General features: G+C 38.3%; 81 protein-coding genes, 2 tRNA genes and 1 pseudogene (1 of these 84 running past the window's edge). 26 read left to right on the plus strand and 58 right to left on the minus strand.

Annotated elements, in window-relative coordinates; genetic code table 11:
• Positions 1-321: IS3 family transposase (locus BMY21_RS08205; RefSeq protein WP_177177731.1), on the plus strand; the 321-nt coding region annotated here is incomplete at its 5' end.
• 233 nt (positions 322-554) lie between these two features.
• On the opposite strand, the gene gap is transcribed toward BMY21_RS08205, so the two are convergent.
• The 13 genes from gap to BMY21_RS08270 all read right to left on the minus strand — a co-directional run bounded on the left by gap (position 555) and on the right by BMY21_RS08270 (position 18343).
• Positions 555-1589 (minus strand): type I glyceraldehyde-3-phosphate dehydrogenase, encoded by a 1035-nt coding sequence (gene gap / locus BMY21_RS08210; RefSeq protein WP_074642738.1) that lies wholly within the window; start codon positions 1587-1589, stop codon positions 555-557.
• Positions 1590-1751: 162 nt separating this feature from the next.
• Positions 1752-2813: a hypothetical protein gene (locus tag BMY21_RS08215; RefSeq protein WP_074642740.1), complete on the minus strand. Its 1062-nt coding sequence runs from the start codon at positions 2811-2813 to the stop codon at positions 1752-1754.
• On the minus strand, positions 2810-3415 hold the full coding sequence (locus BMY21_RS08220; protein ID WP_074642742.1) for a 4'-phosphopantetheinyl transferase family protein: 606 nt from the start codon (positions 3413-3415) through the stop codon (positions 2810-2812). The genes BMY21_RS08215 and BMY21_RS08220 overlap by 4 nt, the downstream gene beginning before the upstream one ends.
• Positions 3416-3433: 18 nt before the next feature.
• Positions 3434-7159, minus strand: coding sequence for a non-ribosomal peptide synthetase (locus BMY21_RS08225; RefSeq protein ID WP_074642744.1), 3726 nt, complete (start codon positions 7157-7159; stop codon positions 3434-3436).
• Between the two features lie 76 nt (positions 7160-7235).
• Complete coding sequence (locus BMY21_RS08230; RefSeq protein ID WP_177177741.1) at positions 7236-7856, minus strand: hypothetical protein; 621 nt, start codon at positions 7854-7856, stop codon at positions 7236-7238.
• Between the two features lie 77 nt (positions 7857-7933).
• Positions 7934-8425 carry a hypothetical protein gene (locus BMY21_RS08235; protein WP_143064195.1) on the minus strand — a complete coding sequence of 164 codons (492 nt, stop codon included), beginning with the start codon at positions 8423-8425 and terminating at the stop codon, positions 7934-7936.
• A gap of 96 nt (positions 8426-8521) precedes the next feature.
• Positions 8522-11257 (minus strand): valine--tRNA ligase, encoded by a 2736-nt coding sequence (locus BMY21_RS08240; RefSeq protein WP_074642749.1) that lies wholly within the window; start codon positions 11255-11257, stop codon positions 8522-8524.
• Between the two features lie 112 nt (positions 11258-11369).
• A complete protein-coding gene (locus tag BMY21_RS08245; protein ID WP_074642751.1) occupies positions 11370-12290 on the minus strand; it encodes a hypothetical protein in 921 nt (306 codons plus the stop codon).
• 62 nt (positions 12291-12352) lie between these two features.
• Entirely contained in the window at positions 12353-13186 is an 834-nt protein-coding gene (locus BMY21_RS08250) for a hypothetical protein (protein ID WP_074642754.1), read from the minus strand.
• Between the two features lie 147 nt (positions 13187-13333).
• Complete coding sequence (locus BMY21_RS08255) at positions 13334-13705, minus strand: hypothetical protein (RefSeq protein ID WP_074642756.1); 372 nt, start codon at positions 13703-13705, stop codon at positions 13334-13336.
• A 176-nt stretch (positions 13706-13881) separates the two neighbouring features.
• Positions 13882-15816 carry an ABC transporter ATP-binding protein gene (locus BMY21_RS08260; RefSeq protein WP_074642759.1) on the minus strand — a complete coding sequence of 645 codons (1935 nt, stop codon included), beginning with the start codon at positions 15814-15816 and terminating at the stop codon, positions 13882-13884.
• Positions 15816-17576, minus strand: a complete 1761-nt coding sequence (locus BMY21_RS08265; RefSeq protein WP_074642761.1) for an ABC transporter ATP-binding protein — start codon at positions 17574-17576, stop codon at positions 15816-15818. Before BMY21_RS08265 ends, BMY21_RS08260 begins: the two co-directional genes overlap by 1 nt.
• Before the next feature lie 170 nt (positions 17577-17746).
• Positions 17747-18343, minus strand: coding sequence for a DUF4230 domain-containing protein (locus BMY21_RS08270; RefSeq protein WP_074642764.1), 597 nt, complete (start codon positions 18341-18343; stop codon positions 17747-17749).
• 115 nt (positions 18344-18458) lie between these two features.
• Here BMY21_RS08270 and hflK point away from each other — a divergent pair, with 115 nt between their 5' ends.
• Genes hflK through BMY21_RS08290 form a run of 4 tightly spaced genes read left to right on the plus strand, consistent with a single transcriptional unit; the run spans position 18459 to position 23655 of the window.
• Positions 18459-19421: an FtsH protease activity modulator HflK gene (hflK, locus tag BMY21_RS08275; protein ID WP_083379794.1), complete on the plus strand. Its 963-nt coding sequence runs from the start codon at positions 18459-18461 to the stop codon at positions 19419-19421.
• A 15-nt stretch (positions 19422-19436) separates the two neighbouring features.
• A complete protein-coding gene (gene hflC, locus BMY21_RS08280) occupies positions 19437-20423 on the plus strand; it encodes a protease modulator HflC (protein WP_256210337.1) in 987 nt (328 codons plus the stop codon).
• A complete protein-coding gene (locus BMY21_RS08285; RefSeq protein WP_074642767.1) occupies positions 20423-22114 on the plus strand; it encodes a hypothetical protein in 1692 nt (563 codons plus the stop codon). The genes hflC and BMY21_RS08285 overlap by 1 nt, the downstream gene beginning before the upstream one ends.
• A gap of 50 nt (positions 22115-22164) precedes the next feature.
• Positions 22165-23655, plus strand: a complete 1491-nt coding sequence (locus tag BMY21_RS08290; protein ID WP_074642768.1) for an acyl-CoA carboxylase subunit beta — start codon at positions 22165-22167, stop codon at positions 23653-23655.
• A 211-nt stretch (positions 23656-23866) separates the two neighbouring features.
• On the opposite strand, the gene BMY21_RS08295 is transcribed toward BMY21_RS08290, so the two are convergent.
• Both BMY21_RS08295 and BMY21_RS08300 read right to left on the minus strand, forming a co-directional pair.
• Positions 23867-24670: a purine nucleoside phosphorylase YfiH/LACC1 family protein gene (locus BMY21_RS08295; protein WP_074642770.1), complete on the minus strand. Its 804-nt coding sequence runs from the start codon at positions 24668-24670 to the stop codon at positions 23867-23869.
• Positions 24651-26363: a DUF5312 family protein gene (locus tag BMY21_RS08300; RefSeq protein ID WP_143064196.1), complete on the minus strand. Its 1713-nt coding sequence runs from the start codon at positions 26361-26363 to the stop codon at positions 24651-24653. Before BMY21_RS08300 ends, BMY21_RS08295 begins: the two co-directional genes overlap by 20 nt.
• Before the next feature lie 137 nt (positions 26364-26500).
• Here BMY21_RS08300 and BMY21_RS08305 point away from each other — a divergent pair, with 137 nt between their 5' ends.
• Both BMY21_RS08305 and BMY21_RS08310 read left to right on the plus strand, forming a co-directional pair.
• Complete coding sequence (locus tag BMY21_RS08305; RefSeq protein ID WP_074642774.1) at positions 26501-26917, plus strand: FecR family protein; 417 nt, start codon at positions 26501-26503, stop codon at positions 26915-26917.
• 74 nt (positions 26918-26991) lie between these two features.
• Positions 26992-29760: a CHASE2 domain-containing protein gene (locus BMY21_RS08310; RefSeq protein ID WP_074642777.1), complete on the plus strand. Its 2769-nt coding sequence runs from the start codon at positions 26992-26994 to the stop codon at positions 29758-29760.
• Positions 29761-29833: 73 nt separating this feature from the next.
• On the opposite strand, the gene BMY21_RS08315 is transcribed toward BMY21_RS08310, so the two are convergent.
• From BMY21_RS08315 to BMY21_RS08325, 3 genes are read right to left on the minus strand one after another with little or no spacing between them, the layout of a single operon-like run.
• The gene (locus tag BMY21_RS08315; protein WP_074642778.1) at positions 29834-42829 is read right to left on the minus strand and encodes an Ig-like domain-containing domain; all 12996 of its coding nucleotides are present in this window, start codon (positions 42827-42829) and stop codon (positions 29834-29836) included.
• The gene (locus BMY21_RS08320; RefSeq protein WP_074642781.1) at positions 42826-46359 is read right to left on the minus strand and encodes a DUF481 domain-containing protein; all 3534 of its coding nucleotides are present in this window, start codon (positions 46357-46359) and stop codon (positions 42826-42828) included. The genes BMY21_RS08315 and BMY21_RS08320 overlap by 4 nt, the downstream gene beginning before the upstream one ends.
• A 15-nt stretch (positions 46360-46374) precedes the next feature.
• Complete coding sequence (locus BMY21_RS08325) at positions 46375-48312, minus strand: tetratricopeptide repeat protein (protein ID WP_143064197.1); 1938 nt, start codon at positions 48310-48312, stop codon at positions 46375-46377.
• 221 nt (positions 48313-48533) lie between these two features.
• Between BMY21_RS08325 and BMY21_RS08330 the strand changes: the two genes are divergently transcribed.
• Positions 48534-49340, plus strand: coding sequence for a hypothetical protein (locus tag BMY21_RS08330; RefSeq protein WP_074642786.1), 807 nt, complete (start codon positions 48534-48536; stop codon positions 49338-49340).
• Positions 49341-49395: 55 nt separating this feature from the next.
• On the opposite strand, the gene BMY21_RS08335 is transcribed toward BMY21_RS08330, so the two are convergent.
• From BMY21_RS08335 to aroC, 5 genes are all read right to left on the minus strand, one after another.
• Positions 49396-49468 (minus strand) — tRNA-Glu (locus BMY21_RS08335).
• A gap of 75 nt (positions 49469-49543) precedes the next feature.
• Positions 49544-49614 (minus strand) — tRNA-Gln (locus BMY21_RS08340).
• Positions 49615-49680: 66 nt separating this feature from the next.
• Complete coding sequence (locus tag BMY21_RS08345; RefSeq protein WP_083379795.1) at positions 49681-50103, minus strand: isoamylase early set domain-containing protein; 423 nt, start codon at positions 50101-50103, stop codon at positions 49681-49683.
• A gap of 36 nt (positions 50104-50139) precedes the next feature.
• Positions 50140-51582 carry a D-alanyl-D-alanine carboxypeptidase family protein gene (locus BMY21_RS08350; RefSeq protein WP_074642789.1) on the minus strand — a complete coding sequence of 481 codons (1443 nt, stop codon included), beginning with the start codon at positions 51580-51582 and terminating at the stop codon, positions 50140-50142.
• A 9-nt stretch (positions 51583-51591) separates the two neighbouring features.
• Complete coding sequence (aroC, locus tag BMY21_RS08355; RefSeq protein ID WP_074642791.1) at positions 51592-52707, minus strand: chorismate synthase; 1116 nt, start codon at positions 52705-52707, stop codon at positions 51592-51594.
• Between the two features lie 60 nt (positions 52708-52767).
• Between aroC and BMY21_RS08360 the strand changes: the two genes are divergently transcribed.
• From BMY21_RS08360 to BMY21_RS08375, 4 genes are all read left to right on the plus strand, one after another.
• Positions 52768-53859 carry a GGDEF domain-containing protein gene (locus BMY21_RS08360; protein ID WP_074642793.1) on the plus strand — a complete coding sequence of 364 codons (1092 nt, stop codon included), beginning with the start codon at positions 52768-52770 and terminating at the stop codon, positions 53857-53859.
• A 272-nt stretch (positions 53860-54131) separates the two neighbouring features.
• A complete protein-coding gene (gene dapA / locus BMY21_RS08365; RefSeq protein ID WP_074642796.1) occupies positions 54132-55046 on the plus strand; it encodes a 4-hydroxy-tetrahydrodipicolinate synthase in 915 nt (304 codons plus the stop codon).
• Between the two features lie 168 nt (positions 55047-55214).
• The gene (gene asd, locus BMY21_RS08370) at positions 55215-56312 is read left to right on the plus strand and encodes an aspartate-semialdehyde dehydrogenase (protein WP_074642799.1); all 1098 of its coding nucleotides are present in this window, start codon (positions 55215-55217) and stop codon (positions 56310-56312) included.
• A 95-nt stretch (positions 56313-56407) separates the two neighbouring features.
• Positions 56408-57493: a GGDEF domain-containing protein gene (locus tag BMY21_RS08375; protein WP_083379796.1), complete on the plus strand. Its 1086-nt coding sequence runs from the start codon at positions 56408-56410 to the stop codon at positions 57491-57493.
• Here the strand turns inward: BMY21_RS08375 and BMY21_RS08380 are convergent.
• The 9 genes from BMY21_RS08380 to BMY21_RS08420 are packed head-to-tail and all read right to left on the minus strand — an operon-like array spanning position 57483 to position 68465.
• Positions 57483-58253 (minus strand): class I SAM-dependent methyltransferase, encoded by a 771-nt coding sequence (locus tag BMY21_RS08380; RefSeq protein WP_074642803.1) that lies wholly within the window; start codon positions 58251-58253, stop codon positions 57483-57485. The genes BMY21_RS08375 and BMY21_RS08380 overlap by 11 nt on opposite strands.
• 32 nt (positions 58254-58285) lie before the next feature.
• Positions 58286-60835 (minus strand): endonuclease MutS2, encoded by a 2550-nt coding sequence (locus tag BMY21_RS08385; RefSeq protein ID WP_074642806.1) that lies wholly within the window; start codon positions 60833-60835, stop codon positions 58286-58288.
• 35 nt (positions 60836-60870) lie between these two features.
• Positions 60871-61857, minus strand: a complete 987-nt coding sequence (rsgA, locus tag BMY21_RS08390) for a ribosome small subunit-dependent GTPase A (RefSeq protein WP_074642809.1) — start codon at positions 61855-61857, stop codon at positions 60871-60873.
• A 1-nt stretch (position 61858) separates the two neighbouring features.
• Positions 61859-62374, minus strand: a complete 516-nt coding sequence (locus tag BMY21_RS08395; protein WP_074642810.1) for a cyclic nucleotide-binding domain-containing protein — start codon at positions 62372-62374, stop codon at positions 61859-61861.
• Positions 62375-62383: 9 nt separating this feature from the next.
• Positions 62384-63559: a TrkA-related ion transporter gene (locus BMY21_RS08400; RefSeq protein WP_074642813.1), complete on the minus strand. Its 1176-nt coding sequence runs from the start codon at positions 63557-63559 to the stop codon at positions 62384-62386.
• A 57-nt stretch (positions 63560-63616) separates the two neighbouring features.
• Positions 63617-64075, minus strand: a complete 459-nt coding sequence (locus BMY21_RS08405) for a chemotaxis protein CheX (RefSeq protein ID WP_074643529.1) — start codon at positions 64073-64075, stop codon at positions 63617-63619.
• 53 nt (positions 64076-64128) lie between these two features.
• Entirely contained in the window at positions 64129-65292 is a 1164-nt protein-coding gene (locus BMY21_RS08410) for a DUF1302 family protein (protein ID WP_074642816.1), read from the minus strand.
• Between the two features lie 14 nt (positions 65293-65306).
• Complete coding sequence (locus tag BMY21_RS08415) at positions 65307-66086, minus strand: outer membrane lipoprotein-sorting protein (protein WP_074642818.1); 780 nt, start codon at positions 66084-66086, stop codon at positions 65307-65309.
• Positions 66087-66101: 15 nt separating this feature from the next.
• Positions 66102-68465, minus strand: a complete 2364-nt coding sequence (locus BMY21_RS08420; protein ID WP_074642821.1) for an efflux RND transporter permease subunit — start codon at positions 68463-68465, stop codon at positions 66102-66104.
• A gap of 195 nt (positions 68466-68660) precedes the next feature.
• Between BMY21_RS08420 and BMY21_RS08425 the strand changes: the two genes are divergently transcribed.
• On the plus strand, positions 68661-69287 hold the full coding sequence (locus BMY21_RS08425) for a TetR/AcrR family transcriptional regulator (protein WP_074642823.1): 627 nt from the start codon (positions 68661-68663) through the stop codon (positions 69285-69287).
• Positions 69288-69364: 77 nt separating this feature from the next.
• The gene (locus BMY21_RS08430) at positions 69365-70786 is read left to right on the plus strand and encodes an adenylate/guanylate cyclase domain-containing protein (RefSeq protein WP_083379797.1); all 1422 of its coding nucleotides are present in this window, start codon (positions 69365-69367) and stop codon (positions 70784-70786) included.
• 7 nt (positions 70787-70793) lie between these two features.
• On the opposite strand, the gene BMY21_RS08435 is transcribed toward BMY21_RS08430, so the two are convergent.
• From BMY21_RS08435 to BMY21_RS08485, 11 genes are all read right to left on the minus strand, one after another.
• The gene (locus tag BMY21_RS08435; protein WP_074642828.1) at positions 70794-71786 is read right to left on the minus strand and encodes a 2-hydroxyacid dehydrogenase; all 993 of its coding nucleotides are present in this window, start codon (positions 71784-71786) and stop codon (positions 70794-70796) included.
• A 15-nt stretch (positions 71787-71801) separates the two neighbouring features.
• On the minus strand, positions 71802-72581 hold the full coding sequence (locus tag BMY21_RS08440; protein ID WP_074642830.1) for a ZIP family metal transporter: 780 nt from the start codon (positions 72579-72581) through the stop codon (positions 71802-71804).
• Positions 72582-72598: 17 nt separating this feature from the next.
• Positions 72599-73213 (minus strand): HAD-IA family hydrolase, encoded by a 615-nt coding sequence (locus BMY21_RS08445; RefSeq protein WP_074642833.1) that lies wholly within the window; start codon positions 73211-73213, stop codon positions 72599-72601.
• Between the two features lie 146 nt (positions 73214-73359).
• Complete coding sequence (gene argS / locus BMY21_RS08450; RefSeq protein ID WP_074642835.1) at positions 73360-75183, minus strand: arginine--tRNA ligase; 1824 nt, start codon at positions 75181-75183, stop codon at positions 73360-73362.
• Positions 75184-75323: 140 nt separating this feature from the next.
• Complete coding sequence (locus tag BMY21_RS08455; protein ID WP_074642838.1) at positions 75324-77147, minus strand: ABC transporter ATP-binding protein; 1824 nt, start codon at positions 77145-77147, stop codon at positions 75324-75326.
• Positions 77148-77158: 11 nt separating this feature from the next.
• Positions 77159-78934 carry an ABC transporter ATP-binding protein gene (locus BMY21_RS08460; RefSeq protein ID WP_074642841.1) on the minus strand — a complete coding sequence of 592 codons (1776 nt, stop codon included), beginning with the start codon at positions 78932-78934 and terminating at the stop codon, positions 77159-77161.
• Positions 78935-79141: 207 nt separating this feature from the next.
• Positions 79142-80143, minus strand: coding sequence for a hypothetical protein (locus BMY21_RS08465; protein WP_074642843.1), 1002 nt, complete (start codon positions 80141-80143; stop codon positions 79142-79144).
• Positions 80144-80248: 105 nt separating this feature from the next.
• Positions 80249-82018 carry an ABC transporter ATP-binding protein gene (locus BMY21_RS08470; protein ID WP_256210340.1) on the minus strand — a complete coding sequence of 590 codons (1770 nt, stop codon included), beginning with the start codon at positions 82016-82018 and terminating at the stop codon, positions 80249-80251.
• A gap of 99 nt (positions 82019-82117) precedes the next feature.
• Positions 82118-83842, minus strand: coding sequence for an ABC transporter ATP-binding protein (locus BMY21_RS08475; protein WP_074642846.1), 1725 nt, complete (start codon positions 83840-83842; stop codon positions 82118-82120).
• Positions 83843-83939: 97 nt separating this feature from the next.
• Positions 83940-84932: a helix-turn-helix domain-containing protein gene (locus tag BMY21_RS08480; RefSeq protein ID WP_074642849.1), complete on the minus strand. Its 993-nt coding sequence runs from the start codon at positions 84930-84932 to the stop codon at positions 83940-83942.
• Between the two features lie 12 nt (positions 84933-84944).
• Positions 84945-85586, minus strand: a complete 642-nt coding sequence (locus BMY21_RS08485) for an exonuclease domain-containing protein (protein WP_083379798.1) — start codon at positions 85584-85586, stop codon at positions 84945-84947.
• A gap of 116 nt (positions 85587-85702) precedes the next feature.
• On the opposite strand from BMY21_RS08485, the gene BMY21_RS08490 reads away from it, so the two are divergent.
• The 4 genes from BMY21_RS08490 to BMY21_RS08505 are packed head-to-tail and all read left to right on the plus strand — an operon-like array spanning position 85703 to position 91979.
• On the plus strand, positions 85703-86308 hold the full coding sequence (locus BMY21_RS08490; RefSeq protein WP_074642851.1) for an MptD family putative ECF transporter S component: 606 nt from the start codon (positions 85703-85705) through the stop codon (positions 86306-86308).
• Positions 86309-86320: 12 nt separating this feature from the next.
• Positions 86321-87037, plus strand: coding sequence for an energy-coupling factor transporter transmembrane component T family protein (locus BMY21_RS08495; RefSeq protein WP_074642854.1), 717 nt, complete (start codon positions 86321-86323; stop codon positions 87035-87037).
• Between the two features lie 9 nt (positions 87038-87046).
• Complete coding sequence (locus tag BMY21_RS08500; RefSeq protein WP_074642856.1) at positions 87047-90322, plus strand: energy-coupling factor transporter ATPase; 3276 nt, start codon at positions 87047-87049, stop codon at positions 90320-90322.
• Complete coding sequence (locus BMY21_RS08505) at positions 90315-91979, plus strand: ABC transporter ATP-binding protein (RefSeq protein ID WP_074642859.1); 1665 nt, start codon at positions 90315-90317, stop codon at positions 91977-91979. The genes BMY21_RS08500 and BMY21_RS08505 overlap by 8 nt, the downstream gene beginning before the upstream one ends.
• Here BMY21_RS08505 and BMY21_RS08510 read toward each other — a convergent pair.
• From BMY21_RS08510 to BMY21_RS08535, 6 genes are all read right to left on the minus strand, one after another.
• A complete protein-coding gene (locus BMY21_RS08510; RefSeq protein WP_074642861.1) occupies positions 91962-92600 on the minus strand; it encodes a TetR/AcrR family transcriptional regulator in 639 nt (212 codons plus the stop codon). The two genes, BMY21_RS08505 and BMY21_RS08510, sit on opposite strands and share 18 nt — an antisense overlap.
• A 98-nt stretch (positions 92601-92698) precedes the next feature.
• A complete protein-coding gene (locus BMY21_RS08515; RefSeq protein WP_074642864.1) occupies positions 92699-94417 on the minus strand; it encodes an ABC transporter ATP-binding protein in 1719 nt (572 codons plus the stop codon).
• Positions 94410-96287 (minus strand): ABC transporter ATP-binding protein, encoded by a 1878-nt coding sequence (locus BMY21_RS08520; protein ID WP_074642867.1) that lies wholly within the window; start codon positions 96285-96287, stop codon positions 94410-94412. The genes BMY21_RS08515 and BMY21_RS08520 overlap by 8 nt, the downstream gene beginning before the upstream one ends.
• Positions 96288-96427: 140 nt before the next feature.
• The gene (locus BMY21_RS08525) at positions 96428-97021 is read right to left on the minus strand and encodes an MptD family putative ECF transporter S component (protein ID WP_218141044.1); all 594 of its coding nucleotides are present in this window, start codon (positions 97019-97021) and stop codon (positions 96428-96430) included.
• Position 97022: 1 nt separating this feature from the next.
• Positions 97023-98492, minus strand: a complete 1470-nt coding sequence (locus BMY21_RS08530; protein WP_074642869.1) for an ABC transporter ATP-binding protein — start codon at positions 98490-98492, stop codon at positions 97023-97025.
• The gene (locus BMY21_RS08535) at positions 98477-99154 is read right to left on the minus strand and encodes an energy-coupling factor transporter transmembrane component T family protein (RefSeq protein WP_074642872.1); all 678 of its coding nucleotides are present in this window, start codon (positions 99152-99154) and stop codon (positions 98477-98479) included. Before BMY21_RS08535 ends, BMY21_RS08530 begins: the two co-directional genes overlap by 16 nt.
• Positions 99155-99349: 195 nt before the next feature.
• Here BMY21_RS08535 and BMY21_RS08540 point away from each other — a divergent pair, with 195 nt between their 5' ends.
• Both BMY21_RS08540 and BMY21_RS08545 read left to right on the plus strand, forming a co-directional pair.
• Positions 99350-99769: a flavodoxin gene (locus BMY21_RS08540; RefSeq protein WP_074642874.1), complete on the plus strand. Its 420-nt coding sequence runs from the start codon at positions 99350-99352 to the stop codon at positions 99767-99769.
• A gap of 79 nt (positions 99770-99848) precedes the next feature.
• The gene (locus BMY21_RS08545) at positions 99849-100418 is read left to right on the plus strand and encodes a DUF3793 family protein (protein ID WP_074642877.1); all 570 of its coding nucleotides are present in this window, start codon (positions 99849-99851) and stop codon (positions 100416-100418) included.
• Positions 100419-100482: 64 nt separating this feature from the next.
• Here BMY21_RS08545 and eno (BMY21_RS08550) read toward each other — a convergent pair.
• Positions 100483-100632, minus strand: a pseudogene (eno, locus tag BMY21_RS08550) (phosphopyruvate hydratase); the annotation flags it as partial.
• A gap of 106 nt (positions 100633-100738) precedes the next feature.
• Here eno (BMY21_RS08550) and BMY21_RS08555 point away from each other — a divergent pair.
• The gene (locus BMY21_RS08555) at positions 100739-101251 is read left to right on the plus strand and encodes an HXXEE domain-containing protein (protein WP_074642879.1); all 513 of its coding nucleotides are present in this window, start codon (positions 100739-100741) and stop codon (positions 101249-101251) included.
• Between the two features lie 82 nt (positions 101252-101333).
• On the opposite strand, the gene BMY21_RS08560 is transcribed toward BMY21_RS08555, so the two are convergent.
• On the minus strand, positions 101334-103316 hold the full coding sequence (locus tag BMY21_RS08560) for an endo-1,4-beta-xylanase (RefSeq protein WP_074642882.1): 1983 nt from the start codon (positions 103314-103316) through the stop codon (positions 101334-101336).
• A gap of 141 nt (positions 103317-103457) precedes the next feature.
• Positions 103458-104054: a manganese efflux pump MntP gene (locus BMY21_RS08565; protein ID WP_074642884.1), complete on the minus strand. Its 597-nt coding sequence runs from the start codon at positions 104052-104054 to the stop codon at positions 103458-103460.
• Positions 104055-104369: 315 nt separating this feature from the next.
• On the opposite strand from BMY21_RS08565, the gene BMY21_RS08570 reads away from it, so the two are divergent.
• The 5 genes from BMY21_RS08570 (at position 104370) to BMY21_RS08590 (ending at position 110264) form a co-directional block, all read left to right on the plus strand.
• Positions 104370-105725: an MATE family efflux transporter gene (locus tag BMY21_RS08570; RefSeq protein WP_074642887.1), complete on the plus strand. Its 1356-nt coding sequence runs from the start codon at positions 104370-104372 to the stop codon at positions 105723-105725.
• 50 nt (positions 105726-105775) lie between these two features.
• Entirely contained in the window at positions 105776-106714 is a 939-nt protein-coding gene (locus tag BMY21_RS08575; protein WP_074642889.1) for a helix-turn-helix domain-containing protein, read from the plus strand.
• 24 nt (positions 106715-106738) lie between these two features.
• Positions 106739-109090 (plus strand): efflux RND transporter permease subunit, encoded by a 2352-nt coding sequence (locus BMY21_RS08580; protein WP_074642892.1) that lies wholly within the window; start codon positions 106739-106741, stop codon positions 109088-109090.
• A gap of 186 nt (positions 109091-109276) precedes the next feature.
• Positions 109277-109819 carry a helix-turn-helix transcriptional regulator gene (locus tag BMY21_RS08585; protein WP_074642895.1) on the plus strand — a complete coding sequence of 181 codons (543 nt, stop codon included), beginning with the start codon at positions 109277-109279 and terminating at the stop codon, positions 109817-109819.
• The gene (locus tag BMY21_RS08590) at positions 109809-110264 is read left to right on the plus strand and encodes a PIN domain-containing protein (protein ID WP_074642897.1); all 456 of its coding nucleotides are present in this window, start codon (positions 109809-109811) and stop codon (positions 110262-110264) included. Before BMY21_RS08585 ends, BMY21_RS08590 begins: the two co-directional genes overlap by 11 nt.
• On the opposite strand, the gene BMY21_RS08595 is transcribed toward BMY21_RS08590, so the two are convergent.
• From BMY21_RS08595 to eno (BMY21_RS08620), 6 genes are all read right to left on the minus strand, one after another.
• Positions 110261-110869, minus strand: coding sequence for an L-2-amino-thiazoline-4-carboxylic acid hydrolase (locus tag BMY21_RS08595; RefSeq protein WP_074642900.1), 609 nt, complete (start codon positions 110867-110869; stop codon positions 110261-110263). The genes BMY21_RS08590 and BMY21_RS08595 overlap by 4 nt on opposite strands.
• Before the next feature lie 233 nt (positions 110870-111102).
• A complete protein-coding gene (locus BMY21_RS16065) occupies positions 111103-111489 on the minus strand; it encodes a beta/alpha barrel domain-containing protein (protein WP_074642903.1) in 387 nt (128 codons plus the stop codon).
• 56 nt (positions 111490-111545) lie between these two features.
• Positions 111546-111941 (minus strand): ferredoxin reductase domain-containing protein, encoded by a 396-nt coding sequence (locus BMY21_RS16070; protein ID WP_074642905.1) that lies wholly within the window; start codon positions 111939-111941, stop codon positions 111546-111548.
• A 38-nt stretch (positions 111942-111979) separates the two neighbouring features.
• A complete protein-coding gene (gene xylA / locus BMY21_RS08610) occupies positions 111980-113302 on the minus strand; it encodes a xylose isomerase (RefSeq protein WP_074642908.1) in 1323 nt (440 codons plus the stop codon).
• 98 nt (positions 113303-113400) lie between these two features.
• A complete protein-coding gene (locus BMY21_RS08615; protein WP_074642911.1) occupies positions 113401-113997 on the minus strand; it encodes a class I SAM-dependent methyltransferase in 597 nt (198 codons plus the stop codon).
• A gap of 88 nt (positions 113998-114085) precedes the next feature.
• Positions 114086-115343 carry the 3' portion of a phosphopyruvate hydratase gene (gene eno, locus BMY21_RS08620; RefSeq protein WP_074642914.1) on the minus strand. The gene runs 62 nt beyond the window's last position, so 1258 of the gene's 1320 nt are visible here — the last part of the coding sequence; its start codon lies off the right edge, out of view — the gene reads right to left on this strand; its stop codon occupies positions 114086-114088.

A 115343-nucleotide genomic window follows, 5' to 3' on the forward strand; every position in this document is an offset into this window, starting at 1 on the left:
ATTCCGGATGGAACAAATCTGATTCTTCATTCTGATCAAGGCTGGCAGTATCAGATGTATGATTATCAGAGGCGACTGAAAGAAAAAGGAATCAGGCAAAGCATGTCGCGAAAAGGCAACTGTCTTGATAATTCGGTAATGGAGAATTTCTTTGGATTGCTTAAATCTGAGCTTTTTTATTTACAGGAATTTGAATCTGTTGAACATTTCAAAAAAGAATTAGTTGAATATTTGTCTTGGTACAACGAAAAGAGAATTAAGGTTAAATTAAAAGGACTGACCCCTTTACAATTTAGGAATCAGTCCTTAAAATCAGCCTAGTTAAAGTGTCCAATAATTGGGGTGCACTTCAGTGAAGTGCGTCTTTTTTTTACTTACTCAGTAAAACTTAGCAGTTCTCTGAGAAGTATTTGATTGTTCTTACCTGTCCAAAGGATTGCGAGCAGTGGCGCAGCAATCCGACTGGACTAATCGAAAGAACAATTACGTACTTCAATAAAAAAGACCTCCGGAATTATCCAGAGGTCTTTCATTCATTCAGATTTTAATAACAATTAGCAGTTCTCTGAGAAGTACTTAATTGTTCTAACCATCTGAGATGTGTATGAGTTCTCGTTATCGTACCAAGATACTACTTCTACCTGGTATGTATCGTCGTCGATCTTTGATACCATTGTCTGAGTAGCATCGAAGAGTGAACCATAGCGCATACCGATGATATCGCTAGATACGATTTCGTCTTCGTTGTATCCGAAAGATTCTGTAGCAGCAGCTTTCATAGCAGCGTTGATAGATTCCTTAGTGATGTCCTTACCCTTAACTACAGCGAAAAGAAGTGTTGTAGATCCTGTAGGTGTTGGAACACGCTGAGCAGAACCGATCAATTTTCCGTTCAATTCAGGAATTACAAGACCGATAGCCTTTGCAGCACCTGTTGAGTTTGGAACGATGTTCTGAGCACCAGCACGTGAACGGCGGAGGTCACCCTTGCGCTGTGGACCATCAAGAATCATCTGATCTCCAGTGTAAGCGTGGATTGTTGACATGATACCAGACTGGATTGGGTATGCATCATTAAGAGCCTTAGCCATTGGAGCGAGACAGTTAGTTGTACAAGAAGCTGCAGAAATGATGTTGTCGTTCTTTGTCAAAGTTTTGTGGTTTACATTGTAAACGATTGTTGGGAGGTCGTTTCCAGCAGGAGCAGAAATTACTACCTTGCGAGCACCAGCTGTGATGTGAGCCTGTGCCTTGTCTTTAGATGTGTAGAAACCTGTACACTCGAGTACTACGTCTACTTTGTTAGCTGCCCATGGACAGTTAGCTGCATCTTTTTCAGCATAAATTTTGATTTCTTTTCCGTCTACGATGATTGAGTCATCAGTAGCAGAAACAGTGTGCTTTCCTTCACCAATCTTTCCACAGAATCCACCCTGTGCTGTATCATACTTCAAAAGGTGAGCAAGCATTTTTGGGCTTGTCAAATCGTTGATTGCAACTACTTCATAACCTTTTGCGTCAAACATCTGACGGAAAGCCAAACGACCAATACGGCCGAAACCATTAATAGCAACTCTTACATCTGCCATTTTATATCTCCTAAAAAATTAGATTAAGATTTTATATCATATAAAATAATGAATTTGTGAGAAATAGTCTATATATCGGAATTATAAGTTTCCTTCAGGCTCCATAAATCCGGATATCCCACAAATATATACCAGCTATAAAGTAAATTTCATATAATTTACTTACTCATCAGTTACATCTCCGACAGTTTCGAATACATCCTCAAGATCACTTGGCATAATAAAACTAGACTGGAACTCTATAAGCTGCTTTGCAAGTTCTTCTTTATTATCTTTAAGCTCAATTCCGAACATCTTCATAAGAGTAATCAAAAGAGATTTTACAGAAGGCAGTAACTTTGAGAAACTATCTGAATCAGCTTTTAGTTTTGAATATAATACAGGAGGTTCATTGAGATTCATAACCCCTGCAAAAGTATTCAGAGCATCTTCACCAAGGATATCACAAAGCGAATAAATAACTTCAGGACTATAAAGGTCTATTTTAGTTTCATCCAGTGTATTTGCAGGTAGTTCTGCAGGAATTGATGCTATGTCATTTTTAATAAGATAATCGATAAGTGTATCACCTATTTTGCTATTTACAGGTGTTTTTACTCTATACCGCTCATCATGAAGGTGCAAAGCTGTCATATTATAACAATAGGCCGCAAGTTGAGAACAAAAGAACGGCTTTTTCTTATCATCATATGTAGGAAATAAAGGCTCAATCCATTGAGCCAGAGCATAACCAATAAATTTTAAGAAAATCATAAGTTTTTTGGCTTTTTCATGATTATCTGCAACTCTAGTTCTAAAAAGACAAATCAAGGCTGCCACTGTAGCCTGTGCCATTGCATAGCTGTTATTTTGTTTATCTTCTTCTACAAAATCTGGAAGTTCGTTCAGAACAACCGAACCATCAATACCTTGTGGTAATCTATGCACTTTTACAATATAAGCATCTCCCGGATAAGCTGGGGTTCTCAAACGACAATATGGAAGAGTTGCTTCAGCAACGACACATTTTAATACATCATTTTTATCTTTTTTAAAATCATAAGCTAATCCCACATGAGTAGTTTGTGACTTTTCAGCCCAGATAATAAGTTTATCAATCAAAACTTCAAAATTTTCAAAAAGAAAGTCTTTTATTGACTGGTTTGGTTTTAAAGGTTTAAAATCAGGACCTTTTTTAAAGCTGTACAATAAAATATCACCTTTTTTTAATTCTGATTCCTTCATAAATTTTTTCCTCCTAAATTATACATAATTGTATTTACAAGCCCTTGTTTATAATACAATTCATCAAAATCAATTAACTCTACACTATATTTTTCTTCTGTGTAAAGTTTGAAAATATAATCTTTTGAAAGATTTATAGTTTTTATACAGGAATACTCAATATTACCATGTAATCCAGTTACTATTGAATCAACGGGAATATCAAAAGCTTTGGAATAACTCTCTAATGTGGTCCATTCATCAATATTAATTTCTGATTGTCTGTCCAAAAATTCTACATCACACCCTACTCTTTTTGAGGAAAGTGCACACATTACCATTTCATTTGAATGAGAAAGACTAAAAAACAAATTACTTCGATTTTCAAAAAAAGGTTTTCCATTTAATGTATATCTGATTAATAGATTAGATTCATCTTCATTTTGATTTTTTAATGCATAGGACAATAGCACACCGGCACCAAGAGAAAGATATTTATCTTTATTCTGGAGAAAAAAATCTATCTTTTTTTGCCGATATTCAGGAACTAATTCATAAAAATATTCAAATAATGAAACTTTCTTTAGAGGCTCTGTATTTGCAACATAAAGTTTAGTACTCATAATTTTTTATGTTATAGTTTATTGTATATTTTGAATCTGTTTTCTTAACAATTCCCCGTAAAAGAAGGTTAAATCTTTATCAAGATATAGACCAAAATGATTTTTATCTTCAAAAGGTATTATTTCCAGATTTGGAATATATTTTTTTGCAATTTTAATCTTTCTATTATGTTCTGTAGCAGAAGAATATTTTAATGCATCCAGCAATATGACACGTCCATTATATGGTTTCATAGTTTTTCTGGATGTTATCTTGAAAACCCTGTTATACGCATCAGATACAAAATCAAGATATTCATCTTTAATATCCTGATTACGTATTTCCAAATAGTATTTCTTTACCATTTCTTGAGTAACTACTAAAATTTCCTTATCGGAAAGATTTTGTGTATCATTCAGATAGGTATCTCCCATAATTACAAATGGCTTATTACCATGCCTTTCATCCCATAATTCTGCCAGACTATATGAAATTTCACCACCAAAACTGAATCCGACAAAACCACATACATTTACATCTGGGTCAAGTTTTTCTTCAAGTTTCAAATAATAAAATTCTATAAGTTCATTGAAAAACTCATTTTCTTTTCCAATATAATCTGAAGTAACAGGATTAATTATTATAAGATTAAATAATTTGCTCCATACATCATACAAATGAGCTATTTCATTTATTCCTACAATTCCTTGAGAAACAACAAGCAAAGGCTTTTTATTATCATAATCATTATAAAACCATAAAACATGATCATTATTCATTAAGACTCTACGAATTGTTTTATAATGCATGATATCAGCTATATTCAGCTTCAAATCAATTTCATTTCTAATCTTAAGAATAAGTTTCATCATCATAAGTGATGTAAAACCGAGTCGTATTAAATCATCAGTAACTCCAAATTCAATTCCTGGCAACAGCTCTTTTGCATATTCCAGAACCTTAGCCTCAACTTCATTTTCAGGAGCTTCATTCAAAATTATTGTATTTACTTCAGGCTTTGGCAGTTTTCTTTTATCCACTTTACCATTTGCATTTAGTGGTAATTCTTCCAGTCTCATAAATATAGAAGGAATCATAAAATCTGTAAGTTTCTGTGCCATGAAGTTTGAAAGAGCAATTTCATCTATTTTCTTTTCTGAAGTGTAATACATAACTATCTGATCATTAACTACCTGTACACAAACCTGTTTTATTCCTTCATAACAAAGAGCAACACCTTCGATTTCTCCCAGTTCTATTCTTAAGCCTCTAAGTTTTACCTGAGTATCAATTCGCCCAATAAATTCAATATTTCCATCGTCTGTCCATCGGGCAAGATCTCCTGTACGATACCCCTTTATACACTTTCCTTTTACTTTTATTTCTGTAAATTTTTTTTCATTTAGTTCAGGCTGATTCAAATACCCTCTTCCCAGACCAGCTCCACTTATAAACATCTCTCCCGTCATACCTTCAGGCACAAGTCTTTTTTCTTCATCTATGATGTAAATATCATTATTATAATTTGGCCGACCTATTATCTTTCCATTTGTCTTACCTTTTATTTCATAAGTAGTGACACACAAAGTTGTTTCAGTAGGACCATAGCCATTTATAAATCGGAAATCAGAGTCATTGTTTTCGCTTGGTGGAAGCAGCTCACCTCCTGTAATTATAAGACGTAAACTATGATTCATATTTTTTAATAGACAACCAATTTGTGTTGTAAAAAAATTAACAGTTATTTTATGTTTCTCAAGGAATTCATTTACTCCTAAAATATCTTTTCGTGTTTCTTCTGGAATCACATATACTGCTGCACCAACTTTTATACTCGGATAAATATCCATCATATGAGCATCAAAACCAAAATTTGAATATGCAGCAACACGATCTTTTTCTGTTAAACATACAGTTTCCACATACCAATAACAGAAGTTTATTACATTTTTGTGTTCAAGAGCTGTTCCTTTTGGTTTTCCAGTTGTTCCTGATGTATAAAGGATTATAAAACGATCTTCAGATTTTACTTCCGGTAATTTATTTCTATAATCAGCACCTACATTCAATCCGCTGATCTCTTCCTGTGTAAGAATACTGCCTTTAAAATCTCTCAGTTTCTGTTCTGCATATTTTTTTTCTGTCAGAATCAATCTTACATCAGCATCTTCGCACATGTAGATAATTCTTTCTGCTGGAAATGTTATATCTAATGGCATATAAGCACATCCCGCTTTCATTATCGCATATGGATATATCGCAATATTCTCACTACGCTCAATCATTACTCCTACTGCAGATTCCTTTTCAAGATGATAATCCTGTATAAGTTTTGCTGCCAGAGCATCGGTTAGTTCATCAAGTTCCTTATAAGTCAGTCTGTGATTTTCATACACAACTGCTGTTGCATCTTGAGTTTTTCTGGCGCGTGTACGAAGTAAATCTATCAAGGTTTCGCGCTGATCATATTCAAACTTTTCGCCTTCAGATAATTTAATAAGTTTTTCTTCTTCTTTTTCAGAAATAACTGGTATATTTTTCAGCTGTTCATTTATATTTTTCATATAATTAAGAACAACATCTTTGAATGTTTCTGCAAGTTTTTCTAAAGTCTTTTTATCATTTTTTTCTTCACTTGATTCAAGACAAATTTCATATTCATTGTTGGTTAAACGAATAATTACACATAAATCGTTATGAATTAAGTTTCGTTTTAATTCTTTCCCATAATATTCTATATCTTCAAACTTAAAACTAACCTGAATGCTTTTATTAGCTCTAAAATTGAAACTGATATGTGGGAAATCGCCAATATCATTGAATAAATGACCTGCCGGATAATTGGCATTCTGATATGCAAGATTTGTTTCTTTTTCAATATTTTGAATTAATTCTTTTACAGTTAATTCTCCAGACAAATCTGTCATAACGGGAACAACATTCACGAACATTCCAAATGCACGCATTTTTGCAAGCCCCGCTCGACCATGATATGCTGAACCATAAGCTATCTTGCTCTTTCTGGATAAACTGCCTATAACCAGAGCAAACGCTGCTTGAAATAATAAATCAATACGAATTTCATTTTTATTACAGAAGTCATCCACAAGCTTTTGCTCAATAAAACTTGATATCTGTAACATTTTTCCAGTTTTTGGTTCATTTGAGTCTGAAAGTGTTGCAAACTCTACATTTTTAAATTTATTTACAAAATAATTTCTAGCAAGCAGATATTTTTCTGTTTGTTGCAGCAGATTTTCTTCTTCGGCAATTTCGTAAAGTTTTGTATCTATAATCTGCGGCTTATTTTTACTATAAGCATTCAATTCCTTATTTCCCAAAAGGGCTAACGTAAAACCATCTGCAATAGAATGATGTATATCTATCAGCATATATACATCTTTTTCAGTCTCTACAATATCTATTCGATACAAAGGTTTTCCATTAAATAAATCAAATACTCTGACAAAATCGTTTTTTATATAATTTTGAAATTCTTCTTCTGAACAATTCCAGAGTTTTATATTCTTTGGCATATTCATATCAGGCCACTGAACAATTTCGCCGTTTTCGGTAGTCTCATAACGATTATTCATTATTGAATGACAATTTATTAATGTTTCAAATGATTTTACGAGTTTATTTTTGTCAATCTGTTTACCCAGTTTGGTAATTGTAGGAATATTATATTGTGTTGATTCGGGATATTTTAAGCATTCTAAAATAATGCCCAGCTGGGACTGTAAAAGAGGATATTTTTTCATTTTGACTTTTTTTACCTTTTATTACTTTTAAATTTTTTGTTATTATACAATAAGATTAATTGTAATGCAAAAAAAATTATTTGGTACTGTCGGCGCTGGTAGTTGGTTTGTGACGGTTATCAAAATATCCACCGTCTTCAAGGTAACGACGACGGGTCATAATAAGATTTATAAGCTCCTGGTACATATTAAAATCTACCTGGATAGCCATTGGCAAAAGGAAAAATTCGGTTTCATCACAGTAGCGCTCAATAAACGCTGGGTCTGTAACATAACCAAGAGAAATCATATTGGAAATGCGGTCTGCACACTTAAGGATTTTGGCCTTCTGACTTCCCTCATCAAGAATACGGCATAAAAACTGCTTTTTGTTTTCTTCTTCTTTGCGTGTAACTTCATGAACAAGCTTTAAAACTTCCGGACCATCATCATCTGCATTTGTAATTAAATCTGGAATAAAGCCCGGAATATCTTCTATTGTATCATGAATAATTGAAGCCTTAAGAAGCACTGGATCTATATAGCCATAGTCCAGAAGAATTGCAAAAGTATCCATCTGATGGCGGAACATATTTCCACCTGCATGACGTGCTTTACCGATAAGGGCTGTAGCAAGCTGAATATATGGAGCAAAGTGAATACTGCTGAGTTGAAGCATCTGCTGTTCATTCATATTCTGAGGCTTATCTGTTTTCATTTCGTAATGTGGCTTTGACATATGGACCTCCTTTCTGCTCCTTTCTAGAATACCTTCCGCTATTATCGGCAGAAAGCTTATTTAAACTTCACAAATTCTTCAAAACGATTTCCAAAAATATCAACTGCTTCACCATAGAAATAATTTTTCGGTCGGATAAGTTCAAGATGATAATTCATTTTATCCTCCGATTCTCCAAGTTCCGCAATTGAATAATAGAAATCGCCGGTATAATATTTTATAAATTTCTGTGCTTCATAAGTAGCTACAGGCTTTCCGTCCTCATAGCGCACACATTCTGTAAAGTTGAATTTGATTTTCTTTGAATCGATTTTATAGGTACCGTTCCATACAATAATGTTTGTAGAATCTGCATATGAAACGCGCAGCATTACTGTATGGTCTGGTTTAAGAATAAGGTGATGATAGTAGAGCTGCATATTGTTATCATAATTCTGCATCACCCATTCGCTGTCATAGAAGGGACTGTTTTTAAGCGAAAAGCAAGACGTCAACACAAGAGAAACTGTGAGGACTAATAAAAATGATATCCACTTTTTATTTTTCATAAGTCTCCTTTCGCATGTTTTCAGGTTCTAGGTTTTAGGGTCTAGGGGATTTAAAATCCTAGCACCTGACACCTAGAACCTGTAACCTAAAAAAAACTACTGCAACTCTTTCAAATAGCTCTGAAGTGTTGCAATCTTACGCTGACTTTCTGCAAGACGGGCTTTCTCTTCCTCAACAAGATTAGCCGGAGCGTGCTTTGCAAAGTTTCCGTTGAGCTTGTTCTCGCTCATTCTTGCATAGCCCTGCTCTTTTTCAATTGTTTTCTGGAAGCGGGCGATCAGCTGTTCCTTGTTGATACTTTCATCAACGAGGATGAATGCTTCAAAGCCCTTACCTACAGTACCGATTGAGCTGGCAGGTTTTGCATCAACAAACTCAACCTTAGCAACACCGGCAAGCAGCTGAATCATTTCAACTTTTTCGCGTGCAACTTCGGCAGCACTACCCTTTTCAACCAGAATAGCAATGTTGATTTTTTCTGCAGGATCAATTCCACACTCTACGCGGAGAGCACGAACCTGACCGATAAGATCTTTGAGTGTATCAAAGCGTGCATTGATTTCTGCGTTGTCACGCTCAGCAACGACCTCTGGATATGGAGCGTTGATAAGCATGCCGTTGTAGGTTGATGTAGTAATAATCTTATTTGAAGCATTGCGTGTTGCAACAAGTTCAGCAAGAGGCAGCTTTCCATAAATCTCTTCTGTAACAAATGGAATATATGGATGAAGCAGGCGGATGCTTTCTTCGAGGATATCCATCAAAACTGTTGCCTGACGGTCTTTTTCCTTATCATCACCGTTCTTAAAGTTAATCTTTGTAGCTTCAACGTACCAGTCGCAGAACTCATTCCAGAAGAATTCCATAAGTGCGCTGGCAGCGTCATTGTAGCGGTATGTATCAAGTGCTTCGCGGGCAATCTTAACTGCATTGTTCAGGCGGCTGTAAATCCACTTGTCGAGTTCTGTAAGGTCTGCGTCTGTAACTGGAATAAGATTGCGTCCTTCAAGGTTACCAAGAAGATAGCGCGAAGCATTCCAAACTTTATTACAGAAGCGGCTTCCAAGCTTGAAGCTTTCCTTATCAATAAGAACATCCTGTCCCTGAGCACACATAAATCCGAGTGTAAACTTAAGGGCATCGGCACCGTACATATCAATAATTTCGAGAGGGTCCATTCCATTTCCAAGAGACTTAGACATCTTGCGGCCCTGCTTATCGCGAACAAGTCCGTGAATGTATATATCGTGGAAAGGAGCTTTTCCTGTAAACTCAAGACCGGCCATAATCATACGGCAAACCCAGAAAGGAATAATATCGTATGCTGTAAGTAGTGCCTGTGTAGGATAGAATTTTGCAAGATCTTCAGTTTCCTGAGGCCATCCCAAAGTAGAGAAAGGCCAGAGCCATGAAGAGAACCAGGTATCAAGTACGTCAGGATCCTGTTCAATATTTTTTGAACCACATTTTGGACAGCAAACTGGATCTGTACGGCTACAGATTGTTTCACCACATTCACAGTACCATACAGGAATTCTGTGTCCCCACCAGATCTGACGGCTTACACACCAGTCGCGGATATTTTCCATCCAGTGGCTGTAAGTATTTTCCCACTTCTTAGGATAGAATACCAGTTCACCTTTTCTCCATGATTCAAGAGCTTTCTCAGCCATTGGCTTCATTTTTACGAACCACTGGTCAGAAAGATAAGGTTCTACAACTGTTTTACAGCGGTAACACTTACCAACTGCGTGAACGATTTTTTCTTCACCCTTGAAGAGGCCTGCGGCTGTCAAATCTTCAATTACTAATGCACGAGCCTGTTCTGGTTTGAGTCCACGGTATTTTTCAGGAACATTTTCATTCATTCTTCCGTCTGGAGTAAGAAGATTGATTACTTCCAGATTATGACGGAGACCTACTTCCCAGTCGTTAGGGTCATGAGCCGGAGTAATCTTTACCATACCAGTTCCGAATTCCATATCAACATATTCATCTGCGATAATTGGAATCTCTTTTCCGGTAAGAGGAAGTTTGAGCATTTTTCCAACGAGTGCCTTGTAACGGTCATCGTTAGGATTTACGGCAACGGCTGTATCACCAAAGAAGGTTTCTGGACGAGTTGTTGCAACTTCAATTTTTCCGCTTCCGTCAGCATACTCGTAGTAAAGGTGGTACATTGCACCCGGTGTATCTTCGTGGTCTACTTCATCATCTGCAAGAGCAGTACCACAACGAGGACACCAGTTTACAAGGCGCTTACCTTTGTACATAAGACCGCGTTCATAAAGAGTTACGAATACATCGCGAACTGCGGCAGAAAGGCCTTCGTCGTATGTAAAGCGCTCGCGGTCCCAGTCTGTTGAGTTACCAAGTTTTTTCTGCTGCTTTACAATAATATCATGGTGCTGATGAGTTACTTCCCATGTGCGTTCAACAAGCTTTTCACGGCCAAGGTCAAAACGAGTTTTTCCCTCTTTTTTAAGCTGGCGTTCAACTACGTTCTGAGTTGCAATTCCGGCATGGTCTGTACCTGTAAGCCAGAGAGTATTATCACCCTTCATACGGTGATAGCGAACTACGATATCCTGGAGAGTATTGTTGAGACCGTGCCCCATGTGGAGTACACCAGTTACGTTTGGAGGAGGAATGACGACAGAATAAGTATTGGTTTTCTTGTTGCAGTCTGCGCACTGGCACTTGTACTGCTCGTGTACTGGGGAAGCCTCATCTGAAGCCGGCTTAAAATAGCCTTTGCTGTCCCATTCATTGTAAATTCTGTCTTCAAAAGATTTAGGCTCGTAGGCCTTTTCCAATTCAATTGCTTTCATCTGTCATTCCTTCCTTAAAGCATTTTGTTTTAAAATATTGCTGAAAATTATAATGAATTCACGAGTATTTGTCATTATCTATAAATGACCTGATTTTTATACTTTAATTAGGTTAGAACTTCATTTTTGTAGAAAGCTTTATATTTATTTTCAACACATCAGTTCCTGCATATTGTTCATATCCTTCAAGTAAACCTTTCTCAATTCCTCCAAAAATAAAACTAGTCTCAAGATCAATGCATAACAATTGAGTTGGTTTATATTCTAAACATATAATTTCTTTAAATCGAGTAAAGTATGCCTTCTGAACAGAATTTAAATAAAAGTCACGATTTGTGCCATTATCATCATAATGATAATCAGAATTATAAAAATAAGAATATGGAGAAATGAATGTTCCTAAACCAATTTCAAACTTATTGTTCAGGGGAATAATAGCTCCAATACCAAAGAAAATAAAAAAGCTATTTCTTTTTAAGTCAATTCGAGATATTTTCGAATAATGACGGGCATTAGGACTGTCCCAAGAAACTTCTTCCCCTGTTTTACTGTATGTTTCACTTCCATACCAGCCTTCGCCATCACCAGATTGAAAAGAATCATAATAATAATCAAAAGATAATTCTGGTATTAAAAATAATTTCCATATATTAATTCTATATGATAATGAAAAATTAAAGTCAAAATTTTGTATTGCATAATTATTACTAATAGAATATGTATTTTTTACACCATGGGTGCCCCAATCGGAATCATACATTTTCCCACATTTAATTGGTAAACCATAGGTAAAACCTGTTTTTATTTTAAAATTGTCAAATGAGACATCTGATATTAAACCAATTTTATACAAAGGAAGACATTGCCAATCCAGATAGCTGACAACACCTTTTCCGGAATAAGAATAAACATACTCTCCATTCTTTTCAAAAGAAGCTCCAAATGAACCGCCAAATGAAAAGGAAGTTTCAGAAAAACAAGAAAAAACTAAAATTAAATAAAAAAGGATAACAATAAATGATTTTTTTTTCATGATTCTATACAGAAAAAGGCTGTCCTTATGGACAGCCTTTTTAGAATTAATTTAATGAAAGATTAGTCCTCAAAACCTTCTACAGGGAGATCTTCACCCTTGATTGAAGAGAATCGCCAGAAACCATTGAGTGTTTTTCCACTATAAACATTTACATAGCAACCTATTTTTGTCTGAGTTTTCTTTGTATATCCAGTAACTTTTTTACCTATTGTTACTGTCTTATCAGCTTCCTGATCTTTTTTAAGTTTATAATTATCTAACTTTTCCGAACCATAGTAATTTACAGTATAAGAACCATCATCTTCAGCAATTACTTCTACACCAATTGTTGCAGAACCATCAGTAGATAATGTTCCAAACTTTGAAGAATTTAAAGCATTAAAATCTTGAACAATAATTTCATAAGCAGTTGTTTTAGTACTATCTTTTTCCTTAATTGTACTTCCTGTAGGAGCACCAAAGTTATTATTCTTAAAATCAGATTTCTTTACATTATAATACTGTGAAATATAAGTCTGCAGTTGTTTATTATACCAACGATAACCAATTGTAATAAAGTTTACAGTTTCATCATCATTTTCTGTATAATTAAATACATAACCTAATTGACCATTTCCTTCATTAGAGTTTTTATTTTCATCTGTAAGGGTTAAAGCAGCAAAAGCACCATAGTGTTTTGTAGAGAATAACTGCATTTCACGTACAAAATCCCCAGTTTCGTTTGTATATCCCTCACCATCTTTGTCACCAACATAAGCTTTAGCTGTTGTTCCATTGATTACTTCACCGTCAACAGAATCATCACCACCTACTGTGATACCTTTACAACCAGCAAGTCCAAGTACAAGTGCACCGGCAGCTAATCCCAATAAAACCTTTTTTACCATTTTCATAGTAACTTCTCCTTAGTTTGTTTCCCGCGCGGGGCGGGTAGTTTTTGGTTTGTACGAAAAAAACGGTCGTTAAATTCGTACAATAAATTAAATATATGACGATTATATGTATTTTGCAAGTTTTTTTCCTGCAAAAAAGGTCATATTTTATTTCTTTAATTTGATTACTGTTTCGTAGTCTTTTGTAGTCCAGTCTGGATCGATAACCATATCGAGATCTGCATTGAGAGCAATGCCTTTTTTGAAGGTATATGAACGTTCTGTATCCTTACAATCAAAAGAAATTGATACGCCTGAAGTGTCAGCTTTTACTTTGAAATTCTGAACTGTGCCATCTTTAAAGGTGTATACTTCTTCACCAGTACTAGTTTTTGTGAGTACGATTTTTCCATCTGCAGAGAAAGTCCAGTCTGCATCCCAGTTTTTGTCCTGCCAGGTTCCTTTGATTCCACCAAGGTCAAGAGCAAAAAGGCCGGTTGCCATGACAGCAGCAACTGCTAAAGCCAATAGTTTTTTCATAAAAAAAATCTCCTTTGTGATAGTATAAATTTAATTCTATCACAAAGGAGTGTGGTGTCAAGCGTGAGCTCCCGAAACTTAGGGAGCGACGGCTGAAAGCCGTCAAAATGCTCCCCTGGAGCATTTTGAGCGAGTCTCCGAGCAGCTATGCTGCGAAGGGTTCGGAATGACAGTGTTTATTCATCTAATGTGATTTTGTTTCCGGTATACAGGAAGTAGTAGCGGCCCTTTGCAGCGATGAGTTCGTCGTGAGTACCGCGCTCAATAATATTTCCATGCTCCAGAACAATAATTTCGTCGGCATTGCGGACTGTTGAAAGGCGGTGTGCAATTACAAAAGTTGTACGGCCGCTCATCAAAGAGTCCATACCCTCCTCTATCAGTTTTTCTGTACGTGTATCAATAGAAGAAGTAGCCTCGTCCAAAACAAGTACCGGAGGATCAGCAACCGCAGCACGTGCAATCGCTAAGAGCTGGCGCTGTCCCTGACTAAGGCTTGCACCATCACCTGTGATAACTGTATCGTAACCGTTTTCCAGATGGCGGATAAAGTGGTCGGCATTTGCAAGCTTTGCAGCCTCGTAAATCTGAGCATCTGAAGCTTCAAGGTTTCCGTAACGGATATTATCTTTTATAGTTCCTGTGAACAGGTGTGTTGTCTGCTGAACCATTCCAAGAGACTTACGCAAACTTGCCTTAGAAATCTCATTCAAAGGAATGCCGTCATAAGTAATCTTGCCGTTTCCTTCCGGTACATCATAAAAACGAGACAACAGATTGATTGTAGTTGTCTTACCAGAACCTGTAGAACCAACCAAAGCAATCTTCTGACCAGGCTTTGCGTGAATGCAGATATCATGCAATACAGTTTTCTCAGGTTTGTAACCGAAGGTAACGTGATCAAACACAACTTCACCTTCGAGCTTACGAAGTGAATTATCTGCAGGATTCTTCCATGCCCATTCACCTGTTGAAGCATAAGACTGAACAAGCTTTTCAGCACCATCATTTTCCTTTGCTTCATAAGCGTTTACAAGAGTATATTCGCCTTCATCAATTTCTTCTTCTTCATCGATTACGGCAAAAATACGTTCCGCGCCGGCAAGTGCATTAAGAACTGAGTTTGCCTGCATACTCATCATAGAGATTGGCTGACTGAAAGAACGTGTGTACTGAAGGAAGGCTGCAATAGTTCCAAGATTCATGATTCCAGTAAACCAGTTGAAGTTGATTACTCCACCTTCGCCAAGAATCATAAAGGCAGCGGCAGTAATAGCAACAACCGCGTACTGCATATGACTGAAGTTGTTCATCATAGGTCCCATAAGACCACCGTAAGTCATAGCATCAGTTCCGGCCTTACGAAGATTGTCACTCAAAGTTTCAAACTGCTCGATTGCCTTAGGCTCGTGGTTGAATACTTTGATTACCTTCTGACCTTCAACCATTTCTTCTATAAAACCGTTCATTTCACCAATGCATTTCTGATTTTCGCGGAAAGCTTTTGCAGAGCGTTTTCCAACAGCAGCCATGCTCAGTGTGATAAGGAACATAGTTACAAGCATGATGATTGTAAGCATCGGGCTCAAAGAAATCATCATTACAAATACAGAAGTAACTGTAATAATTGAAGAAAAGAGCTGAGGAATTGTCTGGCTCATCATTTCACGAAGAGCATCAGTATCGTTTGTAAAGCGCGACATGAGCTCACCGTGAGTGTGTGCATCATAATATTTGATAGGAAGTTTCTCGAGCCGGCTGAACAAATCACAGCGCACGTTGTACAAAAGGTTTGTAGAGATGTACAGCATGAGACGTGAGTTACACCATGAAGCAAGAACTCCAACACCAAACAGACAAAGAACTCCAATGAGAAGCTTTGCAAAGCCCGTAAAATCAGGATTCTGACTTCCAATCATCGGAATGATGTAATTGTTCAGTGCAGGCTTAATAAGGTAAGTTCCGATTACAGAAGCACCAGAACTGATGATTACACATAAAAAGACAACTAACCAGAGTGCCTTGAATTTTCCCATATATTGAAGGATGCGGCCGATAGTCTTTTTTGCATCCTTTGGTTTTCCAAAACCTTTATTTCTTACTGGTGGCATTAGTCTTCACCTCCTGCAAGGTCTGCGTCTCCGCTACCCTGCTGCTGCGATTCAAATACTTCGCGGTAAATCTTGTTTGATTTCAAAAGTTCGTCGTGAGTTCCAACACCACTTACAGTTCCTTCATCAAGAACGATAATCTTATCTGCTTCTTTTACAGAAGAAATACGCTGAGCAATGATGATTTTTGTAGTTTCCGGAGCAAGCTCTTTTAGAGCATTGCGGATGCGGCCTTCTGTAGCAGTATCAACGGCAGAAGTACTGTCATCAAGAATAAGAATCTTTGGATTTTTTAGAAGAGCACGTGCGATACAAAGTCTCTGCTTCTGACCACCGGAAACGTTTACACCGCCCTGTCCGAGCATTGTGTCATAACCTTCAGGGAAAGAAGTAATAAAGCTGTCTGCATCGGCTGCCTTACAAGCGGCAATAATCTGATCTTCTGTGGCATTTTCATTACCCCAGCGGAGGTTGTCTCGGATTGTACCACTGAACAAAACGTTCTTCTGAAGCACCATGGCAACACTGTCACGGAGCACTGTAATATCATAATCGCGTACATCAACACCGCTGATTTTTACAGAGCCCTTGAAAACATCATAAAGTCGTGGCAAAAGAGAAACCAGAGAAGTCTTAGAAGAACCGGTACTTCCGATAATTCCGACAACTTCACCGCTCTTAATTTCAAGATTGATATCTTTAAGAATCAGATTGTCTTCGCGCTTACCGTAACTGAAATCAACCTTATCAAAGCTGATTTCGCCGTTCTTTACTTCCATAACAGGATTTTCAGGATTTTTGATATCCGGAACTTCGTCGAGTACTTCAACAATACGCTGATTAGAAGCCTGAACCATTACGAGAGAAACAAAAACCATTCCAAGGAACATGATAGAAGAAAGAACCTGAGTTACATAAGTGAAGAAGCTGATAAGCTCACCACTGAGCATGTGACCGCCAACGACAAGTCTTCCACCAAACCACATTACAGAAATCATGGAAACATACATAACAAGCTGCATTATAGGCATCATAAAGATAATGCACTTTTCTGCATGAACCTGTGCTGTGCGGACATCGTCGGCTGCCTTTCGGAACTTTTTCTCTTCAAACTCACCACGAACATAAGCCTTTACAATTCGAATTCCAATAAGGTTTTCCTGAATTGCACCGTTTAATGCATCAAACTTTGCCATCATCTTCTTAAAACGAGGATGCGCAATATTTGAGATTGTAAGGATTGAGATTACGATAACCGGTACTGCAATCAAAAAGAGAACTGCAAGCTGAGAGTTCATTCTGAAAGCCATGATTGTTCCGGCAACAAGCATAAACGGAGTACGGATACACATATGAATGAGCATTCTGTACACGTTCTGAGCCATGTTTACATCAGTTGTAAGACGAGTTACAAGAGATGCTGTACTGAAACGGTCAATATTTGCAAATGAAAAACTCTGAATCTTGCGGTAAAGTCTCTGGCGCAGTGTACAGGCAAAGCCCTGTGCTGCAACTGTTGAAAAACGGGTTCCCAGCATACCGCAGATAAGTGATATAACAGCGAGTCCGACCATAATGGCGCCGTATTTAACAACAAACGGCAGGTCTTTTCCCGCAATTCCAACATCAATGATTTTGGCCATTATAAAAGGAATAACAACTTCCATCAAAACTTCGCCGATCATTACAACCGGCGAAAGAATTGTATTTACTATATATCGCTTACTCAGGCCTTGAGTAAGTTTTCTAACTGTAGACATGTATTTAAAGTTAACAAAAACGTTTTATGATTTCAAGCGTTTATGTTAAATAAAGAGAAATCTCTTAGAATTTTCTTATTTTGTACAACTAGTCGTCATTGCGAGGAGCGCAGCGACGTGGCAATCTATTAAATGGATTGCTTCGCTTCGCTCGCAATGACGGAAGAGTATTATCGGATTTTTACTTCTTCAAAGCCTAGAGCCAGCATAAACTGAGTGATTATGCGGATGGAATACTCGCGGGCTTCATCCAGAACACCATCTGCTATCATATCTTCCAATGCTTCTGCCTTAGCTTTTTCTATTTCATCAAAGACTTCCTGAGTTGAAATAGGTACGAATATACTCTGCTTTTCATCGAAAACACTCTGGCTCACAATCTCATTGCCGAGCACCTCCGCCTCAGGTACGCTAAGCGTTATAGTTTTTCCGTCGAGCGAAACACTGTATGAAACATCAGTTATATCAGCAATTCCCGCACGAATAATCCCCGTGTACTTAATAATACTGTAGCTCTTTGCAAAGCCCGAAGTTTTTTTCAGGGTAATTATGTCACTGTAACGGTATTTAGCAGTTACCAACTCCTGACAATAAGAAAGCTGACGGTCTACCAGCGCCAGTTTGTTTTCTGTTTTTACGCCGGCAAAACGATTAAATGCAAAATAGCCGGCGCCCAGCACAATAGCAGCCACAACAATAATTGTCACAATTCGTAAAAGGATTCTGGTCCCAAGACCTGCACGTTTTTTTTCTTTTTTATCTTCCATATTAAATATTATACCCTAAAATCCTTTTTTTTGTTGTATTTTTTTATATTAGTCTATATCTTTAAAATAAGATTCCGAAACAAGTTCGGAATGACACGAGGAGGAGGCGCCAAAGATGGCTGACGAAGAAGTAAAGAAAGCTAAACGTGTACGACGTAGCGTAGGCCCTGCCCTGCTTTTCTGGCTGATTATGCTGGGAATTGCGGTAATTGCAGGATTTTCAAGTGTTTATGTAGTTGATGAAACTGAAAATGCAGTAATCACAAGGTTTGGAAAATACACACAGACTGTTGGTTCCGGACTGCATTTTAAACTTCCTTTTGGCATCGACAAAAACTACAATGTCGATATTAAAACTCTCCGCGCCGAGCAGTTTGGTTTTAAGACAATTAAAGCAGGACGCAACAACGAGTACAAAAACAATATTTCTGAAGAATCAGAAATGCTCACAGGCGACCTTAATATAGTAGATGTTGAATGGGTTATTCAGTATAAGGTAACCGATCCTAAGCAGTGGCTGTTCAATGTTTACGAACGCGAACAGACTATCCGTGATATTTCCCGCTCGGTAATCAACACTCTGGTTGGTGACCGTGCAATTTTTGATGTAATCAGTTCTGATCGTTCTACTATTCAGAATCTTGCTCAGGAGCAGATGAACGAAAACTTTAAGGCACTCGGACTTGGAATCAACGTAACAACAGTTCAGTTCCAGAACGTAGTTCCTCCAGTAGAAGTTCAGACTGCTTTTGAAGATGTAAACAAGGCAAGTCAGGATATGAAACGCTTTATCAACGAAGGTAAGGAAGCATACAATGCAGAAATCCCTCGTGCTCAGGGTGAAGCAGACCGTCAGATTCAGGTTGCAGAAGGTTATGCCGCAGAACGTGTTAACATGGCAAAGGGTGATGTTGCCCGTTTCAACGCCGTTTACGAAGAATACAAGCGTGCTCCTAAAGCAACAAAAGAACGTATTTATCTTGAAACTATGGCAGAGATTTTTGGCAGCGAGAAAAAGCCTGAACTTATCGACAGCGAGCTTGAAAATCTTGTTCCTGTAAAAAATCTTAAGGACTAAAGGGAGGACAGACTAATGACTAAAGCAATGAAAAAATTTATAGGCTGGCTTATCGCTATTGTGATTCTGTTCATTCTCTTTGTTTTGACAGGACCATTCTATATCGTAAATGAAGGAAAGCAGGTTGTTATTACCCGCTTCAGTAAGATTGTTGATTCTCACGAGGAAGCAGGTCTTTATATCAAAGTACCTTTCCTTGATCAGGTAACTGAATATCCAAAACTGATTCTTTCTCTTGATGGCGACCCACAAAGCATCACTACTAAAGAAAATCAGTATATAATAGTAGATACTACATCAAGATGGCGCATTACTGACCCGGTTGCCTTCTATCAGAACTTCCAGACGCTGGACAATGCTTATAATAAGCTTTCTGATATCGTTGACTCTTCATGCCGTACTGTTATTACTCAGAATCGTATGAGTGAAATCGTACGTTCTTCTAACATCATCAATGAAAGAAAGAATACAGAAGCAGAAAAAGATGAAGAGACAAAAGAAATCGACAAGCTTGTAAATGCAGATACAGTAAACGAGGTAGTTACTAAGGGCCGCAGCGAGCTTTGCCGCCAGATGACAGCAAAAGCACAGGACGAGGTTCGTGGCTGGGGTATTGAACTTCTGGACATTGTTCCACGCCAGGTAAAATACTCTGCAGAACTCAACGAGTCTGTTTACAACTCTATGATTAAGGATAGAAACCAGGTTGCACAGGCTTACCGCTCACTTGGTGAAGGTAAAAAAGCTGAATGGCTTGGACGTCTTGAAAATGACAAGCGTACTATTGCTTCTGAAGCATACCGCAAGTCAGAGGAAATCAAAGGTGCTGCCGATGCTGAAGCTGCCGCAATTTACGCTGCTGCTTACAACAAGGACATTGAGTTCTACACTTTCTGGAAGAGTATGGAATCTTACAAGCAGAATCTTAAAGATTATCCTGCTACTTACAGTACTAAGATGGACTACTTTAAATATCTTTATGGATCGGATGGTAAACGATAATGCAGTTACTGACAATAGAAAACGGAGAGCTTAGACTTAATTCAAATCTTGATGAGTATACTTTTGGAAAAACAGGTCACGATAATATCCTCAGTTATGAGGGTGTGATTTTTGACGGTAAAAACTTCCGCCAGTGGACTTTTGAAGATGTAAAATCTTACGACGCTGAGAAAAATGGAAGTCTTCAGCGACTCGTTTTCTATTGTGCTAAAAATCCTCTGGGCAGTGATGCTGAAAATGTAAAGACACTTGCCCAGTATTTTGAAGAAGGCGGTGAAAACGCTCTTACAGCTGTAAAAGCTGTATGCACTGCCATTACTGCTGCAGCCACAAATGGAAATCCGATTCCATTTGTTGGAGCCGGTGGAATTTTGGTCGATGGAGAAAAAGTTCTTTTTGCTCCGGAGGCATTATTCAGTTATGCAGCAAATACACTTCCCGCAGAAGAAACTCTCAATCAGCATACAGGTTTTTTGAATGATACAATAAAAGACCTTCCTGCACTTTGTTTTGAACGGGCAGCTATAATCTACAGACTTCTTGCAGGCCGTCTTCCATTTACAGCAACAGATTCTATTGCCCGCAATGCAGATATTTTTGACCGAAAATTTCTTCCGATTGAATACTGTGTTAACGGAATTGACAGCGGACTTGCCCTTGCAATCAACAATGCACTCAAGCTTAATTCTACCGCTGTAAATGTTCCTGGAAAACGCAAGAAGGGAAAATCAAGTGAAGATCTGCGCCCTGTTGCAGACTTCCCCCTCGAAAAAATTGATGAAGCCTTCCGCCTCAGTCAGAATAATAAAGAAGATAAAGACTTTGAGGAAAAGGTTTCTGCCTATATTAAAGCACAAAACTCTAAAATCAATACAAAACGCCATATCAAGCGAAACGCAACTACCCTTACTGTAATTGCGACTATCATAGTTATCGTTATCTGTGTTACTGTAAGTACATTAAGAACCCGCGGCGAAGATTACACTTCTGTCGGACTCACTTCAACTCAGACAATCCGCGCCTATATGAACGGTGTAAACGAAAAAGATACTATGCTGCTTTCTGATTTTGGAGATGGAAAAGCAGCCGGTGACTATGGTGATATGGTAAGCCGCATTTATGTTATGCATAAACAGCGTCTTGCTTATGGAAATGATAATGGATTTGGCTATCCTGCAAACTGGCTTTTCTATATAACTGATGAAGCAAAATACAAGCGCTCTGGTATTTACGGAGTTACAAACCTTAAGATTGATGGAAAAGCTGAAACTCTTGCAGTTGAACTGAAGAAGAAAAATCAAAATCCTGCTCCACTTGAAAAAGAAGGAAATATTAAACTTGAGAATGGCAGTACTTCTGTTCACAAAGTTGAATATTATCTTCTTTATACAGAAGGCGAAGAGGTTGATTATATAGTAGAAAAAGTAACTTCTACAGTTACCCTCACCTTCAAAAAGAACCGCTGGATTATAACTGATATTCAATATGATGGAAAAAATCTTGGTGTAGACTGCGACGCATTTAAGAAGGATTACTTTGCTGCCCTTGAAAAAACTAACGGTGAAGTTATTCCTGCCGTAGACAGCCTCCGCTCTAAATATGAATGGCTGCCGGAAAAAGATGCAATGCAGAGAGAAAAAGAACAGATTGAATACTATCTGACACATCCATATGCCTCTCTAGGCCTTTAATCATATTGACAATTTCTCAATATTTGTCATAATAGAATACGAGGTTAACTATGGAATACAATGTTGAAAAACAGCACGCGAAGGGAAAGCTTCACGCTATTGAGCGTATCAATGCACTTTGCGACAAAGATTCATTCGTAGAAACATATCAGGGTGTAAAACACAACTGTACCAGCTTTGGAATGGACAAAAAAGACATTCCTTATGATGGTGTAATCACAGGTTTTGGAAAAATAAACGGACGTAAAGTTGCAGTTTATGCACAGGACTTTACTATTCAGGGTGGTTCTCTTGGCCACATGCATGGCCGCAAGATTGCCGACCTTACAAAAATGGCTATTGATGCCCGCTGTCCTGTAATTGGAATCAACGATTCGGGTGGAGCTCGTATTCAGGAAGGTGTAGAAGCTCTCGGTGGATACGGTAACGTATTCAATCAGAATGTTCGCGCTTCCGGTGCTATTCCTCAGATTTCTATCATCGCTGGTCCTTGTGCCGGTGGTGCCGTATATTCACCAGGAATTACAGACTTTATCTTTACTGTAGATAAGGTAACTCAGATGTTCATTACAGGTCCTAAGGTTGTTAAGTCTGTAATGTTCATGGACATTTCTGCAGAAGACCTTGGTGGAGCTACAATTCACGCTACAAAATCAGGTGTATCTCACTTCCGCTGTGAAGATGAAAAATCATGCTACGAAGAAGTACGCCGTCTTCTGGACTATATCCCACACTACTTTGGCGACAAGATTGAACCAAACGAAAAGTTCAAGTTTGATGAAAAGAAAGCCGCTAAGAGAATCAAGGAAATCCTTCCTGAAAATCCACGCCAGGGCTACGACGTGCGCGACGTAATCAACTGCGTAATCGATGAAGATTCATTCCTTGAAATCATGAAGGAATTTGCTATTAACTGTGTTGTTGGTTTTGGTAAGATTGAAGGCCGCACAGTTGGTATTGTTGCTAACAACCCTAAGGGAGTTGGTGGTGTATTGGATTGCGATGCTTCTGATAAGATTGCACGCTTTATCCGCTACTGCGACTCTTTCGATATTCCACTTCTTACTTTTGTTGATGTTCCAGGATTTATCCCGGGACCTCAGGAAGAGCAGAAAGGTATTATCCGCCACGGTGCAAAGGTAATCTACGCATACAGCGAGGCTACTGTACCAAAGCTTACTGTTATTCTTCGTAAGGCTTACGGTGGAGCTTACATTGCTATGTGTTCTAAGCATCTTGGTGCAGACTTTGTTTACGCATGGCCAAAGGCAGAAATTGCTGTAATGGGTGCTGAAGGTGCTATTGAGATTCTGTTTGCTAAAGAGCTTAAGGATCCAAACAAGGCTGCTGAAGTTCAGGCTGCGTCAGAGAAATATAAGAATGAGATTATGACTCCTTATATTGCGGCTGAGCGCGGATACATTACTGAGATTATTCAGCCGGAAGATACTCGTAAGAGAATCGTGGCTAGTTTCGACTTCCTTGAAACAAAGATCTTTACAAATAAACCGCTAAAGAAGCACGGAAATATTCCACTTTAATCAGTAAGGGCTCAGTTATGAGCCCTTTAATATTTAACTGTAAATTTTAGGGATTTCAAAAATGCGGATCCCAGCGACGGCAAAAAAATAAGTTATCCCCCCACCATTCACTTGGCGCTGTAGCTTCGCCAGTGCCTGCGTTGGCGGGGTCCCCCCTTATTCTTTTTGCCTGCGTCCCACATTTTTGAAATCCCTAAAATTATAGAAACTATCAAATACTCTTAATAAAAGCGGCCATTACTGTGAAAGCGTCGGGCCTGCCATTTTCTGAGGTTTCTCTTCTATTTGAGCCGTAGATGAAACTGCCGTTTTTTTTGGTACAACACGTGCACGCAGGGTGAATCCAGATGTTCTCCTGTGGGACGCCGGCGGTGCGGAGCGCAGCTAAATTGGCTTTTTCTAACGAGAGTCTGTAGAGGGTGCCGCCGCCGCTTTTCCATGATACTTTTACGCCGGGTTCGAGCGGTGTTACGCAGTCGGGAGTGAAGTTCTCGGAAAACCATTTGGCACGCTCTTCATTTACGATGTAACAGCAGGCGCGGATGTGGGGGCCGATAACTACGCAGAAGTTTTGGGCGCGGGCGCCGTAATCTTTTTCCGCGAGTTTTATAGCGTCAGCAACAATGCCAGTTCCTTTCCAGCCGCTATGAACTATTCCAAACACTCCAGTTTCCGGCTCATACAAGTAAAGCGGCATACAGTCTGCAACGGTGACTGTTGGTATGAGCGAACGGTTCACGGTAATTATTCCGTCACCGATTTTATCCTGAGTATCACCGGCGTTTTTTACATTATAAACGATATGAGTGTGATCGAGCTGTACGGGAACAATTGCACCTTCAGTACTACCCAGAGATCGAAAAACTTTTGCTCTATTCTGATTTGTTTCATTCCAGCGGAAACGCATGCTGCCGGCGGCTTTTAAGGTAAGCCCACAAACTGGTGCACCCTCTACTACTTTACCGGCACGGTGAAATTCCAGGAACTCAAAAAGATTACTGTTCTGTTGCTGCATCAATAGGCTCCAGTTCTGACAGGTAGAATACGGCTTTCTTCAATGTTTCCCAGCAGGTTCTTAAAGAATCTTTCCAGACTCTATTGTTATGCCCCTTTATTACATTGATATTCTGAAGTCCATCATGAACCTTATCTCTTTCTTCAGAAAGAACTCCGCTAAGGCATTTATCAATCATTCTGGCACCTTTACCAAACTTCTTTACACATTCACGGATTTCAGTTTCAGTTGTAGTCATCATTGAATCAATCTGATTCTGAACCTGGAAAGAACGGAGTCGGCTTGTAGCAAATTCTTCAAACTGAGCACCATACTCACCTTCCGGAGCAAGACGTTCCAGAAGTTCCTGCATTTGACTCATTGCCTGTGCAAAAAGATTTAAACCTTCTGAATATTCAATTCTGTTTTCATTACGAATAAAAACGCCTTCCATCATAACATCATTCAGATAAGGCATCATATCTTCATATTCATTTTCACAGAACCAGGATAAGAAACCTCCTGTAAGCTCACATGCAAAAGGAACTCTCATCCATAAAGCCTGCCACGGCCGGTATTTCATTACCGGGAATTCTGAAAGCTCAAAATCGTTATTAAGATATGTTTCAAGATTTTTCTTTTTACGTTCTCGAAGCCAGTCTGCCCAGCGAACATCGATAATCTTTCGCCAGTGACTGCGGAAATTAGGGAACCAGCCCTCTACTCCATCTATATTACCAGGAAGCCAATCATAATCAGCATTGATGATTTTTCCAACCTTAATAATTGGAACATTGGAAATAAACATCTGTATTATACCAAAGCATTGATTTGCCTTTGCTATAAACTCTTTGATTGTTCGTTCAATATCTTTATCCTGTGCATTTTTTGTAATCTCCTTTCGCTGTGAAAACATCAGCATAGCTTCCAGTACTTCATTCTGTACGGACATTACATTTGAGAAAACTGCGGCAAAGCTTGAGAAATCATTTACCGCATTTCTGTACGGACAGGTATAATGATTTCCCGAAAGGTTTGTAAACTGTGAAGTAAAATGAATATACGGAAGCCTTGTAAACTGACGCAGCCAGTTCAGGGAACTTACAGCACTATACAGATTGCTTTTTGCAGCACCATCAATATTGTTTAATATACTATCAAGATTTTTTAATAATCTGTTTTTAGTTGCAAGATCAGGCTCTGTATCAAAAGAAAGAGAGAACGGATCTGCTTCTGCTGTAATAATATCTGAGAGTTCCGGTGTAACAAATGAACTCAGAAAAACATAAAAGTCACCAGGATTTTCATCTATTATATTGAAATAAGGTTTAAAAAATTCGGCTGAAGATCTAAGAGAACGAAGATGTTCATAGAAGACAGAATCAATAAGACCATTTTTATGATTTAAGATTCCAGGATGATCACGATTTATTCTTCGTGCCATAGAAGCAAGAACATCTTCATTGTATATTTTTTCGGGATCTTTTTTTTCAAGAAGACTTCTTAGCCAGAGGAAAAATCTGTAAAGAGCAGATTCACCTTTAAAACGGATATGCAGACTGACATTTTTCTCGGGATACTGTTCTTCGGTTTCTACAAGCTGAACAACAGAAACTGCAGACTGATTTATTTTTTCAAGCATATCACTGCGTTCTACCGCATCCATTCCGGCAACAAGTTTATCGAACGCACTTCTGTTCATTTCATCCGTCATACTTTAATTATGTACGGAAAATCCTTATTCTTCAAGAGTCAAAAAGATATTAATACAATTTTATTTTCTAGTAGACAATAACCGAAAAATGTACGATAATATATTGAATTCTAAATCAATAAATTCGGAGAAAATTTATGAGAAAACTAAAAAACTTGGTATGCGTATTATTCGCTATTTTTGCTGCTTCATCACTGTTTGCCGCTGGTTACAAGGTTGAATCTTTTACTGGTAAGGTTACATATGAATCTGCACCAGGAAAATGGATCGCTGTCGAACAAGGTCAGGAATTATCTGCTTCAACTGTAATTCAGACTAGTGTTAATTCAAGCCTTATTCTTACCTTAGACGGAGCTAAAATCAATATCAAAGCAATGCAGAAAGGAACTATTGAAAGTCTTGCTTCTGCAACTTCAGGAAATACTGGAATTAAGAAAGGTGCATCTCTCAAGGGTTCTGGTGTTGCTGCCGGCTCTGATAAAACTAGCAAATCAGTTGTTACAGCTTCTTCCCGCGCAAGTGAAGCAAAGGAAGATTATGAATGGGACGAATAATCCTATAATTTAAATCAAAGCAAATCCTGTGTTCTGGTTTTCCAGCACAGGATTTTTTTTTAAGAGAGAGACACATGAAAAAGTATACTTACCTCCTTATTCCATTTATTTCTGTTATTATCTGTTCCCTTTTAATTTTTACAAGTCTGGATAAGCAAATTGCCGATCTTTTTCAGAGAACCTTGCCAAAGCTCAAGGAATCTGATTCTGTTGTAATGGTTAATATTGACGATTCCTCTGTAAACGAAATTGGAACCTGGCCTTTTTCCCGTGAAATTTATGCTGATGCGCTCGTAGTTCTCAAAGAACTGGGATCAGAAGCTGCTATATTCGATTTAAGTTTTCTTGATAAATCTCAGGCAAAAGTTAATCAGGAATATGTAGAAAGCGAGCTTCCTCACTATGTTGATGAAGATTTTTCTGAGCTTTCACAAAATATCACATGGCTTTTAACTGAAGCTGAAGGCGATACTATTCAGGAAGATGTTTCCAGTGTAATGGAAACTGTTCAAAACCGAATTAAAACCGCCATTCAGTATTCTGTACGTAATGCAGATGATAGTCTTGCCAATGACTTAAAGTTTTTTGAAAACTCTTATGTTACTCTCACCTTTGGTACCGAAACCCCAGACCTTGATGAAACCACAGAACAGTATCTTACAGATAATCTTTCACTCAAAAATATCAGTGTAGATAAAAGCGCAAAGGTTCCTTCCTACTCTGGAGTTGAACCAGCTATCAGTGATTTTCTTTTCAATTCAAAAAGGGCAGGTTTTGTAAACGCAGATGCCGATAAGGATGGATACCTCAGACGCCTTTACCTCATTATGGAATATAATGGAAAATATTATCCACAGCTGCTTTTTGCACCAATTTTGAATTATCTTGGAAATCCTGAAATTGAAGTAAAGCGCAATAAAATTATTCTTAAAGACTGTCATTTTGCAGATGGCACAAGAGATCTTAAAATCCCGCTTGCACAGGACGGAACCGTACTAATCAAATATCCGAAAAATGTAAGCTATTATGATTATAACGATACTCCGTTATGGAAGGTCTACAGAATCCGTCTTCTTGAAAAAGCAATGGCAGATAGTCTTCAGTTTCTTAAAGAAAATGGATTTTTCAGTTACTGGGATGATGATCTTCCATACGAATATTATGACGCCGCAACCGGTTATATTCATGACGCTCTTGTTTCTGATAATGAGGCTGATGTAACTTATGATGATTATTTTGCCTACAAAGAAGCCTTTTATGAAACTACCAGAAACTTTTTATATGGAGACACAGAAAAGAAACTTCTTGATTCTGTATCTGGAGATGATGAAACTGCAGCATGGATTTCTGAAACTATGAATACTGCACGAGAAATTTTTGATGATTTAGTAAATTCTCGTGAAGCACTTAAGAATATAGTAAAAAATTCTTTCTGTATTTTTGGAACCTGTGCTACAAGTACAACAGACTTCGGTCTTACTCAGTATGAAGAAAAATATCCTAACCCTGGTGTTCATTACGCAATTGCAAATCAATTACTTTCAGAAGATTTTGTAACAGATTCTCCCTGGTGGATTTCGGTTATTATTGCAATTCTTTTGTGCTTTGGATACGGCTTCTGCTCTGTCAAAATTAAAAGTACAGGAAAGCAGCTTGTTGTTGGAGGTTTAATAGAAGGGACAGCTATTATTCTACTGCTCCTTTTCTTTATAATAACTAAGATTTATATTGGTACTGCTATTCCAACAATATCTCTTGCAATCACCTTTATTGCTATTACAATTTTGAATTTTATCAGTACTTCTAAAGATAAGAAATTCATTACCGGTGCTTTCAGTCAGTGTCTTTCAAAAGAAGTAGTTGATGAGATTGTTGCGAATCCATCTTCTTTCAAACTTGGTGGTGAGCGTGTTGAAATGACGGCAATGTTTACTGATATCCAGAAATTCTCTGGTTTTAGTGAACTTCTTAATGCTGCTCAGCTTGTAGCTCTTTTGAACTTCTACCTTACAAAAATGTCTAACCTTATAATGGAAGAACGAGGTACTGTAGATAAGTATGAAGGAGACGCTATCATTGCTCTTGTTGGTGCACCAGTTAAGATGGAAGACCATGCAGCGAGAGCCTGTGCTGCAGCAATCAGAATGAAAAAAGCTGAAGTTGAAATGAATAAATACATCATTGAAATTGCAGCTGGTTCTAAACCTGATGATATGGAACAGGATCTTTATGATGCCTTTAAGATTATGGTTCAAAACAAAAGAACTCTTTTCACACGAATTGGTTTGAACTCTGGTGAGATGATTGCCGGTTATATGGGGTCTGAAAACAAAAAGAATTACACCATGATGGGTAATAACGTAAACCTTGCAAGCCGTCTTGAAGGAGTTAATAAGCAGTATCATACAGGTGGTATTCTGATTAGTGAAGCAACAAGAACAGATCTTTCTGATTCATTCCTTGTAAGAAGTCTTGACCGAGTTCAGGTTGTAAATGTAAAAACCCCTATCCGTCTTTATGAACTTATTGGTTTTAAGTCAGAAGCAACTGATACAAAACTTACATATCTTGAAGAGTGGGAAAAGGCAATGCATAAGTTTGAAGCCGGAGACTATTCTACTGCCCTTTCTGCATTCAAGGCTCTTTATTCACAAGACAGCGAAGATAAGGTTGCCGCTTATTATGTTGAGCTTATAGAAAAGTTCTTTGCAAAAGGAAAAGTTCCAACAGAAGCCGATGATTTTGGTGTAGCATACAATACTGAAAACCCATCAGATATGAATCCGGAATGGGTTGGCACAAAGTACGAAATCAAAGGTACATTCAGATTATTACAGAAATAAAAAAATCCTCCGGTTATACCGGAGGATTCCAAAAGACTCTTAACAATTCCCTCTATTCAGAGGGAATTTCTTTTTAATTCTTTCTTCCCTTCTTATAATACCAGAAAACACCAAAGCTGGCGATGATTGCAAGCATAATCACAATTACCGAACTCTTTGATGAAGACTTTCTTGTATCAGCAGACTGATCAGCAGGTTCTATTTCAGCAGCAGCAGTTGCTACAGGTTTGATTGCACTAATCGATTCTGTTTCTTCTACAGTCTGTGTAATTATACTGTCAGCGTTTTCAAGGATGTCTGGTTCCTTTGAAACTGTCACATCATCTGTAAGTGTTGCTTCTGGAATATTCAAAGCCTTGTCAGAAACAATCTGAGGCTGTGTTACAACCTGATCAAAACTATCATCTGCCTTCTTTGAAGCTTTCTTCGAAGTCTTCTTTGCTTTCTTAGCGGCTTTCTTTGCTTCTTTTACAGACTTTTCTGTAACATCATTATTTACAGCAAGTTCTGATTCTGTAGCTCTGTAACGTCTAATATTATTATCAGAGTAGGTATTCTGGTCATTATTACTTATCTTAGCAGCAAGATCTTTTATCAATCCCAGAACAGAACGACCACTCATATTTGGATTTGCAACGTTGGAATCAACAACAGGGAATATAGCTTTTTCAACCTCCCCATGATTTGTTATAACTTTTACTGTAACAGTTTTAGCAATTGTTGTTCCACCTGCTGCCTGTAAACCATAATTACCACCATAATTATCCTGTACTGAAGCGATGTTTCCATCAATATCTATTTTTGTTATAGTAAGTCCTTCAGATAAAGTAACCGTAAATCCAACATATGAAAGATTATCTGACCAGGTTTCCGGATTTGTAGGAGTTATAGTAACATCAGAATCTTTGATTTCTCTCTGAGGAATTGTCAATACATTAAATTGTATAGACTCATTATTGTTGAATTTAACTGATACATTTTGTGGACCATCCCAGAGTTTTCTCATACCGCTTATAACTACTACAGTCTTATTAACAGTACCATTTTCTTCCTTGAATGCAGCATCAGCATTATAAGCAGCTACAGCTGTGATGTTATTAACTGTAGCACCATTCTTAAGAGTTACCTGTAATTCATAACTTGTTGAATCATTCCATGTAGCGGATGCTATTTCAATGTCATCAGCAGTCAGTTCTTTAGCCGGAATTGTAAATACTTCTTTAGTTATAGTTTCGTTAATCTTAAGATATACTTTCTGAGCACTCCAGTTTTGACCTGGAACATTCTTAATGGTAACGGTAGTTGCACCAGTAGTCCATTCAGCAGTTACTCCTTCTGCAGCATTTTCTCCAGTTCCAATTTCAATACTTGAAACATTTCCTATTCCTGCTCCACCTGTAAATGTAATTGGAAGAACATATTCTGTCGTTTCTGATACCCATACTTTCTTAGTATCTTCTGCAGTGTTTATAGAAATGTTTGCTTCACCAAGAGCTATAGCCGGAATTGTAAATACTTCCTTAGTTATTGTTCCATTTATCTTAAGGTATACTTTCTGATCACTCCAGATCTGTGCAGGAACATTCTTAATAGTAACTGTAGTTTCACCACTAGTCCATTCAACAATTACTCCTTCTGCAGCATTATCTCCAGTTCCAATTCCAATACTTGTTACGTTTTCTATACCTGCTCCATCAGTAAATGTAATTGGAAGTACATACTCTGTTGTTCCAGATTCCCATGTCTTTTTAGTATCTGCATCTGTATTTATTGAAATATTTCCTTCATTAAGTGCTTTAGCCTGAATTGTAAATACTTCCTTAGTTATTGTTCCATTTATCTTAAGGTATACTTTCTGATCACTCCAGATCTGTGCAGGAACATTCTTAATAGTAACTGTAGTTGCACCACTAGTCCATTCAACAGTTACTCCTTCTGCAGCATTTTCTCCAGTTCCAATTTCAATACTTGAAACATTGTCTATTCCAGCTCCACCTGTAAATGCAATTGGAAGAACGTATTCTGTTGTTCCAGAGATCCATGATTTTGCATTTTCTCCTGTGTTTATAGAAATATTTCCTTCACCAAGAGGTTTTGCTGGAACAAACTTCTTTACACTACCCTTTAATTCATCATTATTATTGAGGATAATTGTAACATCTTTTGCGTTCCAACCTTTGACAATCAGACTCTTATCAATAGAAACTTTAATACCAGATATATTTAACCAGCCTTGTTCACCATCAAGTATTGGTTGAATTGGTTTATCAGTATCATTACCCTTATTGTAGTCATTAAAGGTAACTGTCGAAGCAACTTCTTCACCACCAACCTTAGCTTTTACAGATTTTATAACACTTCCACTTGGAATCGATACATCAAATGTAAACTTTTCTGCTGTTTCTGACCAGCCTTCTGCAGGTGCAGTAACACTTACACTTGTTAAACAGTCGTTTACAATCCACCATGTGTAATCACCATGATCAGGATTTCCAACTATATATTCAGAAACATTTCCAATTTCATCCTTAAGATAGAATTGAATACTGCTATGAATTGTTGCAACATTTGGTAATTCGAAACTATAACAATCTGTATTGCTAAAATCGTTATTCTTCCACTTTATACTTGCTGTATCAAGATTCTTCCAGCCTGAATCAATATCTGTTGCCCCACCGGTTACAATTGTTTTGTACTGTATTCCATTATATTTTTCAGTAATTTTTGTTTGTGGAATATAGATAATCATATCTTTGGAATAATAATTTGTTTTATAATTCCAGCCTGAATCATAATTATCATAGGCAATTTCAATTGAACCATTTTTTCTGTATCCCTTTATACCATTATTAGCAGAACGAACATATGCAGAGTCAATCACAGGCGCTGCATCATCAATCTTCCAACCATATTTTTTGGTTGTGTCATTATCATCCGATTTATACATCAACCAGTAGTCTGAGCTTGTCTCACCGCAAAGTTTGAAATAAATATTGCTGCCATCAAAATCATCATTGTTCTTGAAACAACCAGATGATGGAGTTTTCTCGGAATCCTGATCTTCATCATATTTTAACTTAAAAGCGACATAACAATAATAGCGGTCTTTATCTGCTGTAGTACCACCAACTTTATCGTCATTTGCAGGGTTGGAATCAGTATTTAATGCAGAGGTATAAATCTTGAAGAACTCTGCTCCTGTATCACTAACACCTCGCTTTTTTCGCTCATTTTTACCAGTTCCCCAAATATCCCATAATTCTATTGAAGATGGGGTTTCAAGATATTCATCACCAGCTATATCGAACAATGAACAGCGAACAATCAAATATCCACCATCAAAATATCGAATACCAGGCTTTCCATATTGATTTCCACTTGTACTTCCAGGAACAGTCAGGAATTTCGCAAATGTAAGGTGATCATCATGCATCTGTTGTAAGACATCAGTTTTAATAAGATCTGAATGTTCAGGATCTTCAATTAATCTAATATCTTTTGCTTTATGTGGATTTTCATAACTATAAATAATTTTAAGAGCCGGACTCACATTTCCAACAATATCAACTGCATAATACTTTATTGTAAATGGACTATAATCGTCATCTTCTCCTGTAGGTAAGATTTCTGTAAATTCATGTTCAAGTGTTTTCAAACTGTAGATACCTGCTGTAGTACTTGGAGTAAGAGTATTACCATTTTCATCTTTATCATTTAATCTGAGATAACCAATAATCTTATTATTTGAGGTTGGGAAAGTTATCGTAAGTCTTTTACGAATCTCATCACCTTCACCTTTTATAAGAACAGTTCCTGCTGAAATTTGTTCCGTATATACATGTGTATCCAAATCTGTAGTACTCTTCGAACTGAGATTAGTGTCTGAGTAACCCATACCATAAGTTGTAATTTGTTTTACGATATTTGCTCGTTTACCATCTTTCTTAATTTCTCCAACTTCAATAAATGGAGCACTTGGAAGCGGTTCGTTAACTGTATCATCACCATAAAAGTTGAGTTTTGAAATTATAACTTTTGGATCTGTTCCAGTGGCTGCATTTGGATTAGTATATGCAAATCCTGGATATACATCTGAACCACTAGTAACATTTCCAAGAGCATCCTTAAAGTAGATAGTTTCAATATCACCACTTGCGATTTGAATTTCTGCATTGGCAGGATCCTCGATTAATGTCCAGGAATCTTCTGTTCCTGTCAAACTATACCATATTTTCTTCAAATCCCCAGCATAAGTTCCGCTTTCAGGAACACTTCCAATTCCAGAATCAACTACAGCAAAATTGAGCTTAAGTTTACCTGTATTATCAGCTGTATAATAGTAAGTACTTCCAATTTTACCAATAGAACCCTTTCCAAGAGTAACTATTGGATTTGGAGTTGTAGTTGCAAAAGTTGGAGCTGCTTTATCAAGATACAACTTAAAATACTGGCAGTTAGAGTTACCTGAAATATCTGTAGCAAGAATCTGATAGTAGGTTCCTTCGGCTGTATATGTAAGTTTATCGTAACCGCTGCTATCTGAAGTACCCATTGCACGGATTACAGTAGTTGATTCAGTTTCACCTTCTCCAAGCCACCATGATGTGTTATTTGATTTCCATGAAGTTACAGTTACCCACTTACTTGTATCAGAATCCCATCGATTAATCTTAATATCATCAAGATACTCATTTTCTGTTTTGATTTCTGAATCAAAATTAATCTGGAATTTAACAGCATTTTCTTTAGTGATATAAATTTCTTGAACTTCACCTGTTTTGAAATGGCTTATATCATCATAATACTTATTAATTTCCTCATTGTCAGAATTCTTTTCTTTATGTTCGTAGAATCTTACTCCTCCAAATGATGTATAAACACCTTGTGTTCCTAGACCATTTTCGACATCGGCAAATTTACCCTGACCTGAAGAATCAAGTTTAGTTACAAAGGCAACACTGGCAATCTTAGGAGGTTTATTATCGAAATCATAATTCAAAGAATGTTCTTGTACGTTACCAACATTATCATATACATAATAAGTATCAGATGTCAGACCATGATATCTATTATAAGGAATACTAAGATATGATTTTCCACCTATCTTTTCAGCAATACCTGTTCCATCATCGCTGAAAGAATAGCCCTTTATACCAGAACCCGTTTCTGCAAAATACTCTTCCGGAATATAAACATCTATATTTTCTTCATTTATTGCCTTTTCTCCAGCACCGGCAATCTTTAACAGAGGGGTACTAGCAGTTTTCTTAATATAATACTGACCTGTTTCCAATTTCTCTGCTGTCGAAGTTGTATAAGATGGAGCTACAGAGTCATTTATAAATTTTACGCCAGAGGCTCCCATCCTGTAATGAGAAATGTTTCCTGTCCAGTCCATTACATGGAGCCAGAGTTCAGTTCCTGTTGATGTACTAAGTTTTCCGTAAGGGAATACTGTATTTACTTTAGTACCAGAATATTTTCCTGAATAATCTGTGCTGCCATAATAATAGGCATTCTCCGGCTTATATGAACTTGAGCCATAGGTAAATGAACCATTTGCTATATCTTTTGCTAGACCACCAGAATTTGTTACTGGCCCCCAACCTACATACCAATATACATTCGAACCAGTATACCAACTTGAAGAATCTGTAAAACTTGTAGAAAAATTTACATTGTTAGAAGTAGACCAGGCAAATGCACGAACACCAGTATTTTCAGAAACAACCAGATCAACAAAGTTATTATATATTGAATAAGTTTCATGACCATCTGCTTTATGAGTTGTACCATTACCAGCAGTTGAATTAAGAGTTGCTCCATTCTGCAAACTTGTATGTGTTTTTGATGCATGAACATAAACATTGCCATCACTATCCACATAAGGCACAAATCCGTTGTTACTTGCAACAAGCTCAGCAATATTATCTGCTGTTATTTCGTTTGGATTTAAGCCATGTCCCCGGGTTGTTACTACTGGAGCTTCATTATCATAAAGCCAACGGTCAAACATTCCGCTTGTTTCTGTTGTAAGTTGATTTCCGGTTGCATTACTGTTTACAATCTTTGCAATTTCATAGTTTCCTACACGGTCTTCAAAAATATACCAGATGTAGTAAGGTTTAGGTTCCCCGTTTGTTTCATTTATAGTCCAGCCAAGGGCTGTATAATCAGGCCTTGGATAGTCGAGGAGGATTGTTGTACCTGTAACCTTATATCTTATATCTTCTTCAGTAGAATCATCTCTTAGAGAAGTATCGTTACTTGCCTTTACACCAACCCATGATGTTCTAAAACCACCAGAAGAATTTTTTACATTTACTCCAGCCGAAATAATTTCATCATAAGTTGGTTTTGAAGAATTTTGTGTACAATAAAGCAAAGCACGACATGTATAATCAGATTTACTTGAATCAGAACTTAAAGGCTCAGGATCTGTTACTTTTCCTAAATCTGAATTAAACAGAATATCTTCTGGATAGTCACGCTTATATGAGCGAGTATCATAATTCAAGGTAAGTCCAATCTTAAATTGCTGAGCTGTATTCGAATAATCTATATTTGGATTATAATAAGTTGCATATTTTGCATAGTCTTTTATAAATCCACGTTTTGTACCTTCACCACCCTGGTCACCATTACCAGTGTTATGATTCCAGGTAAAACCAGTTGAACCTGAACTTAAAGGCCATGCTACACTTGGACTAGAAGTAACATAAGTCATATAAGGATTCTGCATGATTATTGGAGTAGCAACCATACCATTTGATGTTTCTGCATAACCAAGTTTTTCATCTACTACAAAGCTTATGGCAACTTCTTGTCCATATGAGCTGGAATCTGTATCACTATCTGTATATACACCACAAACAACATACTGCATGTTACCACAACCATCACGCAGGAATACTGAAATTGGAGCCGTACTATGGGTGTTTGGAATTTCGATTATAAGGTTATTATTTGAGTCTACATAGCTGGAAATTGAGGTACTATTACATGAAAAAGTATCTGTGTAAGTTGTTCCTGAGCTATATGAATGCCAGTAAGAAACATCGGTTTCATATATATACCATGAATTTGAAGTAGGACAATCTCCATATTCGAAATAATCTTTACCTAAATAAGAAGTACTTGAGCTTGAATGTGACTGTCCACTAGGGAAAGTAGTTCCTTTTGGAACAACTGGAGAATATTTGTATTTACCGCTTGTACTATTACCATCTGCACTAGTAGGCCAAGAACCATAGAATGTACTGATTGCATACATTTCAATTGGAGAAGAACTTATTGTTGAAGAAAGGTCAGAATAAGAGGTTGTTGTACTTGCTTCTGAACCATCAATTTTTGTGATTGGTGTTGCTGAAGTATATGTTCCACCAAGATTTAATTGAATCTTATATTTGTTACTAGTTTTCTTTGTTACATATTTTTTAGTTCGTATGCTATAAGCAGAACTAGAACATGCCCAGAATCTACGGAATTCATTACTATTTGCTACTGTAATGGCTGAATTTGTATAAGCCTTTGCACTGTTATCCGGCATCTGCAAAAGAACACGATTATTAAGGCTGTCTGCATTGCTGCCACTGCCCCATTCTTTTGCAGGTTTTGTTGTATCCTGTACAACAGCAAAATGGAATATTTCGCTACAGTTACCGGCCTCATCGACAATTACTGCAGAGTATTTTCCAGTTGTAAAACCAAACCAGAGAGCTTCAGAATCATCTGTAGCTGTAGGTCGTGAACCACGCTTATCAGAACTGAGGTTTGTTCCACTTGTAAGAAGAGCTGCTTTTGTTTTTGAGAAGTTAGAATCTAAAGAATAATAAAGGAATGTTTTTGGTGCAGTATCATCTTTTCTTGTGAAATAACCGCCCAGTTTTGTTGTATCTTTTGCACGGATTCCAAGAACAGCACCATGAGTAAAGTTTGTATTTAACGATGATGATGAACTTGAAACCTGTCCGTTATACTGATAGAAACCAGTATTGTAAGTTGTTGCAGTATAGAATGTTGGAACATTTGTTTCTGTACCATAATTAATCAAGACACCAGTTCCATTTTCATCGTTTGCATGTGGGTAAACATTTATAGTTGGTACATAATATGAAGGTACACCACTATAAGAACTTGAAGAGTAATTTGCTGTAAATATTTTCTCTAATTCTGGAGGAGTATTATCGAACCAGATTTTGTCACTTGCAGCTGAATTATATCTTCCTATAAGGTCATAAGCAGTGAGTAAAACTTCTCTTTCAGTTCCAGAAGTTACAGATTGAATTCCATTTGTAAGCTCAACATTTGTAATCTTAACCTTTACAGCCTGGCGTACTACAAAGTTTTCTGCATTTGTACCAGTTGTCTTAAGAGTAAGTGTCATTTTGTCTTCTGACAATACAAATGGAATTGCAGAACCATTACACAAAACAGCTTCATTTCCATCAATTGATGTCATTGATATAACTGAATTATCTGTAAATCTTGCGCCACTAATTCTAAACTCATGATAACCTGAACCAGTTTTTTCTGAACCGTCAAGTTTGAATTCCATATCTACAATTGTCTCATTTGTGTAGTTTTCTGAAGCGGCAATTGTTGGTATAGAGGCATCTTTTGAATATGCACGGTCTATGAGTTTAAAATCTGTTGGAGTTGCAGGCATGCGGCTGTCAGAATAAATATAGCTTTCATAGGTATCTATATCTCCTGTTTCGTGCATTGCAACGTCCTGAACTTTTACTGTAATTTTGTTTTTAGAAACTGTGGTTTCAGTATCTTTAATATCAATACCTACATTCTTAACCATAACCTTGAACTTCAGGTTATCTCCATTTGCATTCAGAGCATCTATAGAATTATCAATTGTAATAGTTTTATTCTGTGAATTTACTGTATATGATTTTGCAGCAGTTCCTGCAGGAGGCTCTTTCAAGTCATAAACAGGATTTCCATATTCATCAACAGCCCATAGCTGTGTACGGTTATTATCAAGAACTGCATTTTCACCGAAAGTAATAACCTTAATACCAGAGCCCTGTTCTTCGATTGTAATCAAAACTGGAATAGAATCAGCAGCCTTATCTGTACCACCTACATCTGCATACTTAAGCCAGTTGTTTCCACAGCCAGCTATATCTTCTGCCAATATTTGAGAACCACCATTTACGATAAGTTCTTTTGCATTAATCACGCCTGGAATTATAAGCTTATCATTTAATTCAGGAGGGATACTATCAATTGCAATTGACTTAGAACAATTAATCGTATTTTCTGCCGCATCGAGTAAGTCAACGTCAATTACATAAGTTCCCTGTATATTTGTATTTGTGAGTTTAAGGTTTTCAAATTTAAAGCTTCCTGAAGTCTTTGGAGTTGTTAAAACAATGAATTGTTTGTTTGAATCAATTGAATAATCTGTACCTTTAATCAGTTCTACATCATTATAATATAGTTTGAAGTCAGAACCAGAATCAAAAGGATTTTCAAATATATCTGTTGTATTGTTTAGAAGATGAATTGAAAATTTAATAAGTTTTACACCGGAAGTTGCTTCTGTAAAGTTGATTTTAAGTTTCTGTGTATCTACTACCCAGTCACCTTCGCACTCAAGTGTAACACCTGTATCTGCTTCTACCCAATTTATACCATCATTATCATTAATCTTTGGTTTTGTAACATCATAAATAATTGTATTAGAGTTTTTGTTTTCAGATTTCAGACCAACAAAGTCTGTGATACCTGCTGTTATAACCTGAGCCCCTTCTGTATCTGAAACAATCTGAACATTTGTAAATTTTATTACATTTGCACTAGTAAATACCTTATCGAAATTAACTGATTTTTTATCTGCAGAGAAATCATAACCATTTGTAAGTTCTATTCCATCTACAAAAATCTTTGTTGCGGCTGTAAATACTGCATTGTCTGAAAGGTAAATTGTCTTTATACCACTACCCTTTGAAAGTTCTTCGGCTGTAAGTGTAAGAGTAAGAACGACATCCTTTTTATCTGTAAAATGATCTTTATCATAAGCCTTGCTGATCATGTTTGCAGTTGTATTGGCCGTATCTTCTACTTTGAGAGCTGCAATTACAGGAGCTGTATTATCAGCAAAAATAAGAGTACCGGTTGTTTCATCAGGATAGTAAACAGTAAACTGCGAATTGCTGCCGCTTGTACCAGCAACAATATTTGAACCACTGTTATTTACAAAATCATCAACATGCAAATGAAGCTTATTACCTGTATCATCATTTATCTTCTTCAGTTCTACGTTCTCAAGAGTTATCACGATTGGTGTTACAGGAGAACCTTTAAGAGCTGCTGTATAATTATCAAGCAGTCTGATTGTATTATTTGAAGTATCAAGAGAATAATCTTTTCCAGCAACAAGATAATTATTGTCTCTCTTAAGTTTGGTATCTGTTGTAAAGCCGATATCATCTGCTACCTTAATATATTCAAGGCCTGAGCCAGATTCATTGATTTCAACATTTAAAGAAACCTTTGTGAGTTTTTTGTTTTCATCATAATAATCTTTTGGCATCCACCAGGTTTTAGCTGCAGTCGCATCACCATAAACAGTACGTGACTGTGCATTAAGAACCTTTACCTTATTAACGACTGGAGCTGTTGTATCTCGGGAAATAAGTGTTTTTGCAGAAGTTGTTGTTTTATTCATTGCAGAGTCAAACAGATCTACAGTTACTGTATAATCCCCATCTTCCTCACCAAGGGTAAGTCCGTAAATGAATAAGGTTCCTGTTGTAATCTTTGAAGCATCGGTTACATTAAATGCTTTAAGATTATTTGTTGAAGCCTGGTCATCTGAAGCAATTTTAATTTCACGAATGCCAGTTGAAGAAGGAGTTGGATTTTCAATTGTTGAATCTGCATACACAACTTTAAACTTTTGTGGATCAAGAGGAACTGCAACTTCTGTGTTATCTTTCTTTACATGTATTTCAAGACGACGGATACCACTTCCGTTATCATCTTCATTTAATTCTTCAAATGCGACTTTTAGAATCTGGCTGATTACTGCGTCTTTAGAACTGTGAAGAGCCTTATTTCCGTTTGCATCTACAAAGTCACCATAATTATCAAGAAGTTTAACAGTTGGCTTAGTATTATCATACATGATTGAGTCGAGAACTACAGGCTCAGAAATATTACCCATATCATCTTTTAAGTAAAGTGTAATATCAACCGGACCATCCTGTGCAGCTTTTGCATTTTTAAGAGAATATAAAAGACTTTCACCTGAAGTTTCACTGTGGATACGAACCCAATCTTTTGATGAAACATCTGGAGTACTGCTGTTCTTTCCTACAATAAAGGACCAGAAAAGATTATTATCTAATGAACGAAGTTTCTGATTACCGCTATCAACAATCTTATTTTGTGCAGTATCAAACAGCTGCATTGTTCCTAAAGTTTCACTGTTGTACCAGCCATAAGGGGCTGCTTCAGATTTTGATTTTACAAGCTTATTCTTTCTTACTAAATCAGAATTGATTGGAGTACTATCTTTTACAACAAAGATTGATTTATAACCGTTATCGTGTTTTGTATAATATGTGGCACCAGCTTCTTTATCTCCTCCGCTGTTTCCTGTCATATCAATACCCCAGACATCAATTTTAATAAGACCATCTGGAAGTCCACTTATATCATAAGTATAAATAGTTCCTCCAGAATACTTTGTGCCATTTTTATCTAACGGTACAATTTCTGTGAAAAGATTATTTATTTCTGCATTTGCACTTATTGTTCCCGGAATGTAAATATTATTTTTCTTTGGAATAGTTGTTTCAAGATCATCACGATTTGCAGTTACCGGATTTCCTTTTTCATCTGTATTTTCAATATAAAGAGAAGCACTAATTGCAATGTAGTTTACGTTATCTTCGCTTAAGTCTTTTGCAGGGTTAATATCAGTGTTTCCAGATGCAATAATATCATTTGCCTTTACATAAATATTTAATTTATCTTTTACACGCTGAGCAAGCAAAGCATCTGTATATTCTGTGCTATTGATATCTTTTGGAGCATTTTTTGCTGCTGTTGTTGCTTTACCGTCAATTTCTCCATCATGGAAAGAAACAAAACCTGTACAAATATCTCCCGGTCCACCCACAAGTACTTCGATAATTGGAGCAAGTGTATCTGTATTTGTTCCTGTCTGAAAACTGAAGGTATAGTTGCCGTTCATTGAAAAACCGTAGCGGTCACAAAGTCCTTCATAAAGAATAACTGTAATTCGCTGACGGTTATCAAGTAAGTTCTTGATTAATTTATTGCCATCTTCGTCTTCTTCTTCCTTAAGTTTTAAGGTGAGCATTTTTCCAGAATCACTTAATTTGTGACTAAAGAAATCTGTAATATCTTTTGCTTCAATTTCCTCATCGTCATTAAGGGTTGCAGAACTTGTTGTAATTGAATAGTTTAAGTTTCCTTCTGAATCATAAATTGTAGATTCATCAAGAGGTTTTGAGAAAAGAATTCGGATAGATGTATTTTTTACAACGTTATAATCCGCATTGGCAGGAACTGACTGAACATAGGTAGGTCTATTTGTTACAATCGGAATAATAAAAACATCAGTTCTTGAAGATAATACTTTTACTTCAGTTGAAGGACTTTTATCATTTGAAAATTTAACAACTGAAGATGGAAGCTCTTTATCTTTAAAATTTGTGTTGTAATCATCTTCATTTATAAAAATAAGATTTGAATGCTGTTTAGTGGTTGCAAAATCTTCTGTTGAGAATGCAGCCCATTTTATAAAGCCGTAGTCATCACTTGTAATTGCCGAAATTTTTGAAGCAACATCTACCTTCATTCGTGTATTTCCAGAAGGTTCTGTAGATCCCATTTTTGCATTTGCATAACGAATATAAACATTGATTTCTGCAGCGTTTGCATCGTGAACTTCTGATTCTATCTCTGACATGAAGTTATCATTTGACATCCAGCTGTCACAGGCTGCCACTGATAATGCTGTAATAAAGAGAAGTCCTGTAAATAAAAATACTGATAAGAGTTTGTTTAAGTTTCTCATTTTTCTTTCCTTTTTTTTGCTATAAATAAAGCTGCAATAGCGGCGGCAATTCCTGCTGTTGCGGCAATAACTGGGATTTTTGACTTATTATTCGGTTCATTAACCGTTGTTTCCGTTACTACTGGTACTGCTACGGCAGTTTCTTCTGATGTTGCAATTTCAGCCTCTGGAATTACTTCAGGTACTGGAATCTGTTCAACAGAAGTGATGGTAGTGTTTGTAACTGTCTCTGCAGTGTTTTCAGATATAGATTCAGTAATAGTTTCTGATACTGTCTGTGCTACAGTTTCTGACAAAACCTGAGGTAGCGTTTCAGGAACAGAATCCGAAACTGTCTCGGTAATTTTTTCTGAAACTTTCTCCGTTATATTCTCAAGCTTAAACTTAGTGATTGCTTCTACTTTTGCAGCTTCTTTTTCTGAGAGGAAGCTTGTAAACGGATTTACTTCGAGAACTGTATTCTGAGCAATTTCTGTATCTTTTTTATCTTCAACTTTTTCTCCAGGATTTACAGCAAAATCATATTCGTCTTTATAAAGGAATGCCTTTTCATTCTGGTAAACGCCCATTTCTTCTTCGAATGATTTCATTCCTGGAATTGACTCTACTTCGTAGGCTTCTTTTGGAGCCCATTCTTCTGATGGCTGTGTTGTAAATCTTGGAACGGCGCGTAATGGGACGTCGGTGATTAATGAAGTAACAGAAGCTTCAACCGGTTCTGCAACTATAATCTCAGAATCGGTAACAGGTTCTTCAATTTCTGCTACGGCTGTAGTTTCAGGCTGAGGCACGAGAGTTTCTTCTTCTGCTGTTTGTTCGATGCGTTCTTCAGAATTTTCCGCAAGTTCTACAGGGGCAGATTCTTCTGTAATTATAGACTGTTCTGCAATTTCTGTTTGTTCTGCTAATTCAAAAGATTCTGTTGGCTCTGCAACTTCCGTTTTCTCTACAACTTCTGACTTCTCAGCAACCTCAACTTCCGCAGGCTCAACAAACTCAGTCTTTTCAAGCTGAACAGGCTGTTCAAGTTTTTCTTCTGCGAGTGCTACAAGGTCATCTATTGTAAGGAAACTGAATTCAAGCTCAGAAGCAATTCCAACGTATGTTTCATTTACAGCTTCTTCTGCAACGGTATCTTCGACAACTTCAGTTACATTCTTATCTGATGTATCTTCAGAATTTTCTCCATTAGCATCGTCATCACCATCACCACCTGTAAGAGGTTCTTCTTCTTTTTCAATTTTTTCACTTTTCTCTTCGGCAGCCGCTGGTACTACTACCGCAACCTGTTTATTGATTTCCAAGTCTGGTGATTTCTGCTCTGAAGCCGGAGTTTTTAATATTACATCTGTAGTCTGAACTGCAACCTGATTCTGAACATTCTGAACACCATGAACAGTTTTTTCATTTTCAAGACTGTTTATCCAGATTGTATTTTCAAGTCTGTCTGCAAGCGAGAAACTTCTTCCCGTTGTATCTTCGAATGCACCCAGATACGAATACTTTTTAGCAAGGTCATGGTTAGTATTATATACCTGCTCATAATAGGTATCACATGAAGTATAATCTCCAAGTTCATATGAACAGCGTGCCAGACCAAGAGTTGCTAAAATCACAGAGTCATCTTTTGATAGAACTTCGTTATACCAGTTTTGAGCTCTTTCATAATCTTTTATAGAAAAATAAAGATTTGCAGTATTTAAATATGCAGGAAGATATTTTTTCTCGCGGGCTACACGGAACTGCTGCTCTGCAAGTTCAAAAAGTCCATAACGTGCATACAGGACACCTAAATCATTATAGTTTTGTGCTGATGGAGCTGCTGCAATTCTATTTTCATAATATGCAATTCTTGGAGCAATCTGTTCCATAACAAATTGATCAACAGAATGAGAAAAAAGCTTTGCCACATACTGTTCTTCCGGCAAAGTAAAGCGTGCAGTTGCACCAGGAACATTTACAGGTCTATAGATTTTCCAGGAATCTTCCATCTTGTAGAGCATTGCACTGCCCTTTCTATTGGCAACATTCCATTCCCAGGCACCCTTATGCCAGGCTTTATTAAACCCTTCATCAGTAAGTGTAATTTCCAGAGGAACCCAGACATTGTCTCCATCAACAATGAACTCATCAAGATTAATGAAATACTCTTTTGCCTGCTCTACCGTAAAGCCGGAATCAAAAGCCATAAAAATATGACCAGGAACTGTAATAAACGCAGTTTTAATTCCTATAGATTCAAAAAGTGAACAGACCAGAATTGAAAGGTCATCACAGTCTCCACCACGATACATAAGAGTCTGATATGGGAACTGAAGGAAGTCAATTGAAGCTGTTCCGACATTGTCTTCAAATGCTGAAGTCGGATCTTTTACGTAGTTTATACCGAACTGATCAAGAGCTTCAAAAATACCCATTGCATACTGAATGTTTGTAGGTAAGCCGTTACGTACATTATCTCTGATAGTAGAAACAACATACTTGGCAAACCACATAGCAGCAGGGTCTTTAGAAGATACAAAAGCAGAAGCACAGCGGTCATCTTCCCATGACATATTGTTTCGTCCGTAAACAGGAACTATCAATGGGAATGTAGCAGATCTCTTTGAACCAAGATATTTATATTCAACAGTAATGGTTGTAAGCGAATCATTTTTCTCATTGAGGTTGAGCATCTGCTCGTTGAAAAAAGCTTTTAGATCAACCGTAAGAGTCTCGCCCCTGTAAAGGATTTTTGTTCCACCACAATTCTTTGGCTGCCCCATATACTCAGGATGATAGAATGAAACCTGAACATCTGTTATGGCAGCATCTTCATGATTGCTGATTTCAATAGTTCCGAACGGATTGTCGTTATACCAGGAATAGAAAACCGGGAAGACAGGTTTTAAATTTGCAGAATCAAAACTAACATTTGCTTTATTAGAAAAAGCTTTAGTAAGATTTATAGAAAGAGCAGGATTTACATCTGCACTTGTAATAAACTTACCATCTTTATAAGCCAGATGTTCAACAGCTCCACCAGCAGAAACTGCAAAAACCGGATTGATTTTATAAGAGAAGGCAATGGAACCAGTAACGCTAAGTCCATTTACAGTTGTTTTTGAACCAGAAGAGCCCTGTCCGTTATCGTATGTAGAGTTGTAATATCCGACACCGGCATTTATATCCATACCGATTCGGTCAGTTATCGGTAAATGATATCCGACACCTACCTTACCACCGATTACAGAAATATCACCAATATCCTCTTTTGTATTAAAACGATACTGCTTATAATCACCTTCTGCAAAAACATTAAAGAACTCAACAGGCCTGTATGTAAGTGCAACTCCACCACCAAAGCCGGTTGCAAGACTTTCATCAAATTTTATAATAGGGAAGGAGATGTGTGGGAATACGCTCAAGATGAATTCCCCACCCTCAGGAACTACAGGCGCAGTACAGAGAATAGCAGCAGCAGAACCTATCACTGCCTTTTTAGAAAATCGTTTTACCTTTCTTATTTTTTTAGATTGTTTTCCCGACACTTTTTAAACTCTCTCTTATTCATTCTTCAGCTCACTCTGGATTCGATTAAGGTTAGACAAAGCTGTTTTATTCTCCGGATCAAGCTCAAGTACTTTCTGATACCAAGACATTGCCTCTTTATAATTTTTCTGCATAGAAGCAATGTTACCAAGATTATTCATAGCAGGGATTGATCCCATTTTTGCCGAAAGCTGATAAACAGGAATTGCGCTGGAATACATTCCGGCACGAACATAGAGCAAACCAAGCTGATTATAAAGGGGTGCCGAAGCACCTTCCTTTAAGATTCTGTTTTGTACAGCTGCAATCTGAGGGCCAAACTCTGCAGTAATATAACGAGAAATATCAGTTTCTACGATTTCTGATATTTTCTTTTCCGATGTATTAAGAGCAACATTTTCGCCACTAGAGAAACTTGCCGGCGGATAATAAGTCCATGCCGAAGAAATATCAACATAAGAATAATCTTCTTCTGCTTCTGTAACAGCCATAAATTCTTCAACAGCTTTGTACCAGCTGTTTATAAAACCTTCACCAAATACTTTCATTGAAAGAGGCAGCCAGACATTACCATCATCAAGAACAAGAACGCGATCCGAACCATCAAAGAAGTTATCTATATGATTTTCAGAAATCTCAGTATTAAAAAGAACAATAAAATCATCAGCAGTTGCAATAAAACCAGTCTGAATACCAACTGACTGAAGAAGTGATATCAACAGGATTCCTACCTCATCTTTATCACCAGCTTTATAAAGCATTGTCTGATACGGATACTGGATATAATCAAGAGTTTCAAGATTAAGATGATAAGTATCATAAGGTGAAGAAGAATCTTCCTCGTATTTTATTCCAGCCTGACGCATACCTTCAAAAAGATACATTGCAAACTGCATATTACGATTAAGACCCGAACGAAGATATCGGCGGGCAACTCCAACAAGAGACTTTGAAAACTCCATTACTTCTGGAGAAGATGCAGAAACATAACTTGCAAGTACAGCAGGGTCCACCCATCTTGTCTGATTACGATTATAAATTGGAATAATTATCTGAGAAACAGCAGTTCTTTTCTGACCAAGAAGTTCATAATCAATTTTTACTTCAGCTGGAATCTGTCCGTTTTCTGTAAACTGCAAGATAGAACTTGAAAAATCAGCAATCAGCGGGATAACTTCTGTCTTATGCTTGCGCAATACTGAAATTGAGCCACACTCAATATCTGAAGCAGTATAGCCCTCTGCTCGAATATATACATGTACATTTCTGATTTCAGCAGTTTCATCATTTGAAATATAAATATTACCAAAACTGTTTTCTTTATAAATTGAAGCAATCAAAGGGAAAACACTGTCGTCACATTCTGCAGTTGCACTTACACTACCCGTTGATTTTTTTGTGTCATATCGATAAGTTACAGACACTCCACCAGATACACCTTGTAAAAGTGGATTTCTGGCCCAGCTGTCATACTGAATATCCATCCAGGACGCAGAAAGACCAACAGAAAATGACGGATTAATTCTGAATGCAAAAGATGCATCTGCCCTATACCACGGCTGATAATGAATCGCAGAGCCTGAAAGAGCCAGACTCGGTCCACCAGAAACACCTGCAGAAAAAGAAATTCGTGAAAAAGGATAAAGAGTTACACCAACCTTTAAGCCGACAGGAACAAAGAAAACATTTTTTGCTTCTGATTCACGAAGCTTTGAAGATGACATTTTAGGAACTGCGTAAAAACCTGCTGTTGTTCCAACATTCAATGTATCCCATAAAGCAACACCAGTATCCAGCATACCACCAAAACCAAGCGAATCATATTTTTCCGATCCTCCAGTTAGAAAAGGAAAAAGCAGCTCTGGTGTACCTGAAAAAACTAATTCAATTGCATTTACAGGCAATAATAGCAAAAATGATAATGTAATGGAAAAAAAGACTTTTTTTATCAATTTTAAACTTCTCCAAAGCAAATTATAACAAATAAAAGAATCTTTTACAAGTAATATAGAAGAAAACAATTATTTTTGATTTTATAAAAAAAATAATGCTGTTTAGTAGATAAAGATTATTGAACAAGGTACTGTAAATTTATTATAGTTTTGTAACATCTTAAAATATATAACTGTTTATTATATAAATTACATTAATAAACATGTATGGAGTTCACAAAATGAAAAAAACTTTATTAACAGCAGGCTGTCTGATTGCTTTTGCTTCAATTCTGACTTCCTGTGGAACAACAAAACAGGTACAGTCTGCACCAGATGCGTATATTACAGATGATGAGGTTACTGATACAAATACAGATAGTACAGTTTCAACAGAAGAAAATTCTGAAGAAGAAATCGTTGCCATGAGAAAGAAAAAAAGTGCCTTAGAAAGCTTCTTTACTTTTGGAAATGGTGATGAATATATAAAATTTGATGAAACAACTGTATTCACAAAAGAAATAACCGGTATAAAAGAAAAGAATGCCACAACAGTAATCAGATATGATAATCTTATGGCTGGATTTGGAAGCTATAATTCTGCAGCATATTATTACCTTCAGTTCGATAAAGACAATCGTGCTATCCTTGCAAAGAATGCAGAAGCATATTTTTCTGATTTCGAAAATAAAAGACTTCAGAGAAAAGGCCGCCATACAGACAGAGCTTATGGAAAAATTCGCTATCAGTTAAACTGGGGTACTATCAGCAGTTCAACTCCAAACAATGGTATTGGAGATGGTTACTGCGGTTATGAATTTGTAAAGGGTGCGCCATATTTTACTATCAGTAATTATGAATTCAAAAATGAATATTATGAAAGAGCAGGAGATGCAACTACAAGATACTCTCCTTCAGTAAAATATTACTTTACCCGTGCTCAGCTTAAGCAGCTGTTAAATTTACTTTCTGAAGAAAACATTACTCAAACTATCAAAGAGAATAACTTAAATTATATTTCTAATCCTTCTTCAGCTGACACTTATTAATATTCAATAAGAATAAAAAAAAGACTCGCAAATGCGAGTCTTTTTACTTATGAGACGGTTCCTGCGGGAATCGAACCCGCCTTTCAGCCTTGAGAGGGCCGCGAACTAAACCGATATTCGAAGGAACCAATTGAACTCTATGTGCTATTCCCGCAGGAACAATACACAAAAAAAACTGAACCATTCCTGATTCAGTTTTATAGTTCCCCAAGGAGGATTCGAACCCCCACAGTCAGAACCAGAATCTGAAGTGCTACCATTACACAATCGGGGAATAAATAAGTGAGTATTAATATAATGATTAACACTCACATTGTCAACAGGCTAATGCCTATTTTTATTATTTTTTTGTTGTTTTTTTAGCCGCCGGCTTTTTAGCAGCAGACTTCTTATCAACTGATTTGTTTACAGCTTTTGATGTTGGCTTCTTAGAAACTTTAGGAGCCTTTGGAACTGTTGTATCTACAACAGAGTTGTCATCACTTGCAAACTCAGAGCGAATGTATTTATCTGCTTTCCAGTCGTTAATCCATGTGTTTCCATCAAGGCAGTAACGAAACTGATATTCTTTATTTGTTTCGAGCTGCTTTTTTACTGAAAAAGAACCTGTCGGATCTTTTTTCATAGGAATTGAAGTAGGATCCCAACTGTTAAAATCGCCTGCGAGAAACACTTTTGTTGCTCCGGCTGCAGCTTCTGGATTCACTGTAAATACAACTGTACACTTTTTTCCATCACTAGAAAATGTTTTCTTTAATGACATAAATATCTCCTGCGTGCGATTGTTAACAACCGTACTTTAATTAACTTTAATTTTAATCTTATATCTGCTTAAAATCAAGTCTGACGCAGCGAGTAAAACGTTTCCCTTTTTTAGATTTCTATCTGCCAGAAGCGGAATCTCTTTTAATATATAATCACCTGCAGAAATCACAATAGAACCATATTGATTTCCCTGCACTACCTCACCCCAGCAAAAATCAGGGAGCTTCACTTCTACTTTTACAGAATTCATATTCTCAGCCATAGAAGTCCCTGTTACATACGGAACAGTAAAGGTTGAATCAGAATATACAGGAACCAGTCGCAGCATTTTTTCTGATGAATTAAAACTTCGTACAAGATATGGATGAACCTTAAGCTCCACAGAATAATCTGCAAAATTGCGGAAGGCCCATTCCATCAACTCTGTGCCATCATGCACACGTCCAGCCTGACCTTCACGGGTATTCTTTCCAGGTCCACCCATTGTAACAGAAAGAAAACGGGTTTCATCACGCACAGCTGTGAGCGCAAGATTATAACCGCTTTCATCTATATAACCAGTCTTTAAACCGTCACAACCTTCAAGCTTTCCAAGAAGAGGATTTGTATTATCCTGAGTGATAGGCATTGTGATTTTCTGAGGAAGGCCCTGAGAAAAATCCTGTGCAGCTGGCTTATCACCAGGAGCAAGATTTCTTGCTTTCGGATAAGTAAAATCTAAAACGCTGTGAAAACGATGCAGCGACTGAGGATGACGGCGTAAATAAATTGCCGCAAATTCAGCCATTTCCCGTGCCGTAGTCTGATTCTTTTCACTGTACCCAGAGCTTTCTACAAAGTGAGTATTTTCAAGTCCGAGATCCTGAGCCACAAGATTCATACGTTCAACAAATTCTTCCATTGAGTCGCAAACAGTATAAGCCAGAGCATAAGCCGCATCATTACCAGAACAGATTGAAAGCCCAAGCAAAAGTTCTTCCATAGTTACACGCTGATCTTTTCCAAGAAACATAAGTGAACTGTGAGGTGGCATATTGCAGGCCCAGCTTTCAGGAGGAAGTGGAATTACCTGATTATAAGAAAAACGTCCACTGGCAATTTCTTCTTCTACAACATACATAGAAAAAAGTTTTGTCATTGATGCAGGAGGAATGATTGCATCGGCATTTTTTTCATATAAAATATTTCCATTTGAAACATCAATTAAGATAGCTGATTTAGCCCAGATGTCCAGCTGAGGCTCTCCAATGTTATATGGAAGTTTTTTTAAAACCTGATATTCTGAAGGATATTTTTCAATAAGAAGCTGCGACAGAGATTCGGCCTGCTCTGCAGATAGTTCAATTGGCTGAACAGTCTTTTTAAAACTGATTGCTCTGCTTAATGTAAAAGCACAAAAACAAAAAATAAGTAAAACTGCTGCAGCAACTAAGGCATGCCACAGACGGAAGCGTTTTGAATCTTTATTATCTGACATATACTCTCTCTAGTGTATATTTCTTAAAAGGAAGTCTGCAAGTACAAGGGCTGTCATAGCTTCTACAACAGGAACAATGCGTGGACACAGACAGATGTCGTGACGGCCCTTAATCTGGAGCTCGGTTGTTTCATACTGAGCTTTACCGTCCTCGCCAAAATCCCCAGTGCGGCGAACCGTCTGCTGCGGCTTAAAAATACTCGGCACAGGCTTTACGGCAACGCGGAAAATAATATCCGCCCCAGTACTCAATCCGCCCAAAACACCGCCGGCGTGGTTCGAGTCAAAAACAGGCTGACCATTCTCGGCATGCATACAGTCATTGTTTGTGCTGCCGAAAGAATCTGCAGCTGCAAAACCATCGCCAATTTCAAAGCCCTTAACCGCGCCAATGCTAAGCATAGCCTTTGCAAGATTTGCATCCAGTTTATCAAAAGCAGGCTCGCCAAGACCAACCGGACACCCCTGAACGATACATTCGATAATACCACCAGCACTGTCTCCGGCAGCTCGGAGTTCTTCGATTTTTGCGTTCATTTTTTCTGCTGCTTCGTTGTCCGGAGCACGCAAAGCATTCTGCTCTATCTGTGAAAGGTCGCGCTTTTCTGCTGAAATACCAGCCGCGCGGATTGTATATGCAGTAATCTTAATTCCATGCTGTGCCAGAAGCTGAGCAGCCACTGCCCCACCGGCAACACGCGCAAGAGTTTCCCGTCCGCTCGAACGTCCACCGCCGCGATAATCCCGACATCCGCCATATTTCACATCATAAGTATAGTCAGCATGGCCGGGGCGGAACGTCAAATCCAGATTTCCGTAATCTTTTGAATGCTGCGAAGTATTGCGAACCTCCAGCGCAATCGGGGTACCGGTTGTACGGCCTTCAAAAACTCCCGAAAGAATCTCTACTGCATCAGCCTCAGTTCTTGCTGTAACAGAAGCATTCAGTTTTCCATCTGGAGAAACACCCGGACGGCGTCTGTTCAATGCTTTCTGAATCACCTCAGCTGATAATTCAATTCCAGCAGGACAGCCATCAATAATACAGCCAAGAGCAACTCCATGGCTTTCACCAAAGGTTGTTACAGAGAAATTTGTTCCAAAAGTATTACCATTATTTTTCATAATCATCATTATAATAAAATTTGTAGTTAAAATGAAGATAGTGTATAATAGATAAAAGGTATGGAGTTTACGTTTTCAACGGCCAGACTGCTTATTCAAACAGAATTTGCACCTCTGGTATCAGTATTAGTTCTCATAGCTTTTATTAAAACAAATGTCAGTTTTTCTGATTCAACGAACCGTAGCTTTTTACTTGCCTGTGGTGCAGCAATTCTTCTTACCGCCTCTGACAGCATGCGTTTTATTTCAGCTCACATGGATCATCCAACCGTTTACCGATACATTTCGGCTGGCGTTGGTTATGCACTCCGTCCTATGATTCTTTACCGCTTATCAGTAATTTCAGCACGATACAAAATCAAAAGAAACAGACTTTTTACGATTCCTTTGATTTTCTGTGTAATCATTTCACTCACAAGCATTTTCCCGTTTGCACGTGGGCTGATGTTTGATTTTAATGAAGCAAATAAGTTTGTACGAGGACCTTTTGGATTCTTATCACATATTGTTTGCGTCTTCTATGCCTTCCAGGTAGTTTATTATTCCCTTAAGAATTTTAATTACAATAAATATGAACCGATTATTGTAATCATCATGGAGATTGCAGCGTTTACTGCAACCCTTATGGAAAACCGCTATAAGTATGATTTTGTACTTTCTCAGGTTCTGATTTCTTCTATTATATTTTACTACTTCTTCCTGCTTACACAGACTTACAAGCGTGATACTCTCACTCACTTCCTGAACAGACGCTGTTTTTATCTGGAACTTAAACATCTGCAAAAGGAACCTTTGATTATTCTCTCAATGGATTTGAATAATCTTAAGATGTTTAATGATACTCAGGGCCACGCTGCCGGTGATAAAGCAATTGTTACAGTTACCACAGAAATGTTTAAAACCTTCAATAGATATGCAAAGCTTTACCGCACTGGTGGTGATGAGTTTATGGCGATTTTCCGAAAGAGCAGCATTTCTGAAGTTATAAATCTGGTTTCTGTTTTCCAGAAGAATCTTAAAAAAACTGAGTATCAGGTTGCATGTGGTTATGCAAGTTACACTCCTGGTGACGACATCGAAAAAATAATTTCACTCAGCGATGAGAGAATGTACGAGAATAAAGTAAACTTAAAGCAGAGTAAAAATATTTAGTTCAACTTCATTTCTTCAATTATATTGAATATTTCACCGAAAAATTATAATATACTCCAAATATAAATTTTACATAGAATTATTACAAATCGAAGTTTGTAAATAATTGGAGGTATAAGATAAAACCTGCCAAAATGTTGTCAGGTTTTATCTTGCAAAGTTTCCTTCGGAAACTTTGTTATATACTGCACATTCTCATTTCATTACGAATGTGCTAAAACAATTATTATCAAATCTGAAGATTTGCTAATAATTGTTTTTGGAGGTATGTTATGAGTATTTTTCGTGGCGCTTTTACAGCTTTGATTACACCAATGAAGGCTGATGGTTCAGTTGATTTTGAGGGCTTCCGAAAAAATGTCAAACATCAGCTCCAGGAAGGTATAGACGGTCTTGTTCCACTTGGAACCACCGCTGAAACCCCTACCCTCGACGAAAAGCCAGGCAGCGAAGAAGATCAGATTATTCAGATTGTTTTTGAAGAAGTTCGCGCTTTTGAAAAAGAAACAGGCAAAAAGATTCCAATCATTCTTGGTGCCGGATCAAACAATACAAAGGATGCAGTTGCTTATTGTGAACGCGCAAAGGCAGCTGGTGCAGATGCTGCTCTCGTTGTAACTCCATATTACAACAAGCCATCAAAGGAAGGAATCTATCAGCACTTTGCAGCAGTTTCAAAGGTTGGAATTCCAATCATCGTTTACAACATTGCTGGTCGTACAGGTTTGAATATTCCAACTGATTTGCTTGCACGTATTGCAGAGCTCCCTAACATCGCTGGTGTAAAGGAAGCAAGCGGATCTGTTGCTCAGATGATGGAAGTTATTGGTCAGATTAAGAACAAGAAACCTGACTTTGCTGTATTCAGCGGAGACGATTCTTTGACACTTCCTTTAGTTGCATGTGGTGGAGACGGAATTATTTCTGTAGCTTCAAACATGATTCCAGCTTTGATGCACGAAATGACAGCTGCAGCTTTGGATGGAGACCTTAAGAAGGCCCGCGAGATTAACTACAGACTCGCTCCATTCTTCAAGGCAGAGTTCTGTGACGGTAACCCTTCATCAATCAAATATGCAATGAACGTAAAGGGTATGCCAGCTGGTTCTGTAAGACTTCCATTGGTAGAAGTTACCGATGATGCAAAGAAGATCATTGAGAAGGCAATTAAGGACTGTAATTTATAAGGTTATAGGTGCCAGGTTATAGGTGCTAGGGATTTGAGCAGGCGTTGCGGGCGGCGTTTGAGCCCGCAGAGGGGGTAGCGTAAGACTGCGTAGCAGGCTGAAGCGAGGGGGAGACTTCCCCCTACCCCTAGAACCTAAAACCTAGAACCTAAAAAAAGGAGTAATATTATGAGTGAAAAGATAAAAGTTGGTGTACTTGGCGCAACAGGAATGGTTGGTCAGCGCTATATTAAGTTGCTGGAAAATCATCCATGGTTTGAAGTAACATACGTTGCAGCTTCTCCACGTTCAGCTGGTAAACCATATTCAGAAGCTGTAAAAAACCGCTGGCTCATTGGTGCAGATATTCCTGCTGCCGTAGCTAACCTCATCGTAGAAGATGCTAACGACGAAAAGAAGGCACTTGGAAAGTGTCAGTTTGTATTCTCTGCCCTCGAAATGGGTAAAGATGAAATTAAGGCTCTTGAAGCTGCTTACGCTGCTGAAGGAATCCCCGTTGTCTCTAACGCATCTGCTAACCGCTGGACAGAGGATGTTCCAATGCTCGTTCCAGAAATCAACTACTCTCACCTCGACGTAATTGCTGATCAGAAAAAGCACCACGGATGGGACAAGGGATTTATCGCTGTAAAGCCTAACTGTTCTCTCCAGACATACATGATGCCAATCCACGCTCTTATTCAGGCTGGATACCCAATCAAGAGAATGATCGTAACAACTCTTCAGGCTACTTCTGGTGCCGGATATCCAGGTGTTTCTTCATTCGATATGATTGATAATATCGTTCCATTTATCGGTGGCGAGGAAGAAAAGACAGAAAAAGAATGTCTCAAGATTCTCGGAACAGTAAAGGACGGAAAGATTGAAAACGCAGCAGGTCCTCTTGTTTCTTCTACATGTACACGTGTACCTGTAGTAGACGGACACACAGCTTGTGTTTCACTTGAATTTGATCTTCCAGAAGACAAAAAGCCTAGCCTCGAAGAAATCGAGAAGATCTGGACTTCATATACATCAGTTCCACAGGAACTCAAACTTCCTAGCGCTCCAGAACATCCAATCGTTGTGCGCCACGAAGAAAACCGCCCACAGCCACGCCGCGACCGCGAGACTGAAAAGGGAATGGCTTGCGTTATCGGACGTCTCCGCCCATGTAACGTATTCGACATCAAGTTTGTAGCATTGAGCCACAATACAAAACGTGGTGCTGCTCTTGGTGGTATTCTTAACGCTGAACTTTTGAAAGCTAAGGGTTTCTTTAACTAGTCTGTAATTGAAAAACCAAAAAAGGTGGTTGAGCCAGTCTCGACCACCTTTTTTTAAACTTGTAATACCCATTTAGACAGTATATAATAGACTGAATGGAACGAGTTTTTTCAGCATTAAGGACAATACGCAATACCATATTTTCGCCAAAGTACTCCCTCGAAAAACGAATTACCTACGCAATGGTTTTCTGTGCAATGGTTGGTGAAATTATCGGTTTTGTAGAGTCATATATGATTGGTCTGCCGACAATTGCTGTACTTCTTCCATTGATTTCTTCCCTGCTTCTTCTTGCCCTTTCAATCTGGGGATTTAAAACTAAAAAAACAAAGCTTTTTGCTACTATTTCAATATCTCTTACAGCTATGATTCTTTTTCCGCTGATGTTCTTTGCAAATGCAGGACTTCATGGTGGAATGCCTTTTTATTTTCTCGTAGCTGTAGTCTGTACTGCACTTGCTCTCAGAGGAAAAACCAGAATTATTCTTTTTATTTTAATTCTTCTGGAATATTCAGGTCTTTTTGTTCTTTATCAAATTTTACCACAGGCATTTATTCCAATGTCACATTATGATGCCTTTATAGATCAGCTTTGCAGTATGCTGATTGCAAGCCTTGTACTTTTTGCATTTTCTTTTATTGTTTCAAAACAGAATTATCATGACCGTCATAAGATTGAACAGCTTTCCCTGCTTTATGAACGTCAGGCAAATACAGATGAATTAACAGGGCTTTATAACCGCCGGTATTTCAACAATTTCTTAAAACTTGCAATTCTTACCCTCGGGGACACAGGTAAACTGCATATTGCAATGTTTGATATTGATGATTTCAAGTATGTAAATGATAAATACGGCCATCCTTTTGGAGATACAGTACTTAAAAGATTTGCAGATATTCTTAATGAATGTATTACAGATGGTGTAACCGCCTGCCGTTATGGTGGTGAAGAATTTCTTCTTTTGATTCCAAAGAAAAACAAGGAAGAAGCTCTTAAACTTGTACAGAATGTCCTTAAACAGACCAGAGAAAAAATAATTCTTGCTGAAAATCGTTTTGTTACTGTAAGTGCCGGTTTTATGACATGTACAGAAGACATGACCTACGATGTTCTTTTACAGGAAGTTGACAAGAAACTTTATACAGCAAAGAATTCTGGAAAGAACTGCGTTATTTCTTAATGCCAATCAAAACCATTGTTCTGGCATGCTCGTTATATGGAGACTTATCAAAATCTCCATAAACTTTTGTATCAGAAAATCCGAATTCAATCAGTTTGTCCCGCAGGAAAGTAGCCGGGTAAAGGCGCTGTACAAAACAGTGATCTACAACCGGTTTTGAAGCCGGTGATTTACTGAGATCTGTGTCGGCCGGATACAGTGTCCACTGCGACTTCAGCCCCTCCCAGGCACCGACAACTTCAAAATGAGTTACAACTTTATAACCTGCCCTCTCAAATTCTTCGCCGGGAGTCCAGTACATAACGGCAGTTTCACGGCTGGTACATTCCATAATGAAGGTACCGCCGGGTTTTACTGAATCTGCAATGTTTTTAAGAATCTGCATATCTTCTTCAACTGAAGCACAATAACCGAACGAAGTATAAAGATTTACAGCACAGTCAAACTGATTAGGAGCATGGAAGGTTCTAAGATCATGATTGATAAGTTTGAGCGGTACACCTTCTGCCTCGGCAGATTCGCGGGCGGCATCGAGTTCGCTCTGGATAATGTCTACACCAGTTACGTCGAGGTCGAGAGCGGCGAGTTCAACGGAAATACGTCCAAGCCCGCAGCCTGCATCGAGGACAGCAGCACCGTCACGGAGCTTTGCAATATCTTTTACGTATTGAGCTACAGTTGGTGCTTCTGCCCAGCGGGCATCATCAAACATAATTGGTGCAAATTGTGTCCAGAAGTTTTCTGATTCAAACCAGTCCATAAATCCTCCGAAATCCTACGATCGTCATTGCGTCACTTAAGCGTTACATATGTCTTACCGGCACCGCCGTCTTCAGCAGGAGCTTTTGAGAACTCTGCAACTACCGGACAGTGCGAAAGATAATCTGAAACAGCCTGCATTAAAACTCCATCACCCTTTCCGTGAATTACACTGAAATGAGGGAAGTTATGAAGCACACAAAGATCTACCTGACGCTCCAGAGCACGAACAGCTTCATCTGCACGCATACCAAGAAGACGTAATTCAAATACAGGTCTCTCATAAATTCCATTTGAAGCATCATCTGCAAGTTCAATGGATACATCAGCCTTAAGAGGAACTGAGTTTTGAGCTTCAGTTCCCTGCACAAGCTTAAGATCTTTTTCCTTCATTGACATTTTGATACTGCCAAACTGAACCTGCCATACACCTTTTTTAGTCTGTTCAACAAGAACTCCTGAAGTACCAGTACTTGTCCGAACTGTGGCGCCAGGCTGAAAAGATATCTGAACCGGAGCAGCTGCTATTTTCTGAGAACTCTGAACTTTGTTTTCCACAGCAGGTTCTGTAACAATCGAACTTGCATATTTCAATGCTTCGGCATTACTCATTTTCTTCTTTGTTTTCTTGTTGCTTCCGATTGAATGCTTTTTAGCAGCTGCCTGCTCTGCCTCAAACTTCTGTTCGTCACGGGCAAGTTTTTCTTCCTCGGCTTCGATTTTTCGATCGAGACGCATTGTATCTTCCGTAAGCTCGGCAATGTACTGCTTTACACTGAGAGTTTTCTCTCGAGTAATCTCACCTTCCTTGAGAGTACGTACAAGATTTTCAAGCTGGCGACGGCTGTGAATAAGGAAATCGTTGAGTTCCTGCTGCTTACCTTTTTTGAGGTTTGATTCCAGGCGGCGAAGTTCGAGTTCGCGGGCCTTAAGGCGGTCTGTTTTTTCCTGAGCTTCTGCGGCGAGACGTTCTGCTTCTTTCTGAACTTTATTGAGTTCTACGTGCTTGCGGTTGAGACCACGGATAAGAGCTGAAACATCAGCCTGTTCTGTTGCAATGTATGTACGCGCAGCCTTGCAGATTTCTGTCGGAAGACCGCTCTTCTGAGCAATGTCCAAAGCATGGCTTTCACCAGGCACCCCCATAAGCAGATGATATGACGGTGACAGTGTATCCTGATTAAACTCAACAGACGCATTTATACAGCACGGATTTGTGTAGCCGTAATTTTTCAAAATGCCCTGATGGGTCGTTACAAGCACGAAAGATTTGCGTTTAATAAGTTCGTCGAGAACGGCCATTGAGATAGCGGTTCCTTCCTGAGGATCGGTTCCACTGCCAAGTTCATCCAGAAGGATGAGGGTATCGGATTTTGCAGAATTCACGGCCTGCGCGATATTTTTCATATGACCGCTGAAAGTAGAAAGGCTCTGATCGAGAGACTGGTCATCACCGATATCTGCAAAGACGTTTGAGAATACCGGTAAACGGGTACCTTCCGCCGCGGGGATCGGGAAGCCGGACTGATTTAACATAGAAAGGAGCGCGAAAGTTTTAAGCGAAACGGTTTTTCCGCCGGTATTCGGTCCTGTAATTATAAGTACGCGCTTGCCGTCCATAAAGCGGATGTCTATAGGCACGGCTTTTTCTCCAAGAAGCGGGTGTCGGGCCTTAAGTAAAAGAGGCGGTTCTTTGTCTGCTGGCAATGCATAGTTACATTCGCGAGACTGTCCCCATCGGCTTGCTGCCTGAGTAGTATCAAACAATGTCATAACAGGAAGCGCCTGCTTTATTGCCGGAATAGATGGCTGAAGACTTTCTGTAAGCTCAAGCAGAATCTTTTTTATAACTGCCTGAAGTTCAAACTCTTTTTGAATCAGCTCATTACTGCAAAGCACAGCTTCTTCCGGTTCTACATAAACAGTCTGAGCAGTCTGGCTTACCTCATGCACAATACCAGGAATTCTGTTTTGAAGACTAGCTTTTACGGCAAGCACCTGGCGGCCGTTTCTCAATACCGGAACGTTACTCTGAAGCACATCACTTAGCTTCTGGTCAGATGTAAAGCCCTGCATAACAGTTCTGATTTTAGCATTAAGGCTTGCAATCTGCTTTCTGATTGCTATTATTTCTGGAAGTTCACGTAGTTCTCCATCAGGAGTAATGATACGGAAAATCTTTTTTTCCATATCTGTAATATCCGGCAGCTGAGTAACCTGTTCTGCAAGCAGTTTCAATGACAATTCCTGACCATGCAGCTGAATTGCTTTACGAACACTGTTTATGCTTGTTACAAACTGACCAAGATAATGCACCTGTTCGAGAGAAAGAGATGCCCCACGAGCTTTTATTATACTGAGAAGCGGATGAACTGGTTCCCAGCCACTAATAGGATTTGCACGACCCGCAGAAAAGTAAACACTCCACTCGCGGCTAAGATTTTTTAAATTTTCAATTTCTTCTGATTTTCGAAGAGGTTCGCGCTGTAATAGTTTTTCGCGACCTTCTGTCGAAACACAATATCCCGCGATTTCGTCGCGGATTCGATAATAATCAATTTCGGTTAAAGTTTTTGTATTCATAGTTCTAAAGTCGGCAAGCACAGCTTGCCTTTGAGCTAATCAGACCAGGAGCCTGTGCGGATTTCTTCGCTAATTCTCTGCCAGCTGTCGAAGCGTTCCTGGCTAATTACGCCATCTTCTACAGCTTTACGCACTGCACAGCCTGGTTCTGTATTATGCCGGCAATTCATTCCAAATTTACATTTGCCGATAAATGGTTCAAATTCCCTGAAGTACATTGCAAGGTCATCAGCTTCAATATCATCAAGTACAAAACGGCGGATTCCCGGTGTATCAATGATATTTGCCTTACGGCCCTGTATTCCTTCAGTCAATGTCTCATTCAAGGTCAGGTGAATCAGCGTACCTTTAGTAGTGGTATGGCTTCCCCGACCATATTTCTTTGAAAGGCTTCCTGTTCTCAGGACGCAGGTATTATCCATAACGTTTATAAGACTGGATTTACCTACTCCAGACTGGCCTACAAAAGCTGAAAGTTTATCTTCAAGCAGCTCTGCAAACTCCTGCATACCCTCTCCTGTCTTTGCAGAAATACGCAGTACCTTGTAGCCTAAGTCTTCCCAGATAGAAAGTCTTTTTTCTATTTCTTCAAACTGCTCTTCGCGCCCATCCGTCTGCATTTCAAGGGCGAGGTCCCATTTGTTGCAGACAATTACCGGAGTGATTCCCTGATGTTCAGCCTGAGCCAGAGCTCTATCCGTAAAGCGAGGACGGAAAGGTGGCTCATCCGGAGTACATACCAGAATCAGATAATCAAGGTTACTTGCAAGAAGCTGCGGACAACGGCCCTTTACATTCCAGCGCAAAAAAGTATTGCGTCGTTTTTCCAGAGTAACTATCTGACCTTTTTCATCATTAAGTTCATCCGGTTCAACTTCGACAACATCTCCTGGTGCAATTGGATTATAATATTCCTTTTCAGTTTTAATTACTTTACCTTTAATTGTACAGTTTCGGGTAACATCATCTTCACATTCAACTGTAAAAAGATTATTTGTTCCTGCAATAACAGTTCCTTTCAAATTAAACTCCTGATTCTATTTCACTGAACAATGCTTCGTATAAGGTTGCCTTATCGCTGTTTGTATCGCGGATAGTTTTTGCCATTCCCTGTGCAAGGTGCAAAAGAACTCTGTAGCCTAAAAGGGGCTCGCGATCACACACTTCCAGAAACTTTGTACTGGAAAGTGCTATACAACGACAGTCTGTTATAGCCTTTACTGTTGCAGTTCGTGGATCATCACTTATCAAAGCTGTTTCCCCAAAGAAAATATTCATATCACTGGAAAGATCTGCAAGGGCAATCTTATCTCCTGCAGGAGTCTTTCTATAAACCTGAACTTTTCCCTGATACAGGATATAGAACATATCTCCGAACTTTCCTTCTTCAATAATTACATCACCCTTCTGATAGTTTTCAACTGTCATATTATCATATACAGCACGGAGGATTCTGCAATCATTTTCATCATCAATACAAAAATCAGAAAACAACTGAATCTGTACAAGTTTAGGCAAAACGTCTTCAAACTTATCCATAAAATCCTCCTATCCTCGTACCAGAATGGCTTTTGTATTTTTCTGAATAACAAAATCTGGCGCAGGTGTAAGAACCGGTTCATTACTCTTGAGAGTCTTAACCTTTTTCAGATTATCAACAATACTCTTGATATCAGGATTCTTCTGAGCCTCTCTAAGTGCATCTTTACGACGCTGATGGAAATTACCTGTATTTAAGAGAAGGCCTACAAGGACACCGCCTTTATTACCATTCTGCTCAATATGAGCTTCATATTCACCATAGGTCTTTCCAATAAACGAAGCAGGAATATCTTCTATGATTATACCAGTATCAGCATCATCACTTATAAGGGCACGGATAACGTTACTGTAACCCATTCCGCTTGAAGCAGTTGCAAGAAGACTGTGTTCATAATCCTGTGTAAGGATGATTTCATCACAATGTGCCATTTCAAGATGCTTCTGGAATTTTGCATCGATAAGTTCAGCTGCTACATAAATTCCAGGATTCAGATTTTCCATTGTAAGAACGGCAAGTACTGTACGGCTGTCTATTTCAAGATCAGAATACGTTTTTGAACGGTCGCAAATTACAAGGGCTCGTTCTGCAGTATCAATTTGTGCACGTTTAAGAACAGCTTCATCCGAAAAATCTCCGGAAACATAATTAAGTTCCTTAAATCGAGGCTGTGAACGGATCTGCTCAATCTGCTCTGCTGAATCATTTATCATTACAACCATATCAGGTGTAATATCCGGATTTGTAGTAAGTACGGTATCCAGAATCTTTTCAAAGCCTGGTCTCCATCCGCAAAGTAAAAAATGTCCTTTCATATTCTTCAATTTTTTAAGCCCCTTATTTTTCTTCATCTGCAAATCCATGAAATAGGACGCAAGCTTACCGGTAACAGCACTGAATAACAGCATTCCGAGCACAAGCAGAACAAGCGCTGACATTCGGCCTGGAACTGATTTTACACAATAATCAAAATAAGCCGCAAAAACCGCAACTAATGTAAACCATACGGAATCGAACATTGTTTCTATTCCGCTTTCGGTCTGAGTTTCAGACGCAAAGACAACAATAGTTGCAACGGCAATTATTATAAAGATGAGAAGCCAGATATAAGTAAGAGGATTTTTGAGTGTATACTTAAGAGCGCGCTTAAAACGCTTAAAACTCCCCTGCTTTTTTTTACTCATTTTGATATTATAGCAAAAAAAGCAGGGGAAGTCAGTAAGAACACCGTTTGTACAAGACTATTTGAAACAGACATCTACTTCAAACGGCCCGTATGATGTAACAAACGGAATTGCGATTACAGGGTAGTTTTTAGGCCAGGCAATCATGTGATTGTGTCCCATTACACAAAATGGAGGCGAAATGTCCATTTTATACTGACTTAGAGCAGTAACTGCATGACCTGAAATAATGTTTGTAAACTCACTTACCAGCCCAACGGCCATATCCTCATAATCCTCCGGCTTACATTTTAATCCGGAAAGCTCAAGCATTTTATTTGCAAGAATCTTATGAAGACGGAAAGCAACGATTCCTTTTATTTCGCCGGTAACTCCCAACAAACCCGATATTTCCCACGGATGGCCTGCATGTATATCCAGAAGATGAGGTTCCTTATTTTGAGGACCTATATTGAACATATCCTGGAAAGTATTGATTCCCTCTGTGAGAAATGCGTTAATAATTTTTGCGTCCATTCCCATATCGTATATTATGATAAACCACAAAATTGGATTTGTAAAACAAAATGTTAGAAACTGAATTTACCTTTAATATAGAAACTGCTGTAATCTTTATAAGCTCCGTAAGTTCCGTCTTTTTCAGGACCTGGAGTAAAAATATAAGCTCCAATTTCAGCATTTATCTGATCAGAAAGGCTATAATTTATCGATGGCTTTATAAAGCTGTCAAAATCATTAAAGCCTATAAGTCCACTCAAACTTGCTTCCAAGGTTTCATTCAGGAATGTCTTTGAAACACTCAGAGTTGCCCCATGAGTATAGGCATCTGCTCTGTTTATGCTTTCAGTATCTCCAAAAACATAATCGCAGAAATACTGGGCTGTAAGTGTCCAGCCGGATGGCATCCAGTCTATACCGGCGAGAGCTGAGATTTCATTACGCTGTTCTGTATCGGTAAAATAGCGTTTTGGAAAGAAAGCTGCTTCTGTACGAATAACAACTTCTCTAACCGGAATTGCCGCATCAAGACCTATCATTGCCATTCGTTTGTAATTTCCCGTATAAGTATAATCAAAAACAGGCATATCATCCCAACCATAAAAACCGTAGACAGAGGCATCAAATGCCAGGAAGTAACCGGAAAGTTTTACACCATATTCTCCATTCCAGATTGCAGTATCGGGCTTTATAATCTGTACAGCACTTGTTGTTGATTCTGGAAGTGCTGCGGGTGTAAAGAACGGAATCCAGTAAATATCTGTGGTAAACTGTTCTCCAGAAAACGAAATGCGCAGAGCATCAATTGCAAGTTTTGAATCGTCACTTGCCATTGCTGCAAGATTGGACATGTCACCTGGACAAATTACATTTGTGATGTCTACACCATCGGCTTTACCCCAGGCAGTTTTCTGACGGCCAATTCTGATTCCCCAGAAGCTTGAAGTATAGTCGAACCAGAGCTCATTAAGCGACCAGTCGAGTTCGCCCGTTACAGCATCATACGAAACAGAAGCATCTGCAAGAGCTGAGCTGTTATCGTAATAAGCATCAAGTGTACCGGTAAACTCGGTTGTCCCAAGCAGAAACTTACCTGCTGAAGTATCGCCATCTGTCCATGGAACACCAGCTCCCCAGAGAGTCTGAATCTCTCCGGAGAAATCTACTCCCCCTTCCGCAATGAGAGGAAAATATATCAGTAATAGTAAAATCAATATAAAGCTTTTTATTTTCATAAACTCTCCAGACATTATCTGATTCGACCTTTTTCCAATGCTGCTACTGTGAATAAAGAATCATCAATATCTTCTGCATCGTAAACAATATTTTTTGATTCGATGAGAGACCAGGTTCCGCTCTGAACATTTTCCATTTTCATTTTTTGTGCTGTTGTAAAGCCTTTGATGGTTGTAAAGTCTGTGCAGGTGAGAACCCGGTGAAGCTGATTCTGGCGGTCATAAAACTCACATTTACGGAGAATATAATCTGATTTTCCAATGTAGCTGATATAGCGAGGATCTTTTTCTGTATGAGCCTTGCTTATACATTCAACCTTGTAGCAGATTGTGCCATCAACATCTTCTTCACCAAGAAGATTGTAATCATATTTATTGAGGCTGCGGTCTCCCATATCCTGATAAGTAAAGTCTGTTCCCATAAAACTTCCTTCACTTTCAGAGCCGCTTGAAGCAATACGACGTGTCTTTTTCATTGCAGGGAGATAAAGCCAGTTATCAGAATCTTTATTATCATCTTCATAATCAAACATAAGATATCCAGTTCCTGCTACATCTTTTGGAGTTGTAAACACGATAATACTCTTTTCTACTTCTCCATAATCCTTACTCTTCATAATAACTTCACGGATTCGGTCTGATCCTTTTTTTGAATGAATTGTAAGGGTCGCAGTTGAAGAGGAAGTTTTAGGTTCCGGCACTTCATCTGCTTTTTTCATGATATCGTAACCTGTCTCAGCAAAGAGCAGAGTACCCATTGTAATTAACGCTAAAGTAAGAAATTGTTTTTTCATAAATATCTCCTTTTGTTATTTATTTGTTTCATGTCCAAATGGCTTTGTTATAAACAATAAAACCGGTGTGAGTGTATAGTCAGCAATGAGCGCACTGCCCAAGCCGACAATCGACAGCCAGCCGATATTTACGAGAACAGTCATTGTACTTGTAAGGAAGATTCCAAACATAGCGCACAGTATGATTGTTGTCATAATCATTGTTTTTCCAATTTCACGATATGAATTCAAAACTGCCGAGCGGTAGTTTCCCGTAAGTTCAAAATGATATTTAATATGATTTGTAAAGTGAATAGTATCATCTACCGCAATACCAAGGATCATCGGCATAATCATTGCAGTAATCATATCAAGATTAACTCCGGCATATCCCATGATTCCACCTATGATTGCAATTGGGGCAACGTTTGGAATCATTGCAATAAAGCCTGTTCGAAGCGAAGTAAAGGCAATAATCAAAAGCAGCAGAATTACAATCAGAGAAGTTCCAATTGAACGGATTGACCCGCGAACAAGTTTACCGTTCATATGAGCATACTGAACAACCTCACCTACTACCCCGGCATTTGACGCATCAGGGAAGAGTTCTGCTACCCATTCTTTTACAGCATCCATATTCTGAACAATTTCTTCACCATCATAACCGGCAAGTTCAATATGGAGATAACCAGCCTTAAAATCTTCGCTGACGTAATCATAAAGATCTGAACCACCGGAAATCTCATAAAGGAACATTTCCTGACTAACAAGATTCTGGTCATCTGGAATTACATACGCGTCGGGATCATCACCATTGAGAGTACGGTTCATTTCCTTGATTACTTTTGTTACAGAAGAAACACGAGGTTTTCCGTTAGAAACCTTTGTCATACTTAGAGTTCCAACACGTTCTGCAAGTTCGTCCATATTTTTTAGAACTTCAGGATTCTTAAGAGAATCTTCGTCCTCATACTCAACAAGAACTTCATAACTGTACTGACTTCCCAGCTGACTTCGGGTAATTTCAAGAAGTCGTTTGATATAAGGAGTTCGCTCGCCCATCATATCTGAGTAATTCATATTTACTTTGATTTTGAACATACCAGGAATTACAGCAAGAAGAACAGCACTTCCTGCAATTACTGTAATCCACTTTTTATTGAGAATTGACTTTCCCATTGCTTCTACACGAAGGTCAGATTTAGTTGAACCTTCTGTGTCAACAAAGGTTGGATCTGGTTCTTTATCTTTTCCAAAGCTGTAGAGACAAGGTAAAAGAATAATTTCAAAAATGAAGACTGCGAGAACGGCAGCAGCAGTAATTCCACCAACCCAACGCATAGGTCTGATTCCGGCAGAAAGGAATGAAAGCATTCCTGCCATTGTTGTAATTACCGTAAAGAACAAAGCCCAGCCTGAATCACGAATTCCCATAACAATTGATTCTTTTCGCTGACCTGTCTTTCTGAAGTACATCTTAAAACTGTTGATATAGTGAACTGCATAACCAACTGCAAGTGCCATTGATAACAAAACTGTTACAAGAAGCATTGTGTTGTTACCTTTGATATTCATCCAGCCGGAAGCCCCCAGAGTTGTACAAAGAGCACCGATTGTAGCAATTGAAGGAACTACAACTCCGCGAAGAGAGCGGATAAAGATAATAAGGAAAATCAGCATTACAACAAATCCAAGAGCAATACGACTTACACACTGACTTGTAATCTGTTTTTCTTCCTCATATTCTGTATATGAAAGACCTGCCGGACGGATTTCCCATTTATCAGACTGATATTTTGGATCATTAAAAATTGCCATTGCGGGTGGAGCAATTTTTTGCATTGCTTCATCAAGACCTTCTGAATATTGCTCAAGATTTACGATAAGCCAGGTTTCGGTACAATCTTCACTGACAAGGGAGTTTACAAGAGATTCACGGCTCATAATAAAAGCTTTCTTTTCCGCAAGTTCTGAAGGATCAGATGGGACACCATCTTCAAACGGACTTTTTACTTCAAAACCGTCTTCCGTACCAATTGGAAGCGAAAGTTCCATGAGTGAAGTAATACTTGATGCATATGGAACATTATTTAAAAGCTCATCTCCGAGTTCATCAATCATATTCAAAACTTCCGGATCAAAAACATCAGTTCCTTTGGTAGTAATATGAGCCATTAGAGAATCTGTTGAACCGAAAATACTTTCAAAGTGATCCTGATTGATTTTTGTAGTTTCCCAGTCATCAAACCAGTCCTCTTCTCCATTATCAAGTTTGAGACGTGTAAGCCCCAGACTGCATACAACTGTTACAATAATAAGACCGATAATAAATCCCCATCGGTGCTTTATTTCAAACCTTCCGAATTTTTCAAACCAGTCATTTATTTTAGTGACTTTCATTTATCTTTCATCTCCTCCGGATAACAGTGTTATAAAAATGATAACATTGTTATCTGATAACAATGTTATCTTAGTGGTAACAGTGTTATCTTGTCAAGCACAAACGATAACATTGTTATCATTTTTATTGCAAAAAATATAAATTGCAGATAAAATAAAAAAAGTGGTTTCGACAGGCTCAACCACCGGTGAATTATGGCAGAATCATCAGCTGAAACAAAGAAAAAACTCCTCGAAAGTGCAAAAAAAGAATTTCTTGAAAAAGGATTTATGGGTGCATCTCTGCGAACTATTGCTGCAAATGCAGGAGTTACCACAGGAGCAATGTACAGACATTTTAAGGATAAAGATGCCTTTTTCTGTGCACTTGTGGATGAAGCTATAGCCACATCTACAAAAGCTGTAATGCTTGCAAATTCAGAAAATCACGCAGGACTGGACATTCCACATATGAAAGAACATATGGAATTGGAAGAACAATCGGTAATTGAATTCCTGGACTATATGTATGAAAACTTTGATGCTTTTACCCTTCTCCTTACAAAGTCTGCAGGAAGCACTCATGAACATTTCCAGGAAGAAATCTGTGATATATATACAAAAAACTGTGAAGAAACCTTTGAATGGATGTATAAAGAAAAATTAGCTACAAAAAAAGTTTCTCCAATGACAATTCATTTTATGGCTTCTACAGTTATAAATGCATACTGCGATATTATCCTTCACAATATGACAAAAAAAGATGCAGCCGCCTATATAATCGACATAATGGAATTTACACGTTACGGCAGCATGCATCTTATGGGAATTACCACAAACTGATCTTTGCCGAGTCGTGTCAGCCTTACACAAAGCATGTTTTAATTGCAAAAGCCAATAACTCAATTTACAATAATATTATGTTTGATTTTTTACGCTCACATCAGCTGGGCATTATGTTGTTTATGGAAGGAATCTGTTTAGCAACAGCCTTTCTGACTTTAATTACAAGAAATCTTCCAAAAGCAAAAAAGATTGCAATTTTTCTTCTTGAATTAAACAGTGCTCTGATTATGATTTCGAGCAGATTTTATTATATAAATAAAGATGCAACCGGAGATTATGCAGGAATATATCTGCGCATTGCAAAATTTTTTGATTATTTTTTCAGTTTTTCAATCATCTATGTAATGAACCTTTATATTAAAGATCTCAATAATGAATTTAAAAGTAAAGGATTAAAGGGATGGAAGTATAATCATTTAATAATACGACTTAATGACATAATTATGATTACTCTTACTTTAATTCTTATTGTCTCACAATTTACACCTTTCTGTTACTATTTTGATGCTAATAATGTTTACCATCGTACAAAGGGGACATTTCTATTTTTGATATTTCTTCCGGCTGCTATTTTTCTTGAAGCAATTTTTGTTATTTCAAATCATAAGATACTTTCAACTGCAGTTCGGATTCCTCTTTTTCTTTTTATTGTAATTCCATTTCTTGCAACTATTCTTCAATTCACTACTTTTGGAATTGCCTTTACTGCAATGTCTACTTCTGGAACTTCTGTTTTACTTTATGTTTTTGTCGTACAGGATACAAACAGAGAAATTGAAAGAAGTCATAAACTTGAAGTTGAAATGCTTGAAAGATACAAAAAGAAACTTGAGGAAACTGTACGTAAAAGAACAGCAGAACTTATGATTGCAAATCAAAAAGCTGAAAATCTGCTTCTAAATATTCTTCCTGTTGAAATTGCCCGTGAACTCACCGAAAATCCAAATCAGACTATTTCAAAAAAATATCCAAATGCAACTGTACTGTTTACCGATATTGTTGGATTTACAAAAATGAGCAGTGAAATGACTGCAGAAGAAACTGTTGAAATGCTCAATAATATGACACAAAAATTTGATGAACGTGCTAAAAGAGAAGGAATCGAAAAAATTAAAACAATTGGAGATTCTTACATGGCGGCGACAGGCCTTATAGAAGATGCAAATAATGATGGAGCACAACGGCTGATTCATTTTGCACAGGGGCTCCTGGAAGATGTAAATGAATTCAACGAAACATCAAGTCATAAAGTAAAGATTCGTATAGGAGTAAACACAGGTCCTATTGTTGCAGGTGTAATCGGAAAAACAAAGTTCATCTATGATGTATGGGGCGACACTGTAAACGTTGCAAGCCGCATGGAAACAAATGGAGAACCAATGCAAATCCATGTAAGTGAGGCGACTTATAAACTTACAAAAGATTTATTTCCATACGGCAAAGCTGTGAATGTAGAAGTAAAAGGTAAAGGCCTGATGAAAAGTTACTTCTTGTAATTGATATTTATTTCACTTCATTCACAAGTTCTTTTCCAGCTGTAAAATCGCGGATATTATTCAGAGTTGTTTCAGCAAGATTCTTAAGGGCATTTGTTGTAAGGAATGCCTGATGTCCGGTAATTATTACGTTCGGGAATGTCAAAAGACGGGCAAGAACATCATCTGTCATGATATCTGTAGACCAGTCGCTGAAGAAGTATTTACTCTCCTCCTCGTAAACATCCATACCAATTCCACCGATATGTCCGTGTTTTAAAGCATGGACCAGAGCCTTAGAATCAATGAGAGCACCACGACCGGTATTTATGATTACAGCATCATGCTTCATCATCTTCATTGTATCATGATTAACAATATGCTTTGTCTCTTCTGTAAGCGGACAGTGCAAACTTAAGACATCACTCTGCCGGAAAATCTCATCCTTGCTGACATAAGTTGCACCACTTTCCTGGGCCCACTTTTCATTCGGGAAAGGATCATAAGCAATGATTTTCATTCCAAAGCCTTTGAGAATATTTGCCATTATCTGTCCGATTTTTCCGGTTCCGATTATTCCGCCGGTAAGTCCATGAAGGTCACGGCCCGTCAAACCTTCAATATTAAAGTTTGCAGTTTTTGTGCGAAGATATGCCTGTGGAATATGACGTGTAAGAGACATCAAAAGAGCAGCTCCATGTTCAGCAACTGCATACGGTGAATAAGCTGGAACACGCACAACCTTTATTCCTGCTTCCGCTGCAGCCTTGAGGTCAACGTTGTTATAACCGGCACAGCGAAGTGCAATCAGTTTTACACCGCAGTCCTTAAGTGATTTTATAACTTCAGCATTTACAACATCATTTACAAAAACACAGACAACATCATACCCCTTTGTGGTAAGAGCTGTATTTTCGTTGAGTTTATAATCACGAAAATCAATATCATATTTATATTCTTCATTCATTTTTGTGAATGAAACCTTGTCATAAGAACGTGTATCAAAAAAAGCAATTTTCATAAATTCTCCTGAAGATTATCCTAACGCTACATCTAGAATCATCATCAAAACAAAGCCAATCATAAACATGATAGTGCCGAGGTTTGAATGTTCGCCTTCTGACATTTCAGGAACAAGTTCTTCAACAACAACGAAGATCATTGCACCGGCAGCAAAGCTTAGGAAATATGGAAGAATTGATATTACATGACTTGCAAGCAGTATTGTAAGCAAACCGGCAACAGGTTCAACTATTCCGGAAAGAATTCCATACCAGCAGGACTTTGCTTTAGAAAGCCCTTTTGAGTGAAGCGGCATTGAAATAATTGCACCTTCCGGGAAATTCTGAATTGCGATTCCGAGTGCCAGTGTAAGAGCACCGGCTTCTGTAATCTGAGCAGAGCCGGAATCCCAGCCTGCATACAAAATACCAACAGCCATTCCCTCAGGAATATTATGAAGAGTGACAGCAAGAACCATCATCGTTGTTTTCTGAAGACTAGTTTTAGGACCTTCCTGGCTTTCATCAAGGTGCATATGTGGAACAACCTTATCCAGAATTAAAAGGAAAATCATTCCGACACAAAAACCAACAGCCGCAGGAATAAAGGCAAGCTTTCCACGGTCACTAACCATTTCCATAGAAGGAATCAAAAGACTCCATACTGATGCGGCAACCATGACACCTGCAGCAAAGCCAGAAAGCATATTCTGTAGCTTTACATTCAACTCCCGTTTCATAAAGAAAACAAGAGCGGCTCCAAGAGAAGTTCCTAAGAATGGAATTAAAAGACCTCGTGCAATCAAAAAATTCATATTGATTTCCTTTCAAATTATTCTTTTATCTGCGAACAGATAAGCTCATACGCTTCATCATAATTTTTTGCAACTAAGCCCGGATTTTTCTTTTCAAGCCCCCTGGCTGAATTAAAACCAAAAGGAACAGAAACAATTGGAACGCCAGCCCGTTTACATGCTTCAATATCACGAATTTCATCGCCCACGTAAACAAAATCTGTTTTAAGCTGTTTTTTTGCCTGTTTTAGAGCTTTAATTTTTCCGAATATCGCAACATCAGTTTTCATGTAACTGAAGTAATCATCCAGATTATTTTTCTTAAGAAAACCAGATACGCAGGCTGCAGAGTTAGTAGTGATTATTCCAAGTTTATGGCCTTCTGACTTTAATTTTGTAAGAAGCTGTGCGGCACCATCAATTATTGAGACTTTATCGAAACTTTCATTCAAAAGCTTTTTAAAGTAAAGAACCAGCCGGGGAAGCTTGAAGAAACTGATATGAGCTTCCTTCATAATTTCCAGAGCAGAAAGTTCCATACCTCTTTCGCGTTCAACACGTTTATAACCAAGTCTTTCTGCATGGGAATTTACAAGTTCAAATCCAAGGCCAATACTATCAGCCAGAGTGCCATCAAAATCAAAAATAATCATATTTGTATCCTACTCCACTTTTTAGTGGTATGCAACAATTTTTCCTATCATATTTTTGCGACGGATGGAGAGCTGGAATTCTTTTTTTTGATAAAAAAAATGGGCCGCTGTCGCAGCCCATTTTATAACGGTTCTTCGATTATAACCTACATCTTCTCGAGGTAAGGAACAAGAACAAGCTTCATTGCGTTCTTGATTACCTGGAGAGTACAACTTGCAAGGTAGAGACGAGCTCCGGCAAGCTGCTTGTTTTCTGCAGTTACAATCGGGCAGTTCTGATAAAACTTACTGAACAGTTTTGCAACCTCGTAAACATAAGCAGCAACTTCACTTGGATCAAGATTTTCAGCAGCCTTTGCAATTACATTTGGATAATCACCAAGCTGTTTAATCAAAGCCCATTCATCTTCACTTGAAAGAAGTGCAACTGCAGCTTCTGAACCATCTTCTGCAACACCAGCCTCAGCAGCCTTAGCAAGAATTGAATTGATACGTGCACCCATGTACTGAAGGTATGGACCTGTATTTCCGTTGAAGCTCAAAGACTCTGCAGGGTTGAAAAGCATATCTTTGATTGGAGTTGCCTGTAGCATGTAATAATGAAGAGCACCAAGTGCAACCTTTTCTGCAACTTCGTCTGCATCGCCTACTTCACCGTCGCGGCCACGCTCTTTGATTGCAGCAAGGGCGTCTGCGTGAAGCGAGTCTACAAGGTCATCTGCATCAACAACAGTACCTTCACGGCTCTTCATACGTCCGCTTGGAAGATTTACAAGACCATAGCTGAGGTGATAGAGTTTATCTGCCCAGTCAAAGCCAAGCTTTTTAAGGATGTGGAACAGAATCTTAAAGTGATAATTCTGCTCGCTTGCAACAACGTAAACAAGCTGATTGAAAGCCCAGTCGTCGTGGCGGCTGATTGCAGTTCCAATATCCTGAGTAATATAAACAGAAGTTCCGTCTTTGCGGAGCAAAACCTTCTCGTGATTGTCTTCGTCCTTACCCTTACCTACAACGTCTGTAACGTCGATGCGAACAGATCCGTCTTCAGCCTTAAAGAAAACGCCCTTTTCAAGGCCTTTCATAATTTCATCTTTTCCCTTAAGGTAAGTTTCACTTTCAAAGTAGTATTTATCAAAGCTGATTCCAGTGCGCTCATAAGTTTCTTTTACACCGTCGAAAGTCCAGCCGTTCATTTTTTCCCAGAGAGCATGAACTTCAGGATCTCCTGCTTCCCACTTAATCAGCATATCTTCTGCCATCTGATTTGCTTCCGGATGTGCAGTCTCAGGCTTGTCTTTTTCGCCCTTAAGATATTTATCGAACTCAACATAGCACTGACCAACAAAGTGGTCACCCTTCATTCCGAGTGATTCCGGTGTATCACCGTTTGCCTCGTGGAAGAGTTTATATGCGAGCATAGATTTACAGATATGAACACCGCGGTTATTGATAAGGTCTACCTTGTAAACTTCTGCACCGGCAGCCTTAAGAATGCGGCTAACAGATTCACCGAGTGCGTCGTTGCGGACATGACCAAGGTGAAGCGGTTTATTTGTATTTGGAGAAGAGAACTCAATCATAACACGGCGGCCTTCGAGAGGCTTTTTTCCGTCGCTGTTAATTGAACCGTAAGTGTCGCCCTGAGCTTTAACTGCAGCAAGAATTGGAGCTGCTGCGCCAGCCTTGTTAAGTTTTACGTTTACATAAGGACCAACAGCAAGGAACTCTCCAAGAGATTTGTCTGTGATTTTTGCAACAACGCCGGAAGCGATCTGAGGTGGAGCCATACGAAGTGCCTTTGCAAAAACAAACATAGGTGCACCAAGGTCTCCCATTTCCGGATTCGGAGCGTTCTGAACTACAATTTTATCCGCGCTGACAGCTTCAGCCGCTGGATCTTTTTCTTTGATAAACTCATTCAAGGCCGCAGCAATAATTGCACGGCAAGTATCTTTAACATCTGCCATAGTAAACGTATTATAAAGAAATAAAGTGATGTTAGCAACCAATGAATTTTTTATGCTAAAGCTCGCCCGGTGCCGGATTACACAAGGCCTTTCAACAAGCAGATTATCCATCTGCCTGTCCAGCTGCCGGTAATTGTGAATTACAACTTCCAGCTTACAGCCTGTTTACGAGAGTCAATAAACTTTGCATAGATTCCGCCTTTGGCAACAAGTTCTTCATGTTTGCCCTGCTCTGCAATACGGCCTTTGTCTATTACAACAATCTGGTCTGCATTGCGAACTGTTTTTAAGCGATGTGCAATCATAATTACAGTTTTCTCTTTAGTAAGTTCTGAAACTGCATTCATAAGTTCACGTTCATTTTCAGGGTCAACATTTGCAGTTGCTTCATCAAGTATGATGATTGGAGCATCTTTCATGATTGCGCGGGCAATAGATATTCGCTGTTTTTCCCCACCGCTTAAACTAGCTCCGCCTTCACCAATTACTGTATCGTAGCCGTCTGGCAGTGCCGAAATAAAGTCATGACAACAGGCTTTTTTTGCCGCAGCGATAACTTTTTCCATTGGAGCATCCGGCTCTCCAAAACGGATGTTATTAGCAATTGTATCATGGAAGAGATAAACATTCTGAAAAACAAAGCTGTAGTTTTTCATAAGGTCGTCCATGTTGTAATCGCGGACATCTTTTTCACCAAGTGTTACGGTTCCCTTGTTTACATCCCAGAAACGCGCAAGAAGATGACAGAAGGTTGTTTTTCCACCGCCGCTTGGACCAACGATGGCAGTCGTGGTATTTGCAGGAATTTTGAGGGAAATGTTGTCGATAATTTTACGTTTGTCGTAAGCGAAGTCGATGTTGCGGGCTTCAATATTAAGTCTATCTTTTATTTCCGCCTTCGCAGCACAGCTGCTCGGAGACTCGCTAAAAACAGTCCACTGGACTGTTTTTCCCTGCTCCGCAGGTCGCTCCCTACCCTCGATATTCATTGTCGGCAGAGCCAGAATCTTACTTGCCTTAGTTACGCCAATATCAATTGTTCTCAAAAGCGCTGAATAGTTACCGCCGGCCTCAAGAGCATTAAACAACATGAATGAACAAACAAGCATTGTACTGCAGTTTGCCAGGTCCATTGTTCCAGCAAGATAGAAATATAACGAAGCAAGCATCATCGCTACACCACTGAGTTTTGCAACTAACGATTGTAAGTTTGAAACCGGAATACAACGCATCTCCATTTTGATGAGAATCTTCAGACGTTTTTCAATAACAGAATTAAGTTCACGGCGTCGTTTTCCTGCAAGGTTATATGCTTTTACTTCTGCAATTCCCTGAATGTATTCCAGTACCTTTCCAATCTCGGCCGCATCAGCTTTAATTTTTTCTGCAGAAATATCACGAACAGCTACACGCATAAAGAGATTTACAAATTCAAAAAGTCCAAAACCTGCAAGTGCAACCAGAGCAATACGCCAGTCAAAGAAGAAAAGCATTACAATAATAAGCGAAGTATCGAGTAAGCCCTGGAAGACCATCATTACAGCACGGGTTGCAACATCACCTACAGACTCCATTGTATTTGTTGTTACAGAAGTAATTTCTCCAAGACTATTTTCGTTGAAGTATCCCATAGGAAGATAACGAAGATGTTCTGCAATTTCGATACGTTTTTTTGCGCAGGTACGATAACCGCCTTCGCACTGCCACATTGCAGTTACCTTTCTGGTAATAATACCACCTATTATGCTGACACACATAATTGCAAAAGAAAGCCATACAGTATTCATTTCAAAGGCAGTTCCATCAATTGCTGCAGCTATTACTCCTCGAAGCATCACTGCTACAGCCCCTATTCTTAATGCCATAAAAAGTGAATTGAAGATTCCAACTATAATCGAACCGGTAAATTTTCTTCGGTTCTCGACATCACAAAATCTAAAAAATTTAATTAACGTTTCAAACATTTTTTAGTCTCCTACTCATCCTTTGCATCAATATGTGCTTCCCACATATTCTTATAAAGACCGCCCTGTGCCAGTAATTCTTCATGAGTTCCAGAACTGTCTATAAGGCCATCTTTAATTACATAAAGCTTGTCTGCATCTTTTACAGTTGAAAGACGATGAGCAATTACAATCAGAGTTTTTCCGGCAACAAGCTTTGCTACACTCTGCTGAATTATTGCTTCATTTTCTGGATCTGTATAAGCAGTAGCTTCATCCAGAATTACGATTGGAGCATCCTTCATCATTGCACGGGCAATTGCAATTCGCTGACGCTCACCACCGCTCAAGTGCGCTCCGCTTCCACCGACAATTGTGTCAAAACCATTTTCAAGAGACATGATAAAATCATAACAGCCTGATTTCCGTGCTACCTCTTCAACATCAGCATCGGTTGCACCTTCGCGACCCAGACGAATATTTTCACGCACACTCATATCAAAAAGAAAATTATCCTGACTTACGTATGCGACACGGCGGTTATATTCTTCGAGAGAAAGGTCTTTGATATTTACACCACCGATTTGTACGGATCCGGAATCAACATCCCAAAGCGATGCAATAAGACGGGCAATTGTAGATTTACCAGATCCGCTTGGGCCAACAAAGGCGGTGTACGAACCTTGTGGAAGAGACATTGAAACACCATGTAGTATTTCTTTTTTCTCTTCTCCTTCAATTCCTTTGTGATAACTAAAATGGACATTTTTCAAAAGGATAGAATTATCTGCCGGCTTTTTCTTATCTTCTGCTGGACGGTCGAGTTCTTCGAGTTTCATAATTGAACCGACTTCTCCAAAAATTGCACCGGCCTTTGCTATATCATCATGATAGGTAAAGGCAATAAGGAAAGGCTGGATTGCGCTGACAGCAAGAATAATCATCGTAATAAAAGTTGATGCATCTACATTTCCTTTAAAGAAAAGATACCCGCCAATCGGAAGAAGCGACAACAGAAGACTCGGTGTAACAACAGTAGCCACCGCATGCGGCCAAATACAATCTCGCATCCATTCAACATAACATGCAGAACCTTCCTGAGCAGCCACTACAAAGCGCTCATAAGAAGATTTTGATTTTCCAAAGGCTTTGATTACCTCAATTCCGTTGATGTACTCTACAGCAGTATCATTCAATGCCTTTGTTTTATCCAGAGCATACTTAAATCGAGCAGGACCATCTTTCATCATAAAGCACATAGCGATAAAACCGATTGGAAGTACAGCCATACACGCAAGAGCAAGACGCCAGTCTATAACAAACAGATAAATAACAAGTATTATTGAAAGAATTATATTTGAAGTATATTCAGGAACGATATGAGCGAGAGTTGTTTCCATACTGTCTATTCTTTCGATCATGATATTTTTAAGTGAACCAGAAGGCATATCAAGAACAGTTCCAAGTGGCAGACGGGTCAACTTATCGCACATTTTTTTTCTGATATTACCAAGCAGATTAAAAGTTGCGATATGGCTCATGGAAGTTGAAATCATATGAAAGACAACATTTCCAAGCCAGAACAACGCAACAATTCCAGCTTCACGCAGGAACAATGACCAGTCACGAACACCGGCAAGAAGCTGCTGCACAATTCTTGCAATCATAAAATACGGCGCAATACAACACGCCACACTAAGCAGAGCAAAGAACACACTTGTGATGTACTGCCCTTTTTTCTCTCCTGCAAATTCAATTATCCAGCCAACAAGGCTTTTTTTTGCAGGAGATTTAGTTTTTGATGACATAATTTTTAACCTCACTTTGTTAGTTTTTTCTAACTTTCTTATAATATCCTTTTACATACCTGTTAGCAATAACTAACCTATAAGAAAATAATTCAAAATATAAAAAAAAATTGCAGAATGGAGCATTTTTTTCTTTTTAGAGCAAAAAAAAAACGGCAGTTATTGTACTGCCGGCTAAAAGGAATGGACTTTTTCAGTATATAAATATTAGAAAGTATACTTCCAGTAAACAGGGAATGAAAGCATTGTTGTATCTTTCATAATACATGCAAACACACTTGCACCAACTGTATTATGTTCGCTGAATGAATAACCAATTCCAGGGCTAACTTCGATTGCCCAGGAATCATCATTATCAAAGTCTGATGAGAATCCACCATAAAGATTTGCGCACAATGTATCATTTATCATGTAAGTAAGATTTACTGCTGAATAAAGTTCGTTATCTTCATCAGCTTCACCACCAACAGAAAGCACTGCATTTGCATAGATACCAAACGAATTGATATTATACATTACAGCAGCATTTATAAGATTTCCTGTTACACTGTAATCTTCAAGGTTTCCGTTGTATGTAAAACCTGCATTAAGTGTAAAACCTTCAATTCCTGTATAAGATGCATAAGCTCCAAAAGTGCGGTCAGCAGAAACAACATTACGTACAGCAAAACCGAAAGCTACAGTCTCTGCAAATGTGTATTCAGCTCCAAAATTAACCATTGGTTTTTCATCATCGTGTCCAAAGTATGAAATGAAATCTAAGCCACCTGCAACCACCAGACCTTCAACTGGACGTACGAATAATCCGAAATCGCTACCCATATTGGCGTCATCAAGTTCCTTTTCAAGACAAGGAAGATAAGAACCTGCTACAGGATAGCTTCTGTGAAATCCGATTCCCAAAGCATTAACTGGACGAAATTCAATAAATGCATCTGAAATAAAATCATCAGAACCGAATTCAAAAACACTGCCATTTTTTGACGCAGTGAATTCAATTTCTACACCAAGATCAAGTTTATCAGATGAATATTCAGATTTTGCCTTATTCTTAAAAGCAGACAAACTAGTATCTGTTGATGACTCCGAAATAGAAATATCTGTAACTCCCCATGTGAGTTTATTTTCAAATGTCACTTCTTGTGCAAATGAAACAGATGCGATAAAAGCAGCTACGGCTGTAATTATCATTTTTTTTGATTTAATCATTTTTGTTTCTCCTTGTTAGTTATTATTAACTCTAGTTAGCAATAACTAACAGTGGCGTATAATAATTTATTTTATACATCTCGTCAAGCATGATTTATGATTATTTTATTTTTTTATACTCAGGTTCTGTCGAATTACCATGTTTTTATACTGGCCGTCTTTAGCCAAAAGTTCTTCGTGTGTACCAGACTCAACAATCTGTCCATTTTTGATAACCATAATTCGGCTGGCGTTACGGATTGTGTTTAAGCGGTGGGCAATTACAATCAGAGTTTTGCCGCGACAAAGTTCTGAGATTGCTTCCTGAATGAAGTGCTCGTTGTCGGCATCTACGCTGGCAGTAGCTTCATCAAGGATTACGATTGGCGCATCCTTGAGCATACAGCGGGCAATTGAGATTCTCTGCTGTTCACCACCACTGAGGTCTGCTCCTCCCTCGCCTATTACTGTGTCAAAGCCGTCTGGCAACTGCATGATAAAATCGTAACAACGGGCCTTCTTTGCAACTTCAATAACTTCTTCACGGGTAGCGTTCGTTTTTCCCATGGCGATGTTGTTGTAAATAGAGTCCTGGAAAAGATAAACTCGCTGAAAAACCATACTGATATTATCCATGAGATTTGCGACTGGAACCTTGCGGATGTCTGTACCACGGATTTTTATACTGCCTCTTTTTACATCCCAGAAGCGGGCAAGAAGATTTGCAATTGTTGATTTTCCTCCGCCGCTTGGACCGACCAGCGCTATCATCTGTCCTTTCTGAACATCAAAAGAAATATCATGAAGAGCCTCTTTATTTCCGTAAGCAAAACTAACATTCTGATAAGAGATTTCAGGAAGTCCTTTGCGAGCTGCATCTTCTGCAGACATCAAAGTATCTTTTCCTTCATTTACAATTTCAGCTTTATCAAAAACACTTTCGATTCGGTCCAGGCAGGCATCTGTTACTGTAAGGCGGGCAATGTTTCCGTAGTAAGCTTTTATTGGCGCAAACAAATCAAAAGCAAAAAGTACCATTCCCAAAAAATATTCATTAGTCATCATACCCTTTGAAGAGAGCAGACCGGAAACAAAAAGTGTAAGAGCAGTTACGATTCCATAAGAAATCAGAACAGAAGCCCACCAGGGAGCATAAGCCATCTCAAAACCGATTGAGTTCTTACTGCTTTCTTCAAAGCTTTCACTCACTTCTTTTGATTTTTCTCCAAGCAGATTAAAAGTCTTGATAATTCCAATTCCCTCCGCAAACTCCAGGACAGCGCTTGTCATTTTTTCTGCAGTTTTCTGCTTAAGCATAGAATGTGAAATTGAAATTCTTGTAGTGATATTTCCAAAAAGAATTACGAGCAGGAGGCAGGCAAGAGCAGTGAGTCCCAGCTGCCAGCTCAAAAAGAACATAAAGGCTATCATAAGCCCCTGAGAAATCATAAGACCAACAAGCTCTTCCAGAACCATCATACAGTTTTCTTCGATAAAGTTCATGTCGGTTGCAAGAACGCTGCTCACCTTGCCGATGTTTCCCTCGGTAAAATAGCCCATGGTAAGCTTACGGAAGCGGTCGCCCATCTCCATGCGTTTGTCCGCAAAAACCTTAAAGCCGGTAGCCGACTGAAGACGGTCTGTAATATTTTGCATTACAGCCTGAAGAATCACACAGGTGAGAATAATCAGTCCGTAAATAAGGCAGCTTTTTTTAGTCATTCTGCCAGCCATAAAATCACAGGCCAGAAAGAAAGAAGCCATAAGTGGCGACTTCATCACAAGGCCCTTTATAAAGCCCGGCAGGTAAGACACGCGAATCGGAACCTTGTATTTCCCGCAAAATTCCACCAGCCGATGCATCATCGAAATCATAGATTTATTTTGTTTTTTCATTTTTATATTTCTCCATCAAGAGGGGGAAGACTCCCCCTGCGCCCGCACGTTGTTGCGGGCTACTCTCTCTCCTAGGGGGCCCCCCCCTAAGACCCCCGCTTATATCTTCCAGTTTGCAGCGGCAGTAGAAGCCTGCCACAGCTTCTGGAACTCTTCGCAGTTCTTCATTAATTCTTCGTGTATGCCCTGCGCAATCACATTGCCCGCCTTGAGTACACAAATCTTGTCTGCATTTTTGATTGAAGAAAGTCTGTGGGCAATTACGATTACAGTTTTGTCTTTAACAATTTCTGCAATTGCGGCGTTCATCTTTTCTTCGTTTTCCGGATCCATAAAGGCGGTAGCTTCGTCTAACACAATTACCGGAGCATTTTTCAAAATTGCACGGGCAAGAGAAATTCGCTGTCGCTCTCCGCCGGAAAGTTGCTTGCCGCTGTCTCCTGCCATTGTGTCTATTCCTTTAGGGAAGCAGGCAAGGAACTCATCGCACTGGGCACGATGAGCGGCGTCTAAAACTTCTTCACGAGTTGCTGATGGCCGGCCTATCAGAATGTTTTCGTAAAGGCTGTTGTTGAAAAGGAACTGCTCCTGGGCTACATAAGAAATCTGATTGTTCAGGGCTTCGATTGACATGTCGGTAATGTCCTGTCCGCCGATTTTTATGCTGCCTGAATCAAGGTCGTAAAAATGAACAAGGAGTTTTGCAAGGGTTGATTTACCGCTACCCGATTCGCCGATGAGGGCGGTAGTTGTACCCTGCTTGAGGGTGAGGTTTATGCCGTGAAGGACCTCATCTTCTTTATAACTAAACTTCACATCCTTAAACTCAATATCATAATTCTTGCCTTCAAAGCTGTGAGTTCCCTGCTTGATTGCCTCGCCATTCATCATCTTTTCGAGCTCGGCAATTTTATAATCCAGCTGTGGAATCTTTCCACCAAAACTTAGGGCACGAAGAATTGAAGAACCAATCGAAAAGGACATGCACAAAACTAAAAGCAGCTGGCTCAAATCAATAGTACCGTTCAAAACAAGAAGGGCTCCAATCGGCAAAGTAAAAAAGGCCAGACAAGGAAGAGTAGAATTATAAACTGCCATCCATGGCCAGCAAACCTTATACCAGGCGAGAGTAAAATCACGATAGCCGCGAACTGCATCTCCAAATCGGCGGAAGGAATCTCCATCTTTGTTGAAAACTTTGATTGCCTCCATTCCGTTTACATACTCGATGATTGTGTTGTTCATCTTTTTTGCGGACTCGTAATATGCTCCCATTTTAGACATTCCGGCCTTCATCATCATGGACATTGCAAAAACGCCGACAGGAATTATTGCCAGAGTCAAAAGTGCAAGACGCCAGTCAAATATGAACATTGCGATTATCACGATGAGAGGAACTAAAAGATTTGCAATTCCCTCCGGAATGGCGTGGGCAAGCAGAAGCTCAAGCTGGTCGATATCGTCTGTAAAAACACGCTTTATCTGACCGGTTCCCATTTCCTTGATATTTCCCAGCGGCTGATTTTCAAGCTTTGACTTTAGCGAGATGCGGATATTTTTCAGCGTGTTATAAGCACTCACGTGAGAAAAACATAGGCCTGTCGTATAAGAGATTGCGTAAAAAGCAAGGCAGGCAAAAATCAATAAAACGCGGACTACAACAAAATGAAAGTCCGGCAGCTGATGTCTTGTAAGCGGAAGAATCAGCTGATACAAAAAGAAATAAGGTGCTACGTTGGCAATAATTCCAAGTGTTGTAAGCACCGACGCAATGACCGTATATTTTTTATACTTTCCAATATACGGAGCGACAGATTTTAACATAGGGCCTCCGAAATAACTTTTTAGTGTTAGTAATAACTAACTGTATTCGAGTATAATTTATTGCAAATATTGATTTCTACTAAAAAACGGGAGAAAATTAACAGTTTTCAGTAACAGGGGGTTTCATCATTGAATATTTTTTTGGTGAAAGCCCAAACTTTTTCTGAAATTCTTTTGAAAACCAGCTCATATTTGTGTAGCCGCTCTGCAGAGCAGCTTCCGAAACATTCACTTCTTTACTGGAAATAAGTCGGGCTGCATTTTCCAGACGTTGGTCTTGTATATATTGATGAATTGATGTTCCGTATAGAGAACGAAAAAGACGGGTAAGTTTGCTTTCGCTCATGGAAAGATTTATTGCGAGCTGGGGAACTTTATAATCATCTGCGGGATTAAATTGGATTCGGTGGTGCAGGGTTTCTACCTGAGCAATATCAGACTGATTTCCTTCTGCTATAGTTTTATTGCGTTCTATTAGGGAAGTTTTGTTATAAAAGATTCCGTGCAGAACAAGGGCAATCAGTTCAATCATTTTTGCTTCGACGTAAACGCCCTTGAACTCATGATATTTTTCTGCACTGTCAATTTCTGAAAGAACTTTATACATGTCTGCTGTTATGGCAGTTTTTGTTACATGGGTCAGAAAAAGTGATTTACCCATTTCGATTTTATCTGAATCAAAATAGCGGGAAAGAAGAGTTTCAAAAAAATCAGTTGTCATCTGAAGACTTTTGAACTGAAAATTTTTATCTCCTTCATAATTCATGGAAGTTGCATAATTCTTGTTTCTGAAAACACAAACCTCACCTGGCAGCATGTTGACAGTTTCGTGGGCGCTGTCTACCTGCCAGTCAATTTTTTGATTAATGTTGAAGATAATCTGAATCTCGTCTTTCCCAAAATTGTCCGGACGGCTTGCAAAAGTTTTATCTTTAAAACTTAGATTCCAGTCATAATAAACAATCTGATTGCGACATTCCTTTCGAAGAAGTTTGAGGTCTCCAATCTCTTTTGGAATAAAAGCAGTTCCGTCAAAAAACTCATCTGGTGAAGAATTATAGACATTTGGTACAACAATCTGATTTTTCATTTTTTCGTAAACTTAAATTCTCTCCATTTTAATCTCGCATTTATCTAAGAGTTCTTGTACTGTCCGAGCTTTCATTTTTTGAGCAGCAAGCGCAACAACTAATCCGCAGGTTCTTGAATCTTCGAGTGCTTCATGAGCAAGATATGTTATCCCAAACTTTTCGCCAAGAAATGTAAGCGCATGCTTTTCATATTCCGGCCATACCTTTTTTGCAATCTGAAGTGAACAAAAATAATTATATCCCGGTAATTTATGATGATAAAAACTGCAGGCATCCCAAATTACACCCATATCAAATTTTGCATTATGAGCAACCAGTGGAAGTCCAGGTGTTTTTTCTATAAATGGCCGTACCTTGTTATCCCAGACTTCTGGAAACTTTGGAGCATTTTTTACATCTTCATAAGTCAGATGATGAATCTGATCTATCCATTCCTGAACAAAATAATCGTTTGGCGGACAAATCAACTCATACATGCAATCTGCTTCTTTCCCATCTATATAGCGGACAAGACCAACTGAAATTGCACTGTTGCCATATTGATTAGCTGTTTCAAAATCTATTGTTATATAATCTAAACTTTGTTTTTTTACATCAGGTTCATCATCAAAAAGTGATAACTGAGAATCTTCATACAATGCCTTGTTAGTCATAACTAATTATTGCATTTTTTATAATCAGTTTCAATACAAAGTCTATTGACATCAAAATTAAATCTCTTTAAGTTAGTTATCACTAACTATAATCTACATCAAAAGGAGAATTAAAAATGGGTGATATAGTTGAAAAGTCAAAGACTAAAAAATTAACCGTCAAAGATTTGATTTTCGCCGGTGCTTTTGCCGCAATTTATCTGATCGCAGTCCTGGCAATTATGATGCTTGTTGGAACTGTTCCTATTCTTTATGTTATGTGCCCGGGTATTCTTGGAGTTCTTTTAGGTTCTATTTACCTGCTTAGCGTAACAAAGGTAAGAAAGTTTGGCACTGCTCTTATTATTGAACTTCTTTTCGCATGCATCTCTACAGGCTTTGATCCGATCGCTTTTACTGTATGTGTTGTTTCTGCCCTACTCGCAGAAATCTGTATTTTGATTGGAAGATATAAATCAAAACTCTGGTATGCAATTTCTTATGTTTTCTTCAATATTGGAACTGCAGCAAACTTTATCAGAATCTTTTTTGCAAAGGATGCTTATATCGAAAATCTTCAGAAACGTGCCGGCGGAAGTTTTGCAGATGGAATGATCAAACTTCTCTCTCCATGGTGGTCATGGATTATGATTATAGGCCTTGCCGTAGTTGGTGGAATCATCGGAGCATTTATCGGTTCTAAGTTAATTAAAAAGCATTTTGAAAAAGTAGAAATTGTTTAAGCATCAAGTAAAATGTTCTCATCAAATAATAATTCGATATTAAAACTTGATCCAAGAACAAAGCTTGTAATTTTGCTGGGTACAATGTTTTTCTCCCTCAGAAATCTCAGCGTTATACCCGCAATAATCTGCATCGCCTTTCTTGGAATTATTATATTTTTAGAAGGTGAAGGCTTTACCGCCATCAAATATTTTATTGGCTGCTCTATAGTTCTTTTGATATTTCATGGTGTCACAAAAAGCACTGTCACCTCTACTCTCGATATGATTTGCGCGGCCATAATGGTGATGATAAAATTCATCTGTCCGATTGCAATGGCGCTCGCACTATTTACAAAAACTACAAAAATGGCAGATTTAATTTCTTCATTTCAAAAACTTCATCTGCCAATGACTTTTGTAATTCCCTTTATCGTAATGATTCGTTTTATGCCTACAGTTTCTGATGAATGGGAAAGCATAAAAAAAGCAATGCTGTTTCGCGGCATAAAATTTGATCTCCGAAATCTTTTGCTGAAACCAGCTCAAACAATCGAATATATTCTGGTTCCTCTATTATTCAGTTCAATGTCTTTGATGGAAGAACTCGCATCTTCTGCAATGGCACGTGGACTCGACAGCAATCAAAAAAGAAGCTGCTATTCTGCTGTCAAAATGAAATTCTTTGATTACCTGGTTATTATTTTATTTTTAGGATTCATAGTAATAAGCCTTGTAAAATTTCAGTGAGGTTTAAAAATGATTAAAATTGATGATGTTTCATTCTCATATTCTGGAAAGGCAAAAAATCAAAATTGTCTTAAACATATAAATCTTGAAATTAAAGATGGTGAATTTGTTGTTTTATGCGGCAAAAGTGGCTGTGGAAAAACAACCTTCACCAGAATTATAAATGGTCTTGCCCCTCACTTTTATGATGGGCAAATGGAAGGCCATGTTTATATAAATGATATAGATGTTCCCCGCGAGCCAATCACAAAAATTTCCACTCTCGTAGGTTCCGTTTTTCAAAATCCAAAAAGTCAATTCTTCCATATTGATACTACAAGTGAACTTGTGTTCGGTTGTGAAAATCAAAATATGGATAAAGAGAAAATAAAAGCTCAGCTTGAAAGTACGGTTACTGATTTTCAGATTAAGCCTCTACTGGACAGAAGTCTTTTTGAGCTTTCTGGTGGAGAAAAGCAGCAGATTGCATGCGGTTCAGTTTATACAGCCCGCCCTGATATTTTTGTAATGGACGAGCCTACTTCGAACCTTGATAAAAAAGCAATAAACCGTCTCCAAAAGATTTTGACAAAATTAAAGAGTGAAGAAAAAACCATCATTGTTTCTGAGCATCGTCTTTATTTTCTAATGGATCTGGCAGACCGTTTTATTTATCTGAAAGACGGGCAAATTGAAAGAGAATTTACAAACGCCCAGATGAAAGCTCTTAGTGAAGAGGAGCTTCACAAACTTGGTCTCAGAACTACAAATCTTAATTTAATCAGGGCAACTCCTGTTTCGGTTCGGAATAAACAATCGGCAATTTCTGTCAGTGATTTATCGTGTCAGCGCGGCAACTCAACAATTCTTGATATAGATGATTTAAAGCTTCCTGCAAAAAGTGTCATTGCCTTGATTGGTGATAACGGAACAGGAAAAAGTACCTTCGCAGAAGCCCTTTGCGGAACCTTAAAATCAAACGGAACTATTTCTTTGGATAATGAAGTTTTGAGTGATAAGCAGAGAGCTGAAAAAAGTTTTATGGTTATGCAGGATGTAAATCATCAGCTTTTCTGTGACTCTGTTCTTCAGGAGTTAAAACTTAATAGCAAGGTAAGCGACGAAGAAGCCTGTTCTGTTCTTAGAAAACTGGGAATTGAAGAATATAAAGACCGGCACCCTTCATCTCTTTCGGGCGGACAAAAGCAGCGGGTTGCAATAGCCTCTGCCCTATGCTCTGGCAAAAAGATTATTTATTATGATGAACCAACAAGCGGTCTGGACTTTGAGGGAATGCAGAACTTTTCAAAAATCGTAAAAGAAACTGATTCTGAAGTTGAAGCCTCGGTTATCATTACTCATGATTTAGAGCTCATATTAAGTTGTTGTGATTATGTAGTACATATAGAACGAGGTCGACTTGTTTCCGCATATCCTCTCGATAAAGAAGGTATTGCTAAAGTCAGATATTTTTTCACGACAGAAAGCGAAGAAGCCTTTACACAAAAACGCGATAATTCCTCTTCAATTGTTCGCCTTATAAACCGAATGGGAAAATACAGAAAATATTTTTATGGAGCAATTGTCTGTATGGTGCTCGGAGTTCTTGCAAGCATTGTTCCTTATCTTATGATTTATAAAATCACAGATGGTCTTCTCAATTCAGTTTCCTTTAACTTAAAAACGATTGCTATTATTTTGAGTGGAATTCTTGGAGGCGGTTTACTTCATATCTTTTTGTATACCCAGGGACTTTCTCTTTCTCACAAAGCCGCCTTTAATACATTAAAAGAATTAAGAATACAATTAAAAGAAAAACTAAACAAACAGTCGTTAGGAACAATAAGACAAATCGGAACAGGAGCTTTAAAAAAACTTTTTACGGATGACATCGAAAGTATAGAAATCATTCTTGCACATGCAATTCCAGAAGGACTTTCAAATCTTCTTGTGTCTGTAATCGTAATTGTTTTTATGTTCCAGATAAACTGGCTTCTTGCACTAACCTCAATTCTCGTAATTCCAATCGGTTTGAAATGTATGACAAAAATGTACCGTGACGGAACAGAAAGAATGGGTGGTTATTTTGCAGCAGCTAAAAGAATGAATAACTCCATCATAGAATTTATAAATGGAATTGAAGTTGTAAAAGTTTTTAATTATCAGGAAGAATCTTACAAGAATTACGAATCTGGTGTTTTAAACTATAAGAACCTCAGTCTCATATGGTACAAGGTCTGCTGGCCATGGATTGCACTTTATACAAGTCTTCTTCCAAATATGCTTTTATTTACACTGCCGCTTGGTTCTATTGCCGTTATGACAGGACAGGCTACACTTGCACAATTGATTTTGATTATCTGTCTCTCGCTTGCAACCGGCTCAAATCTTTTGCGTGCACTTTCATTTATGGCTTCCATGACTCAGGTGAATTATAAGATTCAGTCACTGGAAAGAGTTTTAGACAGAACGCCTTTGAAAGAAGGTCATGCTGATTTTTCAGATAAATCAGAAAAGACGGATAGCTCTGAAGATATTACTTTTGAAAATGTTCATTTCTCGTATAAAGATAAGGAAGTTTTAAGAGATATTTCATTTACGGCAAAAGCAGGTGAGATGACAGCAATTGTCGGAGAATCTGGAAGCGGTAAGTCTACAATTGCAAGACTCATAGCTCATCAATATGACACAGACGGCGGCGATATTTCCTTAGGCGGAAAGAAAATTACCGACCTTAGTCTTTCTGCTCTTAATAAAAAAATCTCCTTTGTTTCACAGGAAGTTTTCCTCTTCAACAGAACCATCATGGATAATATCAGAATTGGAAATCCATCTGCTACAGACGAAATGGTAAAACAAGCTGCAAAGATTGCTTCCTGTGATGAGTTTATAGACAAACTCCCTGGCGGTTATATGGCTATGGCCGGTGATGCCGGAAAAAGACTTTCGGGAGGTGAACGGCAGCGCATTGCACTTGCACGGGCAATTCTAAAAGACGCCCCAATCATAATTCTTGATGAAGCAACCTCTTCTATTGATATTGAAAACGAAGAAAAGATAAATCGTGCTATCGAAAAAATCATAGAAAATAAAACAGTTATTGTAATTGCACATAAATTAAGCGCGCTTAAAAACGTGAACAAAATAGTTTTGATACAGGATGGGAAAGTTATTGAAGAAGGTCCTGCAAATAAGATTATGAGCAGGAGTGATTATTTCAAAAAACTTTATAAGCTTTCTGTAAATGCTGATAACTGGAAAGTTGGAAATCAAATCTTTACAAAAAATGGAGTAGAAAATGCTTAAACAAATCCGGCGAATTATAAAACTGGCAGATAAGTATAAAGGAAAAATCAGAATTGCATATCTCTTTTCATTTTTAAATTCTTATTTCACCTACTTTCCATACATGCTCAGTCTTTTTGTAATCAAAGCGCTGTTTGAAAAAACAATGAATTATAAAACTGTCGCTGTAATTTCGGGCATCTTAATTTTTTGTCTATTGGGACAGGTTTTATTCAGATATCTTTCTGACAGATTTCAGTCTACAGCAGGCTACGAACTTTTTGCGGATCTCAGAATGAAACTTGGCGACAGACTTAAAAAGATTCCTATGGGATTTTTTTCTGATGGAAATATTGGGAAAATCAGTACAATACTTTCAATTGATATGCAATTTATTGAGAGCAACTGTATGAACATGATTGCTGATTTTGCTGGAGATGTCTGCTCTCAGATTATGACCGTAAGCTTTATGTTTATACTTCATCCTTATCTTGGTGTGGTTTCTTTGGTTATCACTGCCCTCATTGTTTTAACAGGAAACCTTTGCATGAAGCACGAGCAGAGCGAAGCAGATAAAAAACAGGAACTGAATGAAGAATTATCTGAACAGGTTCTGGAATATATTGAAGGAATGAGCGGTATAAAATCTTACAATATGCTCGAATCAGAATCTAACGAACTGGACAAATCTTTTGTTCACATGAAAGATGAATGTCTCGAACTTGAAAAGAAAGTGACTCCAGAACTTAGAATGATTGAAAGCTTGAATATTCTTGGAATTACAATAATTACAGGGCTTGGAATTTATCTTTACAAAATAGGAAGTATTGATTTATACCGTACTCTCGGTATCAGTATTTTTTCTTTTGGGATTTTCAGACCAGTTAGAGAAATGTATCTTCAGGTTACAAGAATTGCAGTTATGAACAGCAGCCTGAACCGAATGGAAGAATTGTTTAATCTTGAGTTATTAGATGAAACTGATATTGAAATGATTCCGGACAATTGTCCAGCTGGAGTTCCCGAAATTGAATATAAGAATGTTTCGTTCTCTTATGAAGAAGAAGCAGTTCTGAAAAATATTTCACTTGAAGTTCCACCAAAAACTATGGCAGCTTTAACAGGACCTTCTGGTGGAGGCAAAAGTACAATTGCAAATCTCCTTACCAGATTCTGGGATATTAAGGAAGGTGAAATTTTAATTCGAGGCTGCGACATTCGTAAAGTTCCATTAAATAATCTGATGGATAATATCAGTGTTGTATTTCAGCGTGTCTATTTATTCAAAGATACAATTTTCAATAACGTGCGTATGGGAAAGCCTTCTGCTACTCGTGAAGAAGTTCTTGAATGTCTGAAGAAAGCACGTTGTATGGATTTTATAAATAAACTTCCGTTTGGAATTGATACAGTAATTGGCGAAGGCGGAGCAAGTCTTTCTGGTGGTGAGGCACAGCGTATTTCTATTGCAAGATGTATTCTGAAAGACTCCCCTATCATTATTCTTGATGAAGCAACAGCAAGTGTTGATGCGGATAATGAAGCTTATATTCAGCAGGCAATTGATGAACTTTGTGCTGGTAAAACTTTACTGGTTATTGCACACAGATTAAACACAATTAAAAATGCAAATGCAGTATATAAAATTGAAAATGGTAATTTAAGCAAAATCAAATAAATCAGCAAAGTTTTTTAGGTTGGCTAAAATACCATCGTTATAGAATTGTGTAAGTTTTGTTATATATGATTTTGCAACATCCAGTTCAACGCCTTCAATAAGTGGCGCGAAAAGTGCGTTATAAAAAGAATATGTGATTGTGCTCAAAAAAAGCTGTGTCGATTTATCTTTCTGGAACTTCTTAAAGTCTTCGAGAATTTCGGGCAACTGTTTGTTTAATTCTGTTAAATCAATTTCGCAAAGGTTTCGGGTAAAGTGTTCAAACCTCGTTCCTTTTGATTTTTGCAGGATTAATACAAACTGATCTTTGTGAAAATAAGCGTAATCCAGATATCGAAGATAATACTCTTCCGGATTTTTTGAAAAATCTTTTCTTCGGGCCATGTTCCAGTAAAGGATTTTATCTTCATTGAACATCTTGATAAAATCTGAATAAACTGGTTCAATCACGGCGGCAAAAAGTTCTTCTTTATTTTCAAAGCGGGTATAAACTGCACGCGGGCTTGTGTCGGCCTCGCATGCAATTGTTCTTATAGAAGCCCCTTCAAAGCCTTTTTCGAGGAATTCTTTTTTTGCAACTTCAATAAGTCTTTTGGAGACTCCTATAATTCTTTGCGGCATTATAACCTCAATTTTAAATGTCATTGCGAGGAGACCGAAGGCCGACGTGGCAATCTATTATTTGGATTGCTTCGCTACGCTCGCAATGACGCTGGATTTTATTCGCTCTGTAAAGTATACAATTTTTTGTAAACTTCGCAGGATTTCATGAGCTCGTTGTGAGTTCCGTTACCCACTACCCTGCCTTCATCCAGCACTATGATTCTGTCACAATTTACAATTGAGCGCAACCTGTGAGCTATCATTAACACCGTACGACCGTTAGTTAGTTTTTCAATAGCAGACTGAATCTTAGTTTCAGTTTCTGGATCAATCGACGCTGTACTTTCATCAAGCAGAACAATCGGTGCATCTTTTAAGAAGGCACGAGCTATCGAAAGTCTCTGACGTTCTCCACCGCTTAAGGTATGACCATTTTCTCCGAGCACTGTGTCAAACCCCTGAGGAAGCTTTTCTATAAACGGCATACACTGTGCGAACTCGGCGGCTTTTATAACCTGTTCACGAGTAGCATTTTTATTTCCAACCAGAATATTGTTATATATTGTATCATTAAAAAGCGTAACATCCTGGAACACAATAGAAAACAATTTGAAAAGTTCTTCCGGAGCAAGATTTTTTACATTCTGTCCGCCAACTAAAATCTCACCAGAATCATTATCCCAGAAACGCGCTGCAAGACGACAGATTGTACTTTTACCGCTGCCCGAAGCCCCTACCAGCGCAGTATACTCTCCCTGCTTTGCAGTAAAGCTTACATCAGATAAAACTTTTTCTCCATTTTCTTTATAGGCAAAATCAACATTCTTAAACTGAATATCATAATTTGAAGGAGCAAGTACTTCACTACCCGTCTGTTCAGGATAATCCATAATATGACGGATTCTGTTCGCCGCAACTTTTGACGAAATAACCGCACCAAGATGTTCGCAGGTATAACTTAGCGGCTCATATACCCAAACCGAAGCCAGCATGAAAATCAGATAAACTGAAGCAGAGATTTCACCCTTTACAAGAAGATTTGCTCCGACCATCGCAACAACACCGATTCCCATTCGAAGCAAATTGTAAGCAGTTGAAATACTCATTCCGGAAAGAAACTCAAAAAGCACAAGCCGGGGAACAAGCCGCCCCATCGTACGCCACAGTTTTTTTTGATAATCTTCGATATTTCCGGACGCTTTAAGAATCTTAATATTTTCAAGATATTCCTGAATGCGCTCAGAAATTGAAACTTTTATGTCACGGTTTTTCTGATGAGTTTTTCCGGAAATCGGATCACACAAAGCCATGGCAAGAGCCGCAAACGGAAGAACTGCAAAAAGTGCGAGAGTCATTTTTACATTCACAAAAAAAAGTGCACATACGGTTATCAGGATTCCAAGCATTCCGCCGATAAACTCTGTTACCTGATTTGCAAGAACACCTTCAATAATACCAATATCATCCATGATCGTAGAAGTAAGATCGCTCAAATCATGCTTTGAAAGAAAACTTTCGGGAAGGCGGCGAAGCTTATCTGCAAGATCCATTCGCATATTCAGATTTTCTGATGCGGCGTTGATATACTTCATCTTATACATTTTGCGATATGCAAAATACATCGAAATCACTATTACTGTTCCGGCGATAATCTGTAAAATAAGCGAAGTCTCAAAAGTTCCCTGATTTGCATACGACTCAAGCATTTTTGAAATACACTTGTAAATCATAACAAGAGGAACCATTGCAATCAGCTGAAAAACTGCAAGCCAGGCAGAAGCCTTGTAAACTGCGATTCTTGTATTTTTTGAAACGTTCAGAAATTTCTTAAGCATTTGAGGCCTCCTTTGCGCTGTCGTTTGAGCCAAGTTTCCAGCTGATTGCGCGGTTATATTCGTTTACCATTGCGCTATATTTTCCGCCGCGCTTCATCAGTTCATCATGATTTCCTTCTTCAATAATTTTTCCAGCTTCTACAACACAGATTTTATCTGCATCACGGACGGTCGACATTCTGTGAGCAATCATGATTACAGTTTTATTTTTCAAAAGTTCACTGAAAGCTTTACGAATCAGATATTCATTTTCTGCATCAGCAAAAGCAGTAGCTTCATCAAGAATGATGATTGGAGAATCTTTTAAGATTGCACGGGCAATTGCAATTCGCTGAACTTCACCGCCGGAAAGATAAACTCCCTTTGCGCCGTAAACTGAATCAATGCCATTCGGTAGTTTTGCGATTATGTCTTTGCACTGGGCAAGTTTAAGAGCTCGCATAATTTCGTCACGGCTGGCATCCTTACGATAAAGGGCAACATTTTCTGCAATGCTCATTTTCAAAAGACTGTTTTCCTGAAAGACAATACTCACAAGCTCGTTAAGTTTTTTCTGACTGATATCTTTTATGTTTACTCCGCCGAGCATCACCGCTCCATCAGTCACATCCCTGAGGCGGGCCGCCAGCGATGCAATTGTACTTTTACCACCGCCAGAAAGTCCGACAAGCGCGGTAGTTTTTCCTTCGGCGACCGAAAGATTAATTCCATCAAGTGCGAGTGGAAGTTCCGGTGCATAACGGAAGCTGACGTTCTTAAACTCAAAACCGTAATTGGCAGGGACCTCGGCGAACTCGTGGACGTCATCGCACTTGAGTTCCCCAGCAATACCCCCATCACCGTCCATTTTATACTCCATCACCTTCTCATCCAGAATCGTCTTAAGCGATTCCATTGCCTCATCCACAATAATCGATTCAGATGAGTTTCCCATAATTCGTTTTAAGATTGTCACTTCAAGAGGAATGATTGACGCAAAGAAAATGAACGATGCAAAAAGATGAATGGCACCGGCAACACCAGTCGCTCCGCCCACAACACCTTTCCACAGCACCAGCACCACCGGCACCAGCGTATAGAACACAGAGTTCATCGCCGTATTATAAAGGCTGTCCGCCGTCATCATAGAAATTGCAAACTTGTAAACGTACTCACAAAAGCCCTTCACAGAATTTTTATAACGTGCAAAAGAATCAGCTGTCTGCCCGAATGTTTTCATAACAGGAATACCTCGCACATACTCAACCGCTGCGTTCGACATATCCTTCTGCGCCTGCTGATAGGTTCGCACGAAGTCACTTCCATTTCCCATCATAATCACCATCAAAAGTACAAAGCCAATGATTACAGGAATCAGACAGGCAACCGAAAGCAACACGCTGTAACGGAACATAAAAATCACAAAGGCAACAGGAAGCACAATCGACATCGTAGTATTCGGAATCTGATGCGCAATCAGAGTTTCACTTGCGTCAGTATTTTTCTCGATGATTTTTCTAAGACTGCCGCTCGGGTTTGAATCATAATATCCTCCCGGCAATTTTCCAATATGGCAGATAAGCATTTTCTTCAATTGCACCGCAGTATTAAAAGCTGTGATATGAGAGAACAAAAGCGAAAGTCCGTAAAGTCCGTAAGCCGCACAAACAGCAAACACAATGCCCTTGCTAAACTCATAAAAAATCTCTTTATCAACGGAGCCGAGATTTCCGTAATTAGAAATAATTACCTCCGCGATTTTATACACAAAGGTATACGCATAAATATTTTCTATTGCCGACAAAGCAGCAAAAACAATGCTGATGAGCATGGTGATTTTGAAAGCGCCCATCGAGCGAAATAAAAAAGGTAGATTTGATTTTGATTTCATTTTTCTCCTCGTCATCAAGAACCGTCATACTGAACTTGTTTCAGGATCGGGATCTTTTGAAACACTGTTTCAATACACTCCTAAAAAACTGTCTGATGAAACTCACCAAACAGAAAATTTTTTTGAGGTATAGATATTTTTTAACTATTCTTTTTTTCCTTCAGATGCTTACGAAGAATCAGCCAGCCAAGATATACTCCGGCTACAGCCAGTACAAATACGATTAATGTTGAAACAACGCCCATGAAGCCGGTTGTATACTTTACCATTTCTTCCATTGCTTCTGGAGTCTGGCCGCGACCAATCCATTCAGACTTGTAACTTTCAAGAAAGAACCAGCTTGGAACGATTGATCCCCACGCCTGTCCAACATGGAAAACACCCGACGCAAGAGCGACCTTCCATACTGCAGGCTTTTCTTCGCGGGAAGCAATCACATCTGCAAGAACAGCTGCTACCATTGAAGTAATGAGCCATGGAAGATATCCGGCACCCATTATTGAAAAAATTAACATGATGATTGCCTGCATGATTGTGAACTGTCCGAACTTTCCAACCTTACGGGTAAGAAACAAAATTACAGCTCCAGTAAAAACAGCACAGATTCCAGGACTTATTGCGTGACCAAACTGTCCGAGCACCATTACAATCATACTGGCAACCAGGTAGAATACCAAGTACAAGGCTGTCAAAAGAGATGTCATTACAACATCCTTGATTTTTAATTTGCGCACACTACGCCTCCTTTTTTAATAATTCGAAACCTTCCGAATTATCTTTCATTTTATTAAATATCTGATTCAACTCACCAACTGTCGAAGCATCAAGAACAAAGTCTTTCTGAATCTTTCCATCCTCAAGAAAGATTATTCTGTCTGCAACATGGCGGATAAATTCATAATCATGAGAAATCACAAGCACAGATGATTTCTCCCTAAGCTTAATAATTTCATTTGAAACTTTTTCCATTGAAGAAACATCAAGTCCGCTCGTAGGTTCATCAAAAATAATCAGATCGCGGTCGCAAAGCATCGCCATTCCAATCTGCAGTCTCTGCTTCTGCCCGCCGCTCAATTCAAACGGATGAGAATCCTTAAACTTTCCAAGTCCAAGATATTCAAGACACTCATCGATTTCCTGCGGCGCCTTCTTTACAAGTGAAAGTTCATTTTTTACAGAAGTTCCAAAAAGCTGATAATCCGGGTCCTGCATGATAAAAAACGGCAGACTCGAAGTTGTAACTTTTCCATAATCCGGTTTATAAGTTTTACAAAGAAGTTTTGCAAGCGTTGTTTTACCCGTACCATTACAGCCGACAAGAACTGTAATCTCACCCTTGTATAATTTGAGATTCACATCTATCAAAATATTTTTATAACCAGCACCCTGTAATTCAGCAACAGGTTTTATGTGTTCTTCTGTTTTGGGCAATTTTAAAAGATAAGGAACATCAAGAGAAAATAAATCAAAACTTCTTGTATCATAAGTGCCTTTTTTGAAAGCACGCTCGCTGTTGTAAACAGTAAGCTCGCCGTTTTCCATAATGAACACTTTATCAATAATATCATTCAGATAATAAAATCTATGGTCAGCAACAATTACTGTCATGCCGTCAGCCTTAAGCCGTTCAATGATACTGCCAAGTTTCATCGCATTTCCGTAATCAAGATTTGCAGAAGGCTCGTCAAAAAGAACAATTTTTTGATTCATAGTAAGAGCCGAAGCAAGCGCAATCATCTGACGCTCGCCACTCGAAAGAATGAAGATATTTTTATCCAGAAGATTTTTAAGGCCAAATTCTTCTGTAAGCTGAGCTAGTTTCTTTTCCATAGTGGCTTTTGTCCAGCCGTAATTTTCCATCGGGAAAACAAGTTCGCTTGTTGTGTTATCAGTAAAAAACTGAGAGCGTGGATTCTGGAATACCGAACCAATATCGCTATTCAGTTCATGCATTTTTAGTTTGCTGTATTCTTTTCCATTTATCATAAGCTTGCCAGAAAGATGTCCTTCTGTAACTGCAGGTATCAATCCGTTTAAACATTTAAGAAGAGTAGATTTTCCACAACCGCTGTTTCCAGTAAGAAGAATAACCTCCCCTTTTTTGATTTCAAAGTTTACATTTTTGATTCCTTCATCAGAATCCATATATGAAAAAGTCAGATCCTCCGCCTGAAGCACAGTTTCCTTATTTATTTCCTGAACCATATAAAACCTCCTGCTAATCCTGCAGCAAAAATTGCAAGAAATACAAAATCAGTAAATCTGAATTTCTGTTCAAAATATGAAGAACGTCTTACAGGAGCATCAATTCCTTTTACAAGACCGGCAGCAGTAACTTCTTCTGAAAGTGCTGCACAACGGAATAACTGTGGAACTATAAAATACTGAAAACTTTTTACAGGATGAAGCCAGGTAAATGAAATCCCACGAAGTCTCATCGATTCCAGAATATACTTAAACTCGCGCGAAAATGTCGGAACATATTTCAAAGTGATTGTAACGGCTACTACAAGTACGCGTGGAATTCTCATAGTCTCCAAAGCCGAAAGTAACTCAGCCGAAGTATAGCGCTTTATCAAAGCAAAAACCATTGCAAAACAAGGAACCGACTGAATCAAAACTACAAAGAATAATGATAGATAAGAAAGAGACGAAAACTGTATTCCCAAAATAATCACTGCCTGCATCACTGCGTAAATTCCAATAAACGCAAACATAATTTTGAAACAGCCCATCAATATAAGAACAGTCAAAGCAAAAGCAGCCAGAAAATACTGCAGGTAAGTTCCCCTCAAAAAGATATACATTGTAGGTGCAAGTATATTTATGATAATCAGAACAATAGGATTGATATTTACTTTATGCATACATTTCTCTCTGATATGTTAGTTCTATATAACATACATCAGCATAATAACGAATTATCATTACGTTAGCAAGTACTAACAATATTTAAATATTTTTTTTGTTAGTATTGACTAACTTTTAAATACACTGTATACTATCAATCAGTTAGTCGTTCCTAACTTTTTACAAAACCATATTTATGAATGAGGTAATATATGAAAGTTGCTGTAATATACGCAAGTACAACTGGTAATACAGAGGCAATGGCGAATGCCATTAGTGATGCAGTAAAGGCCGCTGGTGCCGAAGTCATTTTCAGTACAGCTGACAGTGCAAATAAAGACGATGTGCTTTCAAGCGATGTTATTCTTCTTGGAAGTCCTGCAATGGGAGATGAAGTTCTTGAAGATTCAGTAGAAGAATTCTACTCCGGAATTGAAGGCTCCCTTAACGGAAAAAAAGTTGGAATCTTTGGTTCATACGATTGGGGTGACGGACAATGGCTCCGCGACTGGACTGACCGTTTGAACAATGCCGGTGCAGTAAGCATTGCAGAACCACTTATGGTTCACCTTACTCCGGAAGAAGCAGATGTTGAGCAGTGTAAGGCTTGGGCAGCATCTGCAATAAAATAGGCTCTTATAAAATAAATATATATTTTGAGCCGTCTGGTTTATGTCATGGCCAGACGGCTTTTTTTTGAGGATTTAAGAAATGAGTTTTGATCAGATAATTGTTCATTCCAGTTCACCAACTTTTTGTAATATCAAACCGGGAAATTTGTTCTTTGTAAAAAATGAAGACTTTGATAATGATAAGTTTGAGGCGTGGAAAGAATCCTTCTTCAAGCGAGGACTCATGGCTTTTTCTTCTCAAATATCTGAAACTTCAACAGCTATTCTTGTTCTGAATGTCTGCTGGACCAGAAAGATTTTAGCTGATGTATTTGTACAGGCTTATTTATCTGAAAAGGGATATCATACAGGCAGCGTTTTTGATTTTGTAGAGGAACTGTTTTCTCGTATGATTGAAAATGAAGGCTTTCCTCATGAAGTAGGGGTGATTCTTGGATATCCGGTAGAAGATGTGATTGAGTTTGAACATCACCAGGGGCATGACTGTAAGTACTGTGGCTGCTGGAAATCGTATTCCGATATCGATAGAGCAAAAGAATGTCACTGTAAATTTACAGAATGCAGCAGGTTGTGCGAAAAATGGTACGACGAAGGCTATTCTATTAATCAGATTATTACAAAATATCAGACATTAAAAACCGTTGCGTAAAAAAAATCCGCCCGAACTCAAGGAGCCCGGGCGGCATGATAGGACTTAAAAATCTTTAGAGTGTTTATCTTAACTTCTTATAACCGTAAACTACAGCCTCCCCCAACTCTTCTTCGATGCGAATCAGCTGATTATATTTTGCCATACGGTCTGTACGGCTCATTGATCCAGTCTTAATCTGTCCTGAGTTTGTAGCAACTGCGATATCTACAATTGCAACTTTGTTTAACATTGTATTACCTCTTAAAATACACTGTTAGTTTTGACTAACTAACACAAACAGTATATAATATCACTGATAAAATGAAAAGAGGTTATTAATGAAAGAATATGTCTGGCTTTTTCCAATTATCTTTATGTTTCATGATATGGAAGAAATAATCGGCTTTAAATTCTTTTTGCGTCAGAATGAGGAAGAGTTGAATAAGCGCTTCCCTTTTATTCTACGCCGTTACAAAGACTTTTCAACAGAAGGTTTTGCTCTTGCCGTTTACGAAGAACTCATTCTCTGTATTTTGATTTCGACTCTTGCATATTTTATTGATCGTAATTTTCTCTGGTATATCTGGCTGGGGGCTTTCCTTGGATGTGATCTTCACTTTTTTGTACATTTGATTCAGGTAAGCATTTATCGTCGCTACATTCCAGCCTGCATCACAAGTTTGATTTGCCTGCCGGTGAATACACTGATTCTCTGTAAGTGCCTTTTGTGTATTGAAGATACAGCGCTTTTCGCTGGTGCCTTTATGGCGCTCGGAGCATGTCTTGTTTTTGTGAATATCTTTATTGCACAGAAATTAATGGGTTGGTTTACTAAAAAAATTATAAGATAGGAATAAAAAATGATGTCCACCACTGCTGATATGAAGTAGTGGTGGACATCATAATAACATTGTAATTTAAATTTTGCTTTGGCTAATTATGAGCATCAATTACGGTATAGAATGCGGCATTTGCTTCGTAAGTGTCGCCAATGTCGTATTGTGGTAAGTTTTCCTTACCTGTGTCATAAATAACAGTTTTAGTTGTGGTGGTTACATTATCAACAAGATTAAAAAGAAGTGGATATGTTTTTTTACCACCAGAACTTGCTGGATTTATCCATGAAGATTCATTATTGATACCCCAGATTGTGATACAGGTAACTTTGTTGGTTCCAGAATATTTTTTTCCGTATTTTTGAAGCATTGTAAAATATTGGGCATAAGCTTGATTTGCTGCTTCTTGTGTTTCTGCAGAGAAATCAAGTTCTGAAACATGAACATCTAGTCCAAGTGCAAGATAGCGTTTAAGTGCAGTTTCGTATCCATCAACTCCAGGCCATGAAACTCCAACGTGTGACTGCATAGCCATTACGTCAATTCTAGGTGCTACTGAGTTACCATTTATTGTTTGTGCTTCACCTTCTTTTACACTTGTTAGTAATTTGCAGATTGCACTTGTTTTGTAGCCTCCGCCATATTCCATATATTCGTTATAATCATTGTAGCAAAGTTTTACATCACTTGGAGCATAGGCATTTGCAAAACGGAAAGCATTTACAATAAATTCTTCATCACCATAAATCTGGAACCAGCGTGAACCACTGTTAGCAGGAGACTTATCTTTTGTGCCATCGGTAGAGCCTCTAAGCCAGTTTTGACCATCACCTGTATAAGTTTGTCCTGCATCGTCGGCAGTTGCTTCATTTACAACATCCCAAGCCCAGATAATGTGATTTCCAGTTCCATATCCGTTTGCTGATTCCCAATTTGCAACACATTCAAGAACTGATTTTATATACCATTCATGACGGGCAGTCATTGTTTCTTTATCAACTGGATTAGTCAGAAGTCCATCGTCCCCGACACTTGCATTATAACCTTCAGCAAAGAAATCATCCGGAGTTTGAGAATGCCATGTAAGAACATGTCCGCGCATCTGAACTCTCATCTTTTTGCAAACACTCAATGTGGCATAAATAAGATTTTCGTTGCCTAACTTATTTGGAACTTTGATTGTTTTGCCATTTGAGCCAGTAAAATCAACCATTGTTTGTTTTGCACCATCACCGTTATTCCACCAGCCAAGAACAAATTGTGGTTTTAATTCATTCCCAAGGGTAATTGAATTTGCGTGCTTTGCAATACCATTCTGAATTTCTTCATAATATAATTCTGTAGGTTTACTCCAGTTAGAGCCGTCCCATGTATAAGTTGCAGTGTATTTGTTGCTGCCTGTTTGTTTCAGACCAAAGTTTCCATATTCTGCTGCAATTCCAATGTAATCAAACTGATCTTTATAGGTTTCATAAATGGAAGGAACTGAATCACTGAGCCATTTTTTAGAAACAGCTTCTGCAGCTTCGGCCTCGGCATCCGAATCACTAAGCTTTGTAATAGACTCTTCTTTTGCAGAAATATCACTAATAGAATATGAAACAGCATCTTCATTTTCATGTGTAATAATAAGTGAAAAATCTTTTAGGAAGATGATAAAATCAGCAGGAGTTATTTGATTTGTGCTAAGATAGAAATATGCACCGCTTCCTAATTCAATTGCATCGTCCCCTGTCTTAGTTCCAGACACTGTTACCCATTTACTTACGCCAGGTTCAAATATTTTACTTGCAATCACAGGGTAATTTGAGTTACCAGCGTTTATCTGCCACATTAAATTTGCATCTGTTTCGCTTTTGTTTATGACAAGCATTTTTGTTGTAAAAGCAACTGAAATCTTTTTGCCTTTATATTCAGTGAGACTTATAGTTAGAAATGAATCAGGATTACTTTTTTCCCCATCAATCTTTGTTACCGAATAATTGACAGGTTTTTCCTCTACGTCTTTTTTGCACGAAGCAAATCCAAACACCAAAACCAATGCCGTAAATAATGCGACAACTACATTAAATTTTCTCATTCAATCTACCTCCATAAAAGATTATTGAGAGCAGACTTTTTGATATGATTAGTATTTTAAGATTATAACATAGAAATTTGTATTTCTATAAAAAAAGCGAAAAAATAAGATTTTTATTAGAGAGACTGAAATTATAAAAAATTAAAAGAACACACCCTTCACAAAAATCTCAATTCCAATTCCAACGAGGATGAGGCCGCCGAAGAGTGTAGCTTTTGCGCCGAGTTTGTCGCCGGCTTTTTTACCAATCAAGAGACCTGTCATGCAAATTACGAAGGTTACGCCGGCAATAATCAGCGAGGCAACAAGCGCCATCAGAAAGCCATAATCTGCAATTGTAAATCCGACAGAAAGTGCGTCAATCGAAGTGGCAACTCCCTGAATCATCAGAGTTGCAAAAGTCAGCTTTACACAATTATTTGATTCTTCGTTTTCACAGTCACAGTGCACTGCTTCCCAAATCATCTTGCCGCCAATCCACAAAAGCAGGGCCAGCGCAATCCAGGGAATCAAAACTTCAAACTTTGAAAAATATTCAACAATCGTGTGAACACAAATCCAGCCAATCATAGGCATGGCAAACTGGAAAAAAGCATAAACGCCAGCAATAAAACACATGCGGCTTTTTTTCATGGAAGATTCACTAAGGGCATTTGCGATTGAAACTGAGAAAGCGTCCATGGCAAGACCAACGCCAAGCAGAACGCTGTTTACAAAAAAGATAAGATTCCATTCCATAGTAAGAGTCCTTAATCATGAGTCTCGCTATTTAATTCAAGCCAGGATCGAAGTGCCCGCCGGCAATTCAGATTCCAGTATGTTGACTTGTTACGTTTCTGAAGGTCCAGAAACGCCAGCTACTCCCCCATGGAAGAGATTTGAAAATGTTTTTAGATTATGCCACAAGCATGTATGACTGGTCAAGATTACACAGGAAAATTAAATTGCAACTTGGAGTATTTTTTGTTATTTGGAGTAGTGATTTTTTTATGTGATTTATATTATAATTATGTTAGTTCTTACTAACATAATTATTTATTAATGGAGGTTAGTATGAGTGATAAGCAGGACACCCGCGAAATGTTAGTCAGCGGAAATGTGTTTAAGACAATGCTTACTCTGAGTGTGCCGGCTGTGCTCGGTATGGTTGTTATTGGGCTCTATAATTTTATGGATGCCGTTTTTGTAGGACAGATGGTAGGTCCAGTTGCAATGACTGCAGTAAAAGTTTCCTACCCTTTTACTCTTATAAACAGCGGTATTGCAACCTTGATTGGTGTTGGTTCTTCTTCGGTTCTTTCACGCGCTATTGGAGAACGCGACCAGGAAACTGTTGATAAAATAATGGGAAACCTAATTTCATTTGTTTCCCTTCTTTCTGTAATTGTTATTGTTGCTGGTCTCATTTTTACACGTCAGCTTTTGTCTCTTGCAGGTGCTGAAGGTGAAGTTCTTGAGCAGGCAGTTCGTTATCTTCGTGTTGTATTCTGCGGTTCTCTTTTTGTAAACCTCGGTCAGTCTACAAACATGATTATGCGAGGAGAGGGAAAACTCAAAAAGGCTATGGCAATCATGGCAACAAGTGCAATCCTCAACATTATCCTCGATCCTGTTTTGATTAAGGTATGTGGTGAAGGAAACGGCGTTCTTGGAGCTGCCTTTGCAACAATCATTTCTCAGATTGTTTTGATGATTATGTCTTTCTTCTATTTCCTAAAGAAGAGTGACACTGTAAAAATTCACAAGATTAAGTTTGAAAAGACTTTGATTAAACCAGTTTTAAGTGTTGGAGTTTCTGCAATGTTGATGCAGGTTATGTCTATGCTTCAGCAGACAGTTTTGTATAACACAGCCTCAAAATGGGGCGGCAGTGAATGGCAGACAATTCTGGGCGCTGCCTTGAGTTTACAGGCCTTCTCATTCATTCCTCTGTGGGGAATCAGTCAGGGCTTCCAGCCGGCAATCGGTACAAACTATGGAGCAAAGCTTTTTGACCGCGTTGGAAAGTTTACACGCTGCTTTATGGTTTCAGCTACTGTAGTTGCTCTGATTTTCTACATTCCGATTATGTGCTTACCTGCAAAAATGCTTTCTATGTTTATTACTGATGCAGCAATTGTTGAAGCAGGTGCACCAATGCTCCGTGTTCTCTTTGGAGCATTTATTACTTATGGAGTTTTGATTCTTGCAATCACATTCTTCCAGGCAATTGGAAAAGCAAGCGCAGCTTCTATTCTTGCACTTTTAAGACAGCTGTTCTTATTCCTGCCTTTAGTTCTTCTTTTACCAAACATTAATGGACTTGGAATTAAAGGTGTATTCTACGCTCAGTTGTTTACAGATCTTATAGTACTTGCACTTGCCGTAATCTTTATGTGTGGAGCATTTGGACGATTTAGAAGAGCATAGAATAAAATTATCATCCTGAACTTGTTTCAGGATCTTTTTCAGGAGGTCTTATGAATAACGAAGTTCTTTTCAAAACCTACATGAATCTCATCTGTAAATGCGAGGGCGAAGAAGTCTACCGCATGATTGGGCCTGTGGGTGAAGGCATTATTAAACACACACATATTGCCAAAGGAATTGAACTCGTTTATTCGGAGCTGGAATCCTATAATCCGAATTATCAGGAAGAAAAGCGCGAGGTTGATGGTCTTGAGATTATGTACATTGCTGAAGGCCACGGAGAATTTGAACTGCAAAACAGACAGTTTGTAAGCGGCGACAAAGGTGATGTCATGATTTTCAACAGTAAAACGGCAGTCAGAAAATGTAGTCTTGGCAAAAGCGGTATGAACTGCATAAGCCTTATCATTTTTTGCGAAGATACAATTGCTTTTTTGAATGAGTTTTTTGATACCAGTGATTTTAATGATTCCAATTTTTTTAGTGAAATTCGAAAGAGCACTTCGGCGGTGTCGTATCCTGGCAGCGACCTGCTGGAGAAGCTCTTTCTTGAAATGATGAAATTACCCGGAGAGTTTTCTGCATATAATCTTAAGCTTGCCGTAGTTCAGGCAATTCTTTTGTTGATGCAGAGAAAAGACAAACGCGATTCAACTGATTTATATTTTAGCGGAACTACCGGTCGTAAGGTACAGAATGCCCGCAGAATCATAAACTCAAATCTTGAACAGGAAATTTCAATTGAAGAACTTTCCGAAAAAATAAACTTGAACCGCACTACCCTTCAAAAAGTTTTCAAAGAAATGTACGGTCTCACAATAAACGAGTACCGCACAAAATCCCGCATTCAGCTTGCAAAAAATCTTCTTGCTTCTACCGATCTTTCAATCACAGAAATTGCAGGCCGCTGCGGTTATACAAATGCCAGTAAATTTTCAGAGGTCTTCAAACGCAACGAAGGCATTCTTCCGAAAAACTGGCGTGAATAAACTCATATTCCATAGGAGGAATTTATGAAAGTTTCTAAAATCAATACCTTCTTTCGTAAGGTTGGAGAAGGCCAGATAAAGCACCGTAAGCTTTGCATAGCAATTCTTTTAATCTGGACTCTTATCTGTCTTTCTGGAATGCAGAATTTCCGTTCTGAAAGTACAAACAGCGACTGGATTGTAAACGGAAGTGAAGTTCAGGTAAACTCTGATCACTTTAAAGAAATGTTTGGTAACGACCAGTATGTTCTGGTTCTTGTTCAGGCCGATGACGTTTTTACCCCAGAGGTTCTGAATATGATAGACCGCCTCGGAGACAGGCTCGAAACCGAAGTTCCTTTTGCAGACAAGGTGACTTCGCTTACAAATATTACAGTTCCAATTGGAGTTGATGATGGTCTTGATGTAAAGAGTCCTTTTGATGATGGTATTCCAACAGATCCGAAAAAACTCACCGAAATCAAAAAGTTCATGCTCAGCCGTGAGTCTATCGTAAACAATCTTGTTTCTGATGACGCAAAGGAAACCTGGATAACCTTAAAGCTTCGTCCATTCCAGAACGAAAGTGAAGACGTAAGTAAAGTAGGTCATACCGCAGAAAAAGTCATTATGAACGATGAGTTTAAAAGTGATAAATGGTCTCTCATGCCAATTGGAAGCGCCTACACTACCGCAGAAAAAGAAGATGTACTTACAAAGGATATGGCAACAAGAATAGTACTCGGACTAATTGTAATGCTCCTTTGTCTGATTATTTTTGTACGTACAGTTTCCGGAGTTATTGTACCTTTCCTTGCAACAATTCTTGGAATTGGAACGGTACTTGGTTTTACAGGGCTTCTTAAAATTCCGGCTGATTCAGATTTAATGTCACTTCCACTTCTTCTTGGAATGGCTCTTTCCATTGGTTATGCCCTGCACTATATCAATGCATTTAAGATGCACTTCAGACAGACCGGTAAACGCAAAGAATCTGTTATTATGGCTGTAGAAGATTCAGGCTGGCCAATTCTGTTCACGGTTATTACAACCGCCGCTTCTCTGCTTTCATTTATGTTTGCTGCCATCAGACCAATGCTCTGGCTTGGTGCTGTTGCTGCAAGTGTAGTAGTAATGGTTTATTTTTATGTAATCATTCTTATTCCAATTTTCTTAAGCTATGGTAAAGACAAGCAGCCTGAAGCAATAGAAACAAAAGGTGCTACAAAGGCAGACCTGGCATTCGAAAGCTTTGGTAAAAAAATCGTAAAACACAGTAAGCTTGTTACAATCATTTCTGTACTCATTATTGCAATCTGTATTCCGGGAATTCTTAAAATGGAAGTAAACATGGATTATTTAAAGTTCATGGGAAACAAGGTTCCATTTGTTCAGCGAATTGAAAAAATCCTTGAAACAAAAATCGGAAACCTTTACAGCTATGATGTTATGATTGAGTTTGATGAGGATGATGCATTTAAAGATCCTTTGAATATGCTTGCTCTCGAAGATCTGGAAAAAGATTTAGGTAAGCTTCAGATGACAAAAATCACAAACGGAAAACCACGTGTGCGCAGCATTACAAGAATGGTAAAAGAGATGAACCGCGTTTTCAACAGTGATGATATGGCTTATTACACAATTCCAGAAGATCCGGAGCTTCTTGCCCAGCTTCTCTTCTTCTATGAAATTTCAGACAGTGAATCTCTTTTCAGTGAGCTTACAGAAAATTACAGCGCAGCTTATGTTCATGTAGAAATTTCAGATTACAATGCAAACAAGATTGTAGAAGATATTACAAAGGCAGAAGCATATGCCCGTAATTACTTCCCAGGTGCAAAGGTTGCTGTGGTTGGAACTATTGCCGAAAACGCAGCTATGAACGAAACAGTCGTAAAGAGTGAACTTAAATCATTCGGTTCTTCGTTCATCATGATTGCCATCCTTATGATTATTGTTTTTGCAAGCATCAGAACAGGTCTTATTTCCATGATTCCAAACCTTGCGCCCGTTCTTTTGATTGGAGCAGTTATGGGCTACAGTCATATGCCGCTCGACGAGATGACAATGATGGTTATGCCTATGATTCTTGGAATTGCAGTTGATGATACAATCCACTTCTCAAATCATATAAAAACAAAACTGGAGACAGGCCGCTCTTATAAGGAAGCAGTAACTGAAAGCTTCCGAGAGATTGGCAAAACTATGGGAACAACAACCTTTATCTTGTGTTTAATGTTCCTTATGTACTGCTTCAGCCCGATTACGGCTATGTTCAGAATTGGTCTTCTTTCAATGGTGGGACTTGGTTCTGCGCTCGTTGCAGACTACACTCTCACCCCGGCTTTGATTTACCTCCTCAAGCCACTCGGAAAAACTAATTCTGATATAGAATAAATGAGTTTCTCCTCCTAACTTTTTTGAGTATCCGTTTAGCGGCGGATACTCTTTTTTATTTACGGATACTCTTAGGCGCAGTCGGGTCAGTCTAGACTAAGAGTAAACTTGAATTATGTCTAATTTATATTACATAATTAGTATAATTACATTGACTTTAAATATAAAGCATTTATAATATTCTCTATGAATGAAACTTTGAGAAGTTTAAGAGAACAGAATAATTATTCTCAGGCGGCAGTGGCTTCATATCTTGGAATTTCAAGACAGATGTATATTAAATATGAAACTGGAGCCGCCATACCACCCGTTAAGGTTGTTACTGATCTTTCCAATTTTTATCGAGTTCCTTATGATGTTATTATTGAAGATAAGTTGAATCAATCTATAAATAATAAACTTGAGAATTCAAAGTCATCTAAGTATCCACATCAAAGAAGTGAAGATATTACCTGGGAACTTCATGAACCAGGTGCAATTTATAGCCCACAGGAAACCTCATCTTCATATTATCTCAAAGCAATTCTCGAAATGCTTCCAAAACTTGTTTATAAGGAACAGTTAAAAGTTCTTGAGAAAGTTTCAGGAATGGTTCAGACAGCTACAGAAGAAAAACTTAAATCTAAAAAACAAAATTCTTTTTATGATAAGTTAACGGAACTGAATAATAAATATCATCCAAACTCTCATGGAGAAAAATGGACTAGAGAGGAATTATATGAAAGATAAAAAGAGTGATCAAACAGTAACAGAAAGCAATAAAATCTTTTTTGATACAAACATTCTGGTATATTCAGTTGATGAAAATGATTTACAAAAAAAAGAAATTGCATCACAGCTATTAACAGATGCTTCAAGCTCAAAATCTGGTATTATTTCTACTCAGAGTCTTCAAGAATTTTATAATGTTGCCGTAAAGAAGCTCAAACTTTCAAAGCAGATTGCAAAAGAATATGTTGAACTATTTTCCAGTCAACTAACTGTCAGACAAGTCACCGTACCTCTTATCTTGAACGCAATTGATATAAGCATAAAAAACAAACTTTCTTTTTGGGACTCTCTAATTCTCTCTTCTGCCAATGACAATGGCTGCATTATTGTTTATTCAGAAGATTTAAATAATGGTCAGATTGTTGGCGGCACAAAGATTCTTAATCCATTTACTTCAGTCTAGTGAATTAATTCCATCTTAAAATCGCAGCAGTCGCCGCCGGTTCCGATTGTTTTTGTTCTGGTAAACTTCAGGCCAGGAATATTTCCGTAACTGTAAATGTCGTTTTCACAGAAGAGTTTTGTCAGTTCCGGACAACCTGCTTCTGTCAGGTATTTGTTGTAAGGGCACTGTGTAATGTCCATTCGGAACTCACCTTTAGGACATTCATAAAAGATATTTTTGAAACCAGATGCTTCGCCGAACATTTTACGGCTCATAGAATCCCACATACTAAGAAAAAATTTTTTGAAACCCGGTATATAAGTCATTTTGGCAAGAGATTTTCCAAACTTTGAGGACTTTTCTTTCATTGTATACTGCATGATTTCAAAAGCCTGCTCAGGAGCCTTAGCTTTTAATGAAAGATAAATTGCTGCTGTGGGAAAAATAAAACCATGGGTATGAACCTGCACTCCCTCCGGAAGGCCATCATACTTATTCAGCATATCTTCGAGCTTTTTCTTAGACAGAAGCCATACTTCAAGACTAGTATTTGCATCAAGGCGTTTTTCAATTTCTTTTCTTATAAACTTTTTTCCTTTTAGAATTTCATCTGCATTTTTCATTTTTTATCCTCGTCAGATATGTTATATCTTTTAACTATTATTAGTCTAGACTAAAATTTCTTGCCGCCTATTTTGCTTGACTAACCTACTAAATAACTGTATTATTAAATTGTTAGTTGCCACTAACAGTACTATGTCATACGTAGTTCTTTAGCTCTTATAAAATATTTATTAAAGTTTGTTGTTAATCTACTCAAGAGCCGCCAAGTTTGCCAGATGGCGGCTCTTTTCTTTTACTTCATCATTGCTTTTAAATCTGCAAAACGACCTTTTTCATCTGTATGGGCTTTATTATGCCTTGCTACCTGGGCAATTCCTTTCATTTCTGAAAGGTTATGATATCCATGACTCTTCATAAACTCTTTAAGGCCATTTTGAATATCAATTGCAACATTAGGATTTGTAAATTTAGCCTGCCCTATTTCAACTGCACTGGCACCTGCCATAATGAATTCAACCGCATCCTGCCAGGTACAAATTCCTCCTATTCCAACAACAGGAACTCTCTGCTCTGGAGAAAGTTTATCAATATCGATTGCAACCCCATGAATCATATTTATTAAACTGATTGCATCTGCACCGGCCTTAATATTCGGACAGATTATATTAAGCTCTATCATATTGCAGTCAGTTTTATCGAGCAGTTTCGCTCCCTCTACGTAAGACTCTATATCACTTACTCCACGGAAATTCTGTCCAAAGGCCAGGGAGTTCCAAGTGGTCCAATTATTGAAATATCATCCCAAAGAGTCATATGACAAAGTTCCCCAGTTCCTCTTCCCTTCTCGAGAATCATAAACTGAACCAGAATCTTTTTCTTTCCCTCGTTACTTTTCCACTCTTCAGAATGATATACGCTGATGGGTCTGTTATAGTGAACAGCAGATTTAGCACTCCTGATTAAATAAAACTGGCCTGCTTTAGGAACAGCCTGATTTGGCCGCTCACATTCTATAGTCGTTTGCAAAAGATAAACATTCGGCTGACCTTCTATTTTTTCAAGACGCTCAACCTTTGTCTTCCCAAAAAACTGTAAACCGTTTCCATTTTCATCAATCTCTGCTAAATCCATGACTGTCCACCTTTATTGTGTATTATTAATCCAGAAATTTATCCGCGAAAGAGGATGTTGTTTACAACTCCCTCGAGGTATTCCTCGCGACCAGAACCTGGATCAGATGGCTTTTTCATTTCTGCAGCACGGGCAGCAAGTTCTTCAAGAGTTGTCTGTTTATCACGAATCTTTTTTCCAATACCACTTTCGTAGCTTGAATACTTTTCTTTGATGAAGCCGTCAATTCGTCCGTCTTCAATAATTTCTGCAGCCTTAATCAGACCAAGAGCAAAAGTATCCATTCCCATAATGTATGCATGGAACATATCTTCAAATGTGTTTGAAGGACGGCGGTTTTTAGAATCAAAATTGAAACCACCTGTAAGACCACCAGCCTTCAGAACTTCGTACATCGCAAGAGTTGCATCATAAACATTCCATGGGAAATTATCTGTATCCCAGCCAAGGATTGGATTTCCCTGGTTAGCATCTACAGAACCAAGCATTCCGTTTATGCGGCTGATGCAAAGTTCATGCTGGAACGTATGATTTGCAAGAGATGCATGATTAGCTTCGATATTCATCTTAAAGTCTTTATCAAGACCATACTGACGAAGGAAACCGATAGCTGTTGCAGCATCAAAATCATACTGATGACTCATCGGCTCCTTTGGCTTAGGCTCGATATAGAAATCACCCTTAAAACCGATAGAACGGCCATAATCAACAGCCATATGCATGAGGTTAGCAATGTTTTCCTGTTCAAGCTTTACATCTGTATTAAGAAGAGTTTCATACCCTTCGCGACCACCCCAGAATACATAACCGCGACCACCAAGTTTTACAGTAATCTCAAGTGCTTTTTTTACCTGAGCAGCAGCAAAGCAGTAAACATCTGCAGAGTTAGTAGAACCTGCTCCGTTCATAAAACGTGGATTACCGAACATATTTGCAGTTCCCCACAAGCATTTAATGTCGGTACCCTTTGTCTTCTCCAGAATATAATCAGAGATTTCATCCAGACGTTTGTTTGTAACGTTGATATCATTCGGATCTTCTGGTACAAGGTCTACATCATGCCAGCAGTAGTATTTTATTCCGAGTTTTTTCATAAACTCGATACCGGCATCAACCTTAGCTTTTGCATGTTCCATAGTTCCCGGAGTCTGTCCAAAAGATTTATCTGCAGTTCCAGAACCGAACATATCTACACCATTAGCGCCAAGGTTATGCCACCATGCCATTGCAAATGGAAGATGTTCAGACATCTTTTTTCCCATGATTGTTAATTCAGGATTGTAATACTTGAATGCCCATGGGTTTTTACTATCTTTTCCTTCAAACTTGATTTGAGGAATATTCTTAAAAAACTCGCTCATTTTGAGCCTCCTATTTATTTATTGTTAGTTTTATCTAACTTTTATAAAGTTAGTATACACTAACTTTATAAAAAAAGAAATATGGAGGTCAAAAGAACTTATTTTATACACTCAACATACATTAAATCTATACGGCCGGGAACTACTTCACTGACGGTGATTTTCCAGCCGTTTGATTCCAGGAAGTTTTTATATTGTTCAGATGTCCACTGGTGTTCGAATTTTACGCCAAGCTTGAAGAGAAGTTTTTGCCAGAGATTAGGACTGGCAATTTTTCGTTCAATGAAATTTGGTGCTATAAGGAGCCCGCCTGTTTTCATAACACGTTCAATCTCACTCAAAACCTTTTCCGGATTTGGAACAATGTGCAGACAGTTTGCAATAATCACGACATCAAAAAAATGATCTGTGTATGGTAGGTTAGAAGCATCTGCAACTTCAAAAGAAAGATTTACAGGATTATTCCCTTTCTGTGCCTGCTTAATCATGTCCGGTGAAAAATCTGTTGCAACCATGCGATGGGTTACCTCTGCAACATTTTTTGCAATAAGCCCTGGCCCGGTTGCGAGTTCAAGAACATCCTTTCCCCTAACCTTTTCACGGATATGCGAATACATATAATCATAAATATTTTTCTGCGACTTCATCGCAAGTGAATAGATTGGTGCAAACCTGTCCCAGATCGATTTACTCATTTTTATCTCTTTTTCATTTAAAATATATAAATCCGCCCAGCTTTTCAGCAGGACGGAATATGATAGAACTAAAAAAATATTTATATTTTTACTTTAATTTTTTGTAGCCATAAACAGCAGTCTTACCCAGTTCTTCTTCGATACGGATGAGCTGATTGTACTTTGCCATACGGTCTGTACGGCTCATAGAACCAGTCTTGATCTGTCCTGAGTTTGTAGCAACTGCGATATCGGCAATTGTTGTGTCTTCAGTTTCACCCGAGCGATGGCTGGTTACTGTTGTGTAGCCGTGGCGGTGTGCCATTTCAATTGCTTCGAGAGTTTCTGTAAGAGAACCTATCTGATTTACCTTGATAAGAATTGAGTTTCCGGCCCCTAGTTTAATTCCCTTCTCGAGGAACTTAACATTTGTTACAAAGAGGTCGTCACCTACGAGCTGGCAGCGGTCGCCGATACGTGCTGTAAGTTTCTTCCAACCTTCCCAGTCATTTTCGTCGAGACCATCTTCAATCGAGTCAATAGGATATTTTGTGATGAGTTCTTCGAGGTAAGCAATCTGCTCATCGTCGCTCAATTCTTTTCCGTTTGGATCTTTTGGAGTTCCGTTTGAAAGCTGTTTGTAGTTATAGAAGAACTTGCCGTCTTTTTCTACAGAGAACTCACTTGCTGCACAGTCCATAGCAATCTTAATATCTTTTCCTGGCTTGTAACCAGCATCCTTGATTGCCTGAACAATACTGTCGAGTGCATCGTTGATTCCATCAAACTTTGGAGCAAATCCACCTTCATCACCTACAGCTGTTGAAAGTCCGCGCTTTTTAAGAAGCTTTGCAAGTGCGTGGAAAACTTCTGCACCCATGCGGATTGCCTCTTTTTCTGTTTTAGCACCTACAGGACGAATCATAAATTCCTGGAATGCAATTGGAGCATCTGAGTGAGCACCACCGTTGATGATATTCATCATTGGAACAGGAAGTACATGTGCATTTGCACCACCAATATAGCGATAAAGAGGAATATTCAAAGCCTTTGCAGCAGCCTGAGCAGTTGCAAGAGAAACACCAAGAATTGCATTAGCACCGAGCTTACTCTTTGTTGGAGTTCCATCGAGCGAGAGCATCTTCATATCAACTGCACGCTGTTCAAAAACATTAAAGCCCTTGAGAGCAGGAGCAATTACCTTGTTTACATTTTCTACAGCTTTAAGAACGCCCTTTCCACCATAGCGTTCCTTATCGCCGTCTCGGAGTTCAAGAGCTTCGTTTTCACCTGTACTTGCTCCACTTGGAACTGCGGCACGGCCGAAAACTCCGTTCTCAAGAATTACATCCACTTCTACAGTAGGA

The organism is Treponema bryantii (assembly GCF_900111035.1).
Taxonomy (GTDB): domain Bacteria; phylum Spirochaetota; class Spirochaetia; order Treponematales; family Treponemataceae; genus Treponema_D; species Treponema_D bryantii_C.

Excerpts from the sequence above, each read along its gene's own strand:
- aroC (WP_074642791.1), bottom strand. The coding sequence starts at position 52,707 with ATGAAAAATAATGGTAATACTTTTGGAACAAATTTCTCTGTAACAACC.
- BMY21_RS08470 (WP_256210340.1), bottom strand. The coding sequence starts at position 82,018 with ATGAAAAAACAAAATAAATCTATGATTTCGATGATGCATCGGCTGGTG.
- gap (WP_074642738.1), bottom strand. The coding sequence starts at position 1,589 with ATGGCAGATGTAAGAGTTGCTATTAATGGTTTCGGCCGTATTGGTCGT.
- BMY21_RS08430 (WP_083379797.1), top strand. The coding sequence starts at position 69,365 with ATGTTTGATTTTTTACGCTCACATCAGCTGGGCATTATGTTGTTTATG.
- BMY21_RS08285 (WP_074642767.1), top strand. The coding sequence starts at position 20,423 with ATGCAGTTACTGACAATAGAAAACGGAGAGCTTAGACTTAATTCAAAT.
- dapA (WP_074642796.1), top strand. The coding sequence starts at position 54,132 with ATGAGTATTTTTCGTGGCGCTTTTACAGCTTTGATTACACCAATGAAG.
- BMY21_RS08510 (WP_074642861.1), bottom strand. The coding sequence starts at position 92,600 with ATGCCGCAAAGAATTATAGGAGTCTCCAAAAGACTTATTGAAGTTGCA.
- BMY21_RS08455 (WP_074642838.1), bottom strand. The coding sequence starts at position 77,147 with ATGTTTGAAACGTTAATTAAATTTTTTAGATTTTGTGATGTCGAGAAC.
- BMY21_RS08495 (WP_074642854.1), top strand. The coding sequence starts at position 86,321 with ATGTTCTCATCAAATAATAATTCGATATTAAAACTTGATCCAAGAACA.
- BMY21_RS08400 (WP_074642813.1), bottom strand. The coding sequence starts at position 63,559 with ATGAGTAAAAAAAAGCAGGGGAGTTTTAAGCGTTTTAAGCGCGCTCTT.
- BMY21_RS08595 (WP_074642900.1), bottom strand. The coding sequence starts at position 110,869 with ATGAAAAATGCAGATGAAATTCTAAAAGGAAAAAAGTTTATAAGAAAA.
- BMY21_RS08540 (WP_074642874.1), top strand. The coding sequence starts at position 99,350 with ATGAAAGTTGCTGTAATATACGCAAGTACAACTGGTAATACAGAGGCA.
- hflC (WP_256210337.1), top strand. The coding sequence starts at position 19,437 with ATGACTAAAGCAATGAAAAAATTTATAGGCTGGCTTATCGCTATTGTG.
- BMY21_RS08385 (WP_074642806.1), bottom strand. The coding sequence starts at position 60,835 with ATGAATACAAAAACTTTAACCGAAATTGATTATTATCGAATCCGCGAC.
- BMY21_RS08505 (WP_074642859.1), top strand. The coding sequence starts at position 90,315 with ATGCTTAAACAAATCCGGCGAATTATAAAACTGGCAGATAAGTATAAA.
- BMY21_RS08545 (WP_074642877.1), top strand. The coding sequence starts at position 99,849 with ATGAGTTTTGATCAGATAATTGTTCATTCCAGTTCACCAACTTTTTGT.
- BMY21_RS08500 (WP_074642856.1), top strand. The coding sequence starts at position 87,047 with ATGATTAAAATTGATGATGTTTCATTCTCATATTCTGGAAAGGCAAAA.
- BMY21_RS08290 (WP_074642768.1), top strand. The coding sequence starts at position 22,165 with ATGGAATACAATGTTGAAAAACAGCACGCGAAGGGAAAGCTTCACGCT.
- BMY21_RS08480 (WP_074642849.1), bottom strand. The coding sequence starts at position 84,932 with ATGAAAAATCAGATTGTTGTACCAAATGTCTATAATTCTTCACCAGAT.
- BMY21_RS08240 (WP_074642749.1), bottom strand. The coding sequence starts at position 11,257 with ATGAAAGCAATTGAATTGGAAAAGGCCTACGAGCCTAAATCTTTTGAA.
- BMY21_RS08530 (WP_074642869.1), bottom strand. The coding sequence starts at position 98,492 with ATGGTTCAGGAAATAAATAAGGAAACTGTGCTTCAGGCGGAGGATCTG.
- BMY21_RS08520 (WP_074642867.1), bottom strand. The coding sequence starts at position 96,287 with ATGAAATCAAAATCAAATCTACCTTTTTTATTTCGCTCGATGGGCGCT.
- BMY21_RS08490 (WP_074642851.1), top strand. The coding sequence starts at position 85,703 with ATGGGTGATATAGTTGAAAAGTCAAAGACTAAAAAATTAACCGTCAAA.
- BMY21_RS08235 (WP_143064195.1), bottom strand. The coding sequence starts at position 8,425 with ATGAAAAATAAAAAGTGGATATCATTTTTATTAGTCCTCACAGTTTCT.
- BMY21_RS08265 (WP_074642761.1), bottom strand. The coding sequence starts at position 17,576 with ATGTCTACAGTTAGAAAACTTACTCAAGGCCTGAGTAAGCGATATATA.
- BMY21_RS08580 (WP_074642892.1), top strand. The coding sequence starts at position 106,739 with ATGAAAGTTTCTAAAATCAATACCTTCTTTCGTAAGGTTGGAGAAGGC.
- BMY21_RS08215 (WP_074642740.1), bottom strand. The coding sequence starts at position 2,813 with ATGAAGGAATCAGAATTAAAAAAAGGTGATATTTTATTGTACAGCTTT.
- BMY21_RS16065 (WP_074642903.1), bottom strand. The coding sequence starts at position 111,489 with ATGATAGAGCTTAATATAATCTGTCCGAATATTAAGGCCGGTGCAGAT.
- BMY21_RS08270 (WP_074642764.1), bottom strand. The coding sequence starts at position 18,343 with ATGGAAGATAAAAAAGAAAAAAAACGTGCAGGTCTTGGGACCAGAATC.
- BMY21_RS08590 (WP_074642897.1), top strand. The coding sequence starts at position 109,809 with ATGAAAGATAAAAAGAGTGATCAAACAGTAACAGAAAGCAATAAAATC.
- BMY21_RS08440 (WP_074642830.1), bottom strand. The coding sequence starts at position 72,581 with ATGAATTTTTTGATTGCACGAGGTCTTTTAATTCCATTCTTAGGAACT.
- BMY21_RS16070 (WP_074642905.1), bottom strand. The coding sequence starts at position 111,941 with ATGGATTTAGCAGAGATTGATGAAAATGGAAACGGTTTACAGTTTTTT.
- BMY21_RS08330 (WP_074642786.1), top strand. The coding sequence starts at position 48,534 with ATGAAAAAAACTTTATTAACAGCAGGCTGTCTGATTGCTTTTGCTTCA.
- BMY21_RS08565 (WP_074642884.1), bottom strand. The coding sequence starts at position 104,054 with ATGGAATGGAATCTTATCTTTTTTGTAAACAGCGTTCTGCTTGGCGTT.
- xylA (WP_074642908.1), bottom strand. The coding sequence starts at position 113,302 with ATGAGCGAGTTTTTTAAGAATATTCCTCAAATCAAGTTTGAAGGAAAA.
- BMY21_RS08245 (WP_074642751.1), bottom strand. The coding sequence starts at position 12,290 with ATGAAAAAAAAATCATTTATTGTTATCCTTTTTTATTTAATTTTAGTT.
- BMY21_RS08425 (WP_074642823.1), top strand. The coding sequence starts at position 68,661 with ATGGCAGAATCATCAGCTGAAACAAAGAAAAAACTCCTCGAAAGTGCA.
- BMY21_RS08615 (WP_074642911.1), bottom strand. The coding sequence starts at position 113,997 with ATGAGTAAATCGATCTGGGACAGGTTTGCACCAATCTATTCACTTGCG.
- BMY21_RS08575 (WP_074642889.1), top strand. The coding sequence starts at position 105,776 with ATGAATAACGAAGTTCTTTTCAAAACCTACATGAATCTCATCTGTAAA.
- BMY21_RS08445 (WP_074642833.1), bottom strand. The coding sequence starts at position 73,213 with ATGATTATTTTTGATTTTGATGGCACTCTGGCTGATAGTATTGGCCTT.
- BMY21_RS08415 (WP_074642818.1), bottom strand. The coding sequence starts at position 66,086 with ATGAAAAAACAATTTCTTACTTTAGCGTTAATTACAATGGGTACTCTG.
- asd (WP_074642799.1), top strand. The coding sequence starts at position 55,215 with ATGAGTGAAAAGATAAAAGTTGGTGTACTTGGCGCAACAGGAATGGTT.
- hflK (WP_083379794.1), top strand. The coding sequence starts at position 18,459 with ATGGCTGACGAAGAAGTAAAGAAAGCTAAACGTGTACGACGTAGCGTA.
- BMY21_RS08585 (WP_074642895.1), top strand. The coding sequence starts at position 109,277 with ATGAATGAAACTTTGAGAAGTTTAAGAGAACAGAATAATTATTCTCAG.
- BMY21_RS08570 (WP_074642887.1), top strand. The coding sequence starts at position 104,370 with ATGAGTGATAAGCAGGACACCCGCGAAATGTTAGTCAGCGGAAATGTG.
- BMY21_RS08305 (WP_074642774.1), top strand. The coding sequence starts at position 26,501 with ATGAGAAAACTAAAAAACTTGGTATGCGTATTATTCGCTATTTTTGCT.
- BMY21_RS08225 (WP_074642744.1), bottom strand. The coding sequence starts at position 7,159 with ATGAAAAAATATCCTCTTTTACAGTCCCAGCTGGGCATTATTTTAGAA.
- BMY21_RS08560 (WP_074642882.1), bottom strand. The coding sequence starts at position 103,316 with ATGAGAAAATTTAATGTAGTTGTCGCATTATTTACGGCATTGGTTTTG.
- BMY21_RS08395 (WP_074642810.1), bottom strand. The coding sequence starts at position 62,374 with ATGGATAAGTTTGAAGACGTTTTGCCTAAACTTGTACAGATTCAGTTG.
- BMY21_RS08375 (WP_083379796.1), top strand. The coding sequence starts at position 56,408 with ATGGAACGAGTTTTTTCAGCATTAAGGACAATACGCAATACCATATTT.
- BMY21_RS08380 (WP_074642803.1), bottom strand. The coding sequence starts at position 58,253 with ATGGACTGGTTTGAATCAGAAAACTTCTGGACACAATTTGCACCAATT.
- argS (WP_074642835.1), bottom strand. The coding sequence starts at position 75,183 with ATGGCAGATGTTAAAGATACTTGCCGTGCAATTATTGCTGCGGCCTTG.
- BMY21_RS08435 (WP_074642828.1), bottom strand. The coding sequence starts at position 71,786 with ATGAAAATTGCTTTTTTTGATACACGTTCTTATGACAAGGTTTCATTC.
- BMY21_RS08420 (WP_074642821.1), bottom strand. The coding sequence starts at position 68,465 with ATGAAAGTCACTAAAATAAATGACTGGTTTGAAAAATTCGGAAGGTTT.
- BMY21_RS08310 (WP_074642777.1), top strand. The coding sequence starts at position 26,992 with ATGAAAAAGTATACTTACCTCCTTATTCCATTTATTTCTGTTATTATC.
- BMY21_RS08485 (WP_083379798.1), bottom strand. The coding sequence starts at position 85,586 with ATGACTAACAAGGCATTGTATGAAGATTCTCAGTTATCACTTTTTGAT.
- BMY21_RS08350 (WP_074642789.1), bottom strand. The coding sequence starts at position 51,582 with ATGTCAGATAATAAAGATTCAAAACGCTTCCGTCTGTGGCATGCCTTA.
- BMY21_RS08315 (WP_074642778.1), bottom strand. The coding sequence starts at position 42,829 with ATGAGAAACTTAAACAAACTCTTATCAGTATTTTTATTTACAGGACTT.
- BMY21_RS08465 (WP_074642843.1), bottom strand. The coding sequence starts at position 80,143 with ATGATTAAATCAAAAAAAATGATAATTACAGCCGTAGCTGCTTTTATC.
- BMY21_RS08260 (WP_074642759.1), bottom strand. The coding sequence starts at position 15,816 with ATGCCACCAGTAAGAAATAAAGGTTTTGGAAAACCAAAGGATGCAAAA.
- BMY21_RS08405 (WP_074643529.1), bottom strand. The coding sequence starts at position 64,075 with ATGGACGCAAAAATTATTAACGCATTTCTCACAGAGGGAATCAATACT.
- BMY21_RS08360 (WP_074642793.1), top strand. The coding sequence starts at position 52,768 with ATGGAGTTTACGTTTTCAACGGCCAGACTGCTTATTCAAACAGAATTT.
- BMY21_RS08410 (WP_074642816.1), bottom strand. The coding sequence starts at position 65,292 with ATGAAAATAAAAAGCTTTATATTGATTTTACTATTACTGATATATTTT.
- BMY21_RS08250 (WP_074642754.1), bottom strand. The coding sequence starts at position 13,186 with ATGAAAATGGTAAAAAAGGTTTTATTGGGATTAGCTGCCGGTGCACTT.
- BMY21_RS08230 (WP_177177741.1), bottom strand. The coding sequence starts at position 7,856 with ATGAAAACAGATAAGCCTCAGAATATGAATGAACAGCAGATGCTTCAA.
- BMY21_RS08345 (WP_083379795.1), bottom strand. The coding sequence starts at position 50,103 with ATGTCATTAAAGAAAACATTTTCTAGTGATGGAAAAAAGTGTACAGTT.
- BMY21_RS08460 (WP_074642841.1), bottom strand. The coding sequence starts at position 78,934 with ATGTCATCAAAAACTAAATCTCCTGCAAAAAAAAGCCTTGTTGGCTGG.
- BMY21_RS08535 (WP_074642872.1), bottom strand. The coding sequence starts at position 99,154 with ATGCATAAAGTAAATATCAATCCTATTGTTCTGATTATCATAAATATA.
- BMY21_RS08515 (WP_074642864.1), bottom strand. The coding sequence starts at position 94,417 with ATGCTTAAGAAATTTCTGAACGTTTCAAAAAATACAAGAATCGCAGTT.
- BMY21_RS08300 (WP_143064196.1), bottom strand. The coding sequence starts at position 26,363 with ATGACGGATGAAATGAACAGAAGTGCGTTCGATAAACTTGTTGCCGGA.
- BMY21_RS08555 (WP_074642879.1), top strand. The coding sequence starts at position 100,739 with ATGAAAGAATATGTCTGGCTTTTTCCAATTATCTTTATGTTTCATGAT.
- BMY21_RS08475 (WP_074642846.1), bottom strand. The coding sequence starts at position 83,842 with ATGTTAAAATCTGTCGCTCCGTATATTGGAAAGTATAAAAAATATACG.
- BMY21_RS08295 (WP_074642770.1), bottom strand. The coding sequence starts at position 24,670 with ATGCAGCAACAGAACAGTAATCTTTTTGAGTTCCTGGAATTTCACCGT.
- BMY21_RS08220 (WP_074642742.1), bottom strand. The coding sequence starts at position 3,415 with ATGAGTACTAAACTTTATGTTGCAAATACAGAGCCTCTAAAGAAAGTT.
- BMY21_RS08255 (WP_074642756.1), bottom strand. The coding sequence starts at position 13,705 with ATGAAAAAACTATTGGCTTTAGCAGTTGCTGCTGTCATGGCAACCGGC.